The 113185-nt window shown below is 71.3% G+C and carries 103 protein-coding genes, 5 pseudogenes and 1 riboswitch (2 of these 109 only partly in view); of the genes and pseudogenes, 55 read left to right on the top strand and 53 right to left on the bottom strand.

Features of this window, described 5'->3' with window-relative positions; all coding sequences use genetic code 11:
- The 7 genes from AB0G20_RS25560 to AB0G20_RS25530 all read right to left on the bottom strand — a co-directional run.
- Positions 1-360: the 5' portion of a LacI family DNA-binding transcriptional regulator gene (locus tag AB0G20_RS25560; RefSeq protein ID WP_361306343.1), read on the bottom strand. The gene continues 666 nt to the left of window position 1, outside the view; only the first 360 of its 1026 coding nucleotides appear in the window; its start codon is at positions 358-360; its stop codon lies beyond the left edge, outside the window.
- Between the two features lie 88 nt (positions 361-448).
- On the bottom strand, positions 449-1873 hold the full coding sequence (locus AB0G20_RS25555; protein WP_361306341.1) for a BNR repeat-containing protein: 1425 nt from the start codon (positions 1871-1873) through the stop codon (positions 449-451).
- Positions 1874-1889: 16 nt separating this feature from the next.
- On the bottom strand, positions 1890-2210 hold the full coding sequence (locus tag AB0G20_RS25550) for an L-rhamnose mutarotase (protein ID WP_361306339.1): 321 nt from the start codon (positions 2208-2210) through the stop codon (positions 1890-1892).
- 17 nt (positions 2211-2227) lie between these two features.
- Positions 2228-3310 carry a rhamnose ABC transporter substrate-binding protein gene (rhaS, locus tag AB0G20_RS25545; protein ID WP_361306337.1) on the bottom strand — a complete coding sequence of 361 codons (1083 nt, stop codon included), beginning with the start codon at positions 3308-3310 and terminating at the stop codon, positions 2228-2230.
- A 30-nt stretch (positions 3311-3340) separates the two neighbouring features.
- Positions 3341-4351: an ABC transporter permease gene (locus AB0G20_RS25540; RefSeq protein WP_361306335.1), complete on the bottom strand. Its 1011-nt coding sequence runs from the start codon at positions 4349-4351 to the stop codon at positions 3341-3343.
- Positions 4344-5384: an ABC transporter permease gene (locus AB0G20_RS25535; RefSeq protein WP_358330847.1), complete on the bottom strand. Its 1041-nt coding sequence runs from the start codon at positions 5382-5384 to the stop codon at positions 4344-4346. Before AB0G20_RS25535 ends, AB0G20_RS25540 begins: the two co-directional genes overlap by 8 nt.
- Positions 5381-6898, bottom strand: a complete 1518-nt coding sequence (locus AB0G20_RS25530) for a sugar ABC transporter ATP-binding protein (protein ID WP_361306333.1) — start codon at positions 6896-6898, stop codon at positions 5381-5383. Before AB0G20_RS25530 ends, AB0G20_RS25535 begins: the two co-directional genes overlap by 4 nt.
- A gap of 262 nt (positions 6899-7160) precedes the next feature.
- On the opposite strand from AB0G20_RS25530, the gene rhaI reads away from it, so the two are divergent.
- The 6 genes from rhaI (at position 7161) to AB0G20_RS25500 (ending at position 14890) form a co-directional block, all read left to right on the top strand.
- On the top strand, positions 7161-8321 hold the full coding sequence (rhaI, locus tag AB0G20_RS25525) for an L-rhamnose isomerase (protein ID WP_361306331.1): 1161 nt from the start codon (positions 7161-7163) through the stop codon (positions 8319-8321).
- Between the two features lie 106 nt (positions 8322-8427).
- Complete coding sequence (locus AB0G20_RS25520; protein ID WP_361306329.1) at positions 8428-10467, top strand: bifunctional aldolase/short-chain dehydrogenase; 2040 nt, start codon at positions 8428-8430, stop codon at positions 10465-10467.
- On the top strand, positions 10464-11912 hold the full coding sequence (locus tag AB0G20_RS25515) for an FGGY-family carbohydrate kinase (protein WP_361306327.1): 1449 nt from the start codon (positions 10464-10466) through the stop codon (positions 11910-11912). Before AB0G20_RS25520 ends, AB0G20_RS25515 begins: the two co-directional genes overlap by 4 nt.
- Positions 11913-11982: 70 nt before the next feature.
- On the top strand, positions 11983-12738 hold the full coding sequence (locus tag AB0G20_RS25510; RefSeq protein WP_361306325.1) for a (Fe-S)-binding protein: 756 nt from the start codon (positions 11983-11985) through the stop codon (positions 12736-12738).
- Positions 12735-14213, top strand: coding sequence for a LutB/LldF family L-lactate oxidation iron-sulfur protein (locus tag AB0G20_RS25505; RefSeq protein ID WP_361306323.1), 1479 nt, complete (start codon positions 12735-12737; stop codon positions 14211-14213). The genes AB0G20_RS25510 and AB0G20_RS25505 overlap by 4 nt, the downstream gene beginning before the upstream one ends.
- Positions 14210-14890 (top strand): lactate utilization protein C, encoded by a 681-nt coding sequence (locus AB0G20_RS25500; RefSeq protein ID WP_361306321.1) that lies wholly within the window; start codon positions 14210-14212, stop codon positions 14888-14890. Before AB0G20_RS25505 ends, AB0G20_RS25500 begins: the two co-directional genes overlap by 4 nt.
- 15 nt (positions 14891-14905) lie before the next feature.
- Here the strand turns inward: AB0G20_RS25500 and AB0G20_RS25495 are convergent.
- Positions 14906-15364 (bottom strand): annotated as a pseudogene (locus AB0G20_RS25495) (SDR family oxidoreductase); the annotation flags it as partial.
- A gap of 152 nt (positions 15365-15516) precedes the next feature.
- Here AB0G20_RS25495 and AB0G20_RS25490 point away from each other — a divergent pair.
- Together AB0G20_RS25490 and AB0G20_RS25485 are read left to right on the top strand one after the other, a co-directional pair.
- Positions 15517-16302, top strand: a complete 786-nt coding sequence (locus AB0G20_RS25490; protein ID WP_361306319.1) for an ABC transporter ATP-binding protein — start codon at positions 15517-15519, stop codon at positions 16300-16302.
- 4 nt (positions 16303-16306) lie between these two features.
- On the top strand, positions 16307-17617 hold the full coding sequence (locus AB0G20_RS25485; RefSeq protein ID WP_361306317.1) for an FtsX-like permease family protein: 1311 nt from the start codon (positions 16307-16309) through the stop codon (positions 17615-17617).
- A 39-nt stretch (positions 17618-17656) separates the two neighbouring features.
- Here AB0G20_RS25485 and AB0G20_RS25480 read toward each other — a convergent pair whose 3' ends face one another.
- Positions 17657-18226, bottom strand: a complete 570-nt coding sequence (locus tag AB0G20_RS25480) for a TetR/AcrR family transcriptional regulator (RefSeq protein ID WP_361306315.1) — start codon at positions 18224-18226, stop codon at positions 17657-17659.
- A gap of 146 nt (positions 18227-18372) precedes the next feature.
- On the opposite strand from AB0G20_RS25480, the gene AB0G20_RS25475 reads away from it, so the two are divergent.
- Both AB0G20_RS25475 and AB0G20_RS25470 read left to right on the top strand, forming a co-directional pair.
- Positions 18373-19230 carry a MoxR family ATPase gene (locus AB0G20_RS25475; RefSeq protein WP_361306313.1) on the top strand — a complete coding sequence of 286 codons (858 nt, stop codon included), beginning with the start codon at positions 18373-18375 and terminating at the stop codon, positions 19228-19230.
- Positions 19227-20585 carry a VWA domain-containing protein gene (locus AB0G20_RS25470; protein ID WP_361306311.1) on the top strand — a complete coding sequence of 453 codons (1359 nt, stop codon included), beginning with the start codon at positions 19227-19229 and terminating at the stop codon, positions 20583-20585. The genes AB0G20_RS25475 and AB0G20_RS25470 overlap by 4 nt, the downstream gene beginning before the upstream one ends.
- Here AB0G20_RS25470 and AB0G20_RS25465 read toward each other — a convergent pair whose 3' ends face one another.
- On the bottom strand, positions 20586-21290 hold the full coding sequence (locus AB0G20_RS25465; protein WP_361306309.1) for an SDR family oxidoreductase: 705 nt from the start codon (positions 21288-21290) through the stop codon (positions 20586-20588).
- A gap of 213 nt (positions 21291-21503) precedes the next feature.
- Between AB0G20_RS25465 and AB0G20_RS25460 the strand changes: the two genes are divergently transcribed.
- Positions 21504-22481 carry an NAD(P)-dependent alcohol dehydrogenase gene (locus AB0G20_RS25460; RefSeq protein ID WP_361306307.1) on the top strand — a complete coding sequence of 326 codons (978 nt, stop codon included), beginning with the start codon at positions 21504-21506 and terminating at the stop codon, positions 22479-22481.
- A 15-nt stretch (positions 22482-22496) separates the two neighbouring features.
- Here AB0G20_RS25460 and AB0G20_RS25455 read toward each other — a convergent pair whose 3' ends face one another.
- From AB0G20_RS25455 to AB0G20_RS25445, 3 genes are all read right to left on the bottom strand, one after another.
- Complete coding sequence (locus AB0G20_RS25455) at positions 22497-22856, bottom strand: cupin domain-containing protein (RefSeq protein ID WP_094057849.1); 360 nt, start codon at positions 22854-22856, stop codon at positions 22497-22499.
- A 61-nt stretch (positions 22857-22917) separates the two neighbouring features.
- The gene (locus AB0G20_RS25450; RefSeq protein ID WP_361306305.1) at positions 22918-23898 is read right to left on the bottom strand and encodes a pyridoxal-phosphate dependent enzyme; all 981 of its coding nucleotides are present in this window, start codon (positions 23896-23898) and stop codon (positions 22918-22920) included.
- A complete protein-coding gene (locus AB0G20_RS25445) occupies positions 23895-24575 on the bottom strand; it encodes a PAS domain-containing protein (RefSeq protein WP_361306303.1) in 681 nt (226 codons plus the stop codon). The genes AB0G20_RS25450 and AB0G20_RS25445 overlap by 4 nt, the downstream gene beginning before the upstream one ends.
- Positions 24576-24760: 185 nt before the next feature.
- On the opposite strand from AB0G20_RS25445, the gene AB0G20_RS25440 reads away from it, so the two are divergent.
- The 3 genes from AB0G20_RS25440 to AB0G20_RS25430 are packed head-to-tail and all read left to right on the top strand — an operon-like array spanning position 24761 to position 27404.
- A complete protein-coding gene (locus AB0G20_RS25440) occupies positions 24761-25681 on the top strand; it encodes a zinc ABC transporter substrate-binding protein (protein ID WP_361306301.1) in 921 nt (306 codons plus the stop codon).
- Positions 25678-26526: an ABC transporter ATP-binding protein gene (locus AB0G20_RS25435; RefSeq protein WP_361306299.1), complete on the top strand. Its 849-nt coding sequence runs from the start codon at positions 25678-25680 to the stop codon at positions 26524-26526. The genes AB0G20_RS25440 and AB0G20_RS25435 overlap by 4 nt, the downstream gene beginning before the upstream one ends.
- Positions 26523-27404, top strand: a complete 882-nt coding sequence (locus AB0G20_RS25430; RefSeq protein WP_361306297.1) for a metal ABC transporter permease — start codon at positions 26523-26525, stop codon at positions 27402-27404. The genes AB0G20_RS25435 and AB0G20_RS25430 overlap by 4 nt, the downstream gene beginning before the upstream one ends.
- A 7-nt stretch (positions 27405-27411) precedes the next feature.
- On the opposite strand, the pseudogene AB0G20_RS25425 reads toward AB0G20_RS25430, so the two are convergent.
- From AB0G20_RS25425 to AB0G20_RS25415, 3 genes and pseudogenes are all read right to left on the bottom strand, one after another.
- Positions 27412-27576: pseudogene (locus tag AB0G20_RS25425) on the bottom strand (amidohydrolase family protein); the annotation flags it as partial.
- 89 nt (positions 27577-27665) lie between these two features.
- Positions 27666-28277 carry a sigma-70 family RNA polymerase sigma factor gene (locus tag AB0G20_RS25420; RefSeq protein ID WP_361306295.1) on the bottom strand — a complete coding sequence of 204 codons (612 nt, stop codon included), beginning with the start codon at positions 28275-28277 and terminating at the stop codon, positions 27666-27668.
- A 215-nt stretch (positions 28278-28492) separates the two neighbouring features.
- Positions 28493-29146 (bottom strand): hypothetical protein, encoded by a 654-nt coding sequence (locus AB0G20_RS25415; protein ID WP_361306293.1) that lies wholly within the window; start codon positions 29144-29146, stop codon positions 28493-28495.
- A 144-nt stretch (positions 29147-29290) separates the two neighbouring features.
- Here AB0G20_RS25415 and AB0G20_RS25410 point away from each other — a divergent pair, with 144 nt between their 5' ends.
- The 13 genes and pseudogenes from AB0G20_RS25410 (at position 29291) to AB0G20_RS25350 (ending at position 42438) form a co-directional block, all read left to right on the top strand.
- Positions 29291-30430 (top strand): winged helix DNA-binding domain-containing protein, encoded by a 1140-nt coding sequence (locus tag AB0G20_RS25410; protein WP_361306291.1) that lies wholly within the window; start codon positions 29291-29293, stop codon positions 30428-30430.
- 30 nt (positions 30431-30460) lie between these two features.
- A pseudogene (locus AB0G20_RS25405) lies at positions 30461-30616 on the top strand (DUF4396 domain-containing protein); the annotation flags it as partial.
- 84 nt (positions 30617-30700) lie between these two features.
- Positions 30701-31525 (top strand): SDR family oxidoreductase, encoded by an 825-nt coding sequence (locus AB0G20_RS25400; RefSeq protein ID WP_361306532.1) that lies wholly within the window; start codon positions 30701-30703, stop codon positions 31523-31525.
- A gap of 107 nt (positions 31526-31632) precedes the next feature.
- Positions 31633-32430: a VOC family protein gene (locus AB0G20_RS25395; RefSeq protein ID WP_361306290.1), complete on the top strand. Its 798-nt coding sequence runs from the start codon at positions 31633-31635 to the stop codon at positions 32428-32430.
- A gap of 69 nt (positions 32431-32499) precedes the next feature.
- Positions 32500-33036, top strand: coding sequence for a GNAT family N-acetyltransferase (locus AB0G20_RS25390; protein WP_361306288.1), 537 nt, complete (start codon positions 32500-32502; stop codon positions 33034-33036).
- 23 nt (positions 33037-33059) lie between these two features.
- Complete coding sequence (locus AB0G20_RS25385; protein WP_361306286.1) at positions 33060-34562, top strand: ABC transporter substrate-binding protein; 1503 nt, start codon at positions 33060-33062, stop codon at positions 34560-34562.
- 20 nt (positions 34563-34582) lie between these two features.
- Entirely contained in the window at positions 34583-36460 is a 1878-nt protein-coding gene (locus AB0G20_RS25380) for an ABC transporter permease subunit (protein WP_361306284.1), read from the top strand.
- Positions 36457-37761, top strand: coding sequence for an MFS transporter (locus tag AB0G20_RS25375; protein WP_361306282.1), 1305 nt, complete (start codon positions 36457-36459; stop codon positions 37759-37761). Before AB0G20_RS25380 ends, AB0G20_RS25375 begins: the two co-directional genes overlap by 4 nt.
- Positions 37762-37977: 216 nt before the next feature.
- Complete coding sequence (locus tag AB0G20_RS25370; protein WP_361306280.1) at positions 37978-39420, top strand: serine/threonine-protein kinase; 1443 nt, start codon at positions 37978-37980, stop codon at positions 39418-39420.
- Between the two features lie 129 nt (positions 39421-39549).
- A riboswitch (cobalamin riboswitch) is annotated at positions 39550-39735 on the top strand.
- Between the two features lie 29 nt (positions 39736-39764).
- Positions 39765-40466 carry an energy-coupling factor ABC transporter permease gene (locus AB0G20_RS25365; RefSeq protein WP_361306278.1) on the top strand — a complete coding sequence of 234 codons (702 nt, stop codon included), beginning with the start codon at positions 39765-39767 and terminating at the stop codon, positions 40464-40466.
- The gene (locus tag AB0G20_RS25360) at positions 40463-40831 is read left to right on the top strand and encodes an energy-coupling factor ABC transporter substrate-binding protein (RefSeq protein ID WP_361306276.1); all 369 of its coding nucleotides are present in this window, start codon (positions 40463-40465) and stop codon (positions 40829-40831) included. Before AB0G20_RS25365 ends, AB0G20_RS25360 begins: the two co-directional genes overlap by 4 nt.
- A 6-nt stretch (positions 40832-40837) precedes the next feature.
- Positions 40838-41587 (top strand): cobalt ECF transporter T component CbiQ, encoded by a 750-nt coding sequence (cbiQ, locus tag AB0G20_RS25355; RefSeq protein ID WP_361306274.1) that lies wholly within the window; start codon positions 40838-40840, stop codon positions 41585-41587.
- A complete protein-coding gene (locus tag AB0G20_RS25350) occupies positions 41584-42438 on the top strand; it encodes an ATP-binding cassette domain-containing protein (RefSeq protein ID WP_361306272.1) in 855 nt (284 codons plus the stop codon). The genes cbiQ and AB0G20_RS25350 overlap by 4 nt, the downstream gene beginning before the upstream one ends.
- Positions 42439-42502: 64 nt before the next feature.
- On the opposite strand, the gene AB0G20_RS25345 is transcribed toward AB0G20_RS25350, so the two are convergent.
- Positions 42503-43639, bottom strand: a complete 1137-nt coding sequence (locus tag AB0G20_RS25345; protein ID WP_361306270.1) for an amidinotransferase — start codon at positions 43637-43639, stop codon at positions 42503-42505.
- Between the two features lie 167 nt (positions 43640-43806).
- Here AB0G20_RS25345 and AB0G20_RS25340 point away from each other — a divergent pair, with 167 nt between their 5' ends.
- From AB0G20_RS25340 to AB0G20_RS25325, 4 genes are all read left to right on the top strand, one after another.
- Entirely contained in the window at positions 43807-44463 is a 657-nt protein-coding gene (locus tag AB0G20_RS25340) for a maleylpyruvate isomerase N-terminal domain-containing protein (RefSeq protein ID WP_361306268.1), read from the top strand.
- A gap of 73 nt (positions 44464-44536) precedes the next feature.
- The gene (locus AB0G20_RS25335; protein ID WP_361306530.1) at positions 44537-45340 is read left to right on the top strand and encodes an alpha/beta hydrolase; all 804 of its coding nucleotides are present in this window, start codon (positions 44537-44539) and stop codon (positions 45338-45340) included.
- A complete protein-coding gene (locus tag AB0G20_RS25330) occupies positions 45340-46662 on the top strand; it encodes a SpoIIE family protein phosphatase (RefSeq protein ID WP_361306266.1) in 1323 nt (440 codons plus the stop codon). The genes AB0G20_RS25335 and AB0G20_RS25330 overlap by 1 nt, the downstream gene beginning before the upstream one ends.
- Positions 46659-46991, top strand: coding sequence for an STAS domain-containing protein (locus AB0G20_RS25325; protein ID WP_361306264.1), 333 nt, complete (start codon positions 46659-46661; stop codon positions 46989-46991). Before AB0G20_RS25330 ends, AB0G20_RS25325 begins: the two co-directional genes overlap by 4 nt.
- Before the next feature lie 91 nt (positions 46992-47082).
- On the opposite strand, the gene AB0G20_RS25320 is transcribed toward AB0G20_RS25325, so the two are convergent.
- Complete coding sequence (locus AB0G20_RS25320; RefSeq protein WP_361306262.1) at positions 47083-47739, bottom strand: DNA-binding response regulator; 657 nt, start codon at positions 47737-47739, stop codon at positions 47083-47085.
- A 74-nt stretch (positions 47740-47813) separates the two neighbouring features.
- Between AB0G20_RS25320 and AB0G20_RS25315 the strand changes: the two genes are divergently transcribed.
- Together AB0G20_RS25315 and AB0G20_RS25310 are read left to right on the top strand one after the other, a co-directional pair.
- Positions 47814-48668, top strand: coding sequence for an aldo/keto reductase (locus AB0G20_RS25315; protein ID WP_361306260.1), 855 nt, complete (start codon positions 47814-47816; stop codon positions 48666-48668).
- A 255-nt stretch (positions 48669-48923) separates the two neighbouring features.
- The gene (locus AB0G20_RS25310; protein WP_361306258.1) at positions 48924-50738 is read left to right on the top strand and encodes an ABC transporter ATP-binding protein; all 1815 of its coding nucleotides are present in this window, start codon (positions 48924-48926) and stop codon (positions 50736-50738) included.
- 27 nt (positions 50739-50765) lie between these two features.
- Here AB0G20_RS25310 and AB0G20_RS25305 read toward each other — a convergent pair whose 3' ends face one another.
- On the bottom strand, positions 50766-51479 hold the full coding sequence (locus AB0G20_RS25305; protein WP_361306256.1) for a helix-turn-helix domain-containing protein: 714 nt from the start codon (positions 51477-51479) through the stop codon (positions 50766-50768).
- Positions 51480-51634: 155 nt separating this feature from the next.
- Here AB0G20_RS25305 and AB0G20_RS25300 point away from each other — a divergent pair, with 155 nt between their 5' ends.
- The 3 genes from AB0G20_RS25300 to AB0G20_RS25290 all read left to right on the top strand — a co-directional run bounded on the left by AB0G20_RS25300 (position 51635) and on the right by AB0G20_RS25290 (position 55621).
- Positions 51635-53131, top strand: a complete 1497-nt coding sequence (locus tag AB0G20_RS25300) for an APC family permease (RefSeq protein ID WP_361306254.1) — start codon at positions 51635-51637, stop codon at positions 53129-53131.
- A gap of 20 nt (positions 53132-53151) precedes the next feature.
- A complete protein-coding gene (locus AB0G20_RS25295) occupies positions 53152-54813 on the top strand; it encodes an amidohydrolase family protein (RefSeq protein WP_361306252.1) in 1662 nt (553 codons plus the stop codon).
- A gap of 82 nt (positions 54814-54895) precedes the next feature.
- Entirely contained in the window at positions 54896-55621 is a 726-nt protein-coding gene (locus AB0G20_RS25290; protein ID WP_361306250.1) for a hypothetical protein, read from the top strand.
- Between the two features lie 10 nt (positions 55622-55631).
- Here the strand turns inward: AB0G20_RS25290 and AB0G20_RS25285 are convergent, their stop codons facing one another.
- Complete coding sequence (locus tag AB0G20_RS25285; RefSeq protein ID WP_361306248.1) at positions 55632-57146, bottom strand: MFS transporter; 1515 nt, start codon at positions 57144-57146, stop codon at positions 55632-55634.
- A 232-nt stretch (positions 57147-57378) separates the two neighbouring features.
- Between AB0G20_RS25285 and AB0G20_RS25280 the strand changes: the two genes are divergently transcribed.
- From AB0G20_RS25280 to AB0G20_RS25270, 3 genes are all read left to right on the top strand, one after another.
- Positions 57379-58875, top strand: coding sequence for an MFS transporter (locus AB0G20_RS25280; protein WP_361306246.1), 1497 nt, complete (start codon positions 57379-57381; stop codon positions 58873-58875).
- A 113-nt stretch (positions 58876-58988) separates the two neighbouring features.
- The gene (locus AB0G20_RS25275; protein WP_361306244.1) at positions 58989-59402 is read left to right on the top strand and encodes an SRPBCC family protein; all 414 of its coding nucleotides are present in this window, start codon (positions 58989-58991) and stop codon (positions 59400-59402) included.
- 6 nt (positions 59403-59408) lie between these two features.
- Positions 59409-59717, top strand: coding sequence for a hypothetical protein (locus AB0G20_RS25270; RefSeq protein ID WP_361306242.1), 309 nt, complete (start codon positions 59409-59411; stop codon positions 59715-59717).
- 166 nt (positions 59718-59883) lie between these two features.
- On the opposite strand, the gene AB0G20_RS25265 is transcribed toward AB0G20_RS25270, so the two are convergent.
- The 8 genes and pseudogenes from AB0G20_RS25265 to AB0G20_RS25230 all read right to left on the bottom strand — a co-directional run bounded on the left by AB0G20_RS25265 (position 59884) and on the right by AB0G20_RS25230 (position 71208).
- Positions 59884-61077, bottom strand: coding sequence for an aromatic ring-hydroxylating dioxygenase subunit alpha (locus AB0G20_RS25265; RefSeq protein WP_361306240.1), 1194 nt, complete (start codon positions 61075-61077; stop codon positions 59884-59886).
- A 149-nt stretch (positions 61078-61226) separates the two neighbouring features.
- Positions 61227-61583: pseudogene (locus tag AB0G20_RS25260) on the bottom strand (kinase); the annotation flags it as partial.
- 48 nt (positions 61584-61631) lie between these two features.
- Positions 61632-62162: a GNAT family N-acetyltransferase gene (locus AB0G20_RS25255; RefSeq protein ID WP_361306238.1), complete on the bottom strand. Its 531-nt coding sequence runs from the start codon at positions 62160-62162 to the stop codon at positions 61632-61634.
- A 106-nt stretch (positions 62163-62268) separates the two neighbouring features.
- Positions 62269-65208, bottom strand: coding sequence for a hypothetical protein (locus AB0G20_RS25250; protein ID WP_361306236.1), 2940 nt, complete (start codon positions 65206-65208; stop codon positions 62269-62271).
- A gap of 2 nt (positions 65209-65210) precedes the next feature.
- Positions 65211-67061: an HSP90 family protein gene (locus AB0G20_RS25245; RefSeq protein ID WP_361306234.1), complete on the bottom strand. Its 1851-nt coding sequence runs from the start codon at positions 67059-67061 to the stop codon at positions 65211-65213.
- 138 nt (positions 67062-67199) lie between these two features.
- Positions 67200-68186 carry a hypothetical protein gene (locus AB0G20_RS25240; protein ID WP_361306232.1) on the bottom strand — a complete coding sequence of 329 codons (987 nt, stop codon included), beginning with the start codon at positions 68184-68186 and terminating at the stop codon, positions 67200-67202.
- A 244-nt stretch (positions 68187-68430) separates the two neighbouring features.
- Positions 68431-70149, bottom strand: coding sequence for a SpoIIE family protein phosphatase (locus AB0G20_RS25235; RefSeq protein ID WP_361306230.1), 1719 nt, complete (start codon positions 70147-70149; stop codon positions 68431-68433).
- Between the two features lie 216 nt (positions 70150-70365).
- Positions 70366-71208: an endonuclease/exonuclease/phosphatase family protein gene (locus AB0G20_RS25230; protein ID WP_361306228.1), complete on the bottom strand. Its 843-nt coding sequence runs from the start codon at positions 71206-71208 to the stop codon at positions 70366-70368.
- Between the two features lie 202 nt (positions 71209-71410).
- Between AB0G20_RS25230 and AB0G20_RS25225 the strand changes: the two genes are divergently transcribed.
- Together AB0G20_RS25225 and AB0G20_RS25220 are read left to right on the top strand one after the other, a co-directional pair.
- The gene (locus AB0G20_RS25225; protein ID WP_361306226.1) at positions 71411-72106 is read left to right on the top strand and encodes a GAF and ANTAR domain-containing protein; all 696 of its coding nucleotides are present in this window, start codon (positions 71411-71413) and stop codon (positions 72104-72106) included.
- A 164-nt stretch (positions 72107-72270) separates the two neighbouring features.
- The gene (locus AB0G20_RS25220; protein ID WP_361306224.1) at positions 72271-73518 is read left to right on the top strand and encodes an aromatic acid exporter family protein; all 1248 of its coding nucleotides are present in this window, start codon (positions 72271-72273) and stop codon (positions 73516-73518) included.
- A gap of 15 nt (positions 73519-73533) precedes the next feature.
- Here AB0G20_RS25220 and AB0G20_RS25215 read toward each other — a convergent pair.
- A protein-coding gene (locus AB0G20_RS25215; protein ID WP_361306528.1) for an IS5 family transposase occupies positions 73534-74363 on the bottom strand; the annotation gives its coding sequence in 2 pieces (ribosomal slippage) (positions 73534-74025 and positions 74028-74363; 828 coding nt in all).
- Between the two features lie 455 nt (positions 74364-74818).
- Between AB0G20_RS25215 and AB0G20_RS25210 the strand changes: the two genes are divergently transcribed.
- Both AB0G20_RS25210 and AB0G20_RS25205 read left to right on the top strand, forming a co-directional pair.
- The gene (locus AB0G20_RS25210) at positions 74819-75301 is read left to right on the top strand and encodes a DUF485 domain-containing protein (RefSeq protein WP_361306222.1); all 483 of its coding nucleotides are present in this window, start codon (positions 74819-74821) and stop codon (positions 75299-75301) included.
- Positions 75298-76914, top strand: a complete 1617-nt coding sequence (locus tag AB0G20_RS25205; RefSeq protein WP_361306220.1) for a cation acetate symporter — start codon at positions 75298-75300, stop codon at positions 76912-76914. The genes AB0G20_RS25210 and AB0G20_RS25205 overlap by 4 nt, the downstream gene beginning before the upstream one ends.
- A 62-nt stretch (positions 76915-76976) precedes the next feature.
- On the opposite strand, the gene AB0G20_RS25200 is transcribed toward AB0G20_RS25205, so the two are convergent.
- From AB0G20_RS25200 to AB0G20_RS25175, 6 genes are all read right to left on the bottom strand, one after another.
- Entirely contained in the window at positions 76977-79397 is a 2421-nt protein-coding gene (locus AB0G20_RS25200; protein WP_361306218.1) for a SpoIIE family protein phosphatase, read from the bottom strand.
- 187 nt (positions 79398-79584) lie between these two features.
- On the bottom strand, positions 79585-80862 hold the full coding sequence (locus AB0G20_RS25195; RefSeq protein ID WP_361306216.1) for an ABC transporter substrate-binding protein: 1278 nt from the start codon (positions 80860-80862) through the stop codon (positions 79585-79587).
- A gap of 5 nt (positions 80863-80867) precedes the next feature.
- A complete protein-coding gene (locus AB0G20_RS25190) occupies positions 80868-81989 on the bottom strand; it encodes a branched-chain amino acid ABC transporter permease (RefSeq protein ID WP_361306214.1) in 1122 nt (373 codons plus the stop codon).
- A complete protein-coding gene (locus tag AB0G20_RS25185; protein WP_361306212.1) occupies positions 81986-82867 on the bottom strand; it encodes a branched-chain amino acid ABC transporter permease in 882 nt (293 codons plus the stop codon). The genes AB0G20_RS25190 and AB0G20_RS25185 overlap by 4 nt, the downstream gene beginning before the upstream one ends.
- Positions 82864-83682: an ABC transporter ATP-binding protein gene (locus tag AB0G20_RS25180; RefSeq protein ID WP_361306210.1), complete on the bottom strand. Its 819-nt coding sequence runs from the start codon at positions 83680-83682 to the stop codon at positions 82864-82866. The genes AB0G20_RS25185 and AB0G20_RS25180 overlap by 4 nt, the downstream gene beginning before the upstream one ends.
- Positions 83679-84437 carry an ABC transporter ATP-binding protein gene (locus AB0G20_RS25175; protein ID WP_361306208.1) on the bottom strand — a complete coding sequence of 253 codons (759 nt, stop codon included), beginning with the start codon at positions 84435-84437 and terminating at the stop codon, positions 83679-83681. The genes AB0G20_RS25180 and AB0G20_RS25175 overlap by 4 nt, the downstream gene beginning before the upstream one ends.
- 188 nt (positions 84438-84625) lie before the next feature.
- On the opposite strand from AB0G20_RS25175, the gene AB0G20_RS25170 reads away from it, so the two are divergent.
- Both AB0G20_RS25170 and AB0G20_RS25165 read left to right on the top strand, forming a co-directional pair.
- Positions 84626-85921 (top strand): helix-turn-helix domain-containing protein, encoded by a 1296-nt coding sequence (locus AB0G20_RS25170; protein ID WP_361306206.1) that lies wholly within the window; start codon positions 84626-84628, stop codon positions 85919-85921.
- A complete protein-coding gene (locus tag AB0G20_RS25165) occupies positions 85918-86547 on the top strand; it encodes a TetR/AcrR family transcriptional regulator (protein WP_361306204.1) in 630 nt (209 codons plus the stop codon). Before AB0G20_RS25170 ends, AB0G20_RS25165 begins: the two co-directional genes overlap by 4 nt.
- A gap of 51 nt (positions 86548-86598) precedes the next feature.
- On the opposite strand, the gene AB0G20_RS25160 is transcribed toward AB0G20_RS25165, so the two are convergent.
- Positions 86599-87075, bottom strand: a complete 477-nt coding sequence (locus tag AB0G20_RS25160; RefSeq protein ID WP_361306202.1) for a MarR family transcriptional regulator — start codon at positions 87073-87075, stop codon at positions 86599-86601.
- A gap of 155 nt (positions 87076-87230) precedes the next feature.
- Here AB0G20_RS25160 and AB0G20_RS25155 point away from each other — a divergent pair, with 155 nt between their 5' ends.
- The 4 genes from AB0G20_RS25155 to AB0G20_RS25140 all read left to right on the top strand — a co-directional run bounded on the left by AB0G20_RS25155 (position 87231) and on the right by AB0G20_RS25140 (position 91857).
- Positions 87231-88718, top strand: coding sequence for an MFS transporter (locus tag AB0G20_RS25155; protein ID WP_361306200.1), 1488 nt, complete (start codon positions 87231-87233; stop codon positions 88716-88718).
- A 55-nt stretch (positions 88719-88773) separates the two neighbouring features.
- Positions 88774-89700, top strand: a complete 927-nt coding sequence (locus AB0G20_RS25150) for an NADP-dependent oxidoreductase (RefSeq protein ID WP_361306198.1) — start codon at positions 88774-88776, stop codon at positions 89698-89700.
- Between the two features lie 88 nt (positions 89701-89788).
- Entirely contained in the window at positions 89789-90493 is a 705-nt protein-coding gene (locus AB0G20_RS25145; RefSeq protein WP_361306196.1) for a type 1 glutamine amidotransferase domain-containing protein, read from the top strand.
- A 47-nt stretch (positions 90494-90540) separates the two neighbouring features.
- Positions 90541-91857, top strand: a complete 1317-nt coding sequence (locus AB0G20_RS25140) for an aldehyde dehydrogenase family protein (RefSeq protein ID WP_361306194.1) — start codon at positions 90541-90543, stop codon at positions 91855-91857.
- 11 nt (positions 91858-91868) lie between these two features.
- Here the strand turns inward: AB0G20_RS25140 and AB0G20_RS25135 are convergent, their stop codons facing one another.
- The 10 genes from AB0G20_RS25135 to AB0G20_RS25090 form a co-directional block, all read right to left on the bottom strand.
- A complete protein-coding gene (locus AB0G20_RS25135) occupies positions 91869-92753 on the bottom strand; it encodes an acyl-CoA thioesterase II (protein WP_361306192.1) in 885 nt (294 codons plus the stop codon).
- A gap of 59 nt (positions 92754-92812) precedes the next feature.
- Positions 92813-93847 (bottom strand): phosphotransferase family protein, encoded by a 1035-nt coding sequence (locus tag AB0G20_RS25130; RefSeq protein ID WP_361306190.1) that lies wholly within the window; start codon positions 93845-93847, stop codon positions 92813-92815.
- The gene (locus tag AB0G20_RS25125; RefSeq protein ID WP_361306188.1) at positions 93840-94622 is read right to left on the bottom strand and encodes an SDR family oxidoreductase; all 783 of its coding nucleotides are present in this window, start codon (positions 94620-94622) and stop codon (positions 93840-93842) included. The genes AB0G20_RS25130 and AB0G20_RS25125 overlap by 8 nt, the downstream gene beginning before the upstream one ends.
- 1 nt (position 94623) lies before the next feature.
- Positions 94624-95853, bottom strand: coding sequence for an acyl-CoA dehydrogenase family protein (locus AB0G20_RS25120; RefSeq protein ID WP_361306186.1), 1230 nt, complete (start codon positions 95851-95853; stop codon positions 94624-94626).
- Entirely contained in the window at positions 95840-96652 is an 813-nt protein-coding gene (locus tag AB0G20_RS25115; RefSeq protein WP_361306184.1) for an enoyl-CoA hydratase-related protein, read from the bottom strand. Before AB0G20_RS25115 ends, AB0G20_RS25120 begins: the two co-directional genes overlap by 14 nt.
- Complete coding sequence (locus tag AB0G20_RS25110; protein WP_361306182.1) at positions 96649-97467, bottom strand: SDR family oxidoreductase; 819 nt, start codon at positions 97465-97467, stop codon at positions 96649-96651. Before AB0G20_RS25110 ends, AB0G20_RS25115 begins: the two co-directional genes overlap by 4 nt.
- Before the next feature lie 142 nt (positions 97468-97609).
- Entirely contained in the window at positions 97610-98302 is a 693-nt protein-coding gene (locus AB0G20_RS25105) for a TetR/AcrR family transcriptional regulator (RefSeq protein WP_361306180.1), read from the bottom strand.
- A gap of 49 nt (positions 98303-98351) precedes the next feature.
- Positions 98352-99875, bottom strand: coding sequence for an AMP-binding protein (locus tag AB0G20_RS25100; protein WP_361306178.1), 1524 nt, complete (start codon positions 99873-99875; stop codon positions 98352-98354).
- A 138-nt stretch (positions 99876-100013) separates the two neighbouring features.
- Positions 100014-100643: an HAD family phosphatase gene (locus AB0G20_RS25095; RefSeq protein WP_361306176.1), complete on the bottom strand. Its 630-nt coding sequence runs from the start codon at positions 100641-100643 to the stop codon at positions 100014-100016.
- A 10-nt stretch (positions 100644-100653) separates the two neighbouring features.
- The gene (locus tag AB0G20_RS25090) at positions 100654-101853 is read right to left on the bottom strand and encodes an acetyl-CoA C-acyltransferase (RefSeq protein WP_361306174.1); all 1200 of its coding nucleotides are present in this window, start codon (positions 101851-101853) and stop codon (positions 100654-100656) included.
- A gap of 164 nt (positions 101854-102017) precedes the next feature.
- On the opposite strand from AB0G20_RS25090, the gene AB0G20_RS25085 reads away from it, so the two are divergent.
- The 5 genes from AB0G20_RS25085 (at position 102018) to AB0G20_RS25065 (ending at position 107424) form a co-directional block, all read left to right on the top strand.
- Positions 102018-102854, top strand: a complete 837-nt coding sequence (locus AB0G20_RS25085) for an alpha/beta hydrolase (RefSeq protein ID WP_361306172.1) — start codon at positions 102018-102020, stop codon at positions 102852-102854.
- A gap of 76 nt (positions 102855-102930) precedes the next feature.
- A complete protein-coding gene (locus tag AB0G20_RS25080) occupies positions 102931-103752 on the top strand; it encodes a hypothetical protein (protein WP_361306170.1) in 822 nt (273 codons plus the stop codon).
- 1044 nt (positions 103753-104796) lie between these two features.
- Positions 104797-106101 carry a lipase family protein gene (locus AB0G20_RS25075; protein WP_361306526.1) on the top strand — a complete coding sequence of 435 codons (1305 nt, stop codon included), beginning with the start codon at positions 104797-104799 and terminating at the stop codon, positions 106099-106101.
- Positions 106102-106332: 231 nt separating this feature from the next.
- Positions 106333-106473 carry a hypothetical protein gene (locus AB0G20_RS25070; protein ID WP_361306168.1) on the top strand — a complete coding sequence of 47 codons (141 nt, stop codon included), beginning with the start codon at positions 106333-106335 and terminating at the stop codon, positions 106471-106473.
- A 402-nt stretch (positions 106474-106875) separates the two neighbouring features.
- Positions 106876-107424: a TerD family protein gene (locus AB0G20_RS25065; protein WP_361306166.1), complete on the top strand. Its 549-nt coding sequence runs from the start codon at positions 106876-106878 to the stop codon at positions 107422-107424.
- Positions 107425-107475: 51 nt separating this feature from the next.
- On the opposite strand, the gene AB0G20_RS25060 is transcribed toward AB0G20_RS25065, so the two are convergent.
- The 6 genes and pseudogenes from AB0G20_RS25060 to AB0G20_RS25035 form a co-directional block, all read right to left on the bottom strand.
- The gene (locus AB0G20_RS25060; protein WP_361306164.1) at positions 107476-108981 is read right to left on the bottom strand and encodes an FAD-dependent monooxygenase; all 1506 of its coding nucleotides are present in this window, start codon (positions 108979-108981) and stop codon (positions 107476-107478) included.
- Positions 108982-109058: 77 nt separating this feature from the next.
- The gene (locus tag AB0G20_RS25055) at positions 109059-109670 is read right to left on the bottom strand and encodes a TetR family transcriptional regulator (protein ID WP_361306162.1); all 612 of its coding nucleotides are present in this window, start codon (positions 109668-109670) and stop codon (positions 109059-109061) included.
- A gap of 121 nt (positions 109671-109791) precedes the next feature.
- A complete protein-coding gene (locus tag AB0G20_RS25050) occupies positions 109792-110829 on the bottom strand; it encodes an SPFH domain-containing protein (protein WP_361306160.1) in 1038 nt (345 codons plus the stop codon).
- A gap of 4 nt (positions 110830-110833) precedes the next feature.
- Positions 110834-111265 carry an NfeD family protein gene (locus AB0G20_RS25045; protein ID WP_361306158.1) on the bottom strand — a complete coding sequence of 144 codons (432 nt, stop codon included), beginning with the start codon at positions 111263-111265 and terminating at the stop codon, positions 110834-110836.
- 173 nt (positions 111266-111438) lie between these two features.
- Positions 111439-112011, bottom strand: coding sequence for a DM13 domain-containing protein (locus AB0G20_RS25040; protein ID WP_361306156.1), 573 nt, complete (start codon positions 112009-112011; stop codon positions 111439-111441).
- Positions 112012-112182: 171 nt separating this feature from the next.
- Positions 112183-112436 (bottom strand): annotated as a pseudogene (locus tag AB0G20_RS25035) (MarR family winged helix-turn-helix transcriptional regulator); the annotation flags it as partial.
- 196 nt (positions 112437-112632) lie between these two features.
- On the opposite strand from AB0G20_RS25035, the gene AB0G20_RS25030 reads away from it, so the two are divergent.
- A complete protein-coding gene (locus AB0G20_RS25030; RefSeq protein WP_361306154.1) occupies positions 112633-113070 on the top strand; it encodes a type II toxin-antitoxin system PemK/MazF family toxin in 438 nt (145 codons plus the stop codon).
- Here the strand turns inward: AB0G20_RS25030 and AB0G20_RS25025 are convergent.
- A protein-coding gene (locus AB0G20_RS25025) for a cold-shock protein (protein WP_014670069.1) crosses the window boundary here: on the bottom strand, positions 113021-113185 show its 3' portion. 39 nt of this gene lie beyond the right edge of the window; only the last 165 of its 204 coding nucleotides appear in the window; its start codon lies off the right edge, out of view; its stop codon occupies positions 113021-113023. The genes AB0G20_RS25030 and AB0G20_RS25025 overlap by 50 nt on opposite strands.

The raw sequence follows: 113185 nt of genomic DNA, 5'->3' as shown, positions 1-113185 counted from the left end.
GCGTACCCGCTGCTCGGCGAAGAGCGACAGGTACTCGGCCTCCTCGCCCGGGTTCTGGGCGCTGTTGCAGACCATCACGCCGAGTCCGGCCCGGCGGGCGGCGCGCTCGGCGCCGCGCGCCACGTCGACGAAGAAGGGGTTGCCCATGTCGAGGACGAGCAGCCCCATGATGCGGCTGCGGCCCGCGCGCAGCTGACGTGCGGACTCGCTGCGGACGTAGCCGAGCCGGTCTATCGCGGACAGCACGCGGGCCCGGGTCTCGGTCGCGACCGTGTCCGGGCGGTTGATCACGTTCGAGACCGTGCCGACGGAGACTCCGGCGACGCGGGCGACGTCCTTGATACCCACCGACTGGGCCATCGGGCAGGGACCTCCAGAGGGAGATGAGGGGGGCGGCGGCCGGGGCGGCTTCACATTACCGGCATGCCGCCCCGGCGACCGGATGCGGTCAGGCGGGCAGGCGGAAGTCCGTCACGTGCAGCGCCGAGGGCGTCGTACCGCTGGACTTCTCCTGGTACATGACGGACAGCACCCCGTCCTGCGCGACCCGCGTCTCGTCGATGACGACCTCGCCGAAGGCGTTGAGGCCGCTGCCGTCGAAAAGGATCTTCCAGTCGGTGTATCCGGAGGCGGCGGAGGCGGCGGCTATACGGCCGAAGGGGAAGATCGCGTACGCGTTGTCGTACTTGTCCAGGATCAGCTTGGTGCGTTGGCTGGAGTTCAGCGGGACCGGGATCTCGGTCTTCTGCCAGGTGCCGGAGGCGTTCTTGCGGACGTGGAAGGCACGGCCGTTGGCGGTGCGGTTGGCCACGTAGTTGGTGGTGCACTGGCCGAAGCGGCCGGGGACGTAGGAGATGATCGCGTGCGGCCGGCCCGCGGAGTCGGTGAACTGGCTCTCCTGGTTCATCAGGGAGTGGTCCGGGTTGAGCGGGTCCACGACCAGGCCGGCGTCGGTCACGGAGACCTTGTCGGAGCCGCCGGTGACGCCGACGACGGTGCCGGCGTTGTTGCGCCAGGTGCGGCCGCGGTCGTCGGAGTAGACGTAGCCGGTGTCGTGGTTGGTGATGCCGCCACTGCTGCACATCACGGCGCCGTTCTGCTCGCGCCAGGTGAAGAAGGAGTGCAGCCGGCCGTTCCGGTCGTAGTCGATGCCGTGCAGGTACATGTTGCGGGCCGTCGAGGAGCCGTGCTCGCTGCTGTACGTGCCGGTGGAGCTGGACCACTCGCCGAGGTTCGTCCACTTGGTGCCGTCGTACTCGGCGAGCGCGTTGCGGCCGTTTCCGGAGACGGCGACGCGGTAGCTCAGCTGGAGCCTGCCCTCCGGCGTGGATATGAACTGCGGGTAGGTGAACTGCGAGGTCAGCGCCAGGCCGTCCAGGGTGGACTGGGGCGCGCCGAAGCGGCTCGCGGTCCAGCTCAGCCCGCCGGGGTTGTCCAGGAGCCCGGCGACCGACTTGACGTAGGTGAAGCCGTCGCTGTGGGAGTCCATGTTGAGGTGCAGCCGGCCGTCGACCTTGGAGACGCCCATGGAGATGACGTTGTGGGAGTCGTTGTACCGCAGGGTGTGCCCGACCTTCACGGTGGACCAGGTGCTCGCGCCGAGGGCCCGGCGTCCGACGACGGCGTTGCGGTCGGCGGTGTACCAGACGGCGTACTGGTAGCCCTTGTAGGTCAGCAGGCCGTTCTTCTGGAACGAGTTGTTGTTGACCAGCCCGTCGTAGGACACGAAGAAGATGGCCTGGCTGTCGAGCGTGGTGGTGCCGGTCCGGGTGACGGAGGGACCGGGGTCGGCGGCCCGCGCGGTGCCGGAGGCGAGGACGGGGGTCACCACTGCTCCCGCGAGGGCGGCGGCCAGCAAGGTACGTCTGTGCATCTCGTGGACTCCATTGTCATGCGAGGTGGAACACTTCGGTGAGCGGTTGCATGGCCTCGTCGGGCCGGGCGCCGTCCAGCGACTCGAAGAACGGCGCCATCTCCGCCTGCCAGCGGGCGTTGACGTCGGTGGCTTCCATTCCGGCCTGGGCGGCTGCGAAATCCTCGGTCTCGAGGTAGCCGACGAGCAGTCCGTCCTCGCGCAGGAAGAGCGAGTAGTTGTGCCAGCCGGTGTCCGAGAGTGCCTGGAGCATCTCGGGCCAGACGGCGGCGTGCCGCTCGCGGTACTCGTCGAGGCGGTCCGCCCGGACCTTCAGCAGGAAGCACACGCGCTGCATCAACGACCTCCCAGGGTCTAGAAGTTGAACTGGTCGATGTTCTTCGCGTCGAACACGGTCGGCTTGCCGAGGCTGATCACGCCGTCCTTGCCGATGGTGTACTCGCCCATGGAGCCGGCCTTGAAGGTCTCGCCCTCCTTGCCGGTGATCTGCCCGGAGGACAGGGCGACGGCGGTCCGGGCGGCCAGCTCGCCGAGCTTCGCCGGGTCCCACAGCTCGAACGCCTCGACGGTGCCGTTCTTGACGTACTTGCGCATGTCGTTCGGGGTGCCGAGGCCGGTCAGCTTGACCTTGCCCTTGTACTTGGAGCCCGACAGGTACTGGGCGGCGGCCTTGATGCCGACGGTGGTCGGGGAGATGATCCCCTTCAGGTTCGGGTACTCCTGGAGCAGGCCCTGGGTCTGCTGGAAGGACTGCTGGGCGTCGTCGTTGCCGTACGCGGTCTTCACCAGCTTCATGTTCTTGTACTCGGGCTTCTTCAGCTCGTCCTTCATGAAGTCGATCCAGGTGTTCTGGTTCGTCGCCGTCTGCGCGGCGGACAGGATCGCGATCTCGCCCTTGTAGTCGATCTGCTTGGCGAGCAGCTGCACCTCGGTACGGCCCAGGTCCTCGGCGGAGGCCTGCGAGACGAAGGCGTTGCGGCAGTCGGCCGTGGTGTCGGAGTCGTAGGTGACGACCTTGATGTCGTTCTTCATGGCCTGCTTCAGCGCGGTGCACAGCGCACCCGGGTCCTGCGCGGACACGGCCATCGCGTCGACCTGCTGCTGGGTGAGCGTGTTGACGTAGGAGACCTGCCCGGCGGTGTCGGTCGCGCTGGACGGCCCGACCTCCTTGTAGCTGGACCCCAGCTCCTTCAGCGCCTTCTCGCCGCCCTTGTCGGCGCTGGTGAAGTACGGGTTGTTGACCTGCTTGGGCAGGAACCCGACGGTGAGCCCCTTCTTCAGCTCGGCGTTGGGGTCGGCCTTGCCGGCGGTGGCGGCGGAGGCGCCCTCGTTCGCGACGTCCTTCTTGGTGGTCCCGCCGCAGGCGGTGAGCGCGAGAGCGAGAGAGGTCGCGGTGGCGAGGGCCGCGCAGCTGCGGCGCAGGGTTGACTTACGCATGACGTTGGTCCTTTACGAGGAGGGGCTGGTTCACGAGGTGGGAGTCGAGGCGGCTCTGCGGCCCGCCCTCGCTGTGGAGATCTGCCGCACGACCCGGGGGCCGAGCACGGACAGAACGAGCAGGACGCCGGTGACGACGATCTGGGACTGGGCGGACACGTCCTGGAGGCTCATCACGTTCTGCAGCGCGCCGAGGAGGAACACCCCGGCGATCGCACCGCCCAACGTGCCCTTGCCGCCGTCGAAGTCGATGCCGCCGAGCAACACGGCCGCGACGACGGACAGTTCGAGGCCGGTGGCGTTGTCGTAGCGGGCGCTGGCGTAGTGCAGCGCCCAGAAGATGCCGGTCAGGGAGGCCATCAGGCCGGTCAGTGTGAACAGGATCAGCTTCTGCCGCCTGACCCGGATGCCGGCGAACCGCGCCGCCTCCTCGCTCGCGCCGATCGCGAACAGCGACCGGCCGAACGGCGTGGCGTGCAGGGCGACCACGGCGATGGCGAGCAGGACGAGGAACGGGAGGAAGGCGTACGGGACGAACGTGTCACCGATGCGCCCGGCCGCGAAGTCCAGGTACTGCGTCGGGAAGTCGGTCACCGCGTCGGACCCGAGCACGATCTGCGCGATACCCCGGTAGGCGGCGAGGGTGCCGATGGTGACGGCCAGCGACGGCAGCCCCAGCCTGGTCACCAGCAGCCCGTTGACCAGACCGCACACCACGCCGAGCAGCAGGCAGATCGGGATGATCGTCTCGATGGTCATGCCCTGGTTCCACAGGGCGCCCATCACGGCACCGGACAGACCGGCCGTGGAGGCGACCGACAGGTCGATCTCGCCGGAGACGACCAGCAGCGTCATCGGCAGGGCGATCAGCGCGATCGGCAGCGTGTTGCCGATCAGGAACGACAGGTTGAGCGCGTTGCCGAACCCGTCGACGAATCCGAAGGAGAACAGCAGGACCACGACGAGGAGTGCACCGACCGCTGTATCCCACCTTTTCAAGGCGGACCAGCGGACCGCTCGGCTCAGGGAGATGTCAGCCATGGCGGGCGTTCCTCTTCTTCAGGGCGGAGGCCACGCGCAGCGCGACGACCCGGTCGACCGCGATCGCGAGGATGAGCAGGATGCCGTTGATCGCGAGCACCCAGACGGAGCTGACGCCGAGGGCGGGCAGCACGCTGTTGATGGAGGTCAGCAGCAGCGCGCCGAGGGCCGCGCCGTAGACGCTGCCGGAGCCGCCGGTGAAGACGACACCGCCGACCACGACCGCGCTGACGACGGTGAGTTCGTAGCCGTTGCCGGTGCCGGAGTCGACGTTGCCGAACCGGGCGAGGTACATCGCGCCGGCGAGTCCGGCGAGGGCGCCGCAGAAGGTGTACGCGGCGAGGATCCGCTTGCGGACGGGGATGCCGGCGAGGCGGGCGGCCTCGGGGTTGGAGCCGAGCGCGTACAGCTCGCGGCCGCTGGCGAAGTGCCTGAGGTAGTAGGCGGTGGCGATGAGCACCGCCAGCGCGATCAGCGCCAGGTACGGCACCGCCGAGATGCCGCCGGAGCCGAAGTCGACGAATCCGCCGGGCAGATCGGCCGCGGTGATCTGGCGGGAGCCGACCCAGATGGAGTCGATGCCGCGGATGATGTAGAGCGTGCCGAGGGTGACGACGAGCGCGGGCACCTGGCCGAGGCTGACGAGCAGTCCGTTGAGCAGTCCGAAGCCGATGCCGAGCAGCACGGCCAGCGCGATCGCCACGACGGAGTTGCCCCCGCCCTGGAGGTATGTGCCGGCGGCGAACGCGCTGATGCCGAGGGTGGATCCGACGGACAGGTCGACGTTGCGGGTGATGACGACGAGGGACTGGCCGGTGGCGACCAGGACCAGGATCGTCGCGTTCAGCAGCAGGTCCTTGATGCCCTGTTCGGACAGGAACTCGCTGTTGCCGGCCTGGGTGACGCCGATCATCACCAGGAAGACGAGCAGGATGGCGAGTTCGCGCATCTTGAAGACGCGGTCGACCAGCCGGGTGCCGCTCGACTTGGGCACGTCGGCCACGGGGGCCTCTTGCGGGGTGACGACCGTCATGCGGCGGCCCTCCCGGTGGCTGCGGCCATCACGGTTTCCTCGGTGGCGTCGGAGCGTGGGATCTCGGCGGTGAGGCGGCCCTCGTGCATCACCAGCACGCGGTCGGCCATGCCGAGGACCTCGGGCAGGTCGGAGGAGATCATCAGGACGGCCACTCCGTCGGCGGCCAGTTGCGACAGCAGGCGGTGCACCTCGGCTTTGGTGCCGACGTCGATGCCCCGGGTCGGCTCGTCGACGATCAGCACCTTGGGGCCGGTGGCGAGCCACTTGGCGAGCACGACCTTCTGCTGGTTGCCGCCGGACAGGGTGTTGACGGTGTCGGCGATTCGGGCGTACTTGACCTGGAGCTTGACGGCCCAGTCGAGGGAGCGGCTCCGCTCGGCGCCGCGGTCCATGAGCCCGGCCTTCACGGTCGTGCGCAGGCCGGTCAGCCCGATGTTCCGCTCGATGGACATGTCCATCACCAGGCCCTGGGCGCGCCGGTCCTCGGGGACCAGGGCGAGGCCGGCGGCCATGGCGGCGGACGGTGCGCCGTTGACCAGGGCCTTGCCGTGGACGGAGACCTCGCCGGCGTCCCAGCGGTCGATGCCGAACACGGCCCGGGCGACCTCCGTGCGCCCGGCGCCGACCAGTCCGGCCAGTCCGACGATCTCGCCGTGCCGGACCTCGAAGGAGACGTCGGTGAAGACGCCCTCGCGGGTCAGCCGGCGCACGCTCAGGGCGACCTCGCCCGGCTGCACGTCCTGCTTGGGGTAGAGCTCGTCGAGGTCGCGGCCGACCATGCGGCGCACGAGGTCGTCCTCGGTCATGCCGTCCAAGGGCTCGCTGGCGATCCAGGCGCCGTCGCGCAGGGTGGTGACCCGCCGGCAGATCTCGAAGATCTCCTCCAGCCGGTGGGAGATGAACAGCACGGCGGCGCCCTGGTCGCGCAGAGTGCGGACGACGCCGAAGAGGCGGGCCACCTCGCTGCCGGTGAGGGCGGCCGTCGGCTCGTCCATGATCAGGACCCGGGCGTCGAAGGAGAGCGCCTTGGCGATCTCGACGATCTGCTGGTCGGCGATGGACAGGCCGCGGGCGGGCCGGTCGGGGTCGAGTTCGACACCGAGGCGCTTCATGAGGGCGGCGGTCGCGTTGTGCGTGGCCTTGTGGTCGATCCGGCCGAGGGCGCGGCGCGGCTGGCGGCCCATGTAGATGTTCTCGGCGATCGACAGGTCGGGGAAGAGCGTGGGCTCCTGGTAGATCACGGCGATGCCGGCGTCGCGGGCGTCGCCGGGGCCGTGGAAGGCGACGGGCGCACCGTCGAGCAGCACCTGGCCGGCGTCCGGGCGATGCACCCCGGCGAGGGTCTTGATGAGAGTGGACTTGCCGGCACCGTTCTCACCGGCGAGTGCGTGCACCTCCCCCGGGAACAGCTCCAGGGAGACGTCCCGCAGTGCGCGGACCGCGCCGAAGGACTTGGAGACGTCCCTCAGCGCGAGAACCGGGGCCGGACCCGTGGTGGACGGGTGGGTCATGAGGGCTCCTCGACGACGCCGGCGGGTCGGCCCTCTCGGCGTCGTGAAAGGTTTCAACTGGGTTGCCGGGACGTTAGGCGGGCCGCGCATGTCACGTCAATGGGTTCCGGTCGAAAAAGTTTCGAGGACAGAAGGTCACGCATGAGTCACGGGAAACCGTCTTGGCCGGAGGGGTTGACACCCCTTCGGGGGGCCCATAACTTCGCGTCCTGAATCGTTTCATTCGGTGGGTCGTCACGACCCGATGTCACAGGAGCCTGACGTGACCGAGCTCGCCGCGGCGAAGGCCGCTCTCAAGACACAGGCCGTCGAGACGCCGTCGTGGGCGTACGGGAACTCGGGCACACGGTTCAAGGTGTTCGCGCAGGAGGGTGTGCCGCGCACCCCGTTCGAGAAGCTGGACGACGCGGCGAAGGTGCACGAGTTCACCGGGGTCGCCCCCACGGTGGCCCTGCACATTCCGTGGGACAAGGTCGACGACTACGCGGCGCTCGCCAAGCATGCCGAGCAGCGCGGAGTGAAGCTCGGGGCGATCAACTCCAACACCTTCCAGGACGACGACTACAAGCTGGGGAGCATCTGTCACCCGGAGGCTTCCGTGCGGCGGAAGGCCGTCGATCATCTGCTGGAGTGCGTCGACATCATGGACGCGACGGGCTCCGCGGATCTGAAGCTGTGGTTCGCCGACGGGACGAACTATCCCGGGCAGGACGACATCCGCGGGCGGCAGGACCGGCTGGCCGAGGGGCTGGCCGAGGTCTACGAGCGGCTCGGGGACGGGCAGCGGATGCTGCTGGAGTACAAGTTCTTCGAGCCGGCCTTCTACACGACGGATGTGCCGGACTGGGGTACCGCCTACGCCCACTGCCTGAAGCTCGGGCCCAAGGCGCAGGTCGTCGTGGACACGGGGCACCACGCGCCGGGGACCAACATCGAGTTCATCGTGGCGACGCTGTTGCGTGAGGGGAAGCTCGGGGGGTTCGACTTCAACTCGCGGTTCTACGCGGATGACGACCTGATGGTCGGGGCCGCAGATCCGTTCCAGTTGTTCCGGATCATGTACGAGGTCGTGCGTGGGGGCGGGTTCTCGCCCGAGGTCGCCTTCATGCTCGATCAGTGTCACAACATCGAGGCGAAGATCCCGGCGATCATCCGGTCGGTGATGAACGTGCAGGAGGCCACGGCGAAGGCGCTCCTGGTCGACGGTGACGCGCTGAACGCGGCGCAGCGGGCGGGCGACGTGCTGGAGGCGAACGCCGTGGTGATGGATGCGTACAACACGGATGTGCGGCCGTTGCTGCGGGAGGTGCGGGAGGAGATGGGGCTGGACCCCGACCCCATTGCTGCGTATCGGCGGTCCGGATGGGGCCAGAAGATCGTCGCCGAGCGGGTTGGCGGGCAGCAGGCCGGATGGGGTGCGTGAGCGTCTGCCGGGTTCTGTTTGATTTCGGGCTGCGGGCCGGTTGTGGCTGGTCGCGCAGTTCCCCGCGCCCCTGAGATACACGCCCTCCGTTGCAAAGGAACTGTTCATGACCGTCCATCCCGAAGCTGCCGCTCTGCTCGCCCGGTCGCACCGGCTCGGGGCCGATCCCCGGAACACCAACTACGCGGGCGGCAACGCCTCCGCCAAGGGCACCGAGACCGACCCCGTGACCGGTGGCGACGTCGAGTTGATGTGGGTCAAGGGGTCCGGTGGGGATCTGGGGACGCTGACCGAGGCGGGGCTGGCCGTACTGCGGCTGGACCGGATGCGGGCGCTCGTCGACGTGTATCCGGGGGTCGAGCGTGAGGACGAGATGGTCGCCGCGTTCGACTACTGCCTGCACGGCAAGGGTGGCGCCGCTCCGTCCATCGACACCGCCATGCACGGGCTGGTCGGGGCCGCGCACGTCGATCATCTGCACCCGGACTCGGGGATCGCGCTCGCCTGTGCCGCCGACGGGGAGAAGCTGACCGCCGAGTGCTTCGGGGACAGCGTGGTGTGGGTGCCGTGGCGGCGGCCGGGGTTCCAGCTGGGGCTGGACATCGCCGCCGTGAAGGAGGCCAACCCGCAGGCCATCGGGTGCGTCCTCGGCGGGCACGGGATCACCGCCTGGGGTGACACCTCCGAGGAGTGCGAGCGGAACTCGCTGCACATCATCCGGACCGCCGAGCAGTTCCTCGCCGAGCGGGGGAAGGCCGAGCCCTTCGGGCCGGTGATCGAGGGGTACGCCGCGCTGAGCGCCGGTGAGCGGCGGGAGCGGGCCGCCGCGCTCGCTCCGCACGTGCGGGCCATCGCCTCCCAGGACCGGCCCCAGGTCGGGCACTTCAACGACTCCGAGGTCGTTCTCGGCTTCCTCGCGAGCGCGGAGCACCCGCGGCTCGCCGCGCTCGGGACCTCCTGCCCGGACCACTTCCTGCGGACCAAGGTGCGGCCGCTGGTGCTGGACCTGCCGCCGAGCGCTCCCCTCGACGAGGCCGTCGCCCGGCTGAAGGAGCTGCACGCCGAGTACCGCGAGGAGTACGCCGCCTACTACCAGCGGCACGCCTTGCCCGACTCCCCCGCCATGCGCGGCGCCGACCCGGCGATCGTGCTGGTGCCGGGGGTGGGCATGTTCTCGTTCGGCAAGGACAAGCAGACCGCTCGCGTCGCCGGCGAGTTCTACGTCAACGCCGTCAACGTGATGCGCGGGGCCGAGGCCGTGTCCGCCTACGCGCCGATCGAGGAGTCCGAGAAGTTCCGGATCGAGTACTGGGCGCTGGAGGAGGCCAAGCTCCAGCGGATGCCGAAGCCCAAGGCGCTGGCGACCCGCGTGGCGCTCGTGACGGGTGCCGGGAGCGGCATCGGCAAGGCCATCGCGCACCGGCTCGTGGCCGAGGGCGCCTGTGTGGTCGTCGCCGATCTCAACGGGGAGAACGCCGAGGCCGTCGCCGAGGAGCTGGGCGGACCCGACAAGGCCGTCGCCGTGACCGTGGACGTCACGTCCGAGGAGCAGATCGCCGAGGCGTTCCGGGCGGCCGTGCTGGCCTTCGGCGGAGTGGATCTCGTCGTCAACAACGCGGGCATCTCGATCTCCAAGCCGCTGCTGGAGACGTCCGCCAAGGACTGGGACCTCCAGCACGACATCATGGCCCGCGGGTCCTTCCTCGTGTCGCGGGAAGCGGCGCGCGTGATGATCGCCCAGGAGCTGGGCGGTGACATCGTCTACATCGCCTCGAAGAACGCCGTGTTCGCCGGGCCCAACAACATCGCCTACTCCGCCACCAAGGCCGACCAGGCGCACCAGGTGCGGCTGCTCGCCGCCGAGCTGGGCGAGCACGGCATCCGGGTCAACGGGATCAACCCGGACGGTGTCGTGCGCGGCTCGGGGATCTTCGCCGGCGGGTGGGGAGCCAAGCGAGCCGCCGTGTACGGGGTGGAGGAGGAGAAGCTGGGCGAGTTCTACGCCCAGCGGACCATCCTCAAGCGCGAGGTGCTGCCCGAGCACGTCGCCAACGCCGTCTTCGCGCTGACCGGCGGGGATCTCACCCACACGACCGGCCTGCACATCCCGGTCGACGCCGGCGTCGCGGCCGCCTTCCTGCGATGAGCGCGGGTGTGAAGTCCTACGCCGCGGTCGACCTCGGCGCGTCCAGCGGGCGCGTCATGGTCGGCCGCGTCGGCCCGGACAGCCTGGAGCTCGCCGAGGCGCACCGCTTCCCCAACCGGCCCGTCCGGGTGCCCGAGGGACTGCGCTGGGACGTGCTCGGGCTGTACGCCGGAGTGCTGGAGGGGCTGCGGGCGGCGGGGCAGGTCGACTCCGTCGGCATCGACAGCTGGGCCGTCGACTACGGGCTGCTGGACGCCGACGGGGCGCTGCTCGGCAATCCCGTGCATTACCGGGACGCGCGGACGGAAGGCGTCGCGGAGAAGGTGTGGGCGACCGTGCCCGCGCAGGAGCTGTACGCCGCGACCGGGTTGCAGTACGCGCCCTTCAACACGCTGTACCAGCTCACCGCCGCCCGTTCCACGGCCCAGCTCGCGGCGGCCCGGCGGCTGTTGCTGGTGCCGGACCTGCTGACGTACTGGCTGACCGGCGAGCAGGGCACGGAGCTGACCAACGCGTCCACGACCCAGCTGATCGATCCGCGCACCCGCGACTGGGCGTACGGCGTCGCGGAGCGCCTCGGGATCGACCTCGGGCTGTTCGCGCCGCTGCGCCAGCCCGGTGATCCGGCGGGGGTGCTGCGGCCCGAGGTGCTGGAGGAGACCGGGCTCGCCGGTCCCGTGCCGGTGACGGCCGTCGGCTCGCACGACACCGCCTCCGCGGTCGCCGCCGTACCCGCGTCGGGTGAGCGCTTCGCCTATATCTGCACGGGCACCTGGTCGCTGGCCGGCCTGGAGCTGGACGCGCCGGTGCTGACCGAGGAGAGCAGGGCGGCCAACTTCACCAACGAACTCGGGCTGGACGGCACGGTCCGCTATCTGCGCAACATCATGGGGCTCTGGCTGCTCCAGGAGTGCGTACGGGCCTGGGGTGATCCGGATCTCGGCGGGCTGCTGCTGGAGGCGTCCAAGGTGCCGGCGCTGCGGTCGGTCGTGGAGGCGGGTGACGCGGCCTTCCTCGCGCCGGGGCGGATGCCCGAGCGGATCGCCGAGGCGTGCCGGGTGTCGGGGCAGCCCGTGCCGGAGTCGCCGGCCGAGGTGACGCGCTGCATCCTCGACTCCCTGGCCCTCGCGCACCGCAAGGCCGTCCACGACGCCCAGCGGCTCTCCGGGCACGCGGTCGACGTCGTGCATGTGGTCGGGGGCGGCACGCGCAATGCCCTGCTGTGCCAGCTGACCGCCGACGCCTGCGGGCTGCCGGTGGTGGCCGGGCCGACCGAGGCCGCCGCGCTCGGGAACGTGCTCGTGCAGGCGCGGGCGCACGGGCTGGTCGGTGACCTGGCCGGGATGCGGCGACTGCTCGTGAACACCCAGCCGCTCACCCGGTACGAGCCGCGCGGCGGGACCGAGCGGTGGCACGCCGCGCAGGCCCGGCTCGCCGGGGGCTGACGGGGTCTCCCCTGCGTCTCGTCCCCGGACTAGGCTGCACTCATCCGATGACCGACCACGAGGAGCCGCGATGCGTGTCGCCCTGTTCCTGACCTGTGTCAACGACACGCTCTATCCGGACACCGGGCGCGCCGTGGTGAAACTGCTGACCAGACTGGGCGTCGACGTCGACTTCCCGATGGCGCAGACCTGCTGCGGGCAGGCGCACTACAACACCGGGTACCGCCATGAGGCCGAGCCGCTCGCCCGGCATTTCTCCGATGTCTTCGGCGAGTATGAGGCGATCGTGACGCCGTCCGGGTCGTGCGGGGCGATGGTGCGGGAGCTGTATCCGCGGATGGGTGAGCGGGCCCGGGCCGAGGGGCGCGGGGACACCCTCGCGGCCACGCTGGCGCCGGTGGTGCCCAAGACGTACGAGCTCACGGAGTTCCTGGTCGACGTGCTGGGCGTGACGGACGTCGGGGCCTACTACCCGCACAGGGTGACCTACCACCCGACCTGCCACGGGCTGCGCGGGCTCGGGCTCGGCAAGCGGCCGCTGCGGCTGCTCCGGTCCGTGAAGGGCCTGGAGCTCGTCGAGCTGCCGGGGGCCGACGAGTGCTGCGGGTTCGGCGGCACCTTCGCGCTGAAGAACGCCGACGTCTCGGCGGCGATGGGCACCGACAAGGTGCGCAACGCCGAGTCGACGGGCGCGGAGGTGCTGTGCGCGGCCGACAACTCCTGCCTGATGCACATCGGCGGGACGATGACCCGGCTGCGGACCGGCATGCGGCCGGTGCACATCGCGGAGATCCTGGCGAGCACGGAGGAGGGACCGGCCGTATGAGCGGGACGTATCTCGGCATGCCGGCGTTTCCGGAGGCCGCGCGGGAGGCCCTGGGCAACAAGACGCTGCGCGGCAATCTGCGGCACGCCACGCACACCATCCGCGCCAAGCGGGCCAACGCCGTGGCGGAGGTGTCCGACTGGGCCGAGCTGCGCGAGGCGGGCAAGCAGATCAAGGACCACACCCTGCGCCACCTCGACCGCTACCTCGTGCAGTTGGAGGAGTCGGTCACGGCCGCGGGCGGCGTCGTGCACTGGGCCGCCGACGCGGACGAGGCCAACGAGATCGTCACCCAGCTCGTGAAGATGACCGGCGAGTCCGAGGTCGTCAAGGTCAAGTCGATGGCCACGCAGGAGATCGGGCTCAACGAGGCGCTGGAGGCCGAGGGCATCCACGCCTACGAGACCGATCTCGCCGAGCTGATCGTGCAGTTGGGCAAGGACCGGCCCTCGCACATCCTCGTCCCGGCCATCCACCGCAACCGGGGCGAGATCCGGGACATCTTCGCCCGTGAGATGAGCGAGTGGGGCCGCCCCGCTCCCGAAGGCCTCACGGACACACCGGCCGAACTCGCCGAGGCCGCACGCCTGCACCTGCGGGAGAAGTTCCTGCGGGCCAAGGTCGGCGTCTCCGGAGCCAACTTCATGGTCGCCGAGACGGGCACCCTGGTGGTCGTCGAGTCCGAGGGCAACGGCCGGATGTGCCTGACGCTGCCGGAGACGCTGATCTCGGTCGTCGGCATCGAGAAGATCGTGCCGACGTGGCAGGACCTGGAGGTGTTCCTGCAGACCCTCCCCCGTTCCTCGACGGCCGAGCGCATGAACCCGTACACGTCCACGTGGACCGGCACGACCGATCAGGACGGGCCGGGCGCCTTCCATCTGGTGCTGCTGGACAACGGCCGCACCGACACCCTCGCCGACGAGGTCGGCCGGCAGGCGCTGCGCTGCATCCGCTGCTCGGCCTGCCTCAATGTGTGCCCGGTGTACGAGCGGGCCGGCGGCCATGCGTACGGCTCGGTGTACCCGGGACCGATCGGCGCGATCCTCAGCCCCCAACTGCGGGGCACGGGCAGCGAGATCGACGCGTCGCTGCCGTACGCGTCCTCGCTGTGCGGGGCGTGCTACGAGGTGTGCCCGGTCGCCATCGACATCCCCGAGGTGCTGGTGCATCTGCGGGAGCGGGTCGTACAGGGCGGCGAGGTCACGCGGGAAGGCAACAAGGTGGTGCTGCGGCCCGCGAAGGGGCATGCCGCCGAGCGGGCGGCGATGCGCGCGGCACGCTGGGCGTTCACACACCCGGGCGCACTGCGCACCGGCCAGCGCGCCGCCTCCCGGACGCGTCGCTTCCATCCCCGTACGCTGCCCGGCCCCGGCCGGGCCTGGAGCGGGACCCGGGATCTGCCGCCGGTGCCCGCCGAGCCGTTCCGGGACTGGTGGCAGCGCACGCGCGGCGGGAAGGACGGGGACAGGTGAACAGCAGGGAACGGATCCTGGGGCGGGTGCGGCGCGCGCTGGCGGACGTACCGCGGGACGACGCTCCCCCAGTGCCCGAACGGCCTGGGAGGGACCCCCAGTACGAGCGGGCGGTGTCGCGTGACTATGTGCGCGAGCACGGGGAGCGGAGTGTTCCGGAGACGGTGGATCTGCTCGCCGAGAACCTGGCGGACTACCGGGCGATCGTGCACCGCACGGACACCGGCGGGCTGGCCGGCCTGATCGCGGGGCTGCTGGAGAAGCGCGGGGCGGCTTCGGTGCTGGTGCCGCCCGGGCTGGACGAGGGGTGGCTGGCGGCGACCGGCGTCCCACGGGTGGCGGACCGGGCCGAGAGCACTCCGGGTGAACTCGACCTGGTGGACAGTGTGGTGACGGCCTGTGCGGTCGCGATCGCCGAGACCGGCACCATCGTGCTGGACGGCTCACCCGACCAGGGCCGTCGCCGCATCACTCTCGTCCCCGACCACCACATCTGCGTCGTACGAGTGCCGGACCAGGTGGTCTCCTCCGTGCCGCAGGGACTCGAACGCCTCGACCCGGCACGCCCGTTGACGTGGATCTCCGGGCCGTCGGCGACCAGTGACATCGAGCTGGACCGGGTCGAGGGGGTGCACGGTCCGCGCACGCTGGAGGTGATCCTGGTGGACGGGGCCTGACGGGCGATCGTCGGCTCAGGTCAGGATCGAGTCGACGTAACCGCCGTCGACGCGCAGGGCACCGCCCGTGGTCGCCGAGGCCTGGTCTGAGGCGAGGTAGACGACCATGTGGGCGATCTCCTCCGGCTCGATCAGCCGCTGGAGCAGCGACTGCGGGCGGTGCTGCCGCATGAAGGCGCGCTGGGCCTCGTCCCAGGGCAGTTCGCGGTCGACGAGCTGGTAGACGAAGTCCTCGACGCCGCCGGTGTGGGTCGGTCCCGCGATGACCGAGTTCACCGTGACGCCGGTACCGGCCGCCTGCTTGGCGAAGCCCCGGCTCACCGCGAGCAGGGCGGTCTTGGACATGCCGTAGTGGATCATCTCGGCGGGGATGACGACCGCCGAGTCGCTGGCGATGTTCTGCCCCAGCGCGTCCACGGCCTGCCGTGCACCCTCGTCGGTGGTCACGTCGGCGGCCACCGGTACCAGGTCGGCGTCCCGGGGCCTCGCCCTGGAGCGGTCGGGTACCCGTGGGGGTGTCGCTGAGTACACCCCGCGATACGGGTTCTGCGGCCAGTGTGGCCGAGCCGCCTTCTCCGTAGCGTCGTCGGCGAGGCACAGGGCGTGCCGGACGAAGGGGGACGACGATGCTGCGCACCGGCCCACGACAGGACCAGGATCCGGGACCCGCCGCCGAGGCGCTGCGGCTGGTCAAGGTCACCAAGACGTACGGGAACGCCGAGAGTGCCGTGACCGCCCTGGACGGGGTGACGTTCGGCCTGGGGCGTGGCACCTTCACCGCGGTGATGGGGCCGTCCGGTTCCGGCAAGTCGACGCTGCTGCAGTGCGCGGCGGGTCTCGACCGGCCGGACAGCGGGATCGTGCGGGTCGACGGCACCGAGCTGACGGGCGGTGGCGAGGCCGAGCTGACGAGGTTCCGGCGCGGCCGGATCGGGTTCGTGTTCCAGCAGTACAACCTGCTGGAGACCCTGACCGTCGCGCAGAACACGGTGCTGCCGCTGAAGCTGGCCGGGCGGCGCGTGGACCGGCGGCGGGTCCGGGAGGTGCTGACGGCCGTGGGGCTCGGCGACCGGCTCGGGCACCGGCCCGGGCAGCTGTCCGGCGGCCAGCGCCAGCGGGTGGCGATCGCCAGGGCGCTCGTCACCGAACCGAGGGTGATCTTCGCGGACGAGCCGACCGGCGCACTGGACACGCGCAGCGCGCGGGGTGTGCTGCGGCTGCTCCAGGACGCGGTGCGGGTGCACGGCCGGACGGTGGTGATGGTGACGCACGACCCGGTCGCCGCCTCCTACGCCGACTCCGTGCTGTTCCTCGCCGACGGCCGGCTGGCCGGGCGGATGGACACCCCGACACCGGACGCGGTCGCCGAACGGCTGGCGCATCTGGGCGACGACGTGCCGACGGGGGTGTGAGGCCATGTTCATGCTGGCGATGCGGTCGATCCGGCAGCGGCCCGGGCGGTTCCTCGCGACCCTGCTGTCCGCCTTCCTGGGCGCGACGATCATCATGACGTTCAACGCGATGCACGACACGGCCGGCCAGCCGGGCGTGGACGCGGTCAGCTCGGACACGCTCTCCACCGCGGCGGGCGTGGTCGGCGGCTACGGCACCCTGCTGGTGTTCTTCGCGATCGCCTCGACGCTGACGGTGAACGTGCGTCAGCGGGCCGCCGAGATGGCGCTGTTGCGCTGCTCTGGGGCGACTCCGGGGCAGATCAAGGGGATGGTCGTGGGTGAGGCGGTGGCCGTGGCGCTGGCCGGCGCGGCGCTGGCGATCGGCCCGGCGATGCTCGGCGGCCGGGCGCTGCTGGCGGTGTTCCAGGACAGCGGCCAGGTCGCACGGTCCGTCGAGTTCTCCTTCGGGCCCGTGGCCTTCATGACCGGATTCGACATCACGCTGCTCGCCGCCGCGGGCGCCGCGTTCCTCGCCGTTCGGCGGGCGACGGGCCGAAGCAGGCAGCGGGGCCGGGCTCGGACGGTCCTCGCCTACGTGGCGCTGGCGGCCGGGGCCGTGGCGGTGACCTCGACGTTCGTGGTCTCGGCGACGGACGCCGCGCTGATGGCGCCGCCGGCGTACGGGGCGATCCTGCTGTCCGTCGGGTGTGCCCTGAAGGCGCCGCGGCTGCTGGCGGCCGTGCTGGACCGGCTGCCGCTCGGGGGTGCGAGCGGCTGGCTGGCGGTGCGCAATCTGCGCGAGCGGGCCGGGCAGCTCGCCGGGATCCTGATGTCGCTGATCCTGTTCACCGCGGTCGCCACGGCGACGCTGACCATGCAGGCGGTGGAGAGCGACGCCGTCGCGGCCTCGGGAGCGGTGAAGTCGGTCGACGCGAAGAACCTGGAGACGCTCAACTTCACGGTGGTCGGCATCATCGTGGTCTTCGTCTGCGTGATGCTGGTCAACTCCCTGTACGCGGCGACCAGTTATCGCGAGCGGGAGTTCGGGCAGCAGCGGTTGGCCGGGGCGACTCCCGGGCAGGTGCTCGGCGTGGTGGGGGTCGAGGGGCTGGTTCTGACGGTCGTCGGTGTCTTCTTCGGCACTGCGGCGGCGCTGGCGGGGATCGTCCCGTTCACGGTGGCCCGCACCGACGCGGTGCTGCCGGAGCAGGCGTTCGGCGTGTGGCTCGCGGTCGTGGCGGTCGCCGCGGCGGTGACGACGGGGACGGGCCTGGTCACGGCCCGGCGGGTGCTGCGCACTCCGGCGGTGCGGGCGGTGGCGTCGGCCGCGTGAGCGGAAGGACGCGAAGGGCGGCTGCCTCGGCGGCTGCCCTCACCGCGTGCCGGAGGCGTCCAGCAGCGCGGTCACGGTGGTCGTGGTCAGGCCGTCCAGCGTCTCGATCCCGGCCCCGGCCCGGGCGCTGGCCCCGTCGAAGACCAGCATCAGCTGACGGGCGAGCAGCTCCGGGTCCCGCGCCCCGCCCTCCTCGGCCTGCGTACGGAAGAAGCCCAGCAGCCACTCCTTCGCCCCACGGGCGACGGCACTCGCCGGGTGCTCGGGATCCTTCAGCTCCACCAGCGCGGCGAGATAGGGGCAGCCACGGTAGGCGGGCTCGGCCGAGGCCTTCTCCAGCCGCTCGAAGACGTGCAGGATCCTCTCGCGTGGGCTGCCGGACTCCTGCGGGCCGGGCGCCAGCCGCTCCTCGTACTCTGGCAGCCGCCGGGCCAGGCTCGCCGCGAGGACCTCGTCCTTGCTCGCGAAGAGCTGGTACATGGACCGCTTCGAGACCCCGGCGCTCCGGCAGAGCGTCTCTACGCCGAGGGAGACGCCCTCGCGGTAGAACAGCTCGGCCGCCGCGTCGAGGAGCCGGTCCCTGGTGGACGCCTTGTCGGTTGTGGCCATACGGGCGAGGGTACCTCGTCACGAGCGCCGGGGAAACCGATCGGTTTTAGCGCCTGCTCGCTCAGGAACCCCGTGACAGTGTGGGTGAACAAGCGCTTAGATAGTTCCCTGTCCGTTCGCCCGTCGCCGCCGACCCGGAGGCCCCGTTGTTCACATCCGTCGACGACGTCTCCGCACGCCTCGCCGAGACCGGTTACCTCGCCTCGCCCGCCGTCGCCACGACCGTCTTCCTCGCCGACCGCCTCGGCAAGCCCCTCCTGGTGGAGGGCCCGGCCGGCGTCGGCAAGACGGAGCTCGCCAAGGCCGTCGCCGAGGTCGCCGGCGCGCGGCTCGTCCGCCTCCAGTGCTACGAGGGGGTCGACGAGTCCCGCGCCCTGTACGAGTGGAACCACGCCAAGCAGCTCCTGCGCATCAGCGCGGGCCGCGACGAGACGTGGGACGAGGCCCGAACGGACATCTTCAGCGAGGAGTTCCTGCTCACCCGGCCGCTGCTGACGGCCATCCGGGGCGACGACCCGAAGGTGCTGCTGATCGACGAGACCGACAAGGCGGACGTCGAGGTGGAGGGCCTGCTGCTGGAGGTGCTCAGCGACTTCCAGGTGACCGTCCCGGAGCTCGGCACCATCACAGCTACGCGCCGCCCCTTCGTCGTCCTCACGTCCAACGCGAGCCGGGAACTGTCCGAGGCGCTGCGCCGCCGCTGCCTCTTCCTGCACATCGGCTTCCCGGACGAGGAGCTGGAGCGCCGGATCGTACGGCTGAAGGTGCCGGGCCTCGACGAGGCGCTGGCCCGCTCGGTCGTCCGGGTCGTGGGCGCGCTGCGGGCGATGGACCTGCGCAAGGTGCCGTCGGTCGCCGAGACCGTCGACTGGGCGCACACCCTGCTCGCACTCGGCGCCGACTCGCTGGACGAGACGGTCGTGCGGGCCACGCTCGGGGTGCTCCTCAAGCACCAGGACGATGTCCTCAAGGCGTCCGCCAAGCTCGACCTGGACGCCCTGTGACGACGCCGGCGGGCGTCGCCGAACGGCTGACGTCCCTCGTCGGGGCGCTGCGCGCGCACGGCGTGCGGATCGGCACCGGCGAGAGCGTCGACGCGGCGCGGGCCGTCGCGGAACTGGGCCTCGCGGACCGGGAGCTGCTGCGCGAGGGGCTGGCGGCGACGCTGCTGCACGGGCCCGGGCAGCGCCAGGTGTTCGACCCGGTCTTCGACCTCTACTTCCCGCGCGGTGTCGGTGGCCCGGGGCAGCGGGCGGCGGGGCGGGAGGAACTGCGGGACCGGCTGGTCGACGCCCTGACCGCCGACGACCGGGCGATGCTGGGCCGGCTGGCGATCGAGGCGGTCGACGGTTTCGGCGGCTACGGTTCCTCGCCGGAGTCGGACGGCTGGTCGTCGTACCAGGCGCTCGAACGGCTGCGGCCGCAGACGCTGCTGGCCCGGGTGCGCGACAACGTCCGGGGGCAGGGCGGGAGTCCGGGGTTCGCGGACCGGCTGCTGGAGGACGAGATCCGGCGGCGCATCGACACCTTCCGGGCCATGGTGGCGGCCGAGGCGCGGCGGCGGGTCGCCGAGCGGCGCGGCCGGGACGAGATCGCCCGGCGGGCGGTGGCCCCGACGGCCGACCGGGTCGACTTCCTGTTCGCCGGGCAGGACCGGCTGGCCGAACTGCGCAGGACGGTGCAGCCACTGGCCCGCAAGCTCGCGACCCGGCTGGCGGCCCGGCGCCGTCGTGCCTCCCGGGGCTCGATCGATCTGCGGCGGACCCTGCGCGGTTCGCTGTCGACGGGCGGGGTGCCGATGAAGCCGGTGCTGCGCAGACGGCGTCCCGCCCGCCCCGAACTGGTGCTGCTGTGCGATGTGTCGGGGTCGGTCTCCGGCTTCTCCGATTTCACGATGCTGCTCGTGCAGGCGCTGCACGACCAGTTCAGCAAGGTGCGCGTGTTCGCCTTCGTCAACCGGATCGACGAGGTGACCGGGCTGCTGGAGCGCGGCAGGGCCGACCCGGAGGGGCTGAGCAGCCGTATCCAGGGGGAGGCGGCGGTCACGGGCTATCACGGGAGCAGCGACTACGGCATGGCGTTGGGCGAGTTCGCCGAGCGGTACGCGGACGCGGTCGGGTCCCGCACGACCGTGTTCGTCCTCGGTGACGCCCGCACGAACCGGAGCGACCCGAACCTGCCCGCCGTGCGGCAGATCGCCGAACGCGCCCGCCGCGTCCACTGGCTGAATCCCGAGCAGCGCTCCCGCTGGGGCACGGGCGACTCCGTCGCGCCCGCCTACGCCGAGCTGGTCGAGATGTACGAGTGCCGCAACGCCCGGCAGTTGAGCGCACTGGTGGCCCGGCTGCTGCCGGTGTGATCAGGCGGCGGTGAGCTGCGGGTACAGGGCGGCCGGGTCGGCCGCCAGCCCGGCCTTGACCTGCCGCGAGAGGTCGTCGGCCAGGACTTCGCAGGCACCGGACGCGATGCCGTCGAGGGCCTGCGCCGCGACCGAGCCGGCCGTGGACTTGGGGGCGTCGACTCCGACGGTCATGTCCGTGTCGACGTAACCGACGTGGAGGCCGGTGACGTCGATCCCGCGCGGCTTCAGGTCGAGGCGCAGCGAGTTGGTCTGCGACCAGAAGGCGGCCTTGGAGGCGCTGTAGGAGCCGGCGAGGCCGATCCAGGACAGCACGGAGTGGACGTTGAGGATGTGGCCGCCGCCGTTGCGCTCGATGACGGGGACGAAGGCCCGGGTCACCAGGAGCGGCCCGTAGAAGTTGGTCTCGAACTCGCGCCGCACGTCCTCGACGGGCGAGTCGAGGAAGTTCGCGTTCACCGACGCACCGGCGTTGTTGATCAGCAGGGTGACGTCCTGCGCCTGCTCGGCGGCCGCGGCGACGGACGCGGGGTCGGTCACCTCCAGGGCCAGCGGCACGGCGTCGGGGTGGGTGACGGTGCGCGGGTCGCGGGCGGTGGCGTACACCTTCCGCGCGCCCCGCTCGTACAGGGCCGCGACCAGCGCCCGGCCTATGCCGCGGCTGCCGCCGGTGACCAGGGCGACGGAACCTTCGATGGCGGTCATGGGTTCTCCCTCATTCGTCCTCAGCTCGGAAACCGATCGGTTTCCCATGCCGGGAAGCGTAAACCAATCGGTTTCCGAGAGCAAGGGGAGGAGGCGGGACGAGGGTCCTTGTCCGGGGAAACGACATCCGGCCCCCGGGAAAAATCAGGGTTCGTCCCCGATGGTCTGCGCACGGGGGGATCTCCTACGCTCGCCGGAAGCGGAGGGGGCCTCATGAAGGCAGTGGTGCAGGACCGGTACGGCTCGGCGGACACGCTGGAGTTCCGGGAGGTCGACAGGCCGGTGCCGGCGGCCGGTGAGGTGCTGGTGCGGGTGCACGCGGCCTCGGTCAACGCCTACGACTGGCATTTCATGCGCGGCGACCCGCTGCTCGGCCGCAGCGTGATGGGGCTGCGCAGGCCCAGGATGCCGGTGCGGGGCCGGGACTTCGCGGGCCGCGTCGAGGCGCTGGGGTCAGGGGTCACCGGACTGGAGCCCGGTGACGAGGTGTACGGGGAGGCGGACGGCGCGTTCGCGGAGTACGTGTGCGCGCGGGACGCCGAGGTGGGCCCGAAGCCCGCCAACCTCACGTTCGAGCAGGCCGCCGCGGTGCCGCTGGCGGGGAACACCGCCCTCATGGCCCTGCGCGACGTGGCCGGCGTGCGGCCGGGGCAGACGGTCCTGGTGAACGGGGCGTCGGGGGGCGTGGGCACCTTCGCCGTGCAGCTCGCCAAGGCCTTCGGCGCCGAGGTGACGGGCGTGTGCAGCACGAGGAACGTGGATCTGGTCCGCTCGCTGGGCGCGGACCGGGTCGTCGACTACTCACGGGAGGACTTCGCCCGGGGCGGCAGGCGGTACGACGTGGTGCTGGACCTGGTGGGCAACCGCTCGCTCGGAGAATTCCGGCGCGTGCTGACCCCCTCCGGAACGCTCGTCCTGTCCGGCGGCGGGGTGTACGAGGGCGGCAGCGTCGTGGGGCCGATGGGGCTCTTCCTCAAGCGGCGGGCCCTGGCGCCCTTCGCGCGCGGCCAGCGGCTGCTGGAGGTCTCGGCGCGGCAGAGCAGCGCGAATCTCGCGACGCTGCGGGAACTGGCCGAGTCCGGGAAGATCGCCCCGGTCGTCGAGCGGACGTATCCGCTCAGCGAGGCGGCCGAGGCGATCCGGTACCTGGAGGTGGAACACGCACGGGCGAAGGTGGTCGTCACCGTGTGACGCGCGGGCGCCGCGCTAGTCCTTCTTGGCGTACTCCTTGGCCATGCTGCCCGCGAAGTCGTACACCACGCACTGCTCGTCGCCGACGACCCAGGCATCGTGGCCGGGCGCGCAGACGAAGACGTCGCCGGGCCCCACCTCGCTCTCCGCGCCGTCGTCCATGCGGATGTGCATACGGCCGGAGACGACATAGCCGTTGTGGTGGATCTGGCAGCTGTCCGTCCCGGCGATCGGGGCCACGGACTCGGACCAGCGCCAGCCCGGTTCGAAGGTCGCCACGGCGAAATCCAGGCCCGTCATGTGGACGGCTTCCAGGTGGCCTCGAGGGTAGTCGCGCCGCTCGTCCGGCTTGTCGAGCGTCTTCACTTCAAGCATGACGCTCCTCCTCGGTGAGGGTTTTGCTTCCATCGTCCGTCTGTCCGACGGGCAGCGCCATTCAGGGGGTGCCGCTGCCGCAGAGCTCGGCGAAGCGCCCGGCGTCGATGTTGCCTCCGGAGATGATCACGCCGACCCGGCGCGGCAGGGTGCCCGCCCGGCCGGTGAGCAGGGCGGCCAGCGGGGTGGCGCCGCTCGGCTCGACGACGATCTTCAGGCGTTCGAAGGCGAACCGCATCGCGTCCCGGATCTCGTCGTCGGTGACCAGGACGACGTCGTCGAGGAGCCGCCGGTTGACCGAGAAGGTCAGCTCTCCGGGCGTGTGCAGGGCCTGGCCGTCGGCGATGGTGCGCGGGACCGGGATACTGATGCGCCGACCGGCCTCCAGCGAGCGTTTCGTGTCGTCCCCGGCCTCCGGCTCGACGCCGATGGTCCGGATGCCGGGGTGCAGGCCCTTGGCGGCGGTCGCACTGCCGGCCATCAGCCCGCCGCCGCCGACCGGCGTCAGCAGCGCATCCAACTCCCCTGCCTCTTCCAGCAGTTCGAGAGCCGCCGTGCCCTGTCCGGCCATGACGTGCGGGTGCTCGTACGGCGGGATGAGGGCGAGGCCGCGCTCGGCGGCGAGGGCCTCGGCGATGGCGACGCGGTCGCCGGTGTAGCGGTCGTACGTGACGATCTCGGCGCCGTAACCGGCGGTGGCGGCCCGCTTCGACGGCGGGGCGTCCTCCGGCATGACGATGACGGCGGTGGTGCCCAGCTCGCGGGCGGCCAGGGCGACGGCCTGGGCGTGGTTGCCGGAGGAGTAGGCGGCGATGCCCCGGGACAGCTGCTCGGGGGCGAGGCGGGAGGCGGCGTTGTAGGCGCCGCGGAACTTGAAGGCGCCCACGCGCTGGAAGTTCTCGCACTTGAGGAAGATCTCGGCACCGGCGAGCGCGTCCAGGGTGCGGGAGCGCAGCACCGGCGTGCGGTGCGCGACGCCCTTGAGCCGGGCTGCGGCGTCCCGGACGTCGTCGAGGGTGACCGGTGGGGTGGTGGTCGTCACGCGGGTCCTCCGGTGGGAGTGTCGTGGGTGGCCCGGGCCTGGGACAGGTAGTTGTAGGCGGAGGCGCGGGAGATGCCGAGCCGGGCGGCGACCTGCTCGACGGCGCCGCGCACGGCGAAGACCCCGCGCGTGTCCAGCCCGCCGAACAGCTCCAGGCGTTCCGCGCGGTCGAGCTCCGCCCAGCTGCCCCGCTGCTTCGACTGGTGGGCGTCGACGAGGGCGTCGACCACCGAGTCGATGTCGTTGCCGAACGTGGTGGTCGGCAGCTCCGCCGGGGCGGCCCCGACTCCGGCGAGCGCGCCGAGCAGGCCGTGGACCTGGGTCACGGCGCTGATGTCCACGTTGACGCAGAGGGCGCCGAACACGGCTCCCGTGGAGTCCCGCAGCACCATCGTGGAGGACTTCACCTGCGTCCCGCTGCGGGTGCGGGTGACGTAGTTCAGTTCGTCCGCCGCCTCGTCGCCGCGGGCGAGGACGCGCATGCCGATCTCGCTCATCGCACCGCCGACCGTTCGCCCGGTCACCGATCCGGCCACGGCGACCACCGACTTCTCCGGGTTCCGGTAGTCGTGCAGCACCACGTCGCACACCGGCCCGAAGGTCGCGGCGATCCCGTCCACGACCGGCGTCAGCGCGGCGAGGATCGCGTCCCTTTCGGCGTTCAGTTCGCTGCTCATCCCGCCTCCTCTCACCTTCACCACACTAGACCATGAGTCCAGAGCTTGGATAGATAGTCCAGATCATCACCAACAGTTGGCAATGGTTTTCACATGACTTCGACCTGAACCCGCTTCTGACATTCATTCCCATCTAGCGTGACGCCTGTCGAACACCCCCCGTGCACGTCCGTCCTGGAGGAGCCATGCCCCTGTCCACGTCCCGCCGCCTCGCGCTGCTGACCAGCGCGTCCCTGGCCCTGCTCGCGGGCTGCGGCAGCTCGTCGGACTCCGCCGGCGACAAGAGCGCACCGGCCCGCGTGGCCGTGGTCGCCTCCACGAACGTCTACGGCGACATCGCCCGGCGCATAGGCGGCGACCGGGTCGACGTCACGTCCGTCATCAGCGACCCCGACCAGGACCCGCACTCCTACGAGGCCGACACCCAGAACCAGCTGGCCCTGTCCAAGGCGAAGGTCGTCGTCGAGAACGGCGGCGGCTACGACGACTTCGTGGACCGCATGCTGAAGAGCGGACACAACGACTCCGCCGAGGTGATCAACGCGGTCAAGGTGTCCGGCAAGGCCGCGCCCAAGGGCGGGGAGCTCAACGAGCACGTCTGGTACGACTTCCCCACCGTCGCCAAGGTCGCCGACCGGATCTCCGCCGCCCTCGCGAAGACCGACCCGGACGACGCCGCCGCGTTCGAGAAGAACGCCGCCGCCTTCAAGGCGAAGCTCGCACCGCTGGAAGCCGGAGAGGCGCGGATCGAGAAGGCGCACGGCGGTGAGGGAGTCGCCATCACCGAGCCCGTGCCGCTGTACCTGATCGAGGCGAGCGGCCTGGTGAACCGGACGCCTCCGCAGTTCAGCGAGGCGATCGAGGAGGGCGACGACGTCTCCCCGCGCGTCCTCCGGGAGAGCCTCGCCCTGTTCAGCGGCAAGAAGGTGAAGGCACTCGTCTACAACGAGCAGACCTCCGGCCCGCAGACCGAGAAGGCCGAGGCGGCGGCCAGGGCGGCCGGCATCCCCGTCGTGCCCGTGACCGAGACCCTGCCGAAGGGCAAGGACTACCTCGACTGGATGACCGCCAACCTCGACGCGCTCGCGAGCGCGCTCGCCAAGTGACCCCGATACCCCGGCAGGACGGCACGCCCGTCATCGCGCTGCGGGGAGCGGCCCTGTCCTACGGCGACCGCGAGGTGTGGAGCGGTCTCGATCTCGACGTCCGGCCCGGGGAGTTCCTGGCCGTGCTGGGCCCGAACGGTGCGGGCAAGACCAGCTTCGTCCGGGCGCTGCTCGGCCGGCAGCCGCTGTCTGCCGGCACGCTGACGGTCCTCGGCCGGCCCCCGCGCGAGGCCGCCCGGCACATCGGCTACGTCCCGCAGCAGGCGGCGCTGTCCGCGCAGGCCATGCTGCGCGCCCGCGACCTCGTCCGGTTCGGCATCGACGGCCACCGCTTCGGGCCACGGCTGCGCACCGGAGGCGTGCGCCGCCGGGTGGACGAGATCCTCGAGGCGGTCGGCGCCTCGGCCTACGCCGACGTCCCGCTCGGGATGCTCTCCGGCGGCGAACGGCAGCGCGTGCGCATCGGGCAGGCCCTGGCGACCGACCCGCGCCTGCTGCTGTGCGACGAGCCGCTGCTGTCGCTCGACCTGCACCACCAGCGGGCCCTCACCGAACTGATCGACGCCCGGCGCCGCTCCCACGGCACCGCGGTGGTGTTCGTGACGCACGAGATCAACCCGGTACTGGGCATGGTGGACCGAGTGTTGTACCTGGCTCGCGGCGGTCATCGCGTCGGCACCCCGGACGAGGTGCTGACCTCCGAGTCGCTGTCCCGCCTCTACGGCACCCAGGTCGACGTGATGCGCGTCCGGGGCCGGGTGGTGGTCGCGGGAGCACCCGACGAGACGGCCGTCCCGCCGCACCACCCCGAACGGCTTCAGGAGACGGACGGAGTGCGCTCATGACACTCGCCGACGGGATCTGGCACCAGATCTTCGACTTCACCGACTACGGCGAACTCCTCGCCCTGGTCCGCAACTCCCTCGTCGCCGGTGTGGCGCTGGGTCTGGTGGGCGGGCTGGCCGGGGTGTTCGTCCTGATGCGGGACCTGCCGTTCGCGGTGCACGGCATCAGCGAGCTGTCCTTCGCCGGGGCGTCGGCGGCACTGCTGCTGGACGCGAACATCGTGGCGGGCTCGATCGCCGGTTCGCTCCTCGCGGCCGGCACCATCGGCATCCTCGGGACCCGGGCCCGGGACCGCAACTCGGTGATCGGCATCATCATGCCGTTCGGACTGGGACTCGGCGTGCTCTTCCTCGCCCTCTACAAGGGCCGGGCGGCCAACAAGTTCGGGCTGCTCACCGGGCAGATCGTCGCCGTCGACACCCCGCAGATGTCCTGGCTGCTCGGCACGTCCGTCCTGGTGCTCGTGGCCCTCGCGGTCATGTGGCGGCCGCTCGCCTTCGCCAGCACCGATCCGGACGTGGCGGAGGCCCGCGGGGTGCCGGTGCGTGGACTGTCCTTCGCGTTCATGCTGGTGCTCGGGCTCGCGGTCGCCCTGTCGGTGCAGATCGTCGGGGCGCTGCTGGTGCTCTCGCTGGTCGTCACCCCGGCCGCGGCGGCCGCCCGCGTCACCGCCTCGCCCGTACTGCTGCCCGTGCTGAGCGTTCTGTTCGCGGTGGCCTCGATCGAGGGCGGCATCCTGCTGGCCCTGGGCAGCAGCATCCCCATCAGCCCCTACGTGACGACGATCTCGTTCACCGTCTACGCGGTGTGCCGGGTGGCCGGCCGGTACCGGAACCGGCGGTGGGGGGCGCGGCGGACGGCGGTGCGAGCGGCCTGAGCAGGCCTCACCGTTCGAAGACGACCTGCCCGTCGAAGACCGTGAGGTCCACCTGCACCTGAGTGATCTCGTGCGGGTCGAGGTCGAGCAGCGGCCGGTCCAGGACACACAGGTCGGCGGCCCGGCCCGGTTCGACGGTGCCCTTCCAGTCGTCGGCGAAGTCCTCGCGCGCTCGCCGGGGCCGGGGCCGATCGCGCTGCGCGACCGACGCCGGACGGTGCCCGCCGGACAGCGGCGGCGGGCACCGTCGGCCCGGATGTGTCAGGCCGCGACGAGGGCGGGGTCCGGTTCCTCCGCCGCGGCGAGCAGGGCGAGCAGCGTCGCTCGGGCGCGGGCCACGCGGGAACGGACCGTGCCGATGGGGCAGTTGCTCAGCGCGGCGGCCTCCGCGTAGGGCAGGCCGAGCAGTTGCGTGAGGACGAACGCCTCGCGGCGTTCGTCCGGCAGTCCGGCCAGCAGCTCCAGCAGCGCCACGCCGTCGTCGAAGCCGGGCAGGCCGCGCGGCTGCGCGAGTTCGGCCGCCGGCTCCCAGTCCGGCAGGTCGGCCGGGCGGGGGCGTACGGCCGTGCGGCGGATGCTGTCGGCCACCGCGCGCCGGGCGATCGCCAGCAGCCAGGTCCGCGCCGAGGAACGGCCCTCGAACTGGTGCAGGCTGCCGAGCGCCCGCAGGAACGTGTCCTGCGCCAGATCGTCCACCGCCTGCGGGTCGGCGCACAGATGGGCGACGTACCGGATGACGTCACGGTGCAGGGCGCGCACGAAGTGGTCGACGGCCACGGAGTCGCCGCCGCGGGCGGCCAGCGCCCAGGCGGTTATCGACTCGTCGGCCGACGCCGATCTCTCGGGCGAAAGGGGCAGGGCAGGAGTGATCACCTGATGTCCTTCTCGGGATTCCGGGACCACGAGCACGCGGGCAGGCAGGCCGTGAGGTCAGACGTGCGCGCGGGTGCGCGGTCCGTTGAGCGGGGGGCGCGGGCGTGCCCGTACGGCGCATCGGGAGGCGTGACCGCCTGCGGGTGCCCACTGGTACGGAGGTACGACCGCGACCGGGGCGCGCAGGGGCTGCCCCGGGTCGGCACCGGCTGCCGTCAGGCGGCAGCGGCCCCCGCGGGTGGTCCCCGGGTGGTGATCGCGTGGACGAGAAGGAGGCGGCGCGGGTTGCGGTTCGACGACCGTCGCCGTTCGCGCACGGGCGGGGGCGGCGGTGCCGGCCGGGCGAACAGGAGCCGCAGTGGTGCGGCGAGCCGGCTGCCCACGGCGCGCAGGAGCCGGAAGACGGCCCGTTCGCCGTGGCCCAGCCACAGGCCGCACAGCAGCGCGGCCAGGAGGTGGGCGGCGAGCATGCCGAGGGACGAGTCACCGCCGGGGACGTGTCCCATGTGCGGGGACACGGACTCCACGGCGCCCGAGCCCATGTCGTGACTCATGGATCCCATGCCGTGATGCATCGACGGCATGTCCATGGAGTCGGCCCCGGGTGCGGCCGGCGCGGTCGGTCCGAGCGAGAACGCCGAGTGCAGAGCCGTCTGGACGGCCACGGCCACGGCGACGACCAGGTGGAGTCCGCGTTCGCGGCCCGCCAGGCACCAGCCCGCCACGCCCGTCACGGCCCAGCCGGCCAGCAGTGTCGACCGGGGCACATGGTCGCCGGACATCATGACGTGCCCCAGGGCGGCGAGCACGACACAGACGGCCGCGAACACCGCGGCCCGTACCGTGCGAGCACACCACCCGACTGTCATGGCGCCTCATCCTCGCATCCGGGCCCGCTCCGACACCCATGGGTACGGACATCTCCCCCGCCGGACACTCAATCCGAGCCATGTGATCCAGGCCACTGCCGTGGAGCCCGGCGCCTCCGCTGGGGTCACGGCAGAATCCCCGGCGTGGACATCACCGCGCAGGAGCTCAATCGGGCCACCCTCGGGCGCCAGTTGCTGCTGGGGCGGGAGGTGATGGAGGCCGCGGAGGCGGTGCGGCGTGTGGTGGCGCTGCAGGCGCAGCACGCCGCCTCGCCGTACGTGGCGCTGTGGAACCGGCTGGCCGGGTTCGCGCCGGGCGAGCTGGACGCCGCCTTCGCGGGGCGTGCGGTGGTCAAGGCGACCCTGATGCGGATCACGTTGCACGCGGTCCACGCGGACGACTACCAGGTGTTCCGTGAGGCGATGCAGCAGACGCTGTACGCCTCACGGCTCGGGTACCGCTTCGCCGCGGCGGGGCTCACGCCGGCCGACGGCGAGGCGCTCGTCCCCGGGTTGCTGGACTTCGCGGACCGGCCGCGGACGGCCGCCGAGCTGCAGGACTGGCTGGAGGAGCGGGTCGGCGCGGAGAAGAGGGCCGGGGCGTGGTGGGGGCTCAAGGCGTACGCGCCGCTGCTCCATGTCCCGACCGGAGAGCCGTGGTCGTTCGGCACCCGGTCGTCGTTCGTCGCGGCGCGGACCGGTCCCGTACCCGAAGGGCGGGAGACGGTGCCGGAGGCGCTGCGCCGGCTCGTCCTGCGCTATCTGGCGGGCTTCGGGCCCGCGTCGGTGGCGGACGTCGCGCAGTTCGCCATGGTGCCGCGGGCACCCGTACGCCGGGCGCTGCTCGCCCTCGACGACACGGTGGAGCAGCTCCGGGGACCGGACGGGACCCTCCTGTACGACGTGCCGGGCGCTTTGCGCCCACCGGCGGACACGCCCGCACCGCCGCGGCTCATGGCCATGTGGGACAGCGTTCTGCTGGCCCACGCCGACCGCAGCCGCGTGATTCCCCCGGCGTATCGACGTCTGGTGATCCGCGTGAACGGCGACGTGCTGCCCACACTGCTGGTGGACGGCCGGGTCGCCGGCGTGTGGCGCGCGGTCGACGGCGGTGTCGAGGCCACGGCGTTCCACGACCTGCCGGCCGCCGTGTGGGACGGACTCGCCGCGGAGGCCGCGTCGTTGACGGCGCTGCTGGCCGGCCGCGACACCGAGGTCTACCGCCGCTACCACCACTGGTGGCCGAAACTCCCCGACGGCCGGGTGCGCCTGCTCAAGGGCTGAACCCGTGGGACACGGCAGCGGCATGGACAGATGGGCGTCAATCGCGCCGGGGGTGAGCGCGATGATCGCGTTGTCCACGGGACCGCCGTGAAGGCGACGCTGCACTGTCTGACCGGGTGTGCGATCGGCGAGATCCTCGGCATGGTGATCGGCACGGCGCTGGGGTGGGGCAACGCGCCCACCATGGTGCCGGCGATCGAGGTCGGCCGGAGGCACGGCGGCCGGCACCGCTCGACGACCGACCGGATGATCGACTTAGAGTGGTTCGCCATGACGACACAGCCGACCCCGCCGACCGAGCCCACCCCGCCGACCCGGGCGGCACAGGCCTATCTCTCCGGGCTGTTCTCGCTGGAGGGCCGGGTCGCGGTGGTCACCGGCGGCAGTTCCGGGATCGGCCGCGCCATCACCGACGCCCTCGCGCGCGCCGGGGCGAGCGTGGTGGTCGTGGCCCGCGGCGAGGCCGGACTGGCCGCGACGGTCGAGGAGCTGACGGCCCTGGGCTGCCGCGCCGCCTGGGTCAGCGCGGATCTGAGCACCCGCGAGGGTGTGCGGACGGCAGCCGAGCGGGCGGTCGAGGCGTTCGGGGAGCCCGACATCCTCGTCAACAGCGCCGGGATCAACCTGCGTCCGCCGATGGACGAGCTCGGCGAGGACGTCTGGGACGCCACCATGGCCGTCAACCTGGAGGCGCCGTTCCTGCTGGGGCAGCGCTTCGGTCCGGGCATGGCGGAGCGCGGGTACGGGCGGATCATCCACATCAGCTCGCAGCAGGCGCATCGCGCGTTCGTCCACAGCGGCGCCTACGGCGCCTCCAAGGGCGGGCTGGAGGCGCTGGCGCGCTCCCAGGCCGAGGCGTGGTCGCCGCGCGGCGTCACCTGCAACCTCCTCGTGCCGGGCTTCGTCATGACGCCGCTCAACGCACGGCTGTCGTCGGACCCGGAGAAGGTGGCCGCCCTCGCCGCCCGCACGATGATCGGGCGGAACGGTCTCGCCGAGGACTTCGCGGGCGCGGCGGTCTTCCTGGCGAGCGCGGCGTCCGCCTACGTCACCGGGCAGTCGGTCTTCGTCGACGGCGGGTTCTCCGTCCACTGACGCGGCCCCGGCATCCGGAGTCCCCCGAACGGGTCGCCACCGACGGGCGATGGCCAGTGCTCGGTGTCACGCTGGGCACACAGGACCCGCTGAAGGGAAGCATCGCCATGATCACGACGGAGTACGTCCCCGGTTCCCCCTGCTGGCTCGACCTGGGCGCTCCGGACGTCCGGGCCGCCGCCGACTTCTACGGTGCCGTCCTCGGGTGGGACTACGAGTCCATGGGCGAGAGCGAGGACTTCGAGGGCGGGATGTTCAAGAAGGACGGCAAGACCGTCGCCGGGCTGGGCAAGCTCACCGAGGCGGGCGCACGCCCGGCCTGGATGCTCTACTACTGCGTCACCGACGCGGACGCCACGACACAGGCCGTGCAGCAGGCGGGTGGCACCGTGCGGGTCGCACCGATGGACCTCGACGACTGGGGCCGGATGGCGCAGTACAGCGACCCGCTGGGCGGCCAGTTCGCCGTCTGGCAGCCGGGGACGAACAAGGGCGTGGAGCTGGTGGACCAGCCGGGCTCGCTGTCGTGGACCGAGCTGTACACGACCGACGCCGCGGGCGCGCGGGAGTTCTACGGCTCCCTCTTCGACTGGCAGTTCAGCGACATGCCGCTGCCGGGCGGCGCGGGCGCGTACACCCTGATCACCCCCTCCGGGCTCTCCGAGGACCGGATGCACGGCGGCCTCATGCAGCTCCGCAAGGAGGACCTGACGCTGACGGGCGGGCGGCCGTACTGGCACCCGGTCTTCGCCGTCGACGACTGCGACGCCGCGGTGGCCAAGGTCACCGAGAGCGGCGGCAGCGTGCAGATGGGCCCGGAGGACGTGGAGGGCGTCGGCCGGCTCGCCGTCTGCCTCGACCCGGCGACCGCGGACTTCGTGCTGCTCACCCCGTCCGAGAGCTGAACCGGGCCGTTTCCAGCCTGGTCCGGGGTCCGGGACACCCCCCTGACCCCTCTTGCATATGATGCGCAAATGCGTGACTACAGCATCAGGGAAGCCGCGGCGGCCGACATCGACGGGGCTCGGGCGGTGATGCTCGACGCCGTGTACCGCGACTTCGGCACGGGTTACGTGCCGCGATGGCACGCCGACATCATCGATCCGGTGCCGTTCTACGTCACGCCGCCCCGGCACACCCTCCTGGTCGCCGTGGACGAGCAGGACGGGACGGTGGCCGCCACGGCGGCACTGGACGCGCGCGGACCGGCGCACCCGCCGAACCCGCGCTGGCTGGCCGAGCGGTTCCCCTCGGGCGAGACGGCACAACTGCGGCGGGTGTACGTGCGCCCCGAGCACCGGCGGCGCGGGCTGGCCCGGCAGCTGGTGGACGCCCTGATGGAGTTCGCCCGGGCCGACGGCGGATACCGGTCCGTGTATCTGCACACCTATCCGAACTCCCCCGGCGCGATGGGCCTGTGGCGGACGCTGGGCAAGGTGCTGTGCGACGAGCGGGAAGAGGAACCCGGCGGGGGCAGCGGCGTCGTGCACTTCGAGATACCGCTCGGTTAATGAAAATGGTATTCATATACACTATGAGAACCTCCCGCCGCCGGGTCACCGCCGGCCTGCTCGCGCTGCCCTTGCTCTCCGGCTGTTTCGCGTCGTCCGGTGACGAGTCCGCGGCCTCCTCCGGCTCCGCCGGCGGCGCCCGTCTGCGTGTCGCCCTCCCCTTCGCCCCGACCGAGAACTACTCGCCGTACGGCCAGGACGCGATGCTCCTGTCCCGGCTCGGCGTCACCGAGGGGCTGACCAGGCTGGACGCCAACGGCACCGCGGTACCCGCGCTGGCCGAGTCGTGGAGCAGTGAGAACGGCGGCAGGAGCTGGGTGTTCACCCTGCGGGAGGCGAGGTTCCAGAACGGCGAGGCCGTCACCGCCGAGGCCGTCGCCGCCGCCCTCACGGCCGCCGGGAAGGCCGACCCGGCACCGTCGGCGATCTCCGGTGTGAAGCTGACCGCCACGGCCGAGAACGACAAGCAGGTCCGGGTCAGCACGGTCGAGGCCGACCCCGTACTGCCGCTGCGGCTGTCGAATCCGTCCCTCGCGGTGTTCGCGCCGAAGGCGTACGACAAGAAGGGCACGGTGAACGTCGTCGGCACCGCCACCGGCCCCTTCGCACTGACCAGGATCGACGGTGACACCGCGGCCACGCTGAACCGTTTCGACGACTACTGGGGCGGCCGGGCCCAGGCGTCCGGAGTCACGGCCAGGTTCGTCTCGGACGGCACCGCCCGCGCCAACGCCCTGCGCTCCGGTGACGTCGACATCGCCGAGTCCCTTCCCGTCGGCCAGGTCGCCGCCCTGGACGAGGAGGAGGTCCACGAGGTCAACACCGCCCGAAACACCAGCCTTTACCTCAACACCAAGTCCGGCGCCTTCACCAAGGCGGGGCTGCGGGCAGCGGCACGTGAGGCGATCGACACCTCGGTCATCGCCAAGGGCGCCTACGAGGGGCACGCCGTGCCCGCGCAGGGCCTGTTCGGTCCGGCCCTGACCTGGGCGGCCGGCAAGCGCGTCGAACCGACCGGGCGGGCGCGGGCGACCGGCCCCGGCGGCGACAGCATCACCCTCGCCACCTACAGCGACCGGCCCGAGCTGCCGGAGGCCGCCCAGGTGCTCCAGCAGCAGCTGCAGAAGGCAGGGTTCGAGGTGAAGCTGGAGGTGCGTACGTACTCGCGTCTCGAAGGCGACCTGCTGGGCGGCAAGTTCGACGCGGCGGTCTTCTCGCGCAACATGATGCTGGACACCGGCGACCCGGTCACCGTCCTCGCGAGCGACTACACCTGCGACGGTTCCAACAACCTGTCGTTCCTGTGCGACAAGAACGTGGACAAGCTGGTCGCCGCCGCCCAGGCCGAGTCCGACACCGCCGAGCGGCAGAACGCCGCCATGAAGGCGGAGGCGGCCGTGCTCGGCACCGACTCGGTGATTCCGCTGGTGCACCTGAAGCTCGTCGCGGGCGTCGCGACGTCTGTGCAGGGCGCGCTGCCCGACCCGTACGAGCGCACCCTCATAGGCACGGGGACCCGACACTGAACAGCGACAAGAGGCCCTCGATGAACGGTGCCGCCGCGGGTCTGCGCGCACTCGCGCACAGCGGCGTCCCGGCGCTGCTGTGGCGGACCACGCTCGTGGCCGCCCTGGTGTGCGGAATCGGCCTGCTGCCGTGGCTGTCCCGTACCGACCCCGCGCTGACCGTGCTCAGGGCGAGGTCGGCGGACCGCGAGCCGACTCCCGAGACCCTGCACGCCATCCGGGACCAACTGGGCCTCGACGACGGCCCGCTGGTGCTGCTCGGCCGCTGGCTCGGCGGGCTGCTGCACGGCGACGCGGGCACGTCCTGGGTGTCCGGCACCCAGCTGCTGCCGGGCGTCGTGCTGGCGCTCGGCGTGTCGTTGCTGCTGATGGCCGGGGCCCTGGTGGTCGCCGCGGGCACGGCGGCCGCCGTCTGCGCCCGCACGCTCCGGCTGGGCGCGCGGGGCCGGCTCGGGGCGCGCCGCCCCGGCGGGACGGCGACGGCCGTACTGGCCGCGCTGCCCGAGTTCCTCGTCGCCTCCGTACTGGCCTCCGTGATCGGCGTGCAGCTGGGATGGCTGCCCGCCCTGGGCTGGTACGGGCCGCAGTGGATGGTGCTGCCCTCGCTCGCCCTCGGCCTGCCCGCCGGGGCGGTCCTGGGACGGATGCTCGACGACCTGCTGCCCGGGGCGTTCGCGGAGCCCTGGGCCATGGCGACCGCGGCACGGGGTGTTCCGCCGAAGTCCGTGGCACGGCAGGCGGTGCGCCGCTGCGTGCCCGGACTGCTGCCGAACCTGGCGCTGTTCGTGGTCGGCCTGACCGGAGGATCGGTCGCCGTCGAGCAGATCTTCGACATCCCGGGCCTGGGACGGCTCACCCTGCACGCCGCACTCGCCCAGGACCTGCCCGCCCTGCAGACCGGCACACTCGCCCTCGTCCTGCTCGCGGCCACCGCGGGGATCCTCGCCCGGCTCACCGCCCGGCTGCTGATCGGGCCCGCGCTGCGCGACGGCGCCCTGCAGTCCCTGCACCGGCCCCGGCCGCCCGCGCCCCGCACGCTCCCGCTGCTCTACGGGGGACTGCTGGCCGCCGTCATCGGGTTCGGGCTGCCCCGCGATCCGCTCGCCCTGGACACGCTCGCCCGGCTGCAAGCCCCGTCCGCGGAGCACCCCTTCGGCACGGACGCGCTCGGCCGCGACGTCCTCGCCCGGATCTCCCACGGCGCGCTGACCACGCTCGGCACCGCCCTCGCGGTGAGCGCCGCCGCCCTCGTCGCGGGGCTGCTGCTGGGGCTGCTGCCGAGGCTGTCCGGGCCGCTGGTCGACACCCTCAGTGCCGTACCGCCCGTACTGGCCGGGCTCCTCGTCACCGGCATCATGGGCAGCGGGCCCTGGACGCCCGCGTTCGCCGTGGCTGTCGTGGCCTGGTCCCCGCTGGCCGCGCACACCTCCTCCCTGCTGCGGCAGGAGCGTGCGACCACTCATCTGACGGCCACCCGCGCGCTGGGGGCCGGCCGCTGGTACCTGCTCCGGCACGAACTGCTGCCCGCCGTCCTGCCCCCGGTCGCCCGGCACGCCCTGCTCCGGCTCCCGAGCATCGCACTGAGCCTCGCCGCGCTCGGCTTCCTCGGCCTGGGCGCCCAGCCGCCGTCCCCCGAGTGGGGCCTGCTGCTCGCCGAGAACCAGCCGTACGCCGAGCGCGCCCCGTGGGCCGTCCTGTCCCCGGCCGCCGTGCTCGCGCTGCTCGGGGCGCTCGCGGTGACGGCCGCGGGCGGCGTACGGCTGCCGCGGCGGCGCAAACGGCCCGAGGGCCCGGCCGAACCGCCTGAGGACCGGCTCACGCCTGCCCCGCGGCAGCGACTTGACCGCCCCCACGCCCTCCTGACTCCCGTGCCCGCCTCACAGACAGAAGAACGATGACCCACCTCGTCTCCCGGGTGCTGGCCCGCAAGGCCGCCCGTACCTCCGACGCCGGGACACCGAAGTCCCCGCGCGAGAGCACCTGGCGCCTCGGCAAGGAACTCTCGCCGCTGCTGCGGCTGCTGATCCTCACCCAGCTCGCCTTCAACATCGGCTTCTACGCCGTCCTGCCGTTCCTCGCCGGGCATCTCGGCACCGCGATCGGCATGGCGGGCTGGCTGGTCGGGTTCGTGCTGGGGCTGCGCACCTTCAGCCAGCAGGGGCTGTTCGTGGTCGGCGGCTGGCTCGTCGACCGGTTCGGGGTGCGGCCGGTCGTGCTGGCCGGCTGCGTGCTGCGGATCGCCGGGTTCGTGTGGCTCGGGTACGCGGAGGCGAGCTGGGCCGTGATCGGGGCGGTGCTGGTGATCGGATTCGCCGCCGCGCTGTTCTCCCCCGCCGTGGAGTCCGAGGTGGCCCGCCAGGCGGTCGTGTGGGAGGAGAACGGGCACGGCTCGCGCACCCGTGTCCTCGCCCTGTTCAGCGTGGCGGGCCAGGTCGGGGCGTTCGTCGGGCCGCTGCTCGGCGCGCTGCTGCTGGCCGTCGACTTCCGCACCGCGTGCCTCGCCGGTGCCTGGGTCTTCGTGCTCGTCCTCGCCGGGCACCTGTGGCTGATGCCGCAGCACATCCCCGGCCGGGTCCGCGTCCGGGAGCGGGGCGGGGCCCGCGCCCTGCTGCGCAACCGCCGCTTCCTCGCCCTGTGCTGTGCCTACGGCGCCTATCTGCTCGCCTACAACCAGCTCTATCTGGCCCTGCCGGACGAGGTGCAGCGCGCGGCGGGCTCCCAGGCTCCGTTGTCCTGGCTCTTCGCGCTCTCCTCGGTGCTGGTGGTGTTCACCCAGCTGCCGGTGACCCGCTGGGCGGGCGACCGGCTCGATCTGCGCCGCTCCATGACCGCGGGGCTGCTGCTGATCGCGTCCGGTTTCGCGGTGGTGGCCGCGGCACGGCCGGCCGGCTGGACCGGCACCGCCGGGCTGCTGCCCGCCGCGGGCTTCGTGATCTTGCTCACCGTGGGGCAGATGCTGGTCGTGCCCGCCGCCCGCGCCTGGGTGCCCGACCTCGCCGAGGAGGGCCGGCTCGGCCTCTACATGGGTGCGTTGTCGTCGGTGTCCGGCCTGATCGTCCTCGCCGGCAGCGCGGCCACCGGCTCCCTGCTCGACCTGGGCCTGCCCGCCGCCGTGCCGTGGCTGGTCCTCGCGGCCGTAACGGCCCTGTCGGTGGCTGTGCTGCCGCGCCGTGAGAAGGGGGCGGGGGCGGCGGCCTGAAACGGCGTCGGCGCCCCGCGGCAACCGGGCGCACGGGAGTGTCACCCCGGCGGGCGACCTCTTCGCTCCGGGATTTCCGAGTCGGCACCCGTCGAGGACACCGCCGCGGAGATCGGTGGTCACGCGGCGCCAGTATCCTGGGTCGGCTGCGGCACCCCCACCAATCCCCGTGCAGAAGCGGGGAGTTCGGCCTGCGGCGACGACCTTCCCACACGCATGAGACGAGGACGAGTGCTGCTAGCGGGCCGCTACCGGCTGGATGTTGAGATCGGGCGCGGTGGAATGGGAGAGGTCTGGCGTGCGTACGACGAGACGCTCGCCAGAGCGGTGGCCGTCAAGCTGCTGCTCCCCCAGGACACCGATGCCACGGCGGCCTCCCGGTTCCGTCTGGAGGCTCAGACCGCCGGGCGTCTCAACCACCCCAACGTGGTCGGTGTCCTGGACTTCGGCGAGTACGACAACCGGCTGTACCTGGTGATGGAGCTGGTCGAGGGCGACAGTCTCGCCCGGGTGCTGTCCGGCTCCGGTGCGCTCCCCGCCGAGCGGGTGGCCACGCTCGCCGCGCAGGCCGCCGCGGGGCTCGCGGCGGCGCACGGGCAGGGCATCGTGCACCGGGACGTCAAACCCGCCAACCTGCTGCTGGACGCGGGCGGCACACTGAAGATCGGCGACTTCGGCATCGCGCGGTTCCTAGACGACCCGGGCGCCGCGCTCACCGCCACCGGCCAGATCGTCGGCACCGGCCTCTACCTCGCGCCCGAGCGGGCCCTGGGCAAGCCCGCCGGGCCCGCCTCCGACATGTACTCCCTGGGCTGCGTGCTCTACCAGCTCCTCAGCGGCCGCCCGCCGTTCGAGGCCGACACCGCCGTCGCCCTCCTCCACCAGCATCTCGACTCGGCCCCCGTGCCGCCTCGCGAACTCGGAGTCTCGGGACTGCCGCCGGCGTTCGAGAACTACCTGCTCGGTCTGCTCGCCAAGCAGCCCGAGGACCGGCCCACTGCCCAGCAGGCCGCCGCGTGGTTCGCCGGAGGCGCCTGGCGGGGCCTGCCCGAGCCGCTGCCGGAGGTCTCGGGGCCGCTGCGGCCGGCGACCACGTCCGCGGCGATGCCGGCCGGGCCGGGCCCGTACGCGGCCGCCGACACCAGCCACCCGACCACGTATGCACTGCCCGCGACCCCGGGGCACCGCAGCGCGGCCCGGGCGGCCCAGGCGGGGCGTTCGGGCCGCTCCCGCGGGCGCGGCGGCGTCCGCAGCCGGTCGAGACTGGCCGCGACGGCCGCCGCCGCGGCACTCTTCCTCGCCGCGATGCTCCTCGGCATGCGCTGGTTCTCGCCCGACACGACCGCGGAGGGCACGGAACCCGACGCGTCCCCGTCCGCGAGCAGCCCCGCCGCCACACCGTCCGCCGGCTCCCCCTCTCCCCTGGCCTCCGGCCCGGCGGCAAACCCGGCAGCCGCCACCACGCCGACCACCGGCACCGTGGCGGATGTCACTCCGTCCACGCCCGCTTCCCCGACTCCTCCCGCGCCCGCGCCGAGCGCCGCGACTCCGACGGCGGAAGCAGGCGACGGCCAACCGGAGCAGCCGAAGCCGGAGAAGCCGCACGAGGCCGGAAACGGCGGGGAGAGCGACGACGGAGACGACGGCGGCGACGACTGACCCGGCCCGGATGTCGCGCGACGGCGCCCCGCCCCGGAGCACGTGGATCAGCCGGGGGATGCGCCGGTGTGCGAGTGGGCGCCCCCTCGCGCGCCCCTCGGGTGGCTTGTCATCGCCCTTACCCCGGCCTTATTGTCACCAGGCCTTGGTGAACGGGAAATCCGGTGTGATGCCGGTGCGGCCCTCGCCACTGTGAATCGGGAAGTCCGGCTCCGGCCCTCACGGGCAGCCACTGGGTCCTTGCGACCCGGGAAGGCGGAGTCCGGGCGGTGGTACCCGTCAGCCAGGAGACCGGCCAAGGCGCGTCAACCATCCACGAGGTGCTGGAGAGGGTCTGCTGAGCCATGCACATTGCCGAGGGTTTCCTTCCTCCGGCGCACGCGGTCGCCTGGGGCGTCGCGTCGGCGCCGTTCGTCGTCCACGGGGTCCGGTCGCTCACCCGTGAAGTGCGCGAGCACCCCGAGAGCACCCTGCTCCTCGGTGCGTCCGGCGCCTTCACCTTCGTCCTGTCCGCCCTGAAACTGCCGTCCGTCACCGGCAGTTGCTCGCACCCCACCGGCACGGGCCTCGGAGCCATCCTGTTCCGGCCGCCCATCATGGCGGTGCTGGGCACCATCACCCTGCTCTTCCAGGCGCTGCTGCTCGCGCACGGCGGCCTGACCACGCTCGGCGCCAACGTCTTCTCGATGGCGATCGTCGGCCCCTGGGCCGGATACGCCGTCTACAAACTGCTGCGGCGCTACGACGCGCCGCTGATGGTCGCGGTGTTCTGCGGCGCGTTCGTAGCCGACCTGTCCACCTACTGCGTCACCAGCGTGCAGTTGGCGCTCGCGTTCCCCGACCCGGGCAGCGGATTCCTGGGCGCGCTCGGCAAGTTCGGTTCCATCTTCGCCATCACCCAGATCCCGCTCGCGGTGAGCGAGGGCCTGCTGACCGTGCTCGTGATGCGGCTGCTGGTGCAGTCCAGCAAGGGCGAACTGACCCGGCTGGGCGTGCTCCTCGCCAAGCAGCAGTCCCGGACCGAGACCGAGGCGGTGGCCCGATGAGCAGGAACACGAAGATCAACCTGTTGCTGCTGCTCGTCGTGGCCGCGCTGGCCGTACTGCCGCTCGCGCTCGGTCTCGGCGACCACAAGAAGGAGCCGTTCACGGGCTCCGACGGTGAGGCGGAGTCCGCGATCACCGAGATCGAGCCGGACTACGAGCCGTGGTTCTCCCCGCTGTACGAACCGCCGTCCGGGGAGATCGAGTCGGCCCTGTTCTCCCTCCAGGCGGCTCTCGGCGCCGGCGTCCTCGCCTACTACTTCGGCCTGCACCGAGGCCGCCGGCAGGGAGAGCAGCGGGCGCTGGAGCGGGAGGCCGAGAGCGCGCTCGCCGGTGACGCCGGGAAGTCCCCCGCCGAACGGGACTGATCGCGCGTGCTGCCGATCGACGCGGCGGCGCACAGCAGTCGCTGGCGCCGCCGCCATCCCGTGGACAAGGCCGTGCTCGGGCTCGGCCTCACCGTGCTCGCGATCTCTCTGCCGCCCTGGCCGGGCGCGGCCCTGGTGCTCCTGACGGCCCTGGTGGTGCTGCTGGGGCCGGCCGGTGTGCCCGGGCGGCGGCTCTGGCGGGCCTATCGGGTGCCGCTGGGCTTCTGCGTGACCGGCGCGGTCACGCTGCTCGTCCAGGTGGGCGGCCCCGGGGGGTTCGTCTCCCTCGCCGGTGACGGGCCGTTGCGGGCCGGGGAGTTGCTGCTGCGCACCTCGGCGGCGTCCCTGGGCGTACTGCTGTTCGCCTTCACCACGCCCATGTCCGACCTGCTGCCCCGCCTGGTCCGGGCCGGGATTCCCGCCCCGGTCGTCGACGTCGCGCTCGTGACGTACCGGATGAGCTTCCTGCTGCTGGACTCCGTGCGCCGCATCCGGGAAGCCCAGGCGGCCCGGCTCGGCCACACCAGCCGGGCCGCGGAGTGGCGCTCCCTGGCCGGGCTCGGCGCGACCGCGTTCGTCCGGGCCTTCGACCGGGCCACCCGTCTCCAGGCCGGACTCGCCGGGCGCGGCTACGACGGCACCCTGCGCGTCCTGGTGCCCGAGGCCCGGGTCTCCGTCCGCTTCACGGCCGCCAGTTGCCTGCTGCTCACGGCGCTGGCCGCCCTCACCTTCGTACTGGAAAGGCCGCTGACATGAGCGAGCCCGCCCTCGTCGCCCTGCGCGGCGCGTCCTTCGCCTATGAGGACGGCCCGGCCGTGCTCAGCGGCCTCGACTTCGAGATCCGCGAGGGGCGTGCGCTCGCGCTGCTCGGCCGCAACGGCAGCGGCAAGACCACGCTGATGCGGCTGCTGTCCGGCGGACTGAAGCCGCACGCGGGCCGGCTGACGGTCGAGGGGCGGCCGGTGTCGTACGACCGCAAGGGGCTGACCCGGCTGCGGACGACCGTGCAGCTGGTGGTGCAGGACCCGGACGACCAGCTGTTCGCGGCGTCCGTCGAGCAGGACGTGTCGTTCGGGCCGCTCAACCTCGGCCTGGACGACACGGAGGTGCGGGCGCGGGTGGCGGAGGCGCTCGCCGCCCTGGACATCACCGCCCTGGCCGACCGGCCCACCCATCTGCTCTCCTACGGGCAGCGCAAACGCACCGCCATCGCGGGCGCGGTCGCCATGCGGCCCCGCGTCCTCGTCCTCGACGAGCCGACGGCCGGCCTCGACCCCGACGGCCAGGAGCGGCTCCTCACCACCCTCGACGGACTCCGAGCCGCCGGCACCACGGTGGTGATGGCCACCCACGACGTCGACCTCGCCCTGCGCTGGGCCGACGACGCGGCGCTCCTCACCCCGTCCGGCGTCCGCACCGGGCCCGCGGCCACGGCACTGGCCCGCACCGACCTCCTCCACGAGGCGGGCCTGCGGCTGCCGTGGGGTGCGGCGGCGGCGGAACTGCTGCGCGCCCAGGGGTTGTTGTCCGGCATGGAGCCGGGGCCGCGCACGCCGGACGAACTCGCCGCCCTCACGGCAGCGCGGCTGGGGGCTTCCGGAGGGTGAGGGGCACCCTCCGTGGCCGTATCGCCCTCCGCCCTGCCCACCTCCGGACGTCGGAGCAGCTCGGTCAGTCGACGTAGGACTGGAGCGAGCCGCGGCGCCGGACGTCGAGGGTCGCGCAGTGGAACGAGCCGCCGAAGGGGGCGTAGTGCAGCAGGTCGCACGGGATCGGCTCGAAGCCCCACTTCTCCAGTGCGCGCAGCATCCCGGTGTGGTGCCGCTCCGCGATCACCTGCTTCTCGTCGAGCATGAGCACGTTCATGCTGAGCCACTTGCCGCACATCGACGTGAGTTTGAGCAGCCGCTCGTCGATCGGGTCGGGCTCGGGAGCGACGAGGACGTCCCAGGAGCCGAGGACGTCCGGCAGGCGGTCCGGGTCGACGTACTCGGGGTTGATCAGCACCTTCCCGGGCGCGAGCAGGACGAACGTCGTGTCGATGTGCATGGGGGTGCGGCAGCGGCTCTCGATCTCGTGGATGCGGTACTCCGGGCCGAGGTGGCGGCGCAGCCAGTCGATGCCCATCGCGTTCGTGACGTTGCTTCGGGTGACGAACAGGTCCCGTCCCGCCCGGACGAAGTCCGCGGCGTCGAAGACGGGCTCGAACTCGGTGAGGACGTACCGCATGGGCTCGCCCGGCCCGGGGACGCGGAAGTCCGGGTCGAAGAGCTCGTCGGTGAGCTGCGGCCTGGGTGCCGCCGTCCAGCGCGCGCCACGCCGGAAGTAGTCCTTGAGGACCGGGCGGTAGGAGTGCGTCTCGAAGTACCGGCACGGCCAGGCCATGGGCGTCTCGATGATCTCGTCGCCGATCACGAGCATGCTGTCGCGCGGGCAGGTGTTGCAGAAGCCGCGCGAGGTCCAGTCGGGGGTGCCGAAGCGGCGCCGGTGGTCGACCGCCTCCGGCCGCCTGACCGTGACGCCGAGGGACTCCAGCAGGGCGACTAAGGCGTCGATCTCCTGCTGCGCCTGCTCGATGAGCAGCCGCGGATACCGGAAGCCGGCCGCGAGCCCCTGCAACCGCCCTGCCCACGGCGGCACGTTGCAGGTCACCACCGCGTGGTCGGAGGGGATCGTCGCGCCCTCCAGGCGGCCGACGATGATCTCCTCCAGCGGATCCCACTCGGTGTGCGAACCGACCGGCGACACGAGCCGCTCCGCGTCCTCACCGGCCGCAGGCGGCACTCCGGGGTTCTGCAGGACGGTCATGCTCACCACCTCTTGGATCGCAAGCTGTGTCATTACGCCGCAACGGCCGGATCACTCAGCGTGACCCACCGGGGTCGTACGCGTCATCGACCACACGCTCCCGGTAACGATCCAGATGCCCGGAATACGCTTGCCCACGCTCGCCGCACCGCACTACGGTGCACGAGGTGGAGCTCTTCTCACGTTCATGGACGGCCCTGCGCGCGGAGGTTGACGACCTGTCCGACGAGGACTTCGGGCGCCCCTCCGGCTGCACGGGCTGGCTGGTGCGGGACCTGGTGTGCCATCTGATCGTCGACGCCCAGGACGTCCTGGTCACCCTGGCCACCCCGTCCGACCGGGAACCGACCCGTGACGCGCTGACGTACTGGGACCTCTCCGACACCCCGCCGACGGGTGACGACCCCCTCGACGCGCTGACCGTCCGGCTGGCCGCCGCGTACGAGGATCCGCAGTTGCTGAAGTTCCATCTGGACGACGTCGGTTCCGCCGCCGGCCGCGCCGCCCTGCTCGCCGACCCCGCCGGCCGGGTCGGCACCCGCGACGAGGTCCTCACCGTGGGCGACTTCCTCGCCACGTACGTCATGGAGTGGACGCTGCACCACCTCGACCTGATCGCCCACCTCCCGGGCGCGCGGCAGCCGCCCGCGGAGGGGCTCGCCCGGTCCCGGGAGATGCTGGAGCAGATCGCCGGGAGCCCGTTCCCCTCCTCCTTCCACGATGTGGACGCACTGCTGATCGGTACCGGGAGGCGGGCGCCGACCGGGGCGGAGCAGGCCGGGCTCGGCGCGCTGGCCTCCAGGGTGCCGCTGTACCTGGGCTGACCTCGCGGCCGCGAAGACCCAGCTCACGAGTCCGCCGTCGAATCGCTCCGGCCGAGGTGGGAGCATGGTCGGTATGGACATCCGCAGCAGGAACAACGTCAATGTCATCGGCCGCGACGACGCGCCGGTGCTGCTCCTGGCACACGGGTTCGGCTGCGACCAGAACATGTGGCGTCTCGTGGTCCCGAGGCTTGCCGAGCACTACCGGGTGGTGCTGTTCGACTACGTCGGCTCCGGCGGCTCGGATCTCGCGGCATGGAGCGAGGAGCGGTACTCCTCGCTGCACGGCTACGCCGGTGACGTCGTCGACGTCTGCGAGGAGCTGGACCTGCGGAAGGCGGTGTTCGTGGGGCACTCGGTGAGTGCCATGGTCGGGGTGCTGGCGGCGCAGGCCGCGCCGGAGCGGATCGGGGCGCTCGTGATGGTGACCCCCTCGCCCTGCTACATCGACGACGAGGGCTACCGCGGCGGCTTCAGCACGGAGGACATCGACGAGTTGCTCGCCTCCCTGGAGGCGAACTACCTGGGCTGGTCGTCCGCGATGGCCCCGGTCATCATGGGCAACCCCGAGCGGCCGGAGCTGGGCGAGGAACTGACCAACAGCTTCTGCGCCACCGACCCCGACATCGCGCGTGTCTTCGCCCGTACGACCTTCCTCACCGACAGCCGCGAGGACCTCAAGGGTGTGTCCGTGCCGACCCTCGTGCTGGAGTGCGAGCAGGACGCCATCGCGCCCCGCGAGGTGGGCGCCTATGTGCACGCGGCGGTCCCCGCCTCCCGTCTGGTCACGCTCGACGCCACCGGGCACTGCCCGCAGCTCAGCGCGCCGGAGGCCACCACCGGGGCGATCCTCGACTTCCTGAAGCCCCTGAAGTGATGTGCCGCACGGGCGGTGTGCCGGAGCCCGCCGGGGCAGGGGGCGAGGCGAACACGGACGCGGTGTTCACCGCGCTGCTGGAGGACAGCGCCGAGGACCTGTACGAGTGTGCGCCCTGCGGCTATCTGTCCACGTTGATGGACGGCACCATCGCCAAGATCAACGGCACGCTGCTCGACTGGCTCGGCCTGGACCGTGAGGCCGTGGTGGGCCGCAAGCGTTTCGCGGACCTGCTCACCATCGGCGGGAAGCTGTACCACGAGACGCACTTCGCTCCGCTGCTGCGCATGCAGGGCGAGCTGCGGGGCATCGCCCTGGAGATGCGGCGCGGCGACGGCGGCCGGTTGCCGGTGCTGGTCTCCGCGGTGATCAAGCACGGGACCGAGGGCGAGCCCCTGCTGATCCGTATCACCGTCTTCGACGCCTCGGACCGCCGCGCCTACGAGAAGGAACTCCTGCACCGCCGCAAGGAGGCCGAGCGGGCCCGCGCCGAGGCGGACGAGGCCCGGCGGCAGGCCGAGGCCGACCGGGCCAGGCTGGCCGACGCGCTCGCCGTCCTGCAGCGCTCCCTGGTGCCGGACTCGCTGCCCGCCGTGCCGGGCCTGGAGACGGCCGTCCACTACCACACGGCCGCGCCCGACCAGCTCGGCGGCGACTTCTACGACCTGTTCCCCGTCACCGGCGACCGGTGGGCGTTCTTCCTCGGCGACGTGTGCGGCAAGGGCCCCGAGGCCGCCTCCCTCACCTCGCTGACCCGCTACACCCTGCGCGCGGCGGCCCACCACGACCCGGATCCGGCCTCGGCCCTGTCCACGCTGAACGCCGTCCTGCACGAGCGGTACACCGGCGACGGCAACCCCCGGTACTGCACCTGCATCGTCGGGATCATCGAGCCGGGCGGCGAGCACGGCCCGACGGTCGTGCGGCTCGCCTCCGGCGGCCATCCGCCGGCACTCGTGCTGCGGTCCGACGGCAGCGCCGAGTTCCTGCCCACTCCGGGCGGGCTGCTCGTCGGCGTCGTCCCCGGCGCGCCGGTCGGCACCGCCGAGACCGTCCTGGCCCCCGGCGACACGGTCGTGCTGTACACCGACGGGCTCACCGAGGCCCGCACCGGCCCCGGCCGCGACGACCTGTACGGCGAGGACGCCCTGCACGCCTTCGCCACCGACCACGCTCCGGCCGGACCGGGCGAGGTGATCACCGCCCTCACCGGGCTGATCGAGAGCTTCGGCGAGGGCCTCGGCGACGACACCGCCCTGCTCGCCCTCGGCGTTCCCGCTGCCCCGTCCCCCATAGGCCCTGCGACGAGTCACCCCTCATGAAGCCGCTCACCATCAGACACCGCGACACCGCGGCCGGCCCCGTTCTGCACGTGGCCGGCGACCTGATCTTCGACCAGGCCCCCGAACTCCGCGGCCGGCTCGACCAGCTCCCCCTGTCACCGGGGCAGTGCCTGGTCCTCGACCTGTCCGGCCTCGAGTTCTGCGACTCCTCGGGCATCACCGCCCTGCTCGCCGCCCGCCAGCACGCCCTGGCCGCCGACGCCGACATCGTCCTGGCCGCCGTACCGGCGAACCTGCTGCGCGTCCTCACCCTCGTCGGCCTCGACCAGGTCTTCACCCTGCGCCCGGACTCCAGCGTCGCGTCATGACCCGTCCCGGACGGCGGTCCGGACGAACACCGGCTTGAGGTGCTTCTCCGGCAGCGCGGCCGCTTCCGTCGCGGACTCCCCCGCCGGTTCCTCAGCCGCCGAGGCCCAGTTCCCCCGCGCGCACACCGGCCTGGAACCGCGACCCCGCCTCGAGGGTGTCCAGCAGTTCGGCCACCCGGCGGCGATAGGTCCGCACGGACATGCCGAGTTCCTTCGCCGCCGCCGTGTCGGTCGCGCCCGACCCCAGCGCGCGCAGAACCCTGCCGCTGACGGCGTCGAGCCGGGGCCTTGCCGCGTCGAGGAAGGCACCGAGGTCGAGGGCGCTCTCCCAGGCGGCTTCGAAGAGCGCGTAGACGGCGCCCACCAGGGTGGCGCCCGAGGTGACGGTGTACTCGCGGCCGCTCGGGGCGTCCAGGCCGGCGAGGATCGCGTACCTGCGGTCGATGATGATCGTCTCGTGGGGCAGGGCCGTCGCGGCGACGCGGACCCGGGCGCCCTTGGCGGCGATGTCGCGCAGGTGCTCGCGGCCGCGCTCGTCGGCCAACGCGGCCGGGCTGCACAGCTTGCGGACCCGCGGGCCGCCGGGCTCGCCCAGCCACGCCTCGGAGGCCTGTCGGGCGCGACGCAGCTGGGAAAAGGTGTCGAGATCGCGGACGGCGCAGATGAACTCCTCGCGGACCGAGGAGAACAGGTGCTCGGTGCGCGCGACGAAATCGAGGTCACCGCGGACCGTCACGATGTCTGCCACCCGGTCATTTTGCCTCGTGGCAGCAAATTGCCACGCGTTGGCGTCCGGGACGCCCCGTTGCGGAGGCTGCGTTCATGAGCAACGACTTCCTCCTCGGCGGCGACCTTCCGGTCGGCCGCATCGGCTTCGGCGCCATGCGCCTGTCCGCGAACGGCTTCACCGGCCCGGCCCGGGATCCCGAAACCGGCCGCGCCGTCCTGCGCCGTGCCGTCGAACTCGGCGCCGACCACATCGACACCGCCTCCTTCTACGTCAGCGACGACCGGTCCGTGCGCGCCAACGACCTGATCCGCGAGGCCCTGCACCCCTACCCGGACGGCCTGGTCATCGCCACCAAGGTCGGCCCCGCCCGCACACCCGGCGGCGGCGTGACCCAGACCACCGACCCCGCCGCGCTGCGCCCGTTGGTCGAGGAGAACCTCGAAAGCCTCGGTGTGGACCGCCTCGACCTCGTCTATCTGCGCATCGGTTTGATGGCACCGCCGCACGGCGAGTCCGTGGCCGCACGTTTCGAGGCGTTGGCCGCGATGCGCGAAGAGGGCCTGATCCGCCACCTCGGGCTGAGCAACATCGACTCCGCTCATCTCGCCGAGGCCCGGACGATCGCACCCGTCGCGGCCGTCCAGAACCACTTCCACGCCGGACAGCGCGACGACGCCCGGCTCCTGACCGCCTGCGAGGAGGCCGGCATCGCCTTCGTGCCGTTCTTCCCGCTGGGCGGCGGCATGAGCGACCTCGCCGACGACCGCCTGGCCGAGGTCGCGCAACGGCAAGGGGCCACCGTCCCGCAGATCGCCCTGGCCTGGCTGCTGGCGTCCTCTCCCGTCACGCTCGCCATCCCGGGCACCGGCTCGCTCACCCACCTGGAGGAGAACATGGCCGCCCGGTCGATCGCCCTCACCCCGCAGGACCTCTCCCACCTCGCCTGACGCACCGGCAGGGGCACCACCCCGGCGTCCTTCGCGCCGTTGACCGGCGCGCGCCACCGGCCCACCCCGAATCCGCCCGCCGCGCCCCGGGGCGCTCCCCGTACACCACCCCCCGGCCGGAAAACGCTTGGACGCCACGGCCGGCATCGCGGGACACTTCCGGACTCGACCCGAATCCTCATGAATCCGTTGCGGCGATGGCCCCTGCCCGCACGCGCGGCGTGGCGGGCGGCCACAGGACGACACAGGGGTGGGATGGAAACGCCGGAAACACACAGGGTATTACCGGGCAGGCGCTCGGTGCTTCTCGCACTTCGCTACTACGGACGGGAGTTGTCCCGGCTCCGCCGGTGGACGGCACCCGCGATGCTGCTCTCGGCGCTGGGCAACATCGGAATCAACTACGTCGCGCCGCTGATCGTCGCCAAGCTCGTCGGCGACATCGCCGGGAACAAGGACGTCACGGCCGGCGCGATGCTGCCGTACGTGCTGGCCTTCGCAGGCGTGCTGCTGGTCGCGGAGGCACTGTGGCGCGTCGCCCTGCACTGCCTCAACCGTCTCGACGCCCTGGGCATCGAGCATCTGTACGTGATCGGCATGGACGAACTGTTCGCCAAGGACGCCGCGTTCTTCCACGACAACTTCGCCGGTTCGCTGACCAAGCGGGTCCTCAGCTTCGCCTCCCGTTTCGAGCAGTTCGTCGACACGCTGACGTTCCAGATCGTGGGGAGCTTCGTGCCGCTCGCGTTCGGCGCGGTGGTGCTGTGGCGCTACGAACCGCTGCTCGTCGTCGGTCTCCTGGTGATGATCACGCTGACGGCGGTGCTGGTCGTGCCGCTGATCCGGCGCCGCCAGGCGCTCGTCGACCAGCGTGAGGAGGCGATCGCCCGGGTGTCGGGCCACGTCGCCGACAGCCTGATGAACATGGACACGGTGCGGGCGTTCGCCGCGGAGGAGCGCGAGGCCGCCGAACACCGGTCCCGCGTCGCGTTGTCACGCCGGCTCACGATGCGGTCGTGGGACTACGGCAATCTGCGCATCGACACGCTGGTCGCGCCGATGTCCGTGCTGACCAGCGCGATGGGTCTGCTGCTCGCGGTGACGCTGGGCGGCGGAGCGCACGGTGTGGAGGCGATCGTGGTCGCCTTCGCCTACTACAACAACGCGACCCGGATCATGTTCGAGTTCAACCAGATATACCGCCGGCTGGAGAGCTCGATGACGGAGGCGGCGCAGTTCACCGAACTGCTCCTGACGCCACCGACCGTGCTCGACCCGCCGGCACCGGAGCCGCTGCGGCCCCGGGCCGCCGATGTCCGCTTCGAGAAGGTGACCTTCGCCCACCGGGGCGGCCGGCCGCTGTTCGAGGGACTCGACCTGGCCGTGCCGAGCGGGGCGAAGATCGGTCTCGTGGGCCGGTCCGGCGGTGGCAAGACCTCCCTCACCCGGCTGCTGCTGCGGATGACCGACATCGACGGCGGCCGCATCCTGGTCGGCGGCCAGGACATCAGCCGGGTGCGCCAGACCGACCTGCGCGGCCGGATCGCCTACGTGCCGCAGGACCCGGCGATGTTCCACCGCACCCTGCGGGACAACATCGCCTTCGCCCGGCCGGACGCCACCGACGCCGAGATCCGCCGGGCGGCCGAGGCGGCCCATGTCACCGAGTTCGCCGACGGGTTGCCGGACGGATTCGACACCATGGTGGGCGAGCGGGGCGTCAAGCTGTCCGGCGGCCAGCGCCAGCGTGTCGCGCTCGCCCGGGCGATCCTGCGGGACGCGCCGATCCTGCTGCTCGACGAGGCGACCAGCGCCCTCGACTCCGAGAGCGAACTGCTGGTCCAGGAGGCGCTGTGGCGGCTCATGGAGGGGCGGACCGCGCTGGTGGTGGCGCACCGGCTGAGCACGGTCGCCGGCATGGACCAGCTCGTCGTCCTCGACCGCGGCCGGATCGTCGAGCAGGGCACCCACCAGGAGTTGCTCGCGATGGAGGGTGCCTACGCGAAGCTGTGGCAGCACCAGTCGGGCGGCTTCCTGGACGACACCTCCGGCCGGGCCGAGGTGCTGTAGGCCGCTGACTCATCTCCGAGGCGGTCGTCACCGCTTCGGCGGCCGCCGCGTGAGGGCGCGCGCCCGGGCCGCCAGGGCCTCCAGCAGGAGGTCCACGGCCTGTTCGAAGGAGCTGTCCGCCATCGTGGGCAGCTCCGGGCGTACCGCGGTCAGGGAGGGGTGCGTCGCCGGGTCGAGGTCCTGGTACACCTCTCGCCACGACCGGTGGTCGGCCTCCCGCTGCTGTGGGGGAAGCGCGTGGAACGCCGCCTCCGTGGCGGCGTGGCTGAGCACGGTGTCGATGAAGGCCAGGTAGAGCCGTGCGGCGTCGGCCGGTGGGAAGCCCGCGGTGAGCAGCAGACCGATCCCGGTCTCCACGGCGCTGATCTCGTTCCGGCGCCGGGTCACGCGGTGGGCGGCCAGGGCGGCGGCCCGGGGATGGGCGAGGTAGCCCGCGCGGACCCTGAGGGCCATCTCGCGCAGCGAGGCCACCCAGTCGTCCCCGGGGGCGAAGCCGGCCATGGCGTCGCCGATGATCCGGTCGGCGATGGCGAGCACCAGGTCGTCGGTGTCGTGGAAGTAGCGGTACAGCGCGGTCGGGTCGCAGCCGAGGGCCGCGCCGAGCCGGCGCACGCTCAGCGCCTCGGGTCCGTGTTCGCCGATGAGCCGCAACGCGGTCTCCACGATCAGGTCCTCCGACAGCAGGACCCCCGAACGGGTCGGCCTCCGACGCCTGCGCTCCTGCGGCACACGGGTGGTCATGACCGGGACTCCTCTCCTCGCACACCGTCGGCTTCTCCCCCGACGCAGTGAACGGCCCTCGCCGCCTTACGTCAACAGGGTTGACCCAATGTGGGCCCCGGTTGTTCCATCACAGTCCCGCGCGGCTCTTCCCACCCCGTCCCCGAGGAGCCTTCATGTCGTCCGCACCGCCTCAGCCACGCCCCGCGCTGCGCCGTTCCCTCGGCGTCGTCGACGGCGTCGCCATCGCCGCGTCCAGCACCGCGGCCACCACCAGCATCGCCATCGGCATGGGCACGATCGCGACCGTCGTGGGCCTGCAGGCCCCGGCGCTCCTGCTGCTGGCGTTCCTGCCGGTACTGGGGATCGCCCTCGCCTACGCCCGTCTCAACCGCTCCGAACCCAACTGCGGCAACGGCTACACCTGGGTCGGCAGATCCCTCGGCCCCTGGCCCGGCTTCCTCACCGGCTGGGTGACGCTGGTCGGCTCGGTCATCTTCTGCGCCTACACCAGCGCGATCATGGGCTCGGTCGTGCTGGCCTTCGCCAACAAGGCCGGTCTGCTCAGCCTGGCCGGCATCGCCCTCGATCCGACGTCCACCGGTATCTGCACGGCGGTCGGGCTGGTGATCCTGCTCGCCCTCACCGTCCTGGCCGTCACCGGCGTCCGGAGCGCGACCCGGTTCCAGTTCGCCCTGCTGGTCTTCGAGTACGCGGTGCTGCTCGGCTTCTGCGGCTGGGCCCTGGTCACCGGCGACCACGCGGTCTCCCTGTCCTGGTTCAACCCGTTCGAGATCTCCAGCGGTACCGCCTTCGCCCAGGGCATGGTCCTCGCGGTGTTCTTCTTCTGGGGCTGGGACGCGGCGTTCAGCGTCACCGAGGAGACGAAGGACCCGGGCGACTCGGCGCGCGGCGGACTCATCGCCCTGTTCGCGATGCTCGGCCTGTTCCTCTTCGCCTCGGTCGCCTTCCAGCGGGAGATGAGCCTGGCCGAGCTGGTCCGCAACGGCCCGCAGGCCCTCCCCTACCTGGGGGAGAAACTGGCCGCCGAGCCCTGGGCCACCCTGCCCTTGATCGCCCTGATGTTCTCCGCCGTCGCCTCCGTGCAGGCCACCTTGATCCCCACGGCACGCGGCCTGCTCGCCATGGGCCGAGACCGCACGATGGGCCCGCTGTGGACCCGGGTCCACCCGCGCTACGGCACGCCCGCCGCGGGAACGGTCGTCGTGATGTCCGTCGCCGCCGTGATCGCCCTGCTCGCCTTCGCGATCCCCAAGCTGAGCGACATGCTGCTGGCCGCCGTCAACGCCATCGGCCTGATCGTGGCCCTCTACTACGGCCTCACCGCTCTCGCCTGCGCCGTGCGCTTCCGGGCCGCGCGGCACGAAGGAGCGCGCGAGGCGCTGCTCGCGGTCGGCGTGCCCGCCGTGTCCGGGCTGGTGCTGCTGGGTCTCGGCGGCTACCTCGGATACTCGTACCTCACCATGAGCGATCACTTCGAACTGAGCCCGGACAACGGCTGGTTCATGTTCTCGCTGCCCGCCGTGATCGTGCTCGCCGGCCTCGGCATGGCCGCCGTGGCCAAGTACGTCCGGCGCTCGCCCTACTTCACGACCGGGCGCGGCACCGACGCCGAAGCCCTCACCCTGCCGATGGACCGCACGGCGGTCTGACCCCCATGGAGCTCACCCCCATGTCACACCCCCCTGCCCCGGGACCCGCCGACCTCGTTCTCACCGGCGGCCCCGTGCACACCGTCGACCCGGCCCGCAGCCGCGCCACCTCGGTGGCCGTGCGCGGCGGGCGGATCGTCGCCGTCGGCCACGACGAGGTGCGCGAGCTGATCGGGCCGCGCACCGAGGTCGTCGACCTCGCCGGGAAGCTGCTGCTGCCGGGCTTCCAGGACGCCCACGTGCATCCGATGGGCGCGGGCCTGGAACTCGGCCTGTGCCATCTCGGCGACGCCACCGACGCGGACGCGTACCTGCGCACGATCGGGGCGTACGCGAAGGAGCACCCGGACGTCGAGTGGATCACCGGGGGCGGCTGGTCCCTGGAGGCGTTCCCCGGCGGCTCCCCCACGGCCGCCGCGCTCGACGCGATCGTCCCGGACCGCCCGGTCTTCCTGCCCAACCGCGACCACCACGGCGCCTGGGTCAACAGCCGGGCCCTTCAACGCGCGGGCATCGACGCCCGGACCCCCGATCCCGCCGACGGCCGGATCGAGCGCGACGCCGAGGGCAACCCCACCGGGATGCTCCAGGAGGGCGCGGTCCATCTGGTGGGCCGGCTGGTGCCGGACCCCACGCCCGAGGAGCAGCTCGCCGGCCTGCTGCGCGCCCAGGCCGTCCTGCACTCCCACGGCGTCACCGCCTGGCAGGACGCCATCGTCGGCACGTACGCCAATCTGACCGACCCGGCGCCGGCCTACCTGACGGCACTGGACCGGGGTCTGCTCACCGCGCGGGTGGTCGGCGCCCTGTGGTGGGACCGCGAGCGGGGTGCCGAGCAGATACCCGAACTCGTCTCCCGGCGGGAGGAGTTGAGCCGGGACCGGTTCCGCGCCGGCACCGTGAAGATCATGCAGGACGGCATCGCCGAGAACCACACCGCCGCCCTGCTCGACCCGTACCTGACCGGCTGCGGCTGCGCCTCGGACAACAGCGGCATCAGCTTCGTCGAGCCGGGTGAGCTGCGGAAGTACGTCACCGAACTGGACGCGTACGGCTTCCAGGTCCACTTCCACGCACTCGGCGACCGCGCGGTGCGTGAGGCGCTCGACGCCGTGGAGTGCGCCCGGACCGCCAACGGCCCTCGCGACACGCGGCACCATCTGGCGCACCTCCAGGTCGTCCACCCCGACGACCTGCCGCGCTTTCGTGCCCTGGGTGCGAGCGCCAACCTGCAGATGCTGTGGGCCGCCCACGAACCGCAGATGGACGAACTGACCCTGCCCTTCCTGGGGGCGGAACGCGGCGGGTGGCAGTACCCGTTCGGGGATCTGCTGCGCGCCGGTGCGACACTCGCCGCCGGCAGCGACTGGCCCGTCAGCAGCCCCGACCCGCTCCAGGCCATCCATGTCGCCGTCAACCGCGTCTCCCCCGACGCCCCCGAGGGCACCCCGGCCTTCCTCCCGCAGCAGCGCATCGACCTGGGCACCGCCATCGCCGCCTGCACGGCGGGCAGCGCCTACGTGAACCGTCTCGACGACACCTCCGGCAGCATCAGCGTCGGCAAGTCGGCCGACCTGGTCGTCCTCGACCGCGACCCGTTCGCGGGTCCGCCCGAGGAGATCGCCGCCACCCGGGTCCTGGAGACCTACGTCGAAGGCAGGCGGGTCCACACCGGCACCTGAGGCGTGTTCCAATGCTCCGGGGCCTGTGCACGGAGGGGGATGGGGCGCGGTGGGGTCGTCGGGGTACGGAGCCGTGCGGGCCGTGGTGTGGGTACTGCTCGCCGTCGTGGCGCTCGGCGGCGGGGTGGCCTCGGCGTTGCAGATCCGCGGGGCGCTGGAGCGGGAGCGGGAGTACCGCCGCGCGCCGGCCTGCGCCGCCGTCCCCGCCAAGGCGTCGGGGTGTGTGTGGGATCAGGAGTTCACCGTACGCAGCGCCGCCATGAACCGCGGTGAGCGAGGCGAGTCCCCGGAGGCGAAGCTGGTGCTGCCGTCCGGCAAGCCGTGGGAGGTGACGTTCCTGCGCAGCGAGCCCGTGATGTCCGAGATGCAGCCGGGCGAGAAGGTCGTCGGTGTGATCTGGCACGGGCAGGTCGTCGAGGTGCGCGACGCCGAGGGCCGGCGGCAGCAGACGTCCGACAGGCCGGTGGGATGGCCCGAGGACCGTCTGGGCGGTGCGCTGGCCTGCGTCTCGTTCGGCCTGGCCGCTCTCGTGGGCGGGCTGTGGCCCCTCTTCGCGCGGGGCGACGGGCGTCACGCGACGGCGGCGAAAATGGTGCGGTGGCACGGCGTCGGTCTGGGCGCGACGGCGATCCTGACGCTCTGGGCGCAGGCGTCCAACGACTGGCCGCTGTGGGCCATTCCGGCGATCTGGGGGCCTCTCGCGCTGCTGCTCCTGGCGTCCATGACGGCCTTCGCCCTCGGCGCCCTCCGCGGCGATCTGGACGACGACGTGCCCGCCCCGCGGGAGCCTCAGCCGCAGACCTCGTGAACGGTGACGCTCAGGTCTGCCGGGCGTGCACGGGACTGTGGGCGACATCGTCCGGGCACGGGCGGTGCGGCCCGCGCGTCCGCCGGTCGCGTCGCCAGTCGAACGTCGCGAGAGCCAGGGACGCGGCCATGCCGACGAGCCCGGCGACCATCGCGAGGAAGAGGGCACCGCGGTAGTCGTCGCTCCTGCTGCCCAGCACCAGGTAGTAGAGACCGGGCAGGGCGGCGGTGCCCACCGCGGCGCCCAGCCGCTGCCCGGTCTGCAGGGCGCCGCCCGCCGCCCCCGCCATGTGCACGGGAACGTCGCGCAGCGTCATGGTGATGTTGGGGGAGATCACGCACCCGCCGCCGACGCCGCCGAGGAAGAGGACCGGGGCGGCGAGCCAGGGCGCGATGTCGAGGGGCGCGAAGCGCAGCAGCAGCGCGGTGCCGCCCAGCCCGAGGATCACGCCCGTGAGCCCGCCGACGGTGAGCAGGCGGCCGAGCCGGTCCACCAGCCGCCCGGAGACCGCGGCCGCCAGGGCCGAGCCGAGGGCGAAGGGCGTCACGGCGAGGCCCGACTTGAGCGGGGAGAAGCCCAGGCCGTGCTGGTAGAAGAGGGCGAAGACGAGCCAGACGCCGCTGAAGCCGATGAAGTAGAGCGTGCCGACGCCGGCGCCGACGGCGTAGCCGCGCACGGTGGTGAACAGGCGCGGATCGAGCAGCGGCTGGATACCGCGGTCCAGCAGGCGGCGCTGCCAGCGGGTGAAGACGAAGAGGAGCGCGGCACCGGCCGGGAACATCCACCACAGCCGTGTGAGGCCGCCGGTCTCCGCCTGGACCAGCGGGTACATGAGCGCGAGGACGCCGAGGCCGAGGAGCAGGACACCGGGCAGGTCCACGTGTTCCCGGCCGGAGCGGCGGGTGCGGGGCAGCAGGCGGCGGCCGAGGAGGACCGCGAGGATGCCGATGGGGACGTTGACGTAGAAGATCCACCTCCAGCCCTGGGCGCCGTCGGCCAGGGCGAGGATCAGGCCGCCGGTGAGGGGGCCCACGGCGGAGGAGATGCCCACGGTGGCGCCGAAGAAGCCGAAGGCGCGGCCGCGTTCGCCGCCGCGGAACATCTGCTGGATGAGCGCGGAGTTCTGCGGGGCCATGAAGCCGGCCGCCAGGCCCTGGGCGAGCCGGGCCACCACCAGCAGCGTGATGTTCGGGGCCGCTCCGCAGGCCGCGCTGAAGAGCACGAAGCCGCTGAGGGCGAGCAGGAAGATACGGCGCCGGTCCAGGGCGTCGCCGAGGCGGCCGGCGGTGACGAGGGCGAGGCCGAAGGAGAGGGCGTAGCCGGACACCACCCACTGCACCTCGGCCGCGGAGGCGTGCAGCTGCTGCTGGATGGTGGGCAGGGCGACCGCCACGATCGACACGTCCAGCAGGCTCATGAAGCCGGCCACCAGCGTGACCCACAGGGCCCGCCACCGGTTCGGGTCCGGCTCGTACCCGTCCTGCTGCGCGCCCTGGTTCCGGCCGCCCTCCGCCGACGCTGTCACTTGGGCTCCTCTCACCAGGCACGCACCCGGCGAATCAAGTTCCCCCACCGGGGCACGGGCACACACCCGTCCCGGAGATCCGCCGGGACGGCGCAGAGGCCGCGTCTCACCCTGAGCGCCCGTGCATCACGTTCCGTGATCGACCGGACGCCGCGCGAAGGGGGTCGTTTGAGCGCGCGAGATCTGTACAGGCGTTGGGCTTGGGAAGACGACCGGCGAAAGGAACCACGTGATGGCGGCGACCGACAACGACGAGTCGGTGGATCCCGCGGCTGTGAGACGACACCGGGTGCTGTTCCGGGCGATCGAGAAACGACGCAATCCGAAGCTGCGTCGCAGCGACATCACGGTGACCGACGATGCGGCGGTCAAGCGCGCCACCAAGGCCGCCGCTCTCGGCAACGCGATGGAGTGGTACGACTTCGGTATCTACAGCTATCTGGCGTCGACCATCGGGAGGGTCTTCTTCCCCTCGGGCAACGACACCGCCCAGCTGCTCGGCTCCTTCGCGACGTTCGCGGTGGCCTTCCTGGTGCGTCCCCTCGGGGGGATGGTCTTCGGGCCGCTCGGGGACAAGGTCGGGCGCAAGCGGATCCTCTCCCTCACCATGATCATGATGGCGGTGGGGACGTTCGCCATCGGACTGGTCCCCTCGCACGCCGTGATCGGTCTGTGGGCGCCGGCCCTGCTGATCTTCTTCCGGCTGGTTCAGGGCTTCTCGACCGGCGGGGAGTACGGCGGCGCCTCGACGTTCATCGCCGAGTACGCGCCCGACAAGCGGCGAGGCTTCTTCGGCAGCTTCCTGGAGCTCGGCACGCTCGCCGGCTACGTCGGGGCCTCCGGCCTCGTCGTCCTCCTGCAGACCCTCCTCAGCGACGACCAGATGCTGTCGTGGGGCTGGCGCGTGCCGTTCCTGGTCGCGGCCCCGCTCGGCCTCATCGGGCTCTACCTGCGGCTCAAGCTGGACGAGACGCCCGCCTTCCAGAAGCTGGAGGGCGGCCAGGCCAAGGCGAGCGAGGCCGCCGACGCCGTGGAGACCTCGGCCGCCGCCGACCTCGGCAAGATCTTCACCCAGTACTGGCGGCCGCTGCTGCTGTGCCTCGCGCTGGTCGCGGCGTACAACATCACCGACTACATGCTGCTGTCGTACATGCCGACGTACCTGTCCGACGAGCTGGGCTACGGCACCCAGCACGGCCTGTTGATCCTGGTCGTGGTGATGGTGCTGCAGATGTGCCTCATCAACCAGGTCGGGCGGCTCTCGGACCGCTTCGGGCGCAAGCCGCTGCTGATGGCGGGGATGCTCGGATTCCTGTTCCTCTCCCTGCCGTCGTTCCTGCTCATCCGGCAGGGCAGCATCGTCCTCATCACCCTGGGCCTGCTGCTGATGGGGCTCTCCCTGCTGCCGATGCTCGGCACGATGTCGGCGGCGCTCCCGGCGATATTCCCCACGCAGGTGCGCTACGGCTCGCTCTCGGTGGCCTACAACCTGGCCACCTCGCTCTTCGGCGGTACGACCCCGCTGGTGATCACCGCTCTGATCAGTGCCTTCGACTCGACCCTCATGCCGGCGTACTACGCCACGGGGGCCGCGGTCATCGGTGTCATCGCCGTGCTGTGCATGCGCGAGACCGCCAACCAGCCCCTGGCCGGCTCCCCGCCGTCCGTGGAGACGGCGGCGGAAGCGGAGGCACTCGTCCAGGCGCAGTCCCCCCAGCCCAGGTTCTGACCGACGCGAAAGGCCCCGCCCGCATTCGTGCGGGCGGGGCCTTTCGCGGTTGGGTCCGGGCAGCCCGGGAACGCGGTGCGCACCACGACCCCCGAGGTGAGGCCGGTAAGGCGATGACCGAGTACGAACGTTCCCGCACGATGCCCGCACAGCCCGAGCACGTCTTCGACGAGGCCGCGAACGTCGGCCGGCTGGACAGCTGGCTCCCGGAGGCCCTGCACGTGGAGGCCGGGCAGTTGCCGGCCGTCACCGTGCACGAGGACCGCACCGACGAGGACACCTCCGCCCTGTTCCGTGCCCGGCCCGACCAGATGCGGCTCGAATGGGGCACCCGTGACCAGGGCGAGTACGCGGGCTGGCTCCAGGTCGCCGGCCTCGACGGCGGAGCCAGTGAGGTGACCGTGCACCTGTCGTTCTTCGACGTCGGCCACGACCCGGGCGAGCAGGCCGTCGCCGAGGCCCTGGACACCAGCCTGCGGCGGCTGGAGGAGCAGGTGCGGCTGCGCGTCGACCACGCGGCCGGCTGACCCGCCGTGGCGCGCACCAGGAGTTACGCCGTCGCGGCGTCCGGGCAGTGGACCGACGAGGAGGAGGGGCGGCGAAGGCTGCCCTCCGGCGAGGTGCACGCCTGGGAGCCGGGCCACAACGAGACGGCCTGCGGCCTGTCCCTCAGCCGTTCCCGGCTGGTCCGCTTCCCGCACGTCGGCTGGCCGGACACCTTCCCGGAGTCCGGCGGCGCCGCGGACCGGGTGCGGCGCCAGTGCCCGCGCTGCGCCTCGGTGGCGGGACGCCGCGGCCCCGACGCCCGCCCGCGGTGGCACCGCACCGATCCCCGACCGTGAGGCCTGGTCCTTCGGGTGGTACGCGCCGAGGCCGTCGCATGCGGGCGCGCGGCCGGACGCAGGCCGGCAAGTCAGCACCGGCCGCCCGCCCTTGACCGCCGATGACGGGGACTCACCCTCCCCCAAAGCCTTCCCGCTGAACGCCCGCTGGAGCGCGTCCGCGCACTCAGGGCGCGGAGCCGTCGGCGCCGGGCGTCGGCACCGGACCGCGGTCATGGCCGTTGCACACCGAGGCGGCGCCGCACATGCCGGCCCGGGGGCGGAGGGGGACGCCGTTGGTACGCAGCACCTCGCGGACGTCCAGGATCAGGGAGAACACCTCGCGATTGCGGTCCTCCCCCTGTTCGTCCCAGGCCCGCTGCTCGGCCTCGACGGCCATCCGGTCCTCGGCGAACACCCGCTCGGTGAAGCGCCTGATGAGCGGCCAGGCCATCTGCAGAGCGCCGGGGATCCGCGGCTTCTCGATCATGAGCAGGCCGAAGGTGTGGCACCTGCGCTGCTCGGCGTCCTCGGGCACATAGGCGACCCAGAGGCGGAAGGCCGGCCGCTCGGCGTTCTCCGGGACCAGGTCGAGGGTCTGGTACGGGTACTCGGTGCGGATCGTCATGACGTCGCGGGAGTCGCTGCCGCCGATGCCCTCGGCGGCCAGCAGGCTGGCCCCGCGGTTGCGCTTGCCCCCGGCGTGGCTGAACAGGTACCTGGCCTCCACCGACCGCTCATCGGTCCGGAAGTCGAGCAGCTCGGGGTGGAGTCTGCCGACCACGCCCCGGTGGAGGAACTGGTGGTTCATGTCGAGCAGGTTCTCGTGCATGAACGAGTAGTGGCAGCGCACGGTCCGGGAGTACGTCATCGTCTTGTAGCGCGGTGAGCCGAACGCCGGCAGGTCGGGCAGCGGCGTGGGGCCCGCCTTGTCCGGGTCGCCCGGGAACACGAACACCAGGCCGTACGCCTCCCGGACGGGGTAGCCGCGCACACCGCGCGGTGGCTGGCCGTCGCCCTTGGAGAGGTACGGGATCTGCGAGATGCGTCCGTCGCCGCGATAGGCCCACGCGTGATAGCAGCAGCGGAGTGCCTCGCCCTCCACGACGCCCATGCTCAGCGGCACCTGACGGTGGGCGCAGCGGTCCTCCAGCGCGTACACGGTGCCGCTCGCCCCGCGGTAGAGCGCGATGCGCTCACCGGCGAACGTCGCCGCGAACGCCCGCTTGCTCCGCACGTTCTTCGACAGTGCGACCGGGTACCAGAAGTCCGGGTTCGCCCCGACGCGCCGGAGGTCGACCACGCCGCTACCCGGGACACGATGCGCCGAGGGCCACTCGGCCCCGGCAGAGAAGGTCCCGGCCTCGTCGGTCTCGGTCATACCTCTCCCTCGCGCGTACGGGCAGCGACAGCCTCGCGTCGCGTCAGGCAGCACCGAGCTGCCGATGCGGACGCCCGGCACCGTCCATCCTGACCGCGCCACACCTCTCCCGCCCCGCCCAGTGCGTACGGACGGGTGAGGTCACAGGACTAGAGGTCGATCGCGGGCAGACCGGCAAGACCGGTGTCGAGCATGATGCGCTCCACGGTCTCCCGCAGGGTGCTGTCGGCGCCGATGACGGTCTCGACGCCGCCGGGCAGGAGGTCCAGTTCCCGGTACCAGTCACGCAGCTGCGGCTCGCCGACCTCGTTCGCGATGGGCTTGGTGGCGTGGCGGACGAGGGTCTGCTCGAACGGCACGTGCAGGTAGTAGGCGTGGGTCGGCCCGCGGTGGTCGGCCCGCAGCCGGGTGAGCATCTCGCCGTAGCGGTCGGCGTACAGGATCCCCTCGACCACGACGTGGTACCCGGCGTCGAGTGCGTAGCGGGCCGTCAGGTCGATCAGTCCGAACTCACACCGCGCCCCACGGTGCCCGGTCTCTGCGCGCGCTCCACGTCAGGGTCTCACCAGTCCGCCGACCCACCAGTCGTGGGGCTTGCCGTCGTTGGCGATGCCGCGGTTGCGCAGCGTCCCCTCGACGGTGAAGCCCAGTCTCTCGGCGACGGCACGCGAGCCGGTGTTCCCGGTCATGGCCCACCACTCGATGCGGTGGACGTCGAGCGTGGCCCACCCCCAGTCGCACAGCGCCCGCGCGGCCTCGACCGAATAGCCCCGGCCGCGCTGCTCCTTGACCGCCCAGTAGCCGAGTTCGTAGACGCCCTGGCTCACCTTGGTGAGGCAGTAGGAGCCGACGAGTGCCGCAGTGTCCTTGCGGAACGCTCCGAGGACGTAGTCCTTGTCGGCGGCCCAGGCCTGGGGCCACTCCTCGCAGACCCTCTTCTCGGCGTCCTGCCGCCTGAAGGGCACGGGAACCGGCGTGTAGAACTGGATGTCCTCGTCCTGGCAGGCGTCGTACACCGCGTCCACATCGCCCGGCTCGAAGGCCCTCAGCACCAGACGCCCGGTCTCAAGTGTCACTGGATCCACCGCGTCAGTATGGGCGCGACCCATCGACCACGACCAGCAAATATCGCACCGGGGCCGGGAAGCACGAGCCGGGGCGGGAGGCCGCCCCGGCATCGTGCCCCGCGCGTCACTCCTCGTCGCGCAGCCGGGCCGCCAGGGCGGTCAGCGACTCCGTCTCCTCGGTGTGCCCCAGGGCGGTCAGGCGGGTGATCGCCGCGTCCAGGCGGGTGAGAGCGGGGGCGGGGCGCTCCAGGTAGAGGCCCTCCACCGCGCCCGCGAGGCGGACGCACTCGGCCCACTCGCCGGCCCGGTCGTCCTCCCGTCCCGGTTCGCCGAGCAGGGCGAGGGCCTTCTCCAGAGCCGCCAGGGCGTCCTCGTACGCGCCGGCATAGGCGTTGACCCGCCCGTGTTCGTAGGCCAGGGCCGTGTCCAGGGAGCGGCCGTGAGCCTCGTACCCGGCGGCGCGGGCCTCGTCGGCGACCCGGCCGGCGTCGGCGAGAACGGCGAGGGCGTCGGGCAGGCCGTCGGGGCCCTGCTGCTGCGCCTGGAGCCGGGCGAGTTCGCGCAGGGAGTTGCTGAGGTGCTCGTAGCGCGGGGCCTCGGCATGAGCGGCGAGTGCCTGGTCGGCGGCCTCGCGGGCCCGGCCGAACTCGCCGGACTCGGCGAGGAGTACGGCCGTCTCCGCGGCGATCATGGCGTGGCTGCCCGGGTCGTCGTCCCAGCCGGCCGACTCGGCCGCGAGGGCGACGAACTCCGCCGTGGCGGCCTTGAGGTCCTCCCCCGCGTGCAGCGCGCGGGCGCGGGTCAGGCGCAACTGGGCGACGAGCCGGTCGTCCAGCTCTCCGGCGGCCACGTCCGGTTCGGCCAGCAGGGAGTCCAGCAGCGCGATGCAGTCCTCGACGCGGCCCAGGTCGAGGCTGAGCTGCGCGGCGTTGCTGTACGTGCAGTACGCGTCGGTGCGGCTGCCGCCGCGCAGGTCCAGCTCCGCCGAGCGCGTCAGGTGCCGCAGTGCCTCCTCGGGGCGGCCCAGGCGCATGCAGGCCTCGGCCAGGTCGGCGTGGAGGCGGGTGGTGCCGACCGCTTCGGCCGGCCAGTCGGCGGCCAGGCGCAGGCCCTCGGTCAGGTCGGTGTACGCGGCCTGGGGGTCCTGGAGGACGAGCTGGAGCCGGCCGCGCAGCCCGAGGGTACGGGGCAGGTGCCAGGCGGGGCCGTGCGCCTTGAGCCGGTCGAGGAGGGCATCGGCCTCGGTGACCGCGGCGGGCAGGTCGCCGGAGATGGCGTACGTGGTGGCCCGCAGCAGCTGGGCGCCGGAGATCTGTCCGGCGATGTCGTGCCGGGCGGCGAACGCGCGCAGCAGGTCCGCCTCGGCGAAGACCGGCGCGACGTGCTCCTCGCTCCCCGTCGTCTGCAGGCGCAGGGCGAGCGCGGTCGCCCGCAGCCGCAGCAGGCGTGCCTCCTGGTACGGGGTGAGGCCGGGCGTGTCCTCGTGCATGCGGACCATGGACGCGTGGGCGGCGGTCAGCGCGGCGGCCTTCGCCTCGGGTCCGTCGGCGCCCTCCGCGGGGATCTCGGCGGTGGCGAGCAGGACGCAGGCACGGGCGAGCGCGGCGTCGCCCGGAGCGCCGGCGTCGTCATACAGGGCCGCGGCCTCCTCGTGCAGCGAGGCGGCGTCGGTGAACTCGTCCTTCTCGCCGGCCCGGTTCGCCTCGTCGGCCAGCAGGTCCGCGCGCAGCCGGACGAGCGGGCCCACAGCCGGATCGTCGGGGTGGACGTAGTCGCGGGCGGCGACGAGCGTGCGCAGCCGCGCCCAGCAGGCCTGGCTGTCCGGGTGCCCCTGCTCGTCCAACGTCCTTGCGCGGAGGATGAGTTCGGTCAGCGACTCGGGGACGGCCGCGGCCGGCCGAGCGGTGGTCGCGGCCACGGGGGCGGCCGGGGCCGCGTCGTCGAGGCTGCGGGTGCGCAGGGTCAGCTCCAGCGTGTCCAGGAGCGGTGCGCGGTCCAGGCGGGCCCTGCGGCGGTCGGTGTGGGCCGTGGTTCCGTTGCGGGCGTCGAAGCGGGCGGCGAGGTCGTCGGCCCGGCCCCGGACCTCGGCGCGCAGTCCGGTGGCGGTCCAGGTGCGGCCCGCGTATCCGGCGGCGGGCAGCTCGCCGTGGCCGAGGAGCTCGACGCGCTGGAGAAGGACCTCCACGCCGGTGAGGAAGTCGAGTTGGTCGAGCGGCGAGTCGACCTCGTCGAACAGGTTCCGGTTCTCGGCGAGCAGTTCCAGGCCGCGGGCCTCGTTGCCGGTCAGCGCGCAGAACTCCAGGTGCCGGCCGACCTCCCCGGACATCGAGGGGTTGCGGCGGCAGCCGCGGTAGCCGGCGAGGTGCAGTTCGCGGGCCCGGTCGGAGCGGCCGGTGCGCAGCAGGGGCAGCAGCGCGTAGGACAGCGAGCGGGCGGGCTCCTCCTGGCAGGACTCCTTCCCGGCCAGGACGGGCTCCCAGGCGCGCAGGGCCCGCTCGTCGTCGCCCGCCCTGAGGTGGTACAGGGCGCGCTCGCAGATCTCGCAGGCCTCGCAGTCACTGAGCCGGGTGCGGGTGCGGCCCGCCCACAGCTCGTAGGCGAGGGTGGTGTCCTCGCCGACGTGGGCGGCGAGTTGGTACGCCTGTCCGTAGTAGGGGTGGAGGCCGAGGCCGGCCTTCTCGTAGCGGTCGCGCATCTCCGTCAGCCACTGGCGCAGGCTGGCCAGCGGTATCTCGGGCAGGGCGCGCAGGGCGTTGGACACCCACTTGAACCGCCAGAACAGCATGTGGCGCAGGCGGTCGTCGAAGACGTCGGGCTGCTCGTCGAAGAGGGTGAGCAGGCGCGCGAAGACGACGGGCGACTTCCGGGGCTCGGAGCCGTAGGTGTACGCCTCCTGCAGTTCGAGAAGCGCGTGGACGAGCGGGACGGGCTCCTCGAACTGCTCGGCCGCGTCGACGAGTTCCTCGGCGGTGACGGTGCGGGTGCGGCCGTAGGGGCGGCGGTCGTTCTCCTGGAGCGCCTGGTACAGCTCGTCCGTGCTCTGGGGATGGGGTGCGGTGGGCATCGTCAGCTGTCCTTGCGGAGGGCGTGGGCGAGAAGGTCGAGGAAGGAGCGGTTGATGAGGCTCGACTCGGCGGGCCTGAGCGGGCGCCGGGACAGCATCGCGGCCTGCCCGTAGAGGGCTTCGGCGCTGGTGCGGGCCAGCTCGGGCTCGTCGATGGCGACGGCGGCGCGGACCAGGGGGTTGAGCTGGTTGAGGATCAGCTGGGCCCGCGGGGCCTCCTGGCGCAGGGCGCCGAGGATGTCGCCCCACAGGCCGCCCTCCTGCTCACGCGCGAGCTGGGAGCGGGTGCGCTCGTGCCGGGCCTCGCGGCTGTCGATGAGCAGGGCGGGCGCGGAGACGGGCTGGAAGGTGCGCAGTGCGACGTCGCAGTCGAAGACGGCGAGGGCGTCCCGGGCCTGGGCGAGGTAGGCCGCGGCGGCGAGTTCGGTCTCCCGGTCGACGGGGTCGAGGTGGGCGGTGAGGGTCGCCGGGTCGAGGTCGGCGACGGTGGCCTCGGGCCGGATCTCGGGCAGCCGGTGGACCAGTTCACGGTCGTAGGTGTATCCGCCGTTGACGACGCCGAGCCCGGCGGCCGAGGCGATCGCGGCGACCTGCCGGAACTCCTCGACGCTCGAGGTCACGAGCACGGTGCGGTGGGTGCGCGCGAACTCGTCGAGGGTGCAGTGCCCGTCGGTGGTCTCGAACGGCAGCCAGGGCAGCAGCATCCGCAGGATCTCGTCGTCGTGCACCGCGAGCGACTTCACCGCCAGGTGGTGGGCCTGGAGGAAACGGCCGAGCAGCTCCGGGTCGCTGGCGGCGGCCCGGGCGATCCAGTCGCGCAGCCGCTCGGCGAGGGCGTCCCGGACGGCGGCGAGGGTGTCGTCCTCGTACAGGGACTCGCGGGAGGCCGTCGGGCGCAGGCTCTCGGCGTCGACGACGCAGCGGACGAAGAACGCCCACTCGGGCAGGATCTCCTCGGCCTGCTCGGACAGCAGCATGCCCTTCACGTGCACGCGGTGACCGTGGCGGCGCCCGGCCGGCACCGTCTCGGGCAGCACACACGCGATGCCCTTCAGGCCCACGGCCGGCAGGTCCAGTTCGATGGTGTCCAGCGGCTCGAAGCCGAACACCTCCTCGCCGTAGGCGGCCAGGGCACGGGACCGGGCCCCCGGGGTGGGGTACGTACGCGCCCAGGGGGCGGGCTCGGGGTTGACGGACACGCCCGTGCCGTCTGTCGTTCCGTCGTCGAAGGTCACCGGGTGGCGCAGCAGGGAACCGAAGTGGCGGGCCAGCGCGTGCACCTGCGCCGGGCGGGTCCACTCCCCCGCGTCGGCGCGCGGCGTCAGCGTGACGGTGGTGCCGGGCCGGGGGCGGGCGGAGGCGGGCAGGGCGCGGACGGTGTAGCTGCCGTCGCCGCGTCCGCGCCACTCCACTGCGGGTGCGTCGGGGGTGCGGGCGGATCGGCTCAGGACGTGGATCTCGTCCGCGACCAGGAAGCAGGAGAGCAGGCCGATGCCGAACTGCCCGATGAAGTCTCCGCGTTGCTCGGCGATCCGGTCGGCGCGCTTGCTGCTGCGGCCGATGGTGGCGAGGAAGCTGTGCACGTCGGCCTCGGTGAGACCGACGCCGTCGTCCTCGACGCGTACCACCGAGCCGTCGGCGTGGAGTCGGACGCCGAAGGCGTCGGCGGGGGCGGCCGGTTCGAGGGCGTGCCGGGCCGTCAGCGCGTCCACCGCGTTCTGCATCAGTTCGCGCAGGTAGACGCGGGGGCTGGAGTAGAGGTGGTGGGAGAGGAGGTCGACCAGGCCGCGCAGGTCCACCTGGAACGTGCGGTCGGCGCCGGGCGGATTCGGGGCGGTGTCGGGGAGAGTCATGGGGCAGTCCGGGGTGGGAGGGGTGACGGGGTGGCGAGTGGCCGGGGCGGGCTGATGCCCGGGCGCGATGGGGCAGGTTTCAGCGATGGCACCCAAGCTCGAACTCAGGCGCAGCCGCAGGACCGTGGGCCCGGGTGCTCAGGCGCGGCGGTGCCGGCGGGCGAATTCCTTCTCGGGCTCGGCGAAGAAGGCCCAGGGCCACTGGGTGTAGGCGCCGTCCAGTGTCTGGAAGACGCGCCGGACCGTGTGGCGCTCACCGGCCAGGGACAGGGCCATGGCGAACATGTTGAAGTCCTGCTGCCAGCCCGGGCGCCACACGTAGGCGGGGTGGAGGATGCTGTGGTCGGCCGCCTCGCGCAACTGCGCCTGGATCTCGGAGGTGACGAGGTAGTCCCCGCGGTCCGACTCGACCCACTCCTCGATGTACGCCATGGCGATCACACAGCCGAGGCGGTGCCCGTGCGGGGCGCGGGCGAACGCCTCCTGGGCGAACGCCAGGGCCTGTCCCGGCTTACCGCCCCAGCGGGGCTGCAACTGCGACAGCCACTCGAAGTGGGTCTCCGGATCCAGCGGGTCGCGGCGCAGGGCGGCGTCGCGGCGGGCCTCGTTGACGGCGGGGCCCAGGGACATGCCGCGGCCGGAGGTGAGGAGGTGGCACCAGGGCGTGACCCACTCGGGCCGCAGTTCGGCGGCCTCCAGCAGGTGCTCCTCGGCGATCTCCAGCCGCTCGTGGAAGACCCGCCACTGCTCCTGCGTGACATTCACGGCACGCTCGGCGGTACGCGCCTCCCAGCCCCAGACGATGTGACGCGCCCCGGACATGAGCAGGGCCGTCGCCCGGTGCTCCTTGTCCTCCTCGACGGCCCGGACGATCCAGTCCTGCATGCCGTCCAACTCGGCGAGCTCACCCAGGACTCGATGGTCGCGGCCGAGGTCGAAGGGGACCAGCGCCGCCTTGACCGCCTCCCAGTCCCCCGCGTCGGCCGCCTCGATCAGTGCGAGCACCCGCGTGTCCCCGAGCGCGCGCAGCGCGTACGTCCCGTTCTTCTGCCTGCGCGGAGCCGGAAGGACGTGCGGATCCGCCACCGGTCTCTCCGCACTCCTGCCGAACAGCTTGCCGAACATGCCGCGCCCTCCCCTGGTCCCGCGTGATCGTCCGGTGCAGCATAAGCGGACCCACCGACATGCCCTCCACCGGGTTTTCACCGGCACTTCACGAGGTCAGAACATCCCCGCCCCGGATCGACCCGTCCACGGGAACGGCCGCGATCCTGCTGACCCGGGTGGGAACGGAGAGCCCGACGCCCACACCGCTGATGCGGGACTTCTGGAGGCGCGTGTGGCGGCCGGCGGAAGCGGTCCCGCCCCGTCAGGCCTCGGGGACGCGCAGGGCCAGGACGGCGACGTCGTCGTCGTTGTCGGCGGGGCGGACGCGGCGCAGGAGCTGGTCGGTGAACGAGGCGAGGGGGCGGTGGGCGAGGGCGGCGGCGTGCTGGCGCAGTCGGTTCAGTCCCTCGTCGAGGCTGCTGCCGGGCGCTTCGATGAGGCCGTCCGTGTACAGCACCAGCGTGGAGCCGGGCGGGAGCTGCGCGGTGGCGTCCGGGCGCCGGGTGCCGGTCTGGGTGCCCAGGAGGATGCCGTGGCCGTCGGTGAGGTAGCGGGCCAGGCCGTCCCGGCTGATCAGCAGCGGCGGGGGGTGGCCGGCGTTGGTCCAGGACAGCTGCCAGTGACCGTCTTCGGCCGGTTCGATCCGGGCGAAGATCGTCGTGGCCATGGTGACGTCGGTGATGTGCTGGATCGCCTCGTCGAGCCGTTCGACGATCCGGCTGGGGGGTTCGTGCTGCGACCAGGCGTAGGCGCGGAGCATGTTGCGGACCTGCGCCATGCCGGCCGCCGCCTCCAGGTCGTGGCCGACGACGTCTCCGATGGCCAGGGCGGTGGACGCGTCGGACAGGGGGAAGGCGTCGTACCAGTCGCCGCCGACCTGTGAGGCGTCGGGTGCGGGCAGGTAGCGGACGGTCATCTCCAGGCCCGCCACGCCCGGCATCTGCGGCAGCAGATGGTTCTGCATGGTCTCGGCGACCTTGCGCTGGCGCTGGTAGAGGCGGGCGTTGTCCAGGGCGAGGCCGGCGCGGCGTGCGATGTCCTCGATCAGGGGGAGGTCCACGGGCGTGAAGGGCGCCGGATTCTCGCCGCGGCCCAGGGTCAGCGCCCCGAGGACCGAGCGGGTGCTGCGGATGGGTGCGATGGCCGCGGAGTGCATCCCCGTGGCGTCGAAGAGGCGGCGCTGCTCGACCGCGATGCCGGAGTCCGGCGGCCCCTGGTAGGTCTGCGGGCCGGCCAGGTTGGAGGCGACGCCGCGCAGGGCTCTGGACAGGGGCATCGGGGATTCGTCGGGGATCGGCGGCATCGGCCCCTGCAGGTCCTCGCGGTGCGTGACCGTGTCGCCGTCGGCGTGGACCACGACGGTGCGCCACACCTCGTCGCGCTCGGTGATCAGGTCGACGACCACCCAGTCCGCGAGGCGGGGCAGGACCAGGGTCACCAGCCTGCGCAGCGCCTCGTCGACGTCGAGCGTGGAGGTCAGCTGCGCGGTGGTCTCGGCCAGCAGCGCCAGCCGGTGCAGCTCCGACAGCGGCCGGACCGCCGGCTCCGGTTGCGGGTCGTTGACGTGCGGGTGGTCCGGGGTGTGGAAGACGACGAGCGTGCCGGCGTGCCGGCCACCGACGTCGTACGGCGTGATCAGCCAGGAGATGCGCAGCACGGTGCCGTCGGCGCACGCGAAGTAGTCCTCGTCGGCCTGGGCCGTGCGCCCGGCGTGGAAGGCCTGCCGCATGGCGCACTGGGTTCGCGGCAGGGGCTGCCCCTGTGGGCCGCGGTGCAGCAGGTCGTGCGCGTCATGCCCGATCAGGTCGTCGGCGGACCGGCCCAGCAGGCGCTCGGCCCGGGTGTTCGCCGCGATGATGCAGCCCTGCTCGTCCACGACGTAGGCGCCTGCGCCGATGGCTTCCAGGGACCCTGCCAGCACGAGGGAGGCTGTCGGCACGGACGGCCCGTGAACGGTCTCCGTGTGATCCGGCCCCGCCATCGCGGCCTCCCCGCTGATCGGGCCGGCGTCCCTGTCGCCGGCGTGCCCTGCTTGCTTGCCTTCCCCGTATGCCCATACGCAGGAAAATTCCACGTCGCCCGGTGACGCCGGGTCCTGCGCGCGGACCGTGAGCCCGGAGTGCGGGCCGCTGAGCTGCGCCCCCGGGGCACTGGACCGGAGCGCCGCGATCACCGGCCGAGTCGGCCAGGATGCCCGCTAGGTCGGGTCCACATCGGTGTGCAGGATGTGGTGGTCCGAGTGCGCGGTCGGGTGCACGCGGTGCCTGAGCGGGACGAAGCCGCGCAGGAACACGTAGTCGAACTTGCTCTGCCAGTCGGTGGTCGGCTGACAGGTGCCGGTGGGCGACGGGTGGCACTGCGGGTCCGCATCCGTGGCCAGCGCCCATATCGCGCTGAGTTCGGGCGCGTCCGGCACGGCGTTGAAGTCGCCGAGGAGGATCGCGCGATCGTGCCGGGCGACCTCCGCGGCGAGGACGCGCGTCTGGTCCGCCCGGACCGTCTCCTGACGACGTTGGGCGAGATGCGTGTTGAAGACCCGGACGGGCAGGCCGCCCACGGTGGTGGTGACGGCCATGTACCCGCGGTCTTCGGATCCGCCGTCGGGATACTCCACGTTCACGGGGTCCGTCATCGGTGCGGCCGAGAGGATCGCCTGGCCGAAGGCCCCCGGATTCCACGGCGTGCCCCCGCAGCGGCCCCATTTCCGCAGAACCGACCCGTACTCGACGTGGTACACCAGCCCGTGAAGGTTCTCCAGATACTCCCGGATCCTCTCGATGTCACGCACGCACGCTTCCTGCATGCCGACGACCTGGGGCGCGTACGCGGCGATCTCCGCGGCCCGGTCGACGTCGCTCACCTCGCAGGGGTTGCAGATGTTCCACGTCATGACCCGGTTCGCCACGACGTCCCTGGCGGCTGCGGCGGGCTGTGATCCGCCGAAGAGGGCACCGCTCGGTGCGCTGGGGCCGACGAGCACCATGCAGACCGCCACGATGGCGCCCGCGAACACCCGCGCGCCCGTGCGCCTACCGAGCACCCTCGCCTCCTCACGGTGGATACACCTGACGTCTCTCCATGCACGAGGTTATGGGACGGGCCGTCGGCAACACATGTGCTCTGCAAATTCTTTCCGTCGGCCCCTGGGTACTCGCCACGTTGCTCGGTCCTGGCGCCTTCGACGGTGAAGGAGCAGGCTGCGCGTAGGGTGGCTGGACTGGTGATCGACGTGGGCGGTGACGATGGACTGGCAAGAGTTCGCCGAGGAAATGGCCCTGCTCGCGCGGACCCTGCTGAAGCAGGACTCGGTGCAGCAGACGCTGGACGAGATCGCGGCGTCGGCCGTCAAGCTGGTGGACGGCTGTGACGCGGCCGGGATCCTCGCGGTGCGCAAGGGCCGCGCCGTCACGCTGTCCTCGTACGGGGACATGGTCGAGGAGTCCGACCGCCGGCAGGGCGAGCTGGGCGAAGGGCCGTGCTTCGACCTCGCCCGTCGCGCGGCCGAGGACCGCGTGTTCCGGATCGTGGACATGACCCAGCCCCAGCCGGACTGGCCCCGTTACGCCGAGGCCGCGCGCGAACTGGGCATCGGCAGCATGACCGGGGTCCTGCTCTACACCCACGAGGAGGACTTCGGCGCGCTCAACCTGTACGCCCGCCGCCCGGGCACGTTCACCGACGACATCGCGACCGCCGGCTGGCTGCTGGCCTCGCACGCCGCCGTCGCCCTCGCCGACGCCCGTACCATCGACCAGCTCGAACACGCCCTGGAGACCCGGCACGCCATCGGCGAGGCCATGGGCATCCTCAGGGAACGCCACGGCATGAGCGACGAGGACGCCTTCAACGTGCTGCGCAACATCTCCCAGCATCACAACATCAAACTGCGCGACGTGGCCCAGCAGATCCGGGACGTGCGCGCCGACGATCCGGCCTGACGGCCCAAGGCCCCCTGTCCTCCCTGTCCCCCTGTTCCCCCTGTCCGGCTGCGCGAAGGTCAGGCGGACGCGGGAAAGGTATGACCTCTTCCACAGTCTGCGGTGACCTGCGCGGGGTACCCCTCGGCCCGGCAGCCGTGGCGGAGCGAGTACGGGGAGAGAAGATGGCCGAAGCCGCTGCAGGAGCGCAGCGCCCGGAGGCGGCGACCCAGGGCCGGACGGCCCGGTTGAGGCAGTGGTTCGGACGGGCGGGTTCGGACGGGCACGAGCGGCACACCCTGGCCCTCATCGGCAAGAGCACCCTCGCGGCCGCCGCCTCATGGGTGATCGCGCACGATGTCATGGCCGCGCAGTCACCTGCGTTCGCGCCGTTCTCCGCGGTGCTGATCATGCAGGTCACCGTCTACCAGTCGCTGGTGCAGGCCCTGCGCTACGTCGGTGCGGTCGTCGTGGGCGTGGGGCTGCAGGGTGTGCTGGGCCTGCTGGCCGGCCCTCACCTGCTCACGTTCGTACTGGTGACGCTGGCGGCCCTGGCCATCGGACGGTGGCGGCCGCTGGGGTCTCAGGGTTCCCAGGTTGCCACGGCGGCGTTCTTCTCCTTCTCCACCTACGTCGCGGCCACCAGCGAATCACAGCGCTGGTCCCAGCTCGGGCAGATCATCGTGCTCGTGCTCATCGGCTGCGGCATCGGTGTCGTGGTGAACACGCTGGTGCTGCCTCCCCTGCGCTACCGCAGCGCCGAGTACGGCATCCACACCCTCGCCCACTCGCTTCTCGACCTGGTCGGCGACATGTCCCCGGCCCTGCGCGAAGGGAAGCTGGACAAGGAGCGCACCCGGCACTGGCGCCGGCGCGCCTCCCACCTGGCCCCGATCGTGCAGCAGGCCCGGTCCTCGGTCCACACCGCCTGGGAGAGCACCCTCTACAACCCCCGGCGCCTGCGGCGCCGTCATCGCCACCGCACGTCCTTCGACGGCTACCAGGCCGTGGTCGACGCCCTGGAACGCGTCTCCTACCAGGTGGCGTCCATGACCCGCAGCCTCGACCAATGGCACGAAGCCGACGCCGGCCCGGACTACGTGGACTTCGCCCGCGCCTACGGCGACTTCCTGGCCTCCCTCGCCCACATCGCCGAGCTCCTCGGCGAGATCGACGAAGACCGTCTGCAAGACCAGTCCCAGCAGCTGTGTGAAGCCGCCGAGGAGGCTCAGCGGTGCCGCGAGCTGCTGGAGGACGAAGCACGCGACAGCTCCCTCCCGCTCAGCGACCCCGCCCAGCCGTACGGCATCCTCATGGCCGAGGCCACCCGGCTGACGGACGAGTTCCAGCACACCTGCGATGTGCTCCAGCACGGCGTCGACGCGGCCCGGACCACACCGAACGCCCCCGCGGCGGGAAACGGGCACGGCTAGGTTCTGTCTCTTTGGTCAGCGTCGGGTCCAGATGAGGATGCCCGCGAGGTGGAGTGCGGCCTGGTAGGCGATCGCGAGCTTGTCGGTTCGTGTGGCCAGGCCGCGCCATTGCTTGAGGCGGTTGATGCACCGCTCGACGGTGTTCCGCTGCTTGTATGCCTCGCTGTCGAAGCCGGGCGGACGGCCACCGAGTCGGCCTCGCCGCAGGCGGTGGCCGACTTGGTCGGACGGCTGCGGGATGACCGCACGGATGCCCCGGCGCCGCAGGTGGGCGCGGATGGCGCGTGAGGAGTACGCGCGGTCGGCCAGAACGGCCAGGGGCCGGGTCCGGGGCCTGCCCGGACCAGTGCGGGGCACGCGGATGCGGGACATCACCGTCTCGAAGGCGGGTGCGTCACCTGCCTGTCCTGCGGTGACGGTGAAGGCGAGGGGCCGTGCGCGGCCGTCTGCGGCCAGGTGGACCTTGGTGCTCAGCCCGCCGCGGGAGCGTCCGAGTGCGTGATCGGCGGGCTCACCGCAGTGGGCCGCCCCCTTTTGAGTGCTCCGGCAGCGTGCTGGTGGGCCCGAACGACCGTGGAGTCCACCGACACCGTCCAGTCGATGTCATCGTCGGCGTCCGCCGCAGCCAGGACGGCGGCGAGGATCATCGCCCAGGTGCCGTCGACGGCCCATCTGATCAGCCGTTTGTGAGCGGTCTGGAAGGAGCCGAGCTCGTCGGGGAGGTCCCGCCAGGGCGAGTTGGTGCGGTACTTCCACGCAATGGCCTCGAGCGTGCGGCGGTGGTCGGCCCACCGCCGTCCGCGAACTGGATCGGCCGGCATCAGCGGCTCGATCCGGTCCCACATCGCATCACTGATCACTAATCGGACAGACACATCCGATCAACTGACCAACCCATCAAAGAGACACGCGCTAGGGCAACACAGCTACTGGGCGAGATGGCCGTTCACGAGCAGGGCTAGGACGGTCTCCGGGCGCGGCCGGCGCAGGCGGCGGGACGCGGCTCGGCCGGCTCAGCCGAGCAGGTGCTCCGGACCGGTTCGCGCCGCTGCCGACCGTCGATGCGGCATCCTGCCGCACCCGCTGGATCTCGCCGATGTTGTCCACCGGCCTGGAGCACGACGAACAGTTCGCCCCCCGCTGCGCCACCTGTGCGACCACTGCGTCATGCCGCTCACATCAACTCCGAAATGTGACCTACGGCAGACTTACAGGCATTCCAACCAGTCGGTATGGTGCGCCGCCTGAAGCTCCTTTCCCGTTCACCTCACGGATCCGATCCGTAGTGGAAGGCCAGGCGATGACATACGCCGACGAGAACCGGTACCCACCCTCAGCACAGCCCTATGGGCTCCCTCCTCGACACGAGACCTACGGACAGAGCCCGTGGCCGGAGCCGTACGGGCACGACGCCCCGCGATACGACGCGTACGGGCGGCAAGCCCCCTGGCACGACCCGTACGCGCCCCGGACTCATCACGACGACGCCGGCCTCGCCGCCCTCCGCTCGGCCTACCGCCTGCTCCGCCGGATCTCGACGCTCACCGCGCTCGGCTCCTTCGTGGTGTATGTCGTGCTGTCCTGCTACGCGCCCGGTCTGATGGGATCCAAGGTCACCGGAGAGCTGAGCCTGGGCATGTCCTTGGGCATCCTCCAACTCGTCGTCACCTTCGCGGCGGTCTCCTGGTACGGGCGCAGCGCACGACGCTCTGTGGATCCGTTGGCCCGCGCCGTCAGGGAGCGGGCGGTCTCCGCCGGCCGGAACGCGGGGACAGCGAGATGAACGACTTCAGCTCCGGGACGCAGGCCCTCGTCCTGGTTCTGTTCACCACGCTGGTCACCGTCACGCTGCTGATGTGCGTCATGGCGGGACCGGACCGCGACGACCTGGCGAACTTCTATACCGGCTACCTGTCGCTCACCCCGCTCAAGAACGGCCTGGCGATCGCGGGCGACTACATCTCCGCCGCCACGGTGCTGAGCACCACGGGGATCATCGCGCTCTCCGGATACGACGGCTACGTCCTCGCGGTCAGCACCGCCCTGTCCCTGGTACTGCTGATGTTCCTGCTGGCCGAACCCCTGCGCAACGCCGGCAGGTTCACCATGGGCGACGTCCTGGCCCGCAACATGTCCGGACGGGCCGTGCGCATCGCCGCCTGCGTGGTGACACTCTCGGCGACCCTGCCCTTCCTGGTCGTCCAGCTCTCCGGAGCCGGGTCGCTGCTCACCTTCATCCTGAACATTCCGTACGCTGCGGGCGCCAGGACGGCGTGCATCGTCATCGTCGGCACCCTGATGATCATCTATGCGGCGATCGGCGGTATGCGGGGCACCGCGCTCATTCAGATGATCAAGATCGTGCTCCTGCTCGGCACGAGCGTCGTCGTCGCCGCTCTCGTACTCAACCGCTTCGACTGGAGCCCCGGCGACATCCTCAGGGCAGCCCAGCACGGCAGCGGCGCCGGCCCCGCCTACCTTCAGCAGGGCCTGCAGCTCGGCACGTCCACCGGTGGCCGGCTGGACTTCGTCAGTCTTCAGATCACCGTCATCCTCGGCGTCGCCTGCCTGCCACACATCACGATGCGCCTGTACTCCGCGCAGGACGTACCGGCCGTGCGTCGCTCCATGTCATGGGCGGTCGGCACGGTCACCACGTTCTGCCTGCTCGTGATCGTCATGGGTACGGGTGCCGCGGCCCTGGTGGGATCGCAGTACATCACCGCGGCCGACCCGCACGGCAGAACATCGGTGCTCATGCTGTCGCAGGTGCTCGGCGGGGCCCCCGGCTCCGCGGGCGCGACGATCCTGTACTCGGCCGTGGCAGGCATGGTGTTCATCACCCTGCTGTCGTCGGTCGCGGGGATGACCCTGGCCGCGGCTTCGTCACTCGCCCACGACCTGTTCGCCCATGCGGTGCGGCGGGGACAGGCCGAGCCCCGTACCGAGATGACGGTGGCGGCGTGGACGAGCGTGGCCGTGGGGATCGTCGCCATCGGACTCGCCACCATGGTGCAGAACTGGGACGTCGGCGTGCTGACCACCGCGGCCATCTGCATCGGGGCATCGGCGGTGGCGCCCGCGCTCACCTACTCCCTGTTCTGGCGGGGGTTCACGCGCACCGGCCTGCTCGCCACCCTCTACGGCGGCGCGGCCTGCGCGCTGCTGCTCATGGTCTTCTCCAGGGCCGTTTCGGGCACACCGTCCGCCGTCTTCCCGAACGCCGACTTCGACCTGTTCCCCATGCAGTCCACCGGGTTGGTCTCCATCCCGTTCGGCTACCTCGCGGGCTGGCTGGGCAGCCGTCTGGACCACCGTCGCCGTGGCGCCGACAGCCGTGAGCAGCGGCGCCTGTACGAGGAGAGCGAGGCACGGCTCCTCGCCGCAGCCGAATGACCACGGCGGCGCGGGCGGGCCGGCTCCGGGCGGCCTCCCGCGCCGGCCGTGGCCCGAGACGGTCAGACGGGCGTGCCGGTCAGCGGTTGTTCGGTCCACACGGTCTTGCCCTCGCGGGTGTAGCGGGTACCCCAGCGTTCGGTCATCTGGGCCACCAGGAACAGCCCGCGCCCGCCCTCGTCGGTCGTCCGGGCGCGGCGCAGGTGTGGTGACGTGTGGCTGGTGTCGCTGACCTCGCACACCAGACACTGCTCACGGATCAGCCGTAGGGTCGCAGGGCCGCCGGCGTAGCGATAGACGTTGGTGACCAGTTCGCTGGCGACCAGCTCGGTGGTGAACGCCAAGTGCTCCAGACCCCACTCGGTCAGCTTGGCCGAGATCAACGCCCTGGCCCGCCCGGCGCTGGCAGGCTCTGGCGGCAGACGCCAGGAGGCGACATTGTCCGGTGGCAGCACGCGGGTGCGGGCGACCAGCAGGACGACGTCGTCGCTGGGGCGCGAGGGCACCAGCGCGTCGATCACCGCTTGGCAGGTGCGCTCCAGCGCGCCCGCGGGGCGGGCGAGCGCTGCGCACAGCTTCGTCAGGCCGGCGTCGGCATCGATGTGGCGCTCGCCGATGATTCCGTTGGTGTACAGGCACAGCAGGCTTCCCTCGGCCAGTTCGATGTCCCGGGCCTCGAACGGCAGGCCGCCCAGGCCGAGCGGTGGGCCGGCGGGCAGGTCGAGCAGAGCCACCTGTCCATCCGGAGCGGTCACCACGGGCGGCGGATGACCGGCGCGGGCCACGGAGCAGCGTCCGGAGACCGGGTCGTACACGGCGTACAGGCACGTGGCGCCGACGACCTGCTCACCCACGGGCCGCTCGCCGACTGCTTCCTGTTCGACCGCCAGCAGGTCGACCAAATCGTCAAGGCGGGAGAGGACCTCGTCCGGTTCCAGGTCGAGGCTGGCGAGCGTATGGACGGCGGTGCGCAGCCGGCCCATGGTGGCGGCGGCATGGATGCCGCGTCCCACCACGTCGCCGACGACGAGGGCGACCCGGGCCCCGGACAAGGGAATGACGTCGAACCAGTCGCCGCCCAGGCCCGGGCCCGCGCTGGCCGGCAGGTACCGCAGGGCCACCTCGACGGCTGACTGGTCCGGAACCGCCCGGGGCAGAAGGCTGCTCTGCAGGGTGAAGGCGGTCTGCTGCTGCTGGGTGAAGCGCCGGGCGTTGTCGATGGCGACGGCGGCGCGCGAGGCGAGTTCCTGGGCGAGGGTGAGATCGTCCGTCTCGAAGGCATCGGGGCGGCGCGAGCGCCACAGGGTCATCACACCGAGCACCAGGCCACGCGCGGCAAGAGGTACCACGATCAGGGAGTGGGCGCCCAGGTCCGGAGCCTGGGCCCCCTGGCGGCCTGCCGCCGCGACCCAGTCGGGCGGGAGAACCGGCTCCAGGACGGGCCGTCCCGCGGCCAGGCATCCGGCCTGCGGTGTGTCGGGCCCGAACTCCACGGGCTCGCCCTCGGGGTGGGGCGGGCCGGGTTGCTGAGCACCGACGCTGCAGGTCCCCAGTCGGACCACGGGCCCTGCCACGGCGCGCGTCGGTTCCTCACCGCGCGTCACCGCCTGGAGCAGGTCCACCGACGCGTGGTCGGCGAGGTGGGGCACCATCACTTCGGCCAGTTCCCGGGCGGTCTCTGCCACGTCGAGCGTGGTTCCGATACGGCTGCCCACCTGGTCGAGGAGCGCGAGCCGACGCTGGGCCCGATGGCGGTCGGTGATGTCCTCGATCATCTCGGCCACGCCCAGGACGCGGCCGGAGGGGTCCTCCATCCGGAAGGACGAGACCAAGGCGACCCGCTCTCGTGCCGGATCCTGCTCCAGGCGAACGAACTGCTCGGAGTAGACCAGGGGTCTTCCGGTCTGCATCACCTGGCGCACACGGTCCACGGCCTTGCGCGCGTCGTCGGAGAGGAGCATCCGGCCGGTGGACATCCCCCGGAAGTCCGCTGCCGGGACGCCGCTGAACCGTTCGATGGCCCGATTGACCCGGAGAATCCTCTGGTCGGGGCCGTGAATGACCAAGCCGATCGGGCACTGGCGGTACAAACCGTCGAGAACCGCGCGGTCCCTTTGCCACTCGAGGACGTCAGCCGCGAGTGCCCCCGTGAGGAACCACTCACGGCCCCGGTCACCGCGTGACAGCTCATGGGCCCTGAGCCCCAGCTCCACGAGCTGCCCGTCGCGGTGGCGCAGGGGGAGCACGCCGAACCAGCCACCGACTCTCCTGCACTTCGCCGCGGCCTCGGTGACAGCCGGCAGATCACGAGGATCGACGAGGACCTCGAACGCCGGACGACCGATCACGGCTGTGTCCGGATGGCCGAGCAGCTCCTGAGCCCGCCGGTTCCATCCGACCACCACTCCCCGGTCGTCGAGCACCACCAGGGCGGCGAGGTGCAGGGCGAACGGATCGTCGTGGCTTTCGCTGAGCTCCGTCATCGGCTTCTCCACCGCTGGACACCACCGTGTACTCGGTCGCCGATGTTCAGCCTATTGAAACCCGGCGGAGGCCGCGGCCTTGTCCGGCGCGCTGCGCGGCGTGGCGGGCAAGAGGGGTTATGACGGGCTGCGGGACCGGTCCCCCAGGGGTCGGTACCTCGACCGCTTGGGAACCGGCCCCGCAGGCTCACTTCGCCGGCGGGCCGAACTCCTTGCGGGTGTCCACCGGCTTGCCGAACAGCTGCCACCGCTCGCCCTTGAACCGCATCAGCTGCATCGTCTCGATCGGGAAGGCGTCATCGGGCCCGGTGGAGAGGGTGACACCGGGGAGCAGCATGTCCACCTCGACGTCCTTGAGGTCGCGCACCGCGTCCCGCAGTCCCTCCCTGGTCGGGCACTTCATCGCGTCCAAGGCCTTGTGCAGGCTGGAGGCGGCGGCCCAGCCGTAGGCGTTGAACTGGTTGGCCGGGTCGGAGCCGGGCGCGTGCTCGCGCAGCGCTTCCCGGTACGTCTTCATCTCCGCGTCGTCCGCCCACTGCGGGTCGGCGGGGTCCTTGAAGTAGGTCGCCGAGACCACGCCCTGGACGTTCTTGAACCCGACGGGCTTCAGCACGGTGGCGGACGAGGACACGTTGTTCACGATGTGCAGCGGGTTCCACTTGGTGTTCTTGGCATCGGCGGCGAGGGCCTGGCTGCCGAACTTCGGCGTGGTGATGTCGAGCAGCACATCCGCCTTGGACCGGGCGAGGCTCGTCATCTGCGCCGAGACGGAGGGGTCGGTGACCTCGTAGCTCTCCTCGGCGACCACCTTGATGCCGCTGCCGGCGACGGCCGCCTCGAACCCGCTGAGCAGATCCTTGCCGAAGTCGTCGTTCTGGTACAGGACGGCGACCTTGGCCTTCGGCTTCTTCTCCTTGAGGTATTTGGCGTACACACGTGCCTCGGCGACGTAGTTGGGCTGCCAGCCGGTGGTCCACGGGTGCTTGTCGTCCGTACCCCAGACGGAGGCGCCGGTGGCGACGAAAGGCTGCGGCACCTTCCGCTTGTCGAGGTAGTCCCACACGGCGGCCGTGGACGGGGTGCCCAGGGTCTGGAAGACGGCGAAGACCTTCTCCTGCTCGACGAGTCTGCGGGCCTCCTCGACCGCCTTGGGCGGCTGGTAGCCGTCGTCGCGGACGATGAACTCGACCGTGCGGCCGTCGATGCCGCCCTTGTCGTTGACGTGCTTGAAGTAGGCGCTCACGCCCTTGCTGATCGTGCCGTACGCGGAGGCCGGTCCCGACAGCGGGTAGATGCCGCCCAGCTTGATGCTCTTGTCGGTGATGCCGGTGGTCTGCTGGCCCTGGCACGCCCCGTCGGCGGCGGCGTCCTTGTCGTCCTGCCCGCGCTGGCTGTTGCAGGCGGTGGCGAGGAGCAGGGCGGCGGAAGCGGCCGCGGCCGCCCGCACAGTGGTCTTCTTGCGCATGTGATTCATTCCTTTTCCGTGCGGGGCGGTGCGCCCACGGGTTCGGCATCGGCAGGGGCGGGATCCGCCGGGGTGGGGGGCGCGGAGGGTTCGGGGTCGGAGTCGGACGACCGGTCGTCGTCGGTGGCGGGGGTGGTGGTGCGGGTGAGTCGACGGGCGACGGTGCTCCGGACACGGCCCGCCAAGCCGGCCAGTCCCGTCGGCGCCACGAACATCACCGCGATGATCAGCAGGCCGAACACCACACCGGGCGCCGCCTCGCTGATGTCCTGGGCCACGCTCGGCACGTACATCACGAAGGCCGCCCCCAGCAGCGGTCCGTACAGCGAGGCGAGCCCTCCGACCACCAGGCCGGCCAGCAAAGTGATGGACAGGACGAAGCTGAACGAGTCGGGTGAGACGAAGCCGATCACCCAGGTGTAGACGCACCCGGAGACACCCGCGAACAGGGCGCTCCACGCGAAGGCGAGCGTCTTGTGCAGCGACAGCCGTACGCCCATGACCTCCGCGGCGCTCTCGTTGTCCCGCACTGCGAGCAGCGCCCGGCCGATGCGGGACCGCAGCAGGTTGCGGGCGAGCAGCAGGGCCACCGCGGTGACGGCGAGGACGACGTAGTACGTCCACTGGTCCTCGGCCAGCCCGCTCCACGCGGGCGGTTGCGGCTTGTCGACGGTCAGGCCCATGGAGCCGCCCGTGACCGGTTCGAGCCGTTTGAGCAGCGGCGGCAGGAACACCGCGAAGGCGAGCGTGACCAGGGCCAGGTACAGCCCGCGCAGCCGCAGGGCGGGCACCCCGAAACCGAGGCCCAGCAGGAAGCATCCGGCGGCGGCGACCGGCAGCGTGGCCAGGTGGCCGGTGTCGTACCGGTCGAGCATGACCGCCGCCGTGTAGGCCCCTGCCGCGAAGAACGCGCCGTGCCCGAGCGAGATCTGCCCGCCGAATCCGACCAGCAGGTTCAGTCCGGCCAGCGCCACGGCGTACAGCAGCACCATGGTCAGCTGGAAAACCTGGAAGGGGGCGAAGTAGAACGGTGCGCACAGGGCGACGGCCGCCACGAGCAGCGCGGTGAGCGCGGCCCGCAGACGCCGGGCGCGGTCGGTGCCGAGTGTTGCGACGATCGTGCTCATGCGCGCTCCACCGCCGCCCGTCCGAACAGGCCCTGGGGCCGCACCAGCAGCACCGCCAGGATGATCACCAGAGGTACGCCCACCTTCAGATCGGCACCGACCACGTCCACGTACGCCCCGGCCAGCGTCTCGGCGACGCCCACGCACAGGCCGCCGACGACCGCGCCGACCGGGCTGTCGAAGCCTCCGAGGGTGGCCGCGGCGAACGCGTAGATCAGCACCCCGCCCATCATGTTTGGCTCGAGGAACAGCAGCGGGGCGACGAGCACGCCCGACACGGCGCCGACCGTCGCGGCCAGCCCCCAGCCGAGCATCAGCACGCGGCCCACCCTGATGCCCGACAGCCGGGCGGAGGCGGGGTTGCAGGCGACCGCCCGCATCACCAGGCCGCTGGAGGTGTGCTGGAACAGCAGGTACAGCAGGCCCATCACGGCGGCTACGACCGCGATGATCCCCAGGGTCGACCAGTCAACGCGCACCCCGGCCAGGTCGATCCCGCCGTCGGGGAACGGCTGCGGGAAGTCCTTCACAGTGAACGACCAGATCAGACCGGCCATCGCGTTGACGAAGATGAACAGGCCCACGGTGACGATGACCATCGTCAGCTCGGGCGCGTTCCGCACGGGACGGATGACGATCCGCTCGACCAGCATGCCGCCGGCGAAGGACACCGCCAGGGTGACCGGCAGCGCGAGCCAGAAGGACATCCCGGACGCCACGAGTTGCCACGCCACGTACGTGGAGATCATGGCGAGCTCACCCTGCGCGAAGTTCACGATCCCGGTGAACCGGTGGATCAGCACCAGGGCCAGCGCCAGGCTGGCATAGACCGCGCCGGAGCCGACCCCTTCCACCACTTGCTGGAGCAGTTCGGTCACTGCGCTCCCCCGTCCTTTCCGGAGCGGACGGAGACACCGAGGTACACCTCGGCGACCTGCCCGTCCTCGCGGATCTCCCGGGACGGCCCGGACAGCACCAGGCGGCCGGCCTCCAGTACGTGCGCCCGGTGCGCGACATCGAGTGCGAGCTGGGCGTTCTGTTCGACGACGACCACGGTGGTGCGTTCCTCCTCGTTGACGGCACGGACGATCTCGAACAGCTCCCGCGTGACCAGCGGCGCGAGCCCCAGCGACGGTTCGTCCAGGAGCAGCAGGGCGGGCCGCAGCATCAGCGCCCTGCCGATGGCGAGCATCTGCTGTTCGCCGCCGCTGAGGCTGCCGGCGGCCTGGCGGGACCGCTGGCGCAGCTTGGGGAAGTAGTCGTAGATCCGTTCCAGGTCGGCCGCCACGGCCGCGCGTTCGGCGCTGCCCCGCCGCCACCGCCCGGTGCGCACGTGGGCGCCGACGCGCAGGTTCTCCTCGACGGTCAGGTCGTTGAAGGTGCCCCGGCCCTCGGGTACGTGCGCCACGCCGAGACGGGCGGTCTGCTCGGGCGAGCGGCCCAGCAGCTCCGTGCCGTCCAACGTCACCGAGCCGCGTCCGCGGACCATGCCGCACAGGGCCCGCAGTGTCGTTGTCTTGCCCGCGCCGTTGGGCCCGAGGATCGCGCACACCTCGCCGCGTGCGACGCAGAAGTCGAGCCCCTGGAGCACGCGGGCCTGGCCGTATCCGGCGTGCAGGCCGGTGACCTTCAGGAAGTCCGGCTCCGCATGCGCTGGCCCGGCTTCGGCGCTGTCGGTGGTGGGCCCCGTCATGCCGCCACCCCCAGGTACGCCTCGATGACCGCCGGGTCGCGCTGGATCTCCTCCGGCGAGCCCTCGGCGATCTTGCGCCCGAAGTCGAGGCAGACCACCTTGTCGCACAGGCCCATCACGAAGCCCATGTGGTGTTCGACCACCACGAGCGTGAGGTCGAACTCCTCGCGCACCGACCGGACCAGATCCGCGAATTGGTCGACCTCGCCGTGGCTGAGTCCGTTGACCGGTTCGTCGAGCAACAGCAGCCGGGGCCGTACCGCGAGCGCCCGGGCGAGTTCGACGCGTTTGAGCGTGCCGAACGGCAGCCCGGAGGCGGGGTGGTCGGCGACCTCCGCCAGGCCGAGACGCTGGAGCAAGTCGTCCGCCTGGTCACGTAGTTCCCTCTCCTCCCGCCGCACGCGGGGCAGCCGGAGCGCCGCGGCGAGGTGTCCCGTGCGCCCCCGGCTGTGGGCGCCGACCATGACGTTCTCCCGGACCGTGAGCAGCGGGAACAGACCCAGGTTCTGGAAGGTGCGGGCGATGCCGCGCCCGGCCACGGAGTGCGGCGGGAGGGCGAGCAGGTCCTCGTCCTCGAACCGCACCGTCCCCGCATCGGGGGTGCAGCGCCTGGTGAGGCAGTTGAACAAGGTGGTCTTGCCGGCTCCGTTCGGTCCGATGAGCCCCACGGCGGTGCCCGGCTCGACGGTGAACGCGACACCGTCCAGTGCCGTGATCCCGCCGAAGCGCACGCTGATACCGTCGACCGCGAGCATGAGTGACGCCCCTTCCGAGGTGCTGGGGGGTGGGCGAGCGTCACAGTAGGTGGGGGCCTTCCGAGCGCACATTGGGTGCGAGCACCCAACTTCGAGGCCACCGACTTGTGCGCCGCGCCCAGCTCCCCCGGTATGTCGCCCGCCGAGCCTGTTGACGGGACACGAGGAAGGCAGCGACGATCGGCGCCATGTCTCGCGGACCCGCCCTGGGCGCCCCCGCACTCTCCGACCCGCTCAGCCGGGAGCGGCACCGGATCCTGCACGCCGTCCAGGACCGGCTCGAGGACGTGGCGAAGACCGCTGTCGCCGTCATGCGCACGGAGATCCCGTCGTACGCGCTGCAGGACGAGCGGTTCTTCGACGACGTACGGGACCAGGTCCTCACGCACTACCGGATGCAGCTGGCGGCGCTGGCCGGCGGCCGGGACATCGCCCCCGAAGACCTGGTCTTCAGCCGCGCGGCGGCCATGCGCAGAGCACGCGCGGGGTTCGCCCTGGAGGACTGGATCAGTGCCTTCCGGGTCGGCCGGCAGGTGTTGTGGGACGTGCTGCTGGACTGCGCGGGTACGTCCGCCGAGGCACAGCAGGCCGCGCTGTCCCTCGTCACACCGCTGATGCGGTACGTCGACTTCGCCAGCACGCATGCCGCGCAGGCCTATGTCGAGTACCAGCAGCACGTGGTCGCCGACGCGGACCGGGAGCGCCGGGACCTCCTGGACCAGCTCCTGGCCGGCGCGGCACCGGCGCGCGGTCCGCTGCTCGCCGCGGCGCAGGCGTACGGCATAGGGCCGTACTCGCCGATGATGGCGGTCGTGGCGGTGTGCGTCGACGACACCCGCACCGGCGACCTCACCTCGGCCGAGCACGGCTACGCGACCAGCGCGTCCATCGGTATCGCCGGGCCCTGGGCCGGCCGGACCCTGGTCGTCGTGCGCCACGGCGAGGTGGTGGCCGTGCCGGTGGTCCGCACCGGCATGGACGCGGAGGACATCTGTAGCCACTTCGAGGCGGTGCAGAGGCGGCTCGCGCGCGAGGGAACCATGCTCTCCATGGGCATCAGCACGGTCGCCGAGGGCGCCGGCGAACTGCCACGCGCCTACGAGGAGGCACGCGCCGCCCTCGACCTCGTGCCGAGCGGGGGCGGGGTGGCGGCACTGCCGCGCCTGTCCCCCTTCGACTACCTGGCGCTGCGCGCCGACGACCTCGCCCGCCAGCTGGTCGATCCCCGCGTGCGTGCACTGCTGGAGGAGGACCGCAGACGTGGCGACCCGCTGGCGGCCACCGTACGGGCCTTCGCGGAGGCCGACCTCAACCTGCGGCTGGCCGCCGACCGGCTGCGGATACACCACAACACGGCGCACTACCGGTTGCGCCGGATCGAGGAACGCACGGGGCGCAATCCGCGCCGGATCGCCGACCTCCTGGAACTGCTGGTCGCCCTCGCCATCCGCGACGGGGCCGGGGAAGGCGGGGATCACCAGTGAGCGGCATCGTGGAGTCCGCGGGGACCGAGGCGGAACGTCAGCTGCCGGACGAGCAAGGGGGCACGGTCCGGAGTGCGCTACTGGACGCCGCGCTGGAGGTGTTCACCGAGCGCGGTTACGCCGACGCCGGTCTCGCCGAGATCGCGGCGCGCTCCGGCATCCCGGTGGGCAGCCTCTTCCAGCACTACGGCGGAAAGCGAGGGCTCTACCTCGCTCTTTGGGAGGAGTTCCGGGAGGCACAGGAGCGCCGGACCGCGGCCACGCTGACTGCCGAGCGAGGCCGTGGCGTGGACGACCCCATCGCCCTTTTCGTGGCGGGAGCCAGGGCGTACCTGGAGGGCGCCTGGGACAACCGGCGGTTCGGCAGACTCCTCGTGGAGGATGACGGCCCCACGGGCTTCGACACGCTGCGCCGCCAGTGGGACCGCGCGTGGGTACGGCGCAACGCCCGGCTGCTGGAGGTGGACGAGAAGCGCCGGGCCGGCCGGGTTCGGGTGAGAGTGCTCACCACCGTGATCGGCGGGGCGGCACGCGAGCTGGGCGACTGCGGGGACGAGGCGGAGGCCCAGGAGATCGTGGACGAGGTGTGCGGCATCCTGATCCATCTGTCGGCACCGCCCGGCTGAAACGCCCGGCGCCTGCGCGGTCCGACGCAGCGGTCGGCGCTGCGGCCGTGATCAGGTTGTCTCCTGCATGTCCTCGGGGTGAAGGCGTCCCAGTAGCTCGTAGAGACTGCGGCGGCCCTCCTCGTCCAGACGCTCAAAGGCTTCCGAGGTGCCCCGCATGTCGGCCCGGATGAGGCGGACTGCCTCCCGTCCCTCTTCGGTGGCGACCACGTTCTTGATCCGCCGGTCGGCCGCGTCGGCGTGCCTGGAGACCAGTCCACGCGCCTCCAGCCGGTCGACGAGTCCGGTGATGTTGGAGGCGTCGCAGGCCAGCCGCCCCGCGAGGGCGCGCATGGGCAGCGGTTGCCGCCGGAGCAGGATGAGCATCTTGGCCTGCGTCATGGTGAGCCCGTGCAGTGCGGCCGCCGCTGTCAGGTCCCGGTAGTAACCGGCAGCAGCGCGTGCCAAGCGCTCCATGAGTGCGTCGTGGTCGGGGTCGCTGTCCTGCGCAGCGGAGCGTGCGGCGGGCAGGGCGGGGGTGTGGGCCATGCCTCAAGTGTAGGCGAAGCTCAATGTTTGACGTTCTCAACCTTTGAGGTCTACCGTCGCTGTCATTGCTTGGCTGCATCAAGCATCTAACCGCCAGCCAGTCCCTCGTCGGGTTCCCGCCACGGCGCCCCGCCCCGCCCCCGGAGAAAGCACCCGTGTCCCAACCCCTTGCTCCGCCGCACGGCCGACAGCGAGCCGAGACCGCCGTGGTCCTTGCACTGAGCCTCGCCGCGATGATCGTGTCGATGATGCAGACGCTGGTGGTGCCGATCCTCGGCCTGATCCAGAGCAGCCTCGGCGCCAGCTCCGCCGAGGTCAGCTGGGTCACCACCGCGACCCTGCTCTCGGCAGCCGTCTTCACCCCGCTGCTCGGCCGCTTCGGCGACCAGCACGGCAAGAAGCCGACCCTCATCGGCGTGCTGGCGGTGATGATCGTCGGCTCGGTCCTGGCCGCCACGACCGACTCGCTGCTCTGGCTGATCGTCGGCCGCGTGCTGCAGGGCGCCGCCACCGCGATCTTCCCGCTCGCCCTTTCGGTGCTCCGCGAGGAGATCCCCGCCCGCCGTCTGCCGGGAGCGATGGCGCTGGTCAGCGGCACCCTGGCGTTCGGCAGCGGTTTCGCACTGGTCACCACCGGCCTGCTCACCCGCGGCGAGAACGCCGACTACCACCACGTCTTCTGGCTGGCCACCGGCCTCGCAGTGGTCACCCTGCTCACCGTCCTCCTCCTCGTACCGGCGAGCCGCACCAAGACCGGCGGGCGGACCGACCTGCTCGGTGCCCTCACCCTCGGCCTCTTCCTGGTTCTCCTGCTGCTGCCGATCTCCCAGGGTCACGAGTGGGGCTGGACCTCCGCCCCTACGCTGGGCAGCTTCGCCGGAGCGGTCCTCATGGCCGGAGTCTGGAGCTTCACCGAGAGCCGTGTCCGCGAACCCATGGTCGACATGAGGATGTTCCTCCACCGCCCCGTGCTCTTCAGCAACCTGGCGGGCCTCTTCGTGGGGTTCGGGATGTTCGCCCAGTTCCTCGGCGTCTCCTACCTGGCGCAGGTGCCGAGGGACATCGCGGGCTACGGCTTCGGTGCCTCCGTGCTCCGCGCCTCTGTCGAGTACCTGCTGCCCAGCACGATCGCGTCGCTCGTCGTCTCCCAGTTCGGTGGCGTGCTGATCCGCAGGATCGGACCGCGCCTCACCCTCGCCCTCAGCGCGGTGATCGGCATCGTCGGCTTCACGTGGCTGGCCGCCGCACACTCCTCGACCCCCTCGGTCATCGGCGCCGGCATGGCTGTCGGCACAGCCATCAGCCTCGGGTACGCCGCGATGCCCGCCCTCATCGTCGCGGGGGTGCCGCCCCACCAGACCGGCATCGCCAACGGCATCAATTCCATCTCCCGGTCCGTCGGCAGCGCGATCGGCAGTGCGCTGATCACCTCGCTGCTCGCCTCCAGAACCGTCGAGAACCTTCCGGCCGGAGTGCCCCCGCTGCCCGCCGAAAGCCAGTTCACCCTGAGCTTCACCCTGGCCGGTGTCGCCTTCGCCTTCGTCCTGGCCCTCTCGCTGGTCGGCCTCAAGCGGGGACAGCAGGCCCCCCGTACGGAACACCTGCCCGCGACGGAGCCGGCCGCTGCCACGACCGCTGCCTGACCAACCCCACCGCGACCCGTACCACCGCACGACCACTACACAAGGAGTCACCCCCATGAAGGCCATCACTTACCGCACCTACGGCGGCCCGGAGGTCCTGGAGTACGGCGATGTACCGAACCCGAAGCTCGGCGTGGACACCGTGCTGGTCCGTGTGAAGGCCGCCGCCGTCAACCCGGTCGACTGGAAGATCCAGGCAGGGTACCTGGACACCGTCATGGACGCCGTCTTCCCCGTCATCCCCGGCTGGGACGTGGCGGGCGTCGTCGAGGAGACCGGCGTCGGAGTCACCGAGTTCGCTCCGGGTGACGAGGTGATCGGCTACGTCCGTGAGGACTTCGTCTCCCGCGGGACCTTCGCCGAGTACGTCGCCGCCCCGGTCCGTACGCTCGCCCGCAAGCCCGCCGGCCTCTCCTTCGAGGAGGCTGCCGGTCTTCCGCTGGCCGGCCTCACCGCATACCAGGCGCTGACACGCTCCCTGCGGGTTCGGGCCGGCGAGACCGTGCTGGTGCATGCCGCGGCGGGTGGCGTCGGCTCTCTGGCCGTACAGATCGCCAGGTCGCTCGGCGCCCGGGTCATCGGCACCGCCAGTGAGTACAACCACGCCTACCTGCGAGGGCTGGGAGCGGAGCCGGTCGCCTACGGCGAGGGCCTCACCGACCGTGTCCACGCCCTCGCGCCGCAGGGTGTGGACGCCGTCCTCGACCTCGTCGGCGGGGACGCCCTGAAGGTCTCGCCAGGGCTGCTTGCCGAGGGCGGCCGCCTGGCCTCGGCTGTGGACGGCGCCGTGCTCGGTCTCGGTGGCGGGTACGTCTTCGTGCGACCCGACGCCCGGGACCTGGAGGCTCTCACCGAACTCGCCGAGCGCGGGGAGCTGCGGGTGGACGTGGCCGCCGCGTTCCCCCTGGAGCAGGCCGGCGACGCCCAGCGACTCAGCCGCGAGGGCCACACCCGCGGCAAGATCATCATCACCGTCGCCTGAACCACCGCTCGCAGTCGCCCCACCACCGGCACCCCCACGGACAACACCCCCACCACCGCGCGACCCGCGCGCACTTGAGGAGACAGTCATGACCGCAATTCTGTTCGTCGTCACCGGCGCCGACCACTGGACGCTCGCCGACGGCACCCTGCACCCGACCGGCTACTGGGCCGAGGAACTCGCCACTCCGCACCGGCTGTTCCGCGAGGCCGGGTTCGACGTCACCATCGCCACACCCGGCGGCGTGGCTCCGACCGTCGACGCCGTCAGCCTTGCCGCCGAGTCCACCGGCGGCAAGGAGCAGTCCGATGCCATCGCCGCGTACCTGGCTGCCATCCGCGCCGACCTGGAGAACCCCGTCAAGCTCGAAGAGGTCGACCTCGACGCGTACGACGCCGTCCTCTACCCCGGTGGCCACGGCCCTATGGAGGACCTCGCCGTGGACGCCGGTTCCGGCCGCCTGCTCACCGCCGCGCTGGACTCCGGCAAGCCGCTCGCGGTGCTGTGCCACGCCCCGGCGGCCCTGCTCGCCGCCCGGCGCGAGGACGGCAGCTGGCCGTTCGCCGGCTACCGCATGACCGGCTTCACCAACGCCGAGGAGACCGCAGCCGGCCTCGCCGGCAAGGCCAAGTGGCTGCTCGAGGACCGCCTGGTGGAACTGGGGGCCGACTTCCAGGCCGGGGCCCCGTTCAGCGAGCACGTCGTGGCGGACCGCAATCTGCACACCGGTCAGAACCCCGCCTCCTCGGCGCAGCTCGCCCGGGACCTCATCGACGCCCTGAACCGCGGCTGATCCCCCGTCGACGCCCCCTTCCGCCCTACCGCACCTGAGAGGGAAGCATGAACAACCCCGCGCCCGAGCAGCCCGCCGAGCTCGTCGCCCGGCTGCGCGCCACCTTCCGCGCCGGCAACACCAAGCCCATGGCCTGGCGCACCGAGCAGCTGTCCCGGCTGCGTACCCTGCTCACCGAGCAGGGGGAGACCTTCGCCTCGGCGCTCCACGCCGACTTGGGAAAGAGCTCCGCCGAGGCTTACCGCACGGAGATCGACTTCGTCATACGCGAGATAGACCACACCCTGGAGCATCTCGACGAGTGGCTGCGCGCCGAACCGGCCCCCGTCCCGGCGTTCATCGGCGAGGCGAGTGCCTGGACGCAGTACGACCCCCTGGGGGTCGTACTGGTCATCGCCCCCTGGAACTACCCGGCGCAGCTTCTGCTGGCCCCGGTGGCCGGTGCGCTGGCCGCGGGCAACACGGTGGTCGCCAAGCCCAGCGAACTGGCCCCGGCCACCTCCGCCGCCCTCGCCCGCCTCGTGCCGCAGTACCTCGACACCGACGCGGTCGCCGTGGTCGAAGGCGGGGTACCGGAGACCACCGCCCTGCTCGAGCAGCGCTTCGACCACATCCTCTACACCGGCAACGGCACGGTCGGCCGCATCGTGATGTCCGCGGCCGCCCGGCACCTCACGCCCGTCACCCTCGAACTGGGCGGCAAGTCCCCGGTGTTCGTGGACCGGGACACCGACCTGGACACCGTCGCCGCCCGCCTCGCGGCCGGGAAGTTCCTCAACGCCGGGCAGACCTGCGTCGCGCCCGACTACGTCCTCACCGACCCCGAGACCGCGCCTGCTCTCGAAGGCGCCTTGGCCAAGGCCATCGAGGGGCTGTACGGGTCCGACCCCGCCGCATCCCCGGAGTACGGCCGTATCGTCAACGAACGCCACTTCGACCGGCTGACCGCTCTCCTGGACTCCGGCCGTCAGGCAACCGGCGGCGCGTACGACCGCGAGACGAAGTACATCGCGCCGACGGTCCTGGCCGAGGTGTCACCGGACGCACCCGTCATGCAGGAGGAGATCTTCGGCCCGATCCTCCCCATCGTCGAGGTGGCCGGACTCGACGAGGCCATCGACTTCATCAACGACCGCGAAAAGCCGCTGGCCCTGTACGCGTTCACCGACTCCGACACCGCACGGGAGCGGCTCGCCGCCGAAACCTCCTCCGGCGGCCTCGGGTTCGGCCTGCCGCTGGCCCATCTCACCGTCTCCGACCTGCCGTTCGGGGGCGTCGGGGAGAGCGGCATGGGCAGCTACCACGGCCGCTACTCCATCGAGACCTTCAGCCACCGCAAAGCCGTCCTCGCCAAGCCCCTGTGACGAACGGGTGGTCAACGCAGGCCGGGGACAGCCGGAGCGGGCGGCGACAGGGACGCTTCCCCGTCGCCGTCCTCCGTCGGCCGGGGCCGGTCGAAGCGCATGAGCCCCTCCTGCGCGACCGCGGCGACCAGGCGCCCGCCCGTGTCGAACAGCCTTCCGCGGGTGAGCGCCCGGCCGTGCTCGGCCGAAGGGGAGACCTGGTCGTACAGCAGCCACTCGTCCGCGCGGAAGGGACGCAGGAACCACAGCGAATGGTCCAGCGACGCACCCTGTACGGCGGTCGGGGGATGTGGCAGCCGCGCGGAGCCCAGCAGCGCCATGTCGCTGAGATAGGTCAGTGCGCAGGCGTGGACGGCTCCGTCGTCCGGCAGCGGATGTCCGTACCTGATCCACACCCGCTGGCGGGCCGGTGCCCCCGGGACGTGGCCGATCTCGCCGCCGGGCACCCAGCGCATCTCCCAGTGGCGCCATTCCGCGGGCCGCGGCATGCCCCAGCCGTTGATGCGGTCGGACTCCGGGATGTCGTCAGGTGCCGGCACCACCGGCATGTCCACCTGGTGAGAGAACCCTTCGTCCCCGCGATGGAACGACGCCGTCACCGTGAAGATCGCCTCCCCGGCCTGGACCGCGGTCACCCGGCGGGTGCAGAAGCTGCCGCCGTCGCGGAGCCGCTCGACCAGATGGTCGGTCGGCTCGTGCGGACGGCCGGGCCGCAGGAAGTACCCGTGCAACGAGTGAGCCGCATACGACCGGTCGAGGGTGCGCGCCGCGGACATCAGCGACTGGGCGGCGATCTGGCCACCGAACGTCCGCGCCCACTCGCTGGGGATCGGGCCGGACCGGAACAGGTCCGGCCCGATCTCGTCGAGATCCAGGACCTCTGGCAGGCCGGCCATGCTTCGGCTCCTCTTCCCTCTGTGTGTGAGTGTCGAAGTCCTGCGGGCAGGCGATCGGTTCAGATGCCCGCCGTGTCCGCGACTTCGTGGGCCTTCGTCACCAGTGCGTCGATGCGCTCCGCGGTCGGGGTCCCGGACGCGGCCTTGTTCCGCGGATCGTCCATCGCGCGGCGCATGACGCCCTCCGCGATGATCGCGACCTTCCACAGTCCCATCACGTGCCAGTAGCCCAGCGCCGTCAGGTCGCGTCCCGACGCCGCCGCGTAGGCCGCCACGAGTTCCTCGCGGGGCGGGAAGCCGTCGAGAGCCGTCGCGACGAAGTCACCCAAGGTGTTCTCACCCTTGGCCGGCCAGTAGGCCAGCAGACTGCCCATGTCCGCCAACGGATCCCCCAGCGTCGACAGCTCCCAGTCGAGCACCGCCGTCACCTCCCCGCTGACGTGGGAGGTGATGACGTTGCGCAGATGGAAGTCGCCGTGCACGAGCGCCAGTTCGCGCTGCTCCGGCACGGCCGACACCAGGCGCCGGGTGAGGTCCTCCAGGGCGGGCAGCTCGCGGGTCCTGGACCTCTCCCACTGGGCCGACCACCGTTTGAGCTGACGCTGCGCATACGGCTTGTGGCTGGCCAGGCCGGTCAGCCCGGTCGCTTCGAGATCGACCGCGTGGATCTGCGCCAGCGTCCGCGGCAGCGACATCCCGATCGCCCGGCGGCGCTCGGGCGTCAACGACCGCGCGATCGACATCGAGTCGACGACCTCGCCGTCCACGAACTCCATGAGCAACAGCGGGACGTCGGTCACGGCGGGATCATCGGTCAGCCCGAGCACCCGCGGGGTCGGGACGGCGGTGCTCTCCAGGGCGGCCAGAATCCGCGCCTCGCGGGCCACGTCGTGCGCCGACGCCAGCAGATGACCCAGCGGTGGGCGCCGCAGCACCCATCTGCGGCCGCCCTGATCCATGACGAGATACGTCAGGTTCGACTGGCCCAGCCCGATCCGCTCGAAGGCCAAGGGCCCGGCGAAGTCGACGCCGAGGGTGGCGAACCAGCGGCTCACGGCCCCGGCGTCGATTCCGACGATGTCCGCGCTAGACACCGATACCGGCTCCTTGCCTGAACGGGAGCGCGTCGCCGAGCAGTTGCCCGCCGTCGATCACCATGGTCTCGCCGGTGATCCAGCTCGCGGCGTCCGAGACGAGGAAGGCGACCGCGGAGGCGATGTCGGCGGGCTCCCCGATACGGCCCAGCGCCATCGAGGCGGACACGGTCTGCTCGTGCTCCTTCCACAGAGCCTCGGCCAGCTTGGTGCGCACCACACCCGGTGCCACCGCGTTGACGCGGACCTTCGGCGAGAGTTCGAGGGCCAGTTGCTTGGTGAGATGGATCAGTGCGGCCTTCGAGGCGTTGTACAGCCCGATGTTCGCCTCGGAGGCCATGCCGCCCACCGACGCGGTGTTGACGACCGCCCCGCCGTGCTCCCCCATCCATGCTCGCGTGGCCAGACCCGTCCACAGGACGGGCGCCCACAGGTTCACGTCGAAGGTCTTCGCGAACCGGCCGTGGTCCTGGTCGATGACCGGCCCGAAGGCCGGGTTGGTCCCCGCGTTGTTGACGAGGATGTCCAGGCTGCCGAAGCGCTCGAGCGTCAGTTCCACACAGCGCCGGGCCGCTTCTTCGTCGACCGCGTGCGCACCGACGCCGACCGCTGTGCCCTTGACCTGGGCCGCGGCGGCGTCCGCCGCCTCCTGGGACCGGGAGGTGAGGACGACGTTCCCGCCGGCCTCCGCGATGGCCTGGGCGATCGCCAGGCCGATCCCGCGCGAGGCCCCGGTGACGACGGCGGTGCGACCGGTGAGGTCGAGTCCCGCCATCTCAGCTCACCGCCGCCGTCGCAACGTCGCGGTACTGCCGCAGTTCCTGCCTGGCGATGGCCCGCTTGTGCACCTCGTCGGGACCGTCCGCCAGCCGCAGCGTCCGCAGATGCGCGTACATCATGGCCAGCGGGAAGTCGTCGGTCACTCCCGCTCCCCCGTGCACCTGGATCGCGCGGTCGACGATCTTCAACGCGATTTCGGGGGCGGCCACCTTGATGGCCGCGATCTCGGTGCGCGCTTCCTTGTTGCCGACCGTGTCCATGAGATAAGCGGCCTTGAGCGTGAGCAGGCGGATCATCTCGATGTCGATACGCGCTTCCGCGATCCAGTCCTGGATGTTGGACCGCTCGGCAACGGGGCTGCCGAAGGTCACCCGTGACTGTGCGCGCCGGCACATCAGTTCCAGCGCCCGCTCGGCCGCGCCGATGGCCCGCATGCAATGGTGGATACGACCGGGCCCGAGCCGGGCCTGGCTGATCGCGAACCCCTCGCCCTCGCCCTTGAGCACGTCCCTGGCCGGCACCCGGACATTCTCGAAGATGATCTCCGCATGGCCCTCGCGATCCGCGTACCCGAACACCGGGAGGTTGCGGACCACGGTGACCCCGGGGGCGTCTACGGGTACGACCATCATCGACTGCTGGCGATGCGGGGCCGCCGTGGGGTCGGTCTTGCCCATCACGATGAGCACCTTGCAGTTCTTGTGCATCGCGTTCGAGGCGAACCACTTGCGGCCGTTGAGCACGTACGCGTCGCCGTCGCGCTCCATCCGCAGTTCGATGTTGGTGGCGTCGGAGCTGGCGACACGCGGCTCGGTCATCGCGAAGGCCGAGGCCATCGTTCCGTCGAGCAGGGGCTTGAGGTACTTCTCCTTGTGCTCGTCGCTGCCGAACAGCGTGAGCACCTCCATGTTGCCGGTGTCGGGCGCGTTGCAGTTGCACGCCTCGGAGGCGATGTGGCTGCGGCCCATGATCTCCGCCAGCGGCGCGTACTCGAGGTTCGTCAGACCGGGGCCCCACTCCGGGTGCGGGTGGAACAGGTTCCACAGTCCACGCCTGCGTGCCTCCGCCTTGAGCTCCTCGAGGATCGGCGGGTGGAAGTGCGGGTCACCCGACGCGCGCATCTGCTCGTGGTACACCGCCTCGGCGGGGTAGATGCGCGCATCCATGAACTCGAGCAGATCCGCCTGGTACTTCTTGGCGCGGTCCGACATCTCAAACAGGGACATCCGAACTCCTGACGGGTAGGGAGGGAAAGTCGGGCGGGCGCTTGTCCAGGTGACTGGCCACGCCTTCGACAAGGTCGGACCCGCGGAAGGCCTGGAGCATGAGGTCTTCCGCCCGGGCCACGGAATCGGCGTAGGTGCCGTCCGCGTCGTTGCTCAGTTGGCTCTTGATGGTGGCCATGGATGCCGGGGAGCAGCGCCCCGCCAGATCGGCGGCGTAGGCGACAGCGGAATCCACCACGCTGCCGGTGGGGACCAGGTGGTCGAGGAGTCCGATACGGAAGGCCTCCTCGGCATCCACCATGCGACTCGACAGCAACAGGTCCGCTGCCCGGCTGTGCCCCACCAGCCGGGGCAACAGCCAGGAGATCCCGTACTCGGCGATCAGCCCGCGTTGCGCGAATGCCGTGGTGAACCGGGCCGCGGGTGAGCCGAAGCGAAGGTCGCAGTAGAGGGCCTCCACCATGCCCAGGCCGGCGGCCACCCCATTGATCGCCCCGATCAGCGGTTTGCGCAGGGTCCGCGGAACGTCCCGGGGACGACGCATGGCCCGGTCCGCCTCGGAGACCTCGCCGACCGCCTGCAGCTGTCGCAGGTCGGCTCCGGCGCAGAATCCGCGTCCCGCGCCGGTGACCACGACGGCGCGTACGTCCGGGTCGTCTTCGGCGGCGTCGAGCAGCGCGAAGTAGCGGTCCTCGAGTTCGTCGGTCCAGGCGTTCAGCTTGGCGGGCCGGTTGAACGTGAGCACCAGCACCGGCCCTCGGTGTTCGGCGAGGACGAGCTCGCCCGGCGCGCCGGTCATGCCTGTTCCAACAGGGAGCTCTGGTACCGGCGCATTCCTCGGAGCCACCGGTCGTAGTCCGAGCCCTTCTGCCGGTACATGTCGAGAACGTCGTCGTGCGGCAGGATCAGGAAGCGCTCGTCCTCGAAGGCGGCCAGGACGGCGTCGGCGACTTCGGCCGGCTCCAGGACGTCACCCGCGGAGGTGACGGCCCGCGTCGCGGCTCTTCCCAGCGCGTCCCCGGAGTCCTCCCCGGAGTACAGCAGCTTGGTGTTCACGCCCATCGGGCACAGACAGCTGACACGGATCCCGCGATCGCCGTAGGTGACACTCAGCCATTCGGCGAAGGAGACGGCCGCGTGCTTGGTGACGGCGTACGTGGCGGAGCCGATCTGGGTGAGCAGTCCGGCCGCCGAGGCCGTGCTGACGAAGTAGCCCTCACCGCGCTCGAGCCACCCCGGTACCAGCAGCTTTGCCGCACGGATGTGGGCTCGCAGGTTGACGTCGATCGAGCGGTCCCAGTCCTGCTCGCTCGCGTCGAGGCCGGGTGCCCCGGCGATGCCCGCGTTCGCGAAGTAGAGATCGACCGGACCGAAGGTGCTTTCCGCCAGGTCGACCAACCGCTGGATCTGCTCGGTGTCCGACACGTCCGCGCCGGCGCTGACGGTGCTTCCCGGGCGGTCGGCGTTGACTGCCTCCGACACCGCCCGCGCGCTGTCCGCGTCGAGGTCCGCGACGACGACCCGGGCGCCCTCGCGAGCGAGCCGTGCGGCCAGCGCGCCGCCGATGCCTGCGCCACCACCGGTGACGATGGCGACTCTTTGTGCAACGTCCACAGCGAACCCTCTCCGTTACGGGGTGTGCGATGCGCCCGATCTTTATAGTTGAATCCGACGTCAAGTTCAAGAGCCGCCTTCACGGAACCACATGAAGAAAGCCGCCCACCCCAGGGGGATGAGCGGCTACGAGGCAGGAGGATCAGCGGTGGTCGGGGAAGCGGAGGGCGTTCGCCCAGAGCCGGGTCACCGTGGACACGAGCTCCTCGAAGTCCACCGGCGCACCCTCTTCCTGCCGTTCGCCGAGCACGAAGGCGTTGTAGGCCATGACGCTGACCATGCCCGACAGCGCACGGGAGGCCATCATCGGATCGACCTCACGGTCCGCGACACCCCGCGCCTGCAGGTCGGCGATGCCACGGGCATTGCGGCGGATGAACGCGTCGGCGCGCCGACGCCGGAACTCACGGAACTCCGGCTCCACTTGGGCGACCTGCTCGAGCAGGCCCATCAGCTTCGCGTTCCGCTTGTACGCCTCGAGGTACGCGCGATTGCTCGCCTCGAGTACCGCATGGGGATCGTCGGTCCCCTCCACCCGGGCCATGCCGGGGTGCATCATGTCCTCCTGCGCCTCCAGGAGGACGGCGGCAAGTACCTCTTCCTTGTTGGCGAAGTAGGTGTAGAAGGATCCCGCCGCGCACTGAGCCTCTTTGGTGATGTCGGTGAGGCGGGTGTCGAGGTAGCCGTCCCGTTCGAACACCTTCCGTGCCGCCTTCACCAGAGCGGCCCGCGTCCGTGCTCCGCGCTTCGTCGTGGGGGGCTCACGAAGGTGCGTCAGGGGCGCCATGGGCGGTGCCTGCTCGCCGTCGATCTCTTCGTGCGCAGTACTCTCCATCCCGGGAACTGTACTTGAATCCGACACCAGAATCACAAAGGGCAGCGGCTCAGTGGCGGCGGGCCGCAACGTCGGCGGGCGCCTCGTCGCGGGTCAGAGCCGTACGGTCGATGGACCGCTTGAGGATCTTCCCGGTCGGGCCCTTGGGCAGCGCGTCGACGAACCGGACGATGCGCGGGATCTTGTAGGCGGACAGCCGCTCCCGTGCCCAGCTCGACACCTCGGCGGCGCCGAGCTCCGCACCGGCCCGGACTGCGATGAGCGCGGCGACCTCCTCGCCGTAGTGCTCGTCGGGAACGCCGATCACGGCTGCCTCGACGATGTCCGGATGCTCGTAGAGCACTTCCTCGACCTCGCCGGGGTAGACGTTGTAACCGCCGCGGATGATCAGGTCCTTGATGCGGTCGACGATACGAAGGTCGCCGTCCGCGTCGGTCTCGCCGAGGTCGCCGGTCCGGAACCAGCCGTCGGACGAGAGGGCCGCGGCGGTGTCCGCGGGACGGTTCCAGTAGCCGCGCATCACCGTGGGCCCCTTGATGTGGACCTCGCCGACGCTCCCCGGCGGGCACTCCTTGCCGTAGTCGTCACGCACCTGAACCCGCGTCCGCGGCACCGACCTGCCGGTGTACCCGATCTTGCCGCCGCGGTCGAGGTCGTTGAAGGTGCCGAACGCGGTGGTCTCGGTGAGCCCATACCCTTCGAGGATGGTGCAGCCGAAGCGGGCCTCGAAGGCCCGGGCGATCTCCCCGGGAAGCGAAGCGCCGCCGGAGACGGCGACCCGGAGCCCGGCGAAGTCCGCCGGGTTCGCGTCACCCGCCGCGTGCAGCAGCGCGTTCCACATGGTCGGCACGCCGGCCATCATGGTGAGCCGGTCGCGGCGCAGCATCTCCAGCATCGACGCCGGGTCGAACCGGGCCAGCAACGACATCGAGCCGCCCACGGTCAAGGTCGCCATCATGACCGACGCCTGGCCGAACACGTGGAACAGCGGGAGGCCTGTACCGGTACGGTCGGCGCTCGTCGCTCGGCTGCACTCGGCGCCGATCTCCCCGGCGGACAGCAGGTTCCCGACGGTGAGTTGGGCCCCCTTCGGCCGGCCGGTGGTTCCCGAGGTGTACAGGATGGCCGCGGTCTCGTCGTTTCCCCGGTCGACTGGGCCGGCCGGGGCAGCGGTGACCGACGCGCCTGGCGACAGCGTCCAGGAGGGCACCGAGAGCGCCGCTGCCGCCTCCGCGACAGCGGGGCCGAGTGCATGCCATGCGATCGCCCATGAGCATCCGGCGTCGCCGAGAACGTACTCGACCTCGGCCCGGGTGGACATCGTGTTGACCGGCACCACGACACAGCCCGCGGTCTGGATCCCGAGGTAGGCCACCACGAACTCGGGCACCGACGGGGCCGCGAGCAGCTCCCGGTCCCCCGGGGACAGGCCCGCGGCGACCAGGGCGCCCGCGTACCGCATGCTCGCGTCCCGCAGTTGCAGGTAGGTCCACTGATCCGTGGCGCCACGCAGTGCGATGTGGTCGGGGGTGGCGGCCGCGTGGCGGCACACGGGATCCAAAACGCTGGTCATGGGCAGTGCCTTCCGGGATGTGAGCAGGCGATGGTGTGGTCGGACCCTCGTGGATGAGGTGACTTGACCCGGCCTCGGCATCAAGTCCTCGGGCGGTGCGGCCGGATGACCGACCTCACCGCGTCCGTCGGTGGATCGTCAGGTGGTGATCCCGAAGCGTTGGGCGAGCTGGCGGCGGGTGTCGGCGGCGCTGGTGTGCAGTACGCCCCCGATTCCTATCCGTGCCGCTCCGTCGAGGTTCTGCCGCAGGTCGTCGATCATGACTGCCTCCTCGGGGTCGATGCCGAGGCGTTCACACGCGATCGCGTAGATCCGCCGGGAGGGCTTGCGGATCCCCACCTCGGCGGAGATGACGACCACATCCGCGACAGCGGCGAGTTCGACGCCGTCGTAGGTCCCGGTACCGAACGAATTGGACACGAGCGCGACGGGACGGCCGGCGGCCCGGAGATCATCGAGCAGCGCGATCATGTCCTGGTCGATCGACATTCCCGCCTGCATGCGGGCCGTGAGCCCCTCGGCCGCCACGTCGGCGCCGTGGGCACGGAGCCGTTCGGCGAATCCTCGCTCGAAGGCCTCGGCGTCGATACGGCCGCACTCATGGTCGACCAGGAGGATGCGTGCTGCTTCGTCCCGGCGGAGGAGGTCCAGCGGCAGGCGCGGATCGCCGCCGAGCGAGGCGCCGAAGTCGGTGAAGGCCCGCAGCACACTGGAGGTGATGACACCGCCGAAGTCCACGAGGACCGCGGTTCGCGCCTTGTCCGTCACGCTCGACACCTCAGGCGACCTCGAACAGTCCGGCTGCGCCCATGCCGCCCCCGACGCACATCGAGATCACCACGTACCGGACGCCTCGGCGCTTGCCCTCGATGAGAGCGTGCCCCACCAGCCGGGCGCCGGTCATTCCGTACGGATGGCCGACCGAGATAGCCCCGCCGTTGACGTTGAACCGCTCCGGGTCGATGTGCAGTTCGTCCCGGCAGTACAGCGCCTGTGAGGCGAACGCCTCGTTGAGTTCCCACAGGCCGATGTCGTCGATGGAGAGGTCGTGCTGCTTCAGCAGCTTCGGAATGGCGAACACCGGACCGATGCCCATCTCGTCCGGCGCACAACCGGCAACGGTCATACCCCGGTAGACGCCCAGCGGTTCCAGTCCGCGGCGTTCGGCCTCCTTCGACTCCATCAGCACCGACGCCGAAGCCCCGTCCGACAACTGCGAGGAGTTGCCCGCCGTGACGCTGGAACGCGAGCTCACCTCACCGTCGGACAGCACCGGCGCCAACCCGGCCAGGCCCTCGAGCGTCGTCGACGCGCGGTTGCCCTCGTCGCGGGTCAGGGTCACGGCCTCGTCCCGCACCTGCCCGGACTGCTTGTCCAGGACCTTCTTCACGCTGTCGAGCGCGACGATCTCCTGGTCGAAGCGGCCGGCCTCCTGCGCCGCCGCGGTGCGCTGCTGCGACACCAGCGCGAACTCGTCCTGGCGTTCCCGGCTCACGCCATAGCGTTCGGCGACGATCTCCGCCGTGTGCAGCATCGGCAGGTAGATGCCCGGCTTGTGCTCGGCCAGCCAGGGATCCGCCATGCGGTGGGTGTTCATGTGGTCGTTCTGCACCAGGGAGATCGACTCGACACCGCCTCCGACAGCGACCTGCATGCCGTCCCCGACGATCTGCTTGGCGGCCGTCGCGATGGCCATCAGGCCCGACGAACACTGCCGGTCGATCGTCATCCCCGACACGACGTCCGGAAGTCCGGCGCGGAGAGCAGCCTGACGCGCGACATTGAAACCCGAGGACCCCTGCTGCACGGCGCAGCCGAAGATCACGTCCTCGACTTCACCTCCCTCGAGCCCGGCCCGCTGCACCGCGTGCGACAGGGCATGGGCGGCGAGTTCCTGCGCCTGGGTGTCGTTGAACGCGCCGCGATAGGCCTTTCCGATCGGCGTGCGTGCCGTCGAAACGATGACTGCTTCCCTCATGTCGCCTCACTGCTTCCTGTTGACCCGGGTCGTCCGGGCGGAGCCGGTGGCCGGCCTTCCGCCGGTTATAATTGAATCCGGCGTCAGGTTCAACCATGCCCAGCTCTTGACAGTCCGCCCTCCGGCCTGGAGGGTACCGACCAGTCGGTATGAAGAGGTGGGTCGTGACTCAGCTGAGCATCTCCACGGGTGCGGGCGTGTTCGACGCGATCGCGGCGGGTCCGCCCGAGGGCCGCCCGGTGCTGCTGCTGCACGGCTTTCCGCAGACGGGGCTGGTGTGGCAGCGGCAGATCGAGGTGTTGGCCACGCGCGGCTACCGGGTGGTGGCGCCCGACCAGCGCGGGTACTCCCCCGGCGCCCGCCCGCAGCGGCCCGAGGACTATCGCATCAGCCTTCTCGTGGACGACGTGATCGCGATCAGTCAGCAACTGGGCTGGGCGGCGTTCGACCTGGTCGGCCATGACTGGGGAGGTGCGGTGGCCTGGTGGACCGCGCACGCCCACCCCGGCCGCGTCCGCACCCTGACGGTGGTCTCGACCCCGCACCCCGGCGCTCTGGCCACCACGCTGCGCACCGACGAAGATCAGCGCAACCGCTCCCGCTACATGATCGACTGGCGCGACACGCCCGCGACCGAGGAGCGCATGCTCGCCCACGATGCCCAGGAGCTTCGCGCTTTCTACGCCGGAAGGGTCCCTCAAGACAGCGCCGACGCCTACGTGTCGCACCTGTCCCAGCCGGGCGCTCTCACCGCGGCGCTGAACTGGTACCGGGCCGGCCGACCCGACGACGCGATCGGCGTCATCGACGTGCCCACGCTGTACGTCTGGAGCACGGAGGACAGCGCGTTCGGTCCGGCAGCCGCACAGGAGACCGAGCAATGGGTCAACGGGCCGTACCGGTTCGAGACCCTCCAGGGCGTCGGCCACTGGATCCCCGAGGAGGCGTCCGAAACACTGAGCCGCCTGCTGCTCGAACACCTGCAAGCGCACGGTGAGTAGTTGACCCGCAGCGAATGTCCCGTTCGTCTGTCCTGTTCGTCTGTCCCGTTCGTCGACTCTCCGAAGAGGTGACCCGATGCAGACTGCCCGCGCAGCCTGGCGCCGTCTCGAGCCCGTCCACGGCATGATCTACTTCGTTCCCGAGGCAAGGCGACGGTACGCGGAGCTCGGCCTGAGCGGTCGCGCCGGCTACTTCACCTCCAGGAGCGCCGCATTCGGCCAGGCAACCGCCGAGCTGGTCATCTCCACCTTCTACAACTTCAACCCCGATGTCGTACGGCGGGCGGTCGACGGGGCCTGGGACGCGACGACGCCGCAGCAGGTGCTGGACGCACGGTACGCAGCGGCGGGCGAAGCCCTGCGACGGGCGGGAATCCACGAGTTGCCCCACGTGGACGAGGTGCTGGCGCTGACCCGCCGGGCTGCCGAGGCGGCCTGCGAACACGCGCAGGGTCGCCCGCTGTTCGCGGCGCATGCCGCACTGCCGTGGCCGGAGGAGCCGGTGCTGCGGCTGTGGCATGCCCAGACACTGCTCCGGGAGTTCCGTGGAGACGGCCATGTCGCATGCCTGCTGAGCGAGGGTGTCGGAGGCTTGGAGGCGCTGATTCTGCACGCCGCGACCGGTGAGGTCCCCGTCGACTTCCTCAAGGCGAGCCGTGGCTGGCCCGAGGAGGAGTGGGCCGGCACCCAGGAGCACCTGCGGGAGCGAGGTCTCCTGGACGGCGACTCCCTCAGCCCGGACGGCGTACGCCTGCGCCGGCACATCGAGGACCGCACCGACCGCCTGGCCCTTCCCGCCTACGCCGCCCTGGGTGACGCCGGCTGTGAGCGTCTCGCCGAACTCGCGAGCCCCTTCGGCAGTGCCGTCGTCGAAGCCGGCCTGCTCAGTCTGGGCTGAGCGCGCCCCTTCGAGCGGTCGACGGGCGGGCGGCAGGGTTCACGGGCACGTCCCCGCCCGTCACCGGCAATCAGCCATTTCCGAAGGTCAGCGGACCCTTCCCCCGCGGCTTGAGACGCGTCGGCGGCATCTCAGGGGCAGGTCGTGGAGGAGTCAGCAACCGTGGGTTCCGCTGTCCTGGTTCGTGGGATGGGGTCGCTTTTCAAGGAGTGTGAGCATTCGCGGCCGCGGTGGTCGAAGTGCTCTCACTCGTACAAGATCCGGTCTCGGTCGGCGACCGGGCGGCAGTTGGAGGAGTCCGGGTTCGCGACCCAGGATGCGGCCGTCGAGCGTTTGACGGAAAACTACAAGGCGAAGAAGGCGCCCCCCGAACGTATGGAACTTCGCCGACTTCCAGACGACGAACCGGGGGCCCGTACCTTCTGGATGAGGACCAGTCGCGCTCCGGTTGTCCGGCCAGGAACGGGCCTTCGGTGCCAGCTGATAGTCCACCGGGCCAACCACCACGCCGACCTGGTCGCAGCAGGTCGGCGTGGCGGAAGTTCGGGCCTCGAGGACACAGCCGCCTCCGTGCATCTACACCAGGCCTGGCAGGCCGGTCCCGTTGCTCGCACCGGTCGGGGGCGTTGACGTCCGCATTTTTCAGTGCTGGTCAGGGCCCACTTATCAACTCCCCGGCCTTGCAGAGTCGGTGCCGGCTGGTGGCACTCCCTCGCCATCGGCCCTTGCACTCGCGTACGCGGCGTCGTAAGGGCCACGCACGACCACGGGGAAAGGGACTTTCCTTTGCAGTACAAGCACCAGCGGACGAGAAGCCCCCGCACGGACATGGCGCAACGCACTGGGCAGCTGAGGCCTTGACGGTCGGTCCGACTCGGTTCACCCACCATGCACTTACTCCGGCAAATAGTTACCGGAACGTAACTTACGAGAGTGCTACCCAGTTTAACTAACGGTGCTAGTTTTCCCGCACCCTGCAACGAAGCAGCGCGAGGAGTGACTGTGAGCCGTTCCAGAACCCGTCCGCGTTCCGCGTTCAACCGCCTGACCACCGCCGCGATCGCCACTGTGGCCTGCATCTGCGCCAGCGCGATCCCGGCCGACGCCACCGAACCTGTCGTGTCCCGGGGCGTCACCATCCCGGCCTTCTACACCCCGCCCGCCGAACTGCCCTCCGCCAACGGCACCCTGATCCGGCAGGAGCCCTTCCCCCTGGGAGTCTCGCTGCCCGGCCTGGACGGCCGCCCGCTGCCGGGCTCAGCCACCCGTCTGATGTACAAGTCCACCGACTCCACCGGCCAGGCCGTCGCGGTGACCGGCGCCTACATCGAGCCGTCGGCGAAGTGGGAGGGCGGCGGGCCCCGCCCCTTGGTGGCGGTGGCCTCGGGGACCATGGGCCAGGGCGACCAGTGCGCACCCTCGTTCGCCCTGCAGCACCCGCTCACCGTCAGCGGCGAGACCCTGTCCGTCGGCTACGACAACCTGGCGATCTACCGTCTCCTCGCCACCGGAGCGGCCGTCGTCGTCACCGACTACGTCGGCCTGGGAGCCACCGACCGCCTGCACACCTACGTCAACCGCGTGGACGAGGGGCACGCGGTGCTGGACGCCGTCCGTGCGGCGCGCGCCCTCCCCGGCACGTCCCTCGCCTCCGGCTCCCGCGTCGGCCTGTACGGCTACAGCGAGGGCGGCGGCGCGAGCGCGTCGGCGGCCGAACTCCAGCCCGGCTACGCGCCCGACGTCCAACTGGCCGGCACCTACGCCGGTGCGCCGCCCGCCAACCTGACCGCCGTCATGAAGGGCATCGACGGGAGCGCCCTCGTCAGTGCCCTGGGCTGGGCGATCAACGGCTTCTCCCAGACCGACCCCGACCTGCGCAGCGTCACCGAGGCCAACCTCAACGACGCCGGGCGCAAGGCACTCGCCGACACGTCGACCATGTGCGTCGGCGACGCCGTCATCCGCTACGGCTTCGCCCGGAGCACGGCGTGGACGACCAGCGGCAAGTCGATCGCCGACGTCATCGCCGCCGAACCCCGCGCCCAAGCCGTCCTCGACGACCAGCGCATCGGGACGCTCAAGCCGACCGGTCCCGTCCGTGTGGCCACCGGCATCCAGGACGACATCGTTCCGCACGGCCAGGCCCGCCAGCTGGCCGTGGACTGGTGCCGCAAGGGTGGCAGCGTCACCTACGAGGCCGTCGACCTGCCCAACCTCGGCGACAGGATCCTCACCAACCACCTCGCCCCCCTCCTCACCGACCAGGGAGAGGCAATCTCCTGGCTCACCGACCGCCTGGAGGGCAAACCGGCCACCTCCAACTGCTGGACGATGCCCTTCCAGCGCTGACCGAGCCGTCCGGCCGTCCGGCCGTCCCGCAGCGCATGGCGGGCCACTTTGACCTCGCAGGCACGGGGAGCCGTCAGCCGGCACGGCGCCCGCTCGCAGCGCCGCAAGCCCCGCTTCCCCGCTCGAGATTGAGCCGCGCACCCCCGCGCCTTGGGGTGCCCGGCTTCGCGCGTCCTGCGTCACGGCAGGTGAACCCCGACATCTACCAACAGACCAGCCCTGGGCGCGGCGGTGCCACGGACGGCAGCTGAGCTGGTCCTCGACACCGACGGGCAGCAGGTGCACGATGCCGAGATGATGGAAGGTATGAACGGGCTCACCGTCGCCGAGTGGGCGCCACACCTCACGCAGCACCGCAGCGGCGCCCGGTGAACGGCGCCGGGTCTGTGCTACCCGTTGTCATCGTGGTCGCCGCGCTGGCGATCAGGGCCGCGATCGGCGAGGTTCGCCGACCGGGCAGCACCCGACGACACTGGGCGTCCGCCACCAGCGGCCCCGCGGTAACGGCCGGAGTGGTGGCAGCCGCGGCCGTTGCCGTGACGGGGTGGCAGCAGGCGGGGGCCACGGCATTGGCATGGGCGGTGCTGGCCGGTTGCCTCATAGCCTTCCTCGTGGGCCGGCCGTCGGACAGGTTCTGACGTGGCCACCAGCACGCTCTCCTCGCCCTCACCGGCAACGACACCACCCAGTCGAGACGGGCAGGCCGTACAGGGCTTCAACGACATGGCCTGGAGCCATACTTGACCATACGGGGGAAGTCCCGGTGGTGGTCCGATGCGAAGAGGTAGCGATCCGGTGAGCAGCGGCGGTCAGAGGGTGTCGAAGGTCGAGGTTCGGCTCAAGTGGGACCCGAGCCACTGGAATCAGCCACCTCATCATCTCGACATCATCGCCACCACCTACTCGGCGGACGACCCCTACGGACGGCCGGTCTACGTCGTCCACTTCGACAGCCGATCACCGGACGGCACCATCAACATGAGCCGGCACAGCCAGACCGGCCAGGGTCTGGGTTATGTCGAAGTGATGACTCTGGAACTCGATCGCCTCGCCTCCTCCTTCGCACGTGTGGTCGTGGGTGTGGCGATCCACCAGAACAGCGGTCCCAAGACCTTCGGCGACCTGTCGAACGCCGGGGTGCTGGTGGTCGAGGGCTACAAGGAGCTGCTGAAGGACGACTTCGCGCAGGTCGCCCCGTTCACCGCCCTCACCGTCGCGGAGTTCACCCGCGATGCCTCCGCGGCATGGGAGTTTCACGAGCTGGTCCGAGGCTTCGACAGCGACCCCGCGGTGTTCACCACGGAGATGGGCAGCGCCCCGTAGTCCTGGAACTGCGCGATTCTGAGATCCGACCGATCGCGCTGATGACCCAGCTCAACCGCTGACCTGCTCCGGCTCACGAGCGGCGCTCAGCGGCGTGCCGAACCACTGGTGCAGCGCGGCTCGCAGACCGTCGACGTCGTTCGGCCCGTGTCCGGTCCACGCTATGTGGCAGTCGGGGCGCAGCAGCAGGCCGGTCGCGCTCGTGCCCTCTGCCTTGCCGCTCATGACATCGACCCGGTCGTGCCAGGGCTTCGCGGCCTCGGCGAAGTCGCCGCACAGGTCCAGCAGCAAGGGCCGGGCGGTGGTGGTCAAGTCGGCCAGCCGACGGGTGCCTGCGCCGGTGTGGACCACGAGGTCGGGCGCGAAGTCCTCGGTGGTTCCAGCGAGCAGGTGGGCGATGCGTTCAGTGCCGCCAGGTGAGGCGAGCAGGTCGCCGAAGACGGTCCGCAGGGCACTGACTTCCGGTCCGGGGCGCATCAGTGCCGACTGGGACAGGGTCGAGGCCACGACGTGTTCTGCGACAGGTCGGCGTTCCTCGTCGTAGGTGTCGAGCAGACTTTCGGGGGCCCACCCTCGCACTGTGGCGGCCAGCTTCCAACCGAGGTTGACCGCGTCCTGCAGGCCGAGGTTGAGTCCCGGGCCGCCGATTGCCGAGTGCACGTGGGCCGCGTCGCCCAGCAGCAGTACCCGCCTGTCCCGGTAGCGGTCTGCCAGTCGGGTGTTTCCGCCGGCAAGTCGTCGAAGCAGGTGCGGTCCCTCTCCTTGCGGCGGACCCAGCGGGACGGGCACACCCAGCACGCGTTCGGCGCTCGCCATCATCTCTTCGAAGGTCATCGGGGTGGTGTGCTCGTCCGGCCTGCCGGTTTCGGTGGTGTTGAGGACTGGCACTCGGCCAGGCAGCAGGCCCCACGCGATCGTGCCGCGCTCCGTGCGCACGTACAGCAGGGGTGGCAAGCTCCCGTGGCCGGGAACGTGCAGGCTGCCGTCCGGGCCCAGGTATTCGTCCGCCACGGACACGTTCGCGGAGCGGGTGACGAAGTCGTCGGTGGTCACGCCGGGGAAGCCGATGCCGGACAGGCGTCGCACCAGACTGTGCCCCCCGTCAGCCCCTACGAGGTAACGGGCGGTGAGAGCCTCACCGTCGGCAAGGGTGATCCGGACGAAGTCGTCGTCCTGGTGCAGATCGGCCACCTCCTGCCCCCTGCGGAGGTCGACGCAGAGTTCCACGGCGCGTTCGGCGAGGACCTTTTCGATCTGCTCCTGCGGCGCCGGGAGCAGGCTCACGGGGTTGTCGTCGAGTCCTGTGAGGTCCAGCGTGAATGCGCCGAACATGTAGCGGGGCGCGGGTCGGGGCGGCTCGCCGGATCCGCTGATGCGTGCGTAGAGACCACGTCGGTCGAGCATGCGCACCACCTGACCGACCAGACCGTTCGCCCGGGGCTCGGCCTTCGGGCCGGCGAGACGCTCCAGCACAACCGGACGCACCCCAGCCAGTGCCAGCTCGCAGGCGAGCATCAACCCGTTCGGGCCGCCACCGACAATTACTACATCAAGCATGACAATTCTCCTTTTTGGGGCATGACGGCGTAGGGGCTGCAAGCAGCAGCCCCTGTTCAGGGTGGAAAGGAGGGGCCCTACGGAGTGGGAAGTCCAGTGGCCACCATGCACAGAGCCCGGGGTAGCAGAACCTCCATCGGTTCGCCCGTGCCGCCTTGCACGAACAGCTCGAGGGCGACATTGTTCGCGGCCATCACGCTCGCGGCCACCAGGCGAGGGTAGAGATCGGACCCGAGATCCGTGCCCGTGCGGTCAGCGATCGCTGCGGCAAGCTCCTTCTCCGCAATCTTGCTCGCCCGCAGCATCTCGGCCTCCAACGCGGGTTCGGCCAACATCACCCGCAGACCGGCCGCCCACTCATCGGGCTCCTGGGGTGGCATGTGCTCCACCTCAGGGCCAGGCTCCAGTTGCCGTAGTGCCGCCCGAGTGATCGCCTCCCACAAGGGCTCGCCGGGCGGTCCGTGACGCAGCTCGGCCGCGAGCCGCAAGGAGCGCTCAAGGTAGCGAAACGCAATCGCTTCGGCCTTGCTGGAGAAGTAGTTGTTGTAGGTGCGCGGAGACACCCCGACCGCCGCGGCGATGTCTTCCACCTTGACCGCACTCAACCCGCGCTCGACGGTGAGCCGGACTGCGGCCCAGCTCAGCGCTGCGCGCGTGGCTTCCTTCTTCCGTTCCCGAAGACCACTCACGCCCTTCACGTTAGCAGAACCTGCGTGGTGCGCAATTATTCGCATCACGCAATTTTCTGGCGGGGATCTGCCGACTCTGACTGGATGAGGCAGTGGCCGCCCCAATGCGGGCCGCCCGTCGTCAGCGAGAGGGGTCGGGCGGGAGGGTACCGGAGGTGGCGCCATCGGCCCTGGCTGCGTCGGCAAGGGCCGCGGCGGCGGCTTCTTCGGCCTGGGCCTTGTCGTTGGCGGCCTGGGCAGCCATGTTGTCCGAGGGCCTCTCGCGGGTGGCCGGCGACTGGGGCAGCACCTCGGTGAAGGCGCGGGACACGCCCTGGAGTGCGGAGGTGATCTCGCTGGGGATCACCCAGAAGTTGTTCCCCGAGCCTTGCGCGAGTTGGGGTAGCGCCTGGAGGTACTGGTAGGCGAGCAGCTTGGGGTCGGGGTCGTTGCGGTGCACGGCCTGGAACACCTCGTCGATGGCCCGGGACTGCCCCTCGGCCTGGAGGATCGCGGCGGTGCGATTGCCCTCCGCGCGCAGGACCGCGGCCTGCTTGTCGCCTTCAGCGGTGAGGATCTGCGATTGGCGTTGCCCTTCGGCCCCGAGAATCGCGGCTCGCTTGTCCCGCTCGGCCCGCATCTGCTTCTGCATCGCGTCCTTGATGGACTGCGGAGGGTCGATGGCCTTGATCTCCACCCGGTTGACCCTCAGCCCCCACTTGCCGGTGGCCTCGTCCAGCACGCCGCGAAGCTGGCTGTTGATGGTGTCCCGGGACGTGAGGGTCTTTTCCAGATCCATGGATCCCACGACATTGCGCAAGGTGGTGACAGTGAGCTGCTCGACCGCCTGAAGGAAATTGGCGATCTCGTAGAAAGCCGCTCGCGGGTCGGTGACCTGGAAGTACAGGACGGTGTCGATCTCGACGACCAGGTTGTCCTCGGTGATGACCGGCTGCGGCTTGAAGGAGACGACCTGTTCTCGCAGGTCGATCACCGGATGAACGCGGTCGATGTAGGGGATGACGAGACTGAGGCCGGGGTTCAGGGTCCGGTGGTAGCGGCCGAGCCGCTCGACGTTACGAGCGCGCGCCTGGGGAACGATGCGGACCGCGCGCACCACAGTGAAAACCGCGAAAAGCGCGACGATCAGGCCGGCAATCAAGAACGCCGAAGTTTCCATGGGTTCAGTCCCTGGGGTAGACGATCGCAGTGGCGCCACTGATCTCTATGACATCGACGGTCGTTCCCGAAGGGATCACCAGCGTCTCGTCGTAGGGGCGAGCCGTCCACTCCTCGCCGTCGATGCGGACTCTGCCGCCCCGGCCCGTCACTTCCGCAACGACATAGGCAGCTTTTCCGACCAGCGCGTCCACTCCGAATCGCGCCACTTGAGGCCGGAGCACGTGACGCAACGCGATGGGGCGCACAAACAGCACCGTGACGGTTGCGACGACGGTGAACACAACGAACTGGAGGGGCAGAGGCAGCCCGACCGCCGCGGATCCGGCCGTGACCAACGCGGCCGCACTCAGCATTCCGAGCGCTGCGGTAAGGGTGATGATCTCCGCCACGGCCAGGACGGCGGCGATGATCAACCAGATCAGCCATGGATCCATTGCGTGCCCCTTTGACCGGTACGGGTTGGAAGGGCGTGCCTTTCACCATTGGACCCCGACTGAGGGCGGCCGGATACCCCTGGGAAGGGAAACCCTGCCGCACGAGCCGAAGTGAGACGGCCGACGCCGGTGCTCCCGGCGCCGACGGATCCCAGGGCTGGGCCCGGGCTGCGTCACGCGCGAGCGAGCCGGGCGGCTCCGAAGGACACGTCGAACCGGTCGCACCAGATGCTGACGCTGGTGTAGCGGGCTGGGTCGATGTCGGCGGGCACGGTGTAGTTCTGGCTGCCCTTGTTGCCCTTGAGCTTGCCGAGGCTGACGTACTCGCCGTCGTCGAAGACGTGCCAGCCGGCCGTTCCCTCCTTCACCGGCGCGTCGGTCAGCCACACGCGCAGGTCCGGGCCGTTGCTGGTGTCCAGGTTCTCCAGCCGTACGACGTGAGAACCGTCGGAGAGCCGCACGAGCTTCACCACGCCCGAGGTGCCGTGCTCGTGGCTGATGAACTCGCCGCGCGCCAGCGTCTGCGGCTCGGACACCGGGGAGGGGGACTGCGAAGGGGATGAGGAGGGTGCCGGCGCCGGGGGTGCCGATGTAGTCACGGCACCGGGCAGGGCCTCCTCCACGGTCTCGTCCTGCCACAGCTTCCACGGCTGGAACCAATACAGCCCGAGACCGACACCGGCGACCGCCACCACCAGTACACCGATGACCAGCGGCCTGCCCAACGCCGTCCGCATACGCGTCATGCCCTGCCTCACTTCCCTGAGAGCTTTCGTAGCTCCCCATTCAACGGGTCAGGAAGGCGCCACGGACCCCGCCAGAGATGACGGAACGCTTACGTCGCCGTGGCCATGGCGACCGCTCAACACTGCGGATCACGGCCAGGACGCCTGCCGTGCCACCGAGACCAGGCCGCCCTATCTCCGACGCCAGGGCAGTACCTCCTGATCGTCTTGTGCGGCGTCCACGCGTTGCAGTGCGGCGTTGATCGCCTCACCGATCTCCGCGAACTGGCGCACCTGTTGGGGGTCAGCGTGTCGAAGACGGCGCGGCGTACGGCCTCGACGTGGCCGGGTGCCGCCCCCTCCAGAAGCCGGCCCCCCTGCGCGGTGAGCACGGCAAGCTGGTTGTGCCGGTTTGCGGGGTCGTCGCAGCGGTCCACGTAACCGTTTACTGAAGGCGGGTCACGGCATGCAGATGCGCCGGGCCCGAGACGGCGACGGGCGACGGAGCGGCGTCATCGACCGGGACGGGAGACGGGCGGCGCGGTTGATACACAACTCACGATGATCAACGGTGGCTGCACCCGTCTCCACAACGCGTCAGGGTCGCGCAGTTCCGCCTGCCGTCCTGAGTCAGGAGGACGTGTGCAACGTGGCGAAGTCTGGTGGGTGGAGTTCGACGAGCGGCGGCTGGTCGTACTGCTGGCGGCAGACGACGCGTCCAGGATCCGGGCGATGCAGGTCGTCACTCCTGCGGGCGTCGACATCAGCGGTCTGGGCGTCGAAGTGCAAGTAGGTGCCATGGAAGGACTGCCCATTGAAGGCGTGCTGCGGTTCGCGTTCCCGCGCCCGGGCTTTACCCCCTGCACGTGGCTGACCACCGTGTCCCAGGAGGACCTGATCGAGCGGGCGGGCGTCCTGTCCTCCGCGAAGCTCAGCGAGATATGGGACGCCCTCCGTCAGACCACTGCAGCAGACGGGAAGGGCCCGGCGTCCCGAAGCCGGGATGCCGGGCCCTTACCGAGGCGCGCGATCAGGCGGGGCGGATGTTCTCCGCCTGCGGGCCCTTCTGACCCTGCGTGACGTCGAACTCGACCTTCTGGCCCTCCTGCAGCTCACGGTAGCCCTGGCTGGCGATGTTGGAGTAGTGGGCGAAGACGTCGGGGCCGCCGCCCTCCTGCTCGATGAAGCCGAAGCC

The organism is Streptomyces sp. NPDC024017 (assembly GCF_040638895.1).
In the GTDB taxonomy this organism is placed as follows: Bacteria; Actinomycetota; Actinomycetes; order Streptomycetales; family Streptomycetaceae; genus Streptomyces.
This window is presented reverse-complemented; position numbering and strand designations above follow the sequence as displayed.

Coding starts and splice junctions, on each gene's coding strand:
- AB0G20_RS25555 (WP_361306341.1), bottom strand. CDS start 1,873: ATGCACAGACGTACCTTGCTGGCCGCCGCCCTCGCGGGAGCAGTGGTG.
- AB0G20_RS25550 (WP_361306339.1), bottom strand. CDS start 2,210: ATGCAGCGCGTGTGCTTCCTGCTGAAGGTCCGGGCGGACCGCCTCGAC.
- rhaS (WP_361306337.1), bottom strand. CDS start 3,310: ATGCGTAAGTCAACCCTGCGCCGCAGCTGCGCGGCCCTCGCCACCGCG.
- AB0G20_RS25540 (WP_361306335.1), bottom strand. CDS start 4,351: ATGGCTGACATCTCCCTGAGCCGAGCGGTCCGCTGGTCCGCCTTGAAA.
- AB0G20_RS25535 (WP_358330847.1), bottom strand. CDS start 5,384: ATGACGGTCGTCACCCCGCAAGAGGCCCCCGTGGCCGACGTGCCCAAG.
- AB0G20_RS25530 (WP_361306333.1), bottom strand. CDS start 6,898: ATGACCCACCCGTCCACCACGGGTCCGGCCCCGGTTCTCGCGCTGAGG.
- AB0G20_RS25520 (WP_361306329.1), top strand. CDS start 8,428: ATGACCGTCCATCCCGAAGCTGCCGCTCTGCTCGCCCGGTCGCACCGG.
- AB0G20_RS25515 (WP_361306327.1), top strand. CDS start 10,464: ATGAGCGCGGGTGTGAAGTCCTACGCCGCGGTCGACCTCGGCGCGTCC.
- AB0G20_RS25510 (WP_361306325.1), top strand. CDS start 11,983: ATGCGTGTCGCCCTGTTCCTGACCTGTGTCAACGACACGCTCTATCCG.
- AB0G20_RS25505 (WP_361306323.1), top strand. CDS start 12,735: ATGAGCGGGACGTATCTCGGCATGCCGGCGTTTCCGGAGGCCGCGCGG.
- AB0G20_RS25490 (WP_361306319.1), top strand. CDS start 15,517: ATGCTGCGCACCGGCCCACGACAGGACCAGGATCCGGGACCCGCCGCC.
- AB0G20_RS25485 (WP_361306317.1), top strand. CDS start 16,307: ATGTTCATGCTGGCGATGCGGTCGATCCGGCAGCGGCCCGGGCGGTTC.
- AB0G20_RS25480 (WP_361306315.1), bottom strand. CDS start 18,226: ATGGCCACAACCGACAAGGCGTCCACCAGGGACCGGCTCCTCGACGCG.
- AB0G20_RS25465 (WP_361306309.1), bottom strand. CDS start 21,290: ATGACCGCCATCGAAGGTTCCGTCGCCCTGGTCACCGGCGGCAGCCGC.
- AB0G20_RS25460 (WP_361306307.1), top strand. CDS start 21,504: ATGAAGGCAGTGGTGCAGGACCGGTACGGCTCGGCGGACACGCTGGAG.
- AB0G20_RS25455 (WP_094057849.1), bottom strand. CDS start 22,856: ATGCTTGAAGTGAAGACGCTCGACAAGCCGGACGAGCGGCGCGACTAC.
- AB0G20_RS25445 (WP_361306303.1), bottom strand. CDS start 24,575: ATGAGCAGCGAACTGAACGCCGAAAGGGACGCGATCCTCGCCGCGCTG.
- AB0G20_RS25440 (WP_361306301.1), top strand. CDS start 24,761: ATGCCCCTGTCCACGTCCCGCCGCCTCGCGCTGCTGACCAGCGCGTCC.
- AB0G20_RS25430 (WP_361306297.1), top strand. CDS start 26,523: ATGACACTCGCCGACGGGATCTGGCACCAGATCTTCGACTTCACCGAC.
- AB0G20_RS25415 (WP_361306293.1), bottom strand. CDS start 29,146: ATGACAGTCGGGTGGTGTGCTCGCACGGTACGGGCCGCGGTGTTCGCG.
- AB0G20_RS25400 (WP_361306532.1), top strand. CDS start 30,701: ATGACGACACAGCCGACCCCGCCGACCGAGCCCACCCCGCCGACCCGG.
- AB0G20_RS25395 (WP_361306290.1), top strand. CDS start 31,633: ATGATCACGACGGAGTACGTCCCCGGTTCCCCCTGCTGGCTCGACCTG.
- AB0G20_RS25390 (WP_361306288.1), top strand. CDS start 32,500: ATGCGTGACTACAGCATCAGGGAAGCCGCGGCGGCCGACATCGACGGG.
- AB0G20_RS25385 (WP_361306286.1), top strand. CDS start 33,060: ATGAGAACCTCCCGCCGCCGGGTCACCGCCGGCCTGCTCGCGCTGCCC.
- AB0G20_RS25380 (WP_361306284.1), top strand. CDS start 34,583: ATGAACGGTGCCGCCGCGGGTCTGCGCGCACTCGCGCACAGCGGCGTC.
- AB0G20_RS25375 (WP_361306282.1), top strand. CDS start 36,457: ATGACCCACCTCGTCTCCCGGGTGCTGGCCCGCAAGGCCGCCCGTACC.
- AB0G20_RS25370 (WP_361306280.1), top strand. CDS start 37,978: ATGAGACGAGGACGAGTGCTGCTAGCGGGCCGCTACCGGCTGGATGTT.
- AB0G20_RS25365 (WP_361306278.1), top strand. CDS start 39,765: ATGCACATTGCCGAGGGTTTCCTTCCTCCGGCGCACGCGGTCGCCTGG.
- AB0G20_RS25360 (WP_361306276.1), top strand. CDS start 40,463: ATGAGCAGGAACACGAAGATCAACCTGTTGCTGCTGCTCGTCGTGGCC.
- AB0G20_RS25350 (WP_361306272.1), top strand. CDS start 41,584: ATGAGCGAGCCCGCCCTCGTCGCCCTGCGCGGCGCGTCCTTCGCCTAT.
- AB0G20_RS25345 (WP_361306270.1), bottom strand. CDS start 43,639: ATGACCGTCCTGCAGAACCCCGGAGTGCCGCCTGCGGCCGGTGAGGAC.
- AB0G20_RS25335 (WP_361306530.1), top strand. CDS start 44,537: ATGGACATCCGCAGCAGGAACAACGTCAATGTCATCGGCCGCGACGAC.
- AB0G20_RS25330 (WP_361306266.1), top strand. CDS start 45,340: ATGTGCCGCACGGGCGGTGTGCCGGAGCCCGCCGGGGCAGGGGGCGAG.
- AB0G20_RS25325 (WP_361306264.1), top strand. CDS start 46,659: ATGAAGCCGCTCACCATCAGACACCGCGACACCGCGGCCGGCCCCGTT.
- AB0G20_RS25315 (WP_361306260.1), top strand. CDS start 47,814: ATGAGCAACGACTTCCTCCTCGGCGGCGACCTTCCGGTCGGCCGCATC.
- AB0G20_RS25310 (WP_361306258.1), top strand. CDS start 48,924: ATGGAAACGCCGGAAACACACAGGGTATTACCGGGCAGGCGCTCGGTG.
- AB0G20_RS25305 (WP_361306256.1), bottom strand. CDS start 51,479: ATGACCACCCGTGTGCCGCAGGAGCGCAGGCGTCGGAGGCCGACCCGT.
- AB0G20_RS25300 (WP_361306254.1), top strand. CDS start 51,635: ATGTCGTCCGCACCGCCTCAGCCACGCCCCGCGCTGCGCCGTTCCCTC.
- AB0G20_RS25295 (WP_361306252.1), top strand. CDS start 53,152: ATGTCACACCCCCCTGCCCCGGGACCCGCCGACCTCGTTCTCACCGGC.
- AB0G20_RS25280 (WP_361306246.1), top strand. CDS start 57,379: ATGGCGGCGACCGACAACGACGAGTCGGTGGATCCCGCGGCTGTGAGA.
- AB0G20_RS25275 (WP_361306244.1), top strand. CDS start 58,989: ATGACCGAGTACGAACGTTCCCGCACGATGCCCGCACAGCCCGAGCAC.
- AB0G20_RS25265 (WP_361306240.1), bottom strand. CDS start 61,077: ATGACCGAGACCGACGAGGCCGGGACCTTCTCTGCCGGGGCCGAGTGG.
- AB0G20_RS25250 (WP_361306236.1), bottom strand. CDS start 65,208: ATGCCCACCGCACCCCATCCCCAGAGCACGGACGAGCTGTACCAGGCG.
- AB0G20_RS25245 (WP_361306234.1), bottom strand. CDS start 67,061: ATGACTCTCCCCGACACCGCCCCGAATCCGCCCGGCGCCGACCGCACG.
- AB0G20_RS25240 (WP_361306232.1), bottom strand. CDS start 68,186: ATGTTCGGCAAGCTGTTCGGCAGGAGTGCGGAGAGACCGGTGGCGGAT.
- AB0G20_RS25235 (WP_361306230.1), bottom strand. CDS start 70,149: ATGGCGGGGCCGGATCACACGGAGACCGTTCACGGGCCGTCCGTGCCG.
- AB0G20_RS25225 (WP_361306226.1), top strand. CDS start 71,411: ATGGACTGGCAAGAGTTCGCCGAGGAAATGGCCCTGCTCGCGCGGACC.
- AB0G20_RS25220 (WP_361306224.1), top strand. CDS start 72,271: ATGGCCGAAGCCGCTGCAGGAGCGCAGCGCCCGGAGGCGGCGACCCAG.
- AB0G20_RS25210 (WP_361306222.1), top strand. CDS start 74,819: ATGACATACGCCGACGAGAACCGGTACCCACCCTCAGCACAGCCCTAT.
- AB0G20_RS25205 (WP_361306220.1), top strand. CDS start 75,298: ATGAACGACTTCAGCTCCGGGACGCAGGCCCTCGTCCTGGTTCTGTTC.
- AB0G20_RS25200 (WP_361306218.1), bottom strand. CDS start 79,397: ATGACGGAGCTCAGCGAAAGCCACGACGATCCGTTCGCCCTGCACCTC.
- AB0G20_RS25195 (WP_361306216.1), bottom strand. CDS start 80,862: ATGCGCAAGAAGACCACTGTGCGGGCGGCCGCGGCCGCTTCCGCCGCC.
- AB0G20_RS25190 (WP_361306214.1), bottom strand. CDS start 81,989: ATGAGCACGATCGTCGCAACACTCGGCACCGACCGCGCCCGGCGTCTG.
- AB0G20_RS25180 (WP_361306210.1), bottom strand. CDS start 83,682: ATGACGGGGCCCACCACCGACAGCGCCGAAGCCGGGCCAGCGCATGCG.
- AB0G20_RS25175 (WP_361306208.1), bottom strand. CDS start 84,437: ATGCTCGCGGTCGACGGTATCAGCGTGCGCTTCGGCGGGATCACGGCA.
- AB0G20_RS25170 (WP_361306206.1), top strand. CDS start 84,626: ATGTCTCGCGGACCCGCCCTGGGCGCCCCCGCACTCTCCGACCCGCTC.
- AB0G20_RS25160 (WP_361306202.1), bottom strand. CDS start 87,075: ATGGCCCACACCCCCGCCCTGCCCGCCGCACGCTCCGCTGCGCAGGAC.
- AB0G20_RS25150 (WP_361306198.1), top strand. CDS start 88,774: ATGAAGGCCATCACTTACCGCACCTACGGCGGCCCGGAGGTCCTGGAG.
- AB0G20_RS25145 (WP_361306196.1), top strand. CDS start 89,789: ATGACCGCAATTCTGTTCGTCGTCACCGGCGCCGACCACTGGACGCTC.
- AB0G20_RS25140 (WP_361306194.1), top strand. CDS start 90,541: ATGAACAACCCCGCGCCCGAGCAGCCCGCCGAGCTCGTCGCCCGGCTG.
- AB0G20_RS25135 (WP_361306192.1), bottom strand. CDS start 92,753: ATGGCCGGCCTGCCAGAGGTCCTGGATCTCGACGAGATCGGGCCGGAC.
- AB0G20_RS25125 (WP_361306188.1), bottom strand. CDS start 94,622: ATGGCGGGACTCGACCTCACCGGTCGCACCGCCGTCGTCACCGGGGCC.
- AB0G20_RS25120 (WP_361306186.1), bottom strand. CDS start 95,853: ATGTCCCTGTTTGAGATGTCGGACCGCGCCAAGAAGTACCAGGCGGAT.
- AB0G20_RS25115 (WP_361306184.1), bottom strand. CDS start 96,652: ATGACCGGCGCGCCGGGCGAGCTCGTCCTCGCCGAACACCGAGGGCCG.
- AB0G20_RS25105 (WP_361306180.1), bottom strand. CDS start 98,302: ATGGAGAGTACTGCGCACGAAGAGATCGACGGCGAGCAGGCACCGCCC.
- AB0G20_RS25100 (WP_361306178.1), bottom strand. CDS start 99,875: ATGACCAGCGTTTTGGATCCCGTGTGCCGCCACGCGGCCGCCACCCCC.
- AB0G20_RS25090 (WP_361306174.1), bottom strand. CDS start 101,853: ATGAGGGAAGCAGTCATCGTTTCGACGGCACGCACGCCGATCGGAAAG.
- AB0G20_RS25080 (WP_361306170.1), top strand. CDS start 102,931: ATGCAGACTGCCCGCGCAGCCTGGCGCCGTCTCGAGCCCGTCCACGGC.
- AB0G20_RS25065 (WP_361306166.1), top strand. CDS start 106,876: ATGCGAAGAGGTAGCGATCCGGTGAGCAGCGGCGGTCAGAGGGTGTCG.
- AB0G20_RS25060 (WP_361306164.1), bottom strand. CDS start 108,981: ATGCTTGATGTAGTAATTGTCGGTGGCGGCCCGAACGGGTTGATGCTC.
- AB0G20_RS25050 (WP_361306160.1), bottom strand. CDS start 110,829: ATGGAAACTTCGGCGTTCTTGATTGCCGGCCTGATCGTCGCGCTTTTC.
- AB0G20_RS25045 (WP_361306158.1), bottom strand. CDS start 111,265: ATGGATCCATGGCTGATCTGGTTGATCATCGCCGCCGTCCTGGCCGTG.
- AB0G20_RS25040 (WP_361306156.1), bottom strand. CDS start 112,011: ATGACGCGTATGCGGACGGCGTTGGGCAGGCCGCTGGTCATCGGTGTA.